General features: G+C 62.2%; 106 protein-coding genes and 2 tRNA genes (1 of these 108 running past the window's edge). 49 read left to right on the top strand and 59 right to left on the bottom strand.

Going from position 1 to position 114,504, the window contains the following annotated elements:
- The first annotated feature begins 113 nt into the window (after positions 1–113).
- Positions 114–917, top strand: coding sequence for an undecaprenyl-diphosphate phosphatase (locus KYE46_RS01955; protein ID WP_219003109.1), 804 nt, complete (start codon positions 114–116; stop codon positions 915–917).
- Between the two features lie 6 nt (positions 918–923).
- On the opposite strand, the gene KYE46_RS01950 is transcribed toward KYE46_RS01955, so the two are convergent.
- A complete protein-coding gene (locus tag KYE46_RS01950) occupies positions 924–1,907 on the bottom strand; it encodes a complex I NDUFA9 subunit family protein (RefSeq protein WP_219003107.1) in 984 nt (327 codons plus the stop codon).
- A gap of 150 nt (positions 1,908–2,057) precedes the next feature.
- On the opposite strand from KYE46_RS01950, the gene KYE46_RS01945 reads away from it, so the two are divergent.
- From KYE46_RS01945 to KYE46_RS01930, 4 genes are all read left to right on the top strand, one after another.
- Entirely contained in the window at positions 2,058–3,863 is a 1,806-nt protein-coding gene (locus KYE46_RS01945) for an autotransporter assembly complex protein TamA (protein WP_219003104.1), read from the top strand.
- On the top strand, positions 3,860–7,483 hold the full coding sequence (locus tag KYE46_RS01940) for a translocation/assembly module TamB domain-containing protein (RefSeq protein WP_219003102.1): 3,624 nt from the start codon (positions 3,860–3,862) through the stop codon (positions 7,481–7,483). Before KYE46_RS01945 ends, KYE46_RS01940 begins: the two co-directional genes overlap by 4 nt.
- A 42-nt stretch (positions 7,484–7,525) precedes the next feature.
- Positions 7,526–7,612 (top strand) — tRNA-Leu (locus tag KYE46_RS01935).
- Positions 7,613–7,702: 90 nt separating this feature from the next.
- Entirely contained in the window at positions 7,703–9,157 is a 1,455-nt protein-coding gene (locus KYE46_RS01930) for a tyrosine-type recombinase/integrase (protein ID WP_219003101.1), read from the top strand.
- Positions 9,158–9,782: 625 nt separating this feature from the next.
- Here KYE46_RS01930 and KYE46_RS01925 read toward each other — a convergent pair.
- From KYE46_RS01925 to KYE46_RS01875, 11 genes are all read right to left on the bottom strand, one after another.
- A complete protein-coding gene (locus KYE46_RS01925; protein WP_219003100.1) occupies positions 9,783–10,553 on the bottom strand; it encodes a hypothetical protein in 771 nt (256 codons plus the stop codon).
- 1,253 nt (positions 10,554–11,806) lie between these two features.
- Complete coding sequence (locus KYE46_RS01920) at positions 11,807–12,442, bottom strand: recombinase family protein (protein WP_219003099.1); 636 nt, start codon at positions 12,440–12,442, stop codon at positions 11,807–11,809.
- A 684-nt stretch (positions 12,443–13,126) separates the two neighbouring features.
- Positions 13,127–14,569 (bottom strand): type I restriction-modification system subunit M, encoded by a 1,443-nt coding sequence (locus KYE46_RS01915; RefSeq protein ID WP_219003097.1) that lies wholly within the window; start codon positions 14,567–14,569, stop codon positions 13,127–13,129.
- Positions 14,569–15,480 (bottom strand): endonuclease NucS domain-containing protein, encoded by a 912-nt coding sequence (locus KYE46_RS01910; RefSeq protein ID WP_219003095.1) that lies wholly within the window; start codon positions 15,478–15,480, stop codon positions 14,569–14,571. The genes KYE46_RS01915 and KYE46_RS01910 overlap by 1 nt, the downstream gene beginning before the upstream one ends.
- The gene (locus KYE46_RS01905) at positions 15,477–16,949 is read right to left on the bottom strand and encodes a restriction endonuclease subunit S (RefSeq protein ID WP_283095205.1); all 1,473 of its coding nucleotides are present in this window, start codon (positions 16,947–16,949) and stop codon (positions 15,477–15,479) included. The genes KYE46_RS01910 and KYE46_RS01905 overlap by 4 nt, the downstream gene beginning before the upstream one ends.
- On the bottom strand, positions 16,946–19,702 hold the full coding sequence (locus KYE46_RS01900) for a type I restriction endonuclease subunit R (RefSeq protein WP_219003091.1): 2,757 nt from the start codon (positions 19,700–19,702) through the stop codon (positions 16,946–16,948). The genes KYE46_RS01905 and KYE46_RS01900 overlap by 4 nt, the downstream gene beginning before the upstream one ends.
- A gap of 190 nt (positions 19,703–19,892) precedes the next feature.
- Positions 19,893–20,072: a hypothetical protein gene (locus tag KYE46_RS01895; RefSeq protein ID WP_219003090.1), complete on the bottom strand. Its 180-nt coding sequence runs from the start codon at positions 20,070–20,072 to the stop codon at positions 19,893–19,895.
- Positions 20,073–20,343: 271 nt separating this feature from the next.
- Positions 20,344–21,342 carry an LLM class flavin-dependent oxidoreductase gene (locus KYE46_RS01890; protein WP_219003089.1) on the bottom strand — a complete coding sequence of 333 codons (999 nt, stop codon included), beginning with the start codon at positions 21,340–21,342 and terminating at the stop codon, positions 20,344–20,346.
- Positions 21,343–21,509: 167 nt separating this feature from the next.
- On the bottom strand, positions 21,510–22,199 hold the full coding sequence (locus tag KYE46_RS01885) for a 3-oxoacid CoA-transferase subunit B (protein WP_219003088.1): 690 nt from the start codon (positions 22,197–22,199) through the stop codon (positions 21,510–21,512).
- Positions 22,196–22,903 (bottom strand): 3-oxoacid CoA-transferase subunit A, encoded by a 708-nt coding sequence (locus KYE46_RS01880; RefSeq protein WP_219003087.1) that lies wholly within the window; start codon positions 22,901–22,903, stop codon positions 22,196–22,198. The genes KYE46_RS01885 and KYE46_RS01880 overlap by 4 nt, the downstream gene beginning before the upstream one ends.
- Positions 22,904–22,979: 76 nt before the next feature.
- Positions 22,980–23,627 carry a GntR family transcriptional regulator gene (locus KYE46_RS01875; RefSeq protein ID WP_219003086.1) on the bottom strand — a complete coding sequence of 216 codons (648 nt, stop codon included), beginning with the start codon at positions 23,625–23,627 and terminating at the stop codon, positions 22,980–22,982.
- A gap of 81 nt (positions 23,628–23,708) precedes the next feature.
- Between KYE46_RS01875 and KYE46_RS01870 the strand changes: the two genes are divergently transcribed.
- From KYE46_RS01870 to KYE46_RS01815, 12 genes are all read left to right on the top strand, one after another.
- Positions 23,709–24,080 (top strand): TIGR04076 family protein, encoded by a 372-nt coding sequence (locus KYE46_RS01870; protein WP_219003085.1) that lies wholly within the window; start codon positions 23,709–23,711, stop codon positions 24,078–24,080.
- Complete coding sequence (locus tag KYE46_RS01865) at positions 24,077–25,150, top strand: aldo/keto reductase (protein ID WP_219003084.1); 1,074 nt, start codon at positions 24,077–24,079, stop codon at positions 25,148–25,150. Before KYE46_RS01870 ends, KYE46_RS01865 begins: the two co-directional genes overlap by 4 nt.
- A gap of 34 nt (positions 25,151–25,184) precedes the next feature.
- The gene (locus tag KYE46_RS01860) at positions 25,185–25,673 is read left to right on the top strand and encodes a TRAP transporter small permease (protein WP_219003082.1); all 489 of its coding nucleotides are present in this window, start codon (positions 25,185–25,187) and stop codon (positions 25,671–25,673) included.
- Positions 25,673–26,962 carry a TRAP transporter large permease gene (locus KYE46_RS01855; protein ID WP_219003080.1) on the top strand — a complete coding sequence of 430 codons (1,290 nt, stop codon included), beginning with the start codon at positions 25,673–25,675 and terminating at the stop codon, positions 26,960–26,962. The genes KYE46_RS01860 and KYE46_RS01855 overlap by 1 nt, the downstream gene beginning before the upstream one ends.
- 36 nt (positions 26,963–26,998) lie before the next feature.
- Complete coding sequence (locus KYE46_RS01850) at positions 26,999–28,039, top strand: TRAP transporter substrate-binding protein (RefSeq protein ID WP_219003079.1); 1,041 nt, start codon at positions 26,999–27,001, stop codon at positions 28,037–28,039.
- 70 nt (positions 28,040–28,109) lie between these two features.
- A complete protein-coding gene (locus tag KYE46_RS01845) occupies positions 28,110–28,955 on the top strand; it encodes an alpha/beta hydrolase (RefSeq protein ID WP_219003078.1) in 846 nt (281 codons plus the stop codon).
- Positions 28,956–29,134: 179 nt separating this feature from the next.
- The gene (locus KYE46_RS01840; RefSeq protein ID WP_219003077.1) at positions 29,135–29,746 is read left to right on the top strand and encodes a ribonuclease D; all 612 of its coding nucleotides are present in this window, start codon (positions 29,135–29,137) and stop codon (positions 29,744–29,746) included.
- 74 nt (positions 29,747–29,820) lie between these two features.
- Positions 29,821–30,417: a hypothetical protein gene (locus tag KYE46_RS01835; protein WP_219003076.1), complete on the top strand. Its 597-nt coding sequence runs from the start codon at positions 29,821–29,823 to the stop codon at positions 30,415–30,417.
- 10 nt (positions 30,418–30,427) lie between these two features.
- Positions 30,428–30,922 carry an LptA/OstA family protein gene (locus KYE46_RS01830; RefSeq protein ID WP_219003074.1) on the top strand — a complete coding sequence of 165 codons (495 nt, stop codon included), beginning with the start codon at positions 30,428–30,430 and terminating at the stop codon, positions 30,920–30,922.
- A complete protein-coding gene (gene lptB, locus KYE46_RS01825; protein ID WP_219003072.1) occupies positions 30,922–31,671 on the top strand; it encodes an LPS export ABC transporter ATP-binding protein in 750 nt (249 codons plus the stop codon). Before KYE46_RS01830 ends, lptB begins: the two co-directional genes overlap by 1 nt.
- A gap of 187 nt (positions 31,672–31,858) precedes the next feature.
- A complete protein-coding gene (gene hpf, locus KYE46_RS01820) occupies positions 31,859–32,434 on the top strand; it encodes a ribosome hibernation-promoting factor, HPF/YfiA family (RefSeq protein ID WP_219004973.1) in 576 nt (191 codons plus the stop codon).
- Positions 32,435–32,512: 78 nt separating this feature from the next.
- Complete coding sequence (locus tag KYE46_RS01815) at positions 32,513–32,977, top strand: PTS sugar transporter subunit IIA (RefSeq protein WP_219003070.1); 465 nt, start codon at positions 32,513–32,515, stop codon at positions 32,975–32,977.
- A gap of 21 nt (positions 32,978–32,998) precedes the next feature.
- Here KYE46_RS01815 and KYE46_RS01810 read toward each other — a convergent pair whose 3' ends face one another.
- From KYE46_RS01810 to cysQ, 8 genes are all read right to left on the bottom strand, one after another.
- Entirely contained in the window at positions 32,999–34,438 is a 1,440-nt protein-coding gene (locus KYE46_RS01810) for a nodulation protein NodH (RefSeq protein ID WP_219003063.1), read from the bottom strand.
- 3 nt (positions 34,439–34,441) lie between these two features.
- Positions 34,442–36,142, bottom strand: coding sequence for a beta-1,6-N-acetylglucosaminyltransferase (locus tag KYE46_RS01805; protein ID WP_219003062.1), 1,701 nt, complete (start codon positions 36,140–36,142; stop codon positions 34,442–34,444).
- Positions 36,139–37,149, bottom strand: a complete 1,011-nt coding sequence (locus KYE46_RS01800) for a glycosyltransferase family 2 protein (RefSeq protein ID WP_219003061.1) — start codon at positions 37,147–37,149, stop codon at positions 36,139–36,141. Before KYE46_RS01800 ends, KYE46_RS01805 begins: the two co-directional genes overlap by 4 nt.
- Before the next feature lie 23 nt (positions 37,150–37,172).
- Complete coding sequence (locus KYE46_RS01795; RefSeq protein ID WP_219003060.1) at positions 37,173–38,399, bottom strand: glycosyltransferase family 4 protein; 1,227 nt, start codon at positions 38,397–38,399, stop codon at positions 37,173–37,175.
- A 9-nt stretch (positions 38,400–38,408) separates the two neighbouring features.
- Positions 38,409–39,302: a UTP--glucose-1-phosphate uridylyltransferase GalU gene (galU, locus tag KYE46_RS01790; protein ID WP_219003059.1), complete on the bottom strand. Its 894-nt coding sequence runs from the start codon at positions 39,300–39,302 to the stop codon at positions 38,409–38,411.
- Between the two features lie 96 nt (positions 39,303–39,398).
- Positions 39,399–40,628, bottom strand: coding sequence for a glycosyltransferase family 2 protein (locus tag KYE46_RS01785; protein ID WP_219003058.1), 1,230 nt, complete (start codon positions 40,626–40,628; stop codon positions 39,399–39,401).
- The gene (locus KYE46_RS01780; RefSeq protein WP_219003056.1) at positions 40,625–41,422 is read right to left on the bottom strand and encodes a 3-deoxy-manno-octulosonate cytidylyltransferase; all 798 of its coding nucleotides are present in this window, start codon (positions 41,420–41,422) and stop codon (positions 40,625–40,627) included. The genes KYE46_RS01785 and KYE46_RS01780 overlap by 4 nt, the downstream gene beginning before the upstream one ends.
- Positions 41,419–42,216 (bottom strand): 3'(2'),5'-bisphosphate nucleotidase CysQ, encoded by a 798-nt coding sequence (gene cysQ, locus KYE46_RS01775; RefSeq protein WP_219004972.1) that lies wholly within the window; start codon positions 42,214–42,216, stop codon positions 41,419–41,421. Before cysQ ends, KYE46_RS01780 begins: the two co-directional genes overlap by 4 nt.
- A 133-nt stretch (positions 42,217–42,349) precedes the next feature.
- Between cysQ and KYE46_RS01770 the strand changes: the two genes are divergently transcribed.
- Positions 42,350–43,171 carry an ABC transporter permease gene (locus KYE46_RS01770; protein WP_219003054.1) on the top strand — a complete coding sequence of 274 codons (822 nt, stop codon included), beginning with the start codon at positions 42,350–42,352 and terminating at the stop codon, positions 43,169–43,171.
- Positions 43,172–43,174: 3 nt separating this feature from the next.
- On the opposite strand, the gene KYE46_RS01765 is transcribed toward KYE46_RS01770, so the two are convergent.
- Positions 43,175–43,774 (bottom strand): alpha-ketoglutarate-dependent dioxygenase AlkB family protein, encoded by a 600-nt coding sequence (locus tag KYE46_RS01765; protein ID WP_247716887.1) that lies wholly within the window; start codon positions 43,772–43,774, stop codon positions 43,175–43,177.
- Positions 43,775–43,951: 177 nt separating this feature from the next.
- On the opposite strand from KYE46_RS01765, the gene dnaK reads away from it, so the two are divergent.
- Both dnaK and dnaJ read left to right on the top strand, forming a co-directional pair.
- Complete coding sequence (dnaK, locus tag KYE46_RS01760) at positions 43,952–45,874, top strand: molecular chaperone DnaK (RefSeq protein WP_219003051.1); 1,923 nt, start codon at positions 43,952–43,954, stop codon at positions 45,872–45,874.
- A 70-nt stretch (positions 45,875–45,944) separates the two neighbouring features.
- Positions 45,945–47,099: a molecular chaperone DnaJ gene (gene dnaJ / locus KYE46_RS01755; RefSeq protein WP_219003050.1), complete on the top strand. Its 1,155-nt coding sequence runs from the start codon at positions 45,945–45,947 to the stop codon at positions 47,097–47,099.
- Between the two features lie 70 nt (positions 47,100–47,169).
- Here the strand turns inward: dnaJ and KYE46_RS01750 are convergent, their stop codons facing one another.
- Complete coding sequence (locus KYE46_RS01750; protein WP_219003048.1) at positions 47,170–49,434, bottom strand: NADP-dependent malic enzyme; 2,265 nt, start codon at positions 49,432–49,434, stop codon at positions 47,170–47,172.
- Positions 49,435–49,545: 111 nt separating this feature from the next.
- Here KYE46_RS01750 and mutS point away from each other — a divergent pair, with 111 nt between their 5' ends.
- Positions 49,546–52,179 (top strand): DNA mismatch repair protein MutS, encoded by a 2,634-nt coding sequence (mutS, locus tag KYE46_RS01745; protein ID WP_219003046.1) that lies wholly within the window; start codon positions 49,546–49,548, stop codon positions 52,177–52,179.
- Here the strand turns inward: mutS and KYE46_RS01740 are convergent.
- On the bottom strand, positions 52,172–52,744 hold the full coding sequence (locus KYE46_RS01740) for a nucleotide exchange factor GrpE (RefSeq protein ID WP_219003044.1): 573 nt from the start codon (positions 52,742–52,744) through the stop codon (positions 52,172–52,174). The two genes, mutS and KYE46_RS01740, sit on opposite strands and share 8 nt — an antisense overlap.
- A 21-nt stretch (positions 52,745–52,765) precedes the next feature.
- The gene (gene hrcA, locus KYE46_RS01735; RefSeq protein ID WP_219003042.1) at positions 52,766–53,830 is read right to left on the bottom strand and encodes a heat-inducible transcriptional repressor HrcA; all 1,065 of its coding nucleotides are present in this window, start codon (positions 53,828–53,830) and stop codon (positions 52,766–52,768) included.
- A gap of 114 nt (positions 53,831–53,944) precedes the next feature.
- Here hrcA and rph point away from each other — a divergent pair, with 114 nt between their 5' ends.
- From rph to hemW, 3 genes are read left to right on the top strand one after another with little or no spacing between them, the layout of a single operon-like run.
- A complete protein-coding gene (gene rph, locus KYE46_RS01730; RefSeq protein ID WP_219003040.1) occupies positions 53,945–54,658 on the top strand; it encodes a ribonuclease PH in 714 nt (237 codons plus the stop codon).
- On the top strand, positions 54,655–55,269 hold the full coding sequence (gene rdgB / locus KYE46_RS01725; RefSeq protein WP_219004971.1) for an RdgB/HAM1 family non-canonical purine NTP pyrophosphatase: 615 nt from the start codon (positions 54,655–54,657) through the stop codon (positions 55,267–55,269). The genes rph and rdgB overlap by 4 nt, the downstream gene beginning before the upstream one ends.
- Positions 55,256–56,416 (top strand): radical SAM family heme chaperone HemW, encoded by a 1,161-nt coding sequence (hemW, locus tag KYE46_RS01720; protein ID WP_219003038.1) that lies wholly within the window; start codon positions 55,256–55,258, stop codon positions 56,414–56,416. The genes rdgB and hemW overlap by 14 nt, the downstream gene beginning before the upstream one ends.
- A gap of 3 nt (positions 56,417–56,419) precedes the next feature.
- Here hemW and KYE46_RS01715 read toward each other — a convergent pair whose 3' ends face one another.
- The 6 genes from KYE46_RS01715 to rho are packed head-to-tail and all read right to left on the bottom strand — an operon-like array spanning position 56,420 to position 63,174.
- On the bottom strand, positions 56,420–57,322 hold the full coding sequence (locus tag KYE46_RS01715; RefSeq protein ID WP_219003036.1) for a ParB/RepB/Spo0J family partition protein: 903 nt from the start codon (positions 57,320–57,322) through the stop codon (positions 56,420–56,422).
- On the bottom strand, positions 57,322–58,101 hold the full coding sequence (locus tag KYE46_RS01710) for a ParA family protein (RefSeq protein ID WP_283095204.1): 780 nt from the start codon (positions 58,099–58,101) through the stop codon (positions 57,322–57,324). Before KYE46_RS01710 ends, KYE46_RS01715 begins: the two co-directional genes overlap by 1 nt.
- On the bottom strand, positions 58,101–58,736 hold the full coding sequence (rsmG, locus tag KYE46_RS01705) for a 16S rRNA (guanine(527)-N(7))-methyltransferase RsmG (protein ID WP_219003032.1): 636 nt from the start codon (positions 58,734–58,736) through the stop codon (positions 58,101–58,103). The genes KYE46_RS01710 and rsmG overlap by 1 nt, the downstream gene beginning before the upstream one ends.
- Positions 58,733–60,607, bottom strand: coding sequence for a tRNA uridine-5-carboxymethylaminomethyl(34) synthesis enzyme MnmG (gene mnmG / locus KYE46_RS01700; RefSeq protein ID WP_219003030.1), 1,875 nt, complete (start codon positions 60,605–60,607; stop codon positions 58,733–58,735). The genes rsmG and mnmG overlap by 4 nt, the downstream gene beginning before the upstream one ends.
- 2 nt (positions 60,608–60,609) lie before the next feature.
- Complete coding sequence (gene mnmE, locus KYE46_RS01695; protein ID WP_219003029.1) at positions 60,610–61,893, bottom strand: tRNA uridine-5-carboxymethylaminomethyl(34) synthesis GTPase MnmE; 1,284 nt, start codon at positions 61,891–61,893, stop codon at positions 60,610–60,612.
- Positions 61,894–61,902: 9 nt separating this feature from the next.
- Entirely contained in the window at positions 61,903–63,174 is a 1,272-nt protein-coding gene (rho, locus tag KYE46_RS01690) for a transcription termination factor Rho (RefSeq protein WP_219003028.1), read from the bottom strand.
- 531 nt (positions 63,175–63,705) lie between these two features.
- Here rho and KYE46_RS01685 point away from each other — a divergent pair.
- From KYE46_RS01685 to dnaQ, 4 genes are read left to right on the top strand one after another with little or no spacing between them, the layout of a single operon-like run.
- The gene (locus KYE46_RS01685) at positions 63,706–64,302 is read left to right on the top strand and encodes a Maf family protein (RefSeq protein WP_219003027.1); all 597 of its coding nucleotides are present in this window, start codon (positions 63,706–63,708) and stop codon (positions 64,300–64,302) included.
- Complete coding sequence (locus KYE46_RS01680; protein ID WP_219003026.1) at positions 64,299–65,135, top strand: shikimate dehydrogenase; 837 nt, start codon at positions 64,299–64,301, stop codon at positions 65,133–65,135. Before KYE46_RS01685 ends, KYE46_RS01680 begins: the two co-directional genes overlap by 4 nt.
- Positions 65,132–65,719 (top strand): dephospho-CoA kinase, encoded by a 588-nt coding sequence (gene coaE / locus KYE46_RS01675; RefSeq protein ID WP_219003025.1) that lies wholly within the window; start codon positions 65,132–65,134, stop codon positions 65,717–65,719. Before KYE46_RS01680 ends, coaE begins: the two co-directional genes overlap by 4 nt.
- On the top strand, positions 65,720–66,418 hold the full coding sequence (gene dnaQ, locus KYE46_RS01670; protein ID WP_219003024.1) for a DNA polymerase III subunit epsilon: 699 nt from the start codon (positions 65,720–65,722) through the stop codon (positions 66,416–66,418). It abuts the gene before it with no gap.
- 1 nt (position 66,419) lies between these two features.
- On the opposite strand, the gene secB is transcribed toward dnaQ, so the two are convergent.
- Together secB and KYE46_RS01660 are read right to left on the bottom strand one after the other, a co-directional pair.
- Positions 66,420–66,935: a protein-export chaperone SecB gene (gene secB, locus KYE46_RS01665; protein ID WP_219003023.1), complete on the bottom strand. Its 516-nt coding sequence runs from the start codon at positions 66,933–66,935 to the stop codon at positions 66,420–66,422.
- A gap of 55 nt (positions 66,936–66,990) precedes the next feature.
- Positions 66,991–67,455 carry an FxsA family protein gene (locus KYE46_RS01660; RefSeq protein ID WP_219003022.1) on the bottom strand — a complete coding sequence of 155 codons (465 nt, stop codon included), beginning with the start codon at positions 67,453–67,455 and terminating at the stop codon, positions 66,991–66,993.
- Positions 67,456–67,608: 153 nt separating this feature from the next.
- Between KYE46_RS01660 and KYE46_RS01655 the strand changes: the two genes are divergently transcribed.
- The 3 genes from KYE46_RS01655 (at position 67,609) to KYE46_RS01645 (ending at position 69,894) form a co-directional block, all read left to right on the top strand.
- Entirely contained in the window at positions 67,609–68,259 is a 651-nt protein-coding gene (locus tag KYE46_RS01655; RefSeq protein WP_219003020.1) for a Tim44/TimA family putative adaptor protein, read from the top strand.
- Positions 68,260–68,262: 3 nt separating this feature from the next.
- Positions 68,263–69,279, top strand: coding sequence for a murein transglycosylase A (gene mltA / locus KYE46_RS01650; protein WP_219003018.1), 1,017 nt, complete (start codon positions 68,263–68,265; stop codon positions 69,277–69,279).
- Positions 69,280–69,360: 81 nt separating this feature from the next.
- Complete coding sequence (locus KYE46_RS01645; RefSeq protein ID WP_346345218.1) at positions 69,361–69,894, top strand: Smr/MutS family protein; 534 nt, start codon at positions 69,361–69,363, stop codon at positions 69,892–69,894.
- Here the strand turns inward: KYE46_RS01645 and KYE46_RS01640 are convergent.
- From KYE46_RS01640 to idi, 6 genes are all read right to left on the bottom strand, one after another.
- Positions 69,891–71,012: an alpha/beta hydrolase gene (locus tag KYE46_RS01640; protein ID WP_219003014.1), complete on the bottom strand. Its 1,122-nt coding sequence runs from the start codon at positions 71,010–71,012 to the stop codon at positions 69,891–69,893. The two genes, KYE46_RS01645 and KYE46_RS01640, sit on opposite strands and share 4 nt — an antisense overlap.
- Before the next feature lie 23 nt (positions 71,013–71,035).
- Complete coding sequence (hslU, locus tag KYE46_RS01635) at positions 71,036–72,352, bottom strand: ATP-dependent protease ATPase subunit HslU (RefSeq protein WP_219003013.1); 1,317 nt, start codon at positions 72,350–72,352, stop codon at positions 71,036–71,038.
- Positions 72,349–73,383: an aldo/keto reductase gene (locus KYE46_RS01630; RefSeq protein WP_219003011.1), complete on the bottom strand. Its 1,035-nt coding sequence runs from the start codon at positions 73,381–73,383 to the stop codon at positions 72,349–72,351. Before KYE46_RS01630 ends, hslU begins: the two co-directional genes overlap by 4 nt.
- Positions 73,383–74,456, bottom strand: coding sequence for a hypothetical protein (locus KYE46_RS01625; protein ID WP_219003010.1), 1,074 nt, complete (start codon positions 74,454–74,456; stop codon positions 73,383–73,385). The genes KYE46_RS01630 and KYE46_RS01625 overlap by 1 nt, the downstream gene beginning before the upstream one ends.
- Entirely contained in the window at positions 74,453–75,022 is a 570-nt protein-coding gene (gene hslV, locus KYE46_RS01620; RefSeq protein WP_219003009.1) for an ATP-dependent protease subunit HslV, read from the bottom strand. The genes KYE46_RS01625 and hslV overlap by 4 nt, the downstream gene beginning before the upstream one ends.
- A gap of 106 nt (positions 75,023–75,128) precedes the next feature.
- Entirely contained in the window at positions 75,129–75,662 is a 534-nt protein-coding gene (gene idi / locus KYE46_RS01615; RefSeq protein WP_219003008.1) for an isopentenyl-diphosphate Delta-isomerase, read from the bottom strand.
- A 189-nt stretch (positions 75,663–75,851) separates the two neighbouring features.
- On the opposite strand from idi, the gene KYE46_RS01610 reads away from it, so the two are divergent.
- A complete protein-coding gene (locus KYE46_RS01610; RefSeq protein WP_219003007.1) occupies positions 75,852–76,319 on the top strand; it encodes a c-type cytochrome in 468 nt (155 codons plus the stop codon).
- A gap of 67 nt (positions 76,320–76,386) precedes the next feature.
- Here the strand turns inward: KYE46_RS01610 and KYE46_RS01605 are convergent, their stop codons facing one another.
- On the bottom strand, positions 76,387–77,256 hold the full coding sequence (locus KYE46_RS01605) for a DMT family transporter (protein WP_219003006.1): 870 nt from the start codon (positions 77,254–77,256) through the stop codon (positions 76,387–76,389).
- A complete protein-coding gene (gene mnmC2, locus KYE46_RS01600) occupies positions 77,253–77,909 on the bottom strand; it encodes a tRNA (5-methylaminomethyl-2-thiouridine)(34)-methyltransferase MnmC2 (protein WP_219003005.1) in 657 nt (218 codons plus the stop codon). Before mnmC2 ends, KYE46_RS01605 begins: the two co-directional genes overlap by 4 nt.
- Positions 77,910–77,963: 54 nt before the next feature.
- Here mnmC2 and KYE46_RS01595 point away from each other — a divergent pair, with 54 nt between their 5' ends.
- Positions 77,964–78,995, top strand: coding sequence for an NAD(P)/FAD-dependent oxidoreductase (locus KYE46_RS01595; RefSeq protein ID WP_219003004.1), 1,032 nt, complete (start codon positions 77,964–77,966; stop codon positions 78,993–78,995).
- Between the two features lie 51 nt (positions 78,996–79,046).
- A complete protein-coding gene (locus KYE46_RS01590) occupies positions 79,047–80,663 on the top strand; it encodes a thiamine pyrophosphate-dependent enzyme (protein ID WP_219003003.1) in 1,617 nt (538 codons plus the stop codon).
- 7 nt (positions 80,664–80,670) lie between these two features.
- Here the strand turns inward: KYE46_RS01590 and KYE46_RS01585 are convergent, their stop codons facing one another.
- Positions 80,671–82,014, bottom strand: a complete 1,344-nt coding sequence (locus KYE46_RS01585) for a mechanosensitive ion channel family protein (RefSeq protein ID WP_219003002.1) — start codon at positions 82,012–82,014, stop codon at positions 80,671–80,673.
- Positions 82,015–82,272: 258 nt separating this feature from the next.
- Here KYE46_RS01585 and leuC point away from each other — a divergent pair, with 258 nt between their 5' ends.
- Entirely contained in the window at positions 82,273–83,679 is a 1,407-nt protein-coding gene (gene leuC, locus KYE46_RS01580) for a 3-isopropylmalate dehydratase large subunit (protein ID WP_219003001.1), read from the top strand.
- A gap of 61 nt (positions 83,680–83,740) precedes the next feature.
- Here leuC and KYE46_RS01575 read toward each other — a convergent pair whose 3' ends face one another.
- The 10 genes from KYE46_RS01575 to KYE46_RS01535 all read right to left on the bottom strand — a co-directional run bounded on the left by KYE46_RS01575 (position 83,741) and on the right by KYE46_RS01535 (position 92,694).
- Entirely contained in the window at positions 83,741–85,417 is a 1,677-nt protein-coding gene (locus KYE46_RS01575) for an ABC transporter permease (protein ID WP_219003000.1), read from the bottom strand.
- A 119-nt stretch (positions 85,418–85,536) separates the two neighbouring features.
- Positions 85,537–85,613, bottom strand: a tRNA-Pro gene (locus tag KYE46_RS01570).
- Between the two features lie 44 nt (positions 85,614–85,657).
- Positions 85,658–86,635, bottom strand: a complete 978-nt coding sequence (locus KYE46_RS01565; RefSeq protein ID WP_219002999.1) for a DMT family transporter — start codon at positions 86,633–86,635, stop codon at positions 85,658–85,660.
- A 15-nt stretch (positions 86,636–86,650) separates the two neighbouring features.
- Positions 86,651–87,007, bottom strand: coding sequence for a hypothetical protein (locus tag KYE46_RS01560; protein ID WP_219002998.1), 357 nt, complete (start codon positions 87,005–87,007; stop codon positions 86,651–86,653).
- A gap of 89 nt (positions 87,008–87,096) precedes the next feature.
- Entirely contained in the window at positions 87,097–88,197 is a 1,101-nt protein-coding gene (gene leuB / locus KYE46_RS01555; protein WP_219002997.1) for a 3-isopropylmalate dehydrogenase, read from the bottom strand.
- A gap of 138 nt (positions 88,198–88,335) precedes the next feature.
- Positions 88,336–89,196 carry an endonuclease/exonuclease/phosphatase family protein gene (locus KYE46_RS01550; RefSeq protein ID WP_247716885.1) on the bottom strand — a complete coding sequence of 287 codons (861 nt, stop codon included), beginning with the start codon at positions 89,194–89,196 and terminating at the stop codon, positions 88,336–88,338.
- Between the two features lie 77 nt (positions 89,197–89,273).
- Entirely contained in the window at positions 89,274–90,131 is an 858-nt protein-coding gene (locus KYE46_RS17475; RefSeq protein ID WP_247716884.1) for a hypothetical protein, read from the bottom strand.
- 241 nt (positions 90,132–90,372) lie between these two features.
- Positions 90,373–90,978, bottom strand: coding sequence for a 3-isopropylmalate dehydratase small subunit (gene leuD, locus KYE46_RS01545; RefSeq protein WP_219002995.1), 606 nt, complete (start codon positions 90,976–90,978; stop codon positions 90,373–90,375).
- A gap of 18 nt (positions 90,979–90,996) precedes the next feature.
- A complete protein-coding gene (locus tag KYE46_RS01540) occupies positions 90,997–91,722 on the bottom strand; it encodes a hypothetical protein (protein ID WP_219002993.1) in 726 nt (241 codons plus the stop codon).
- 165 nt (positions 91,723–91,887) lie between these two features.
- Positions 91,888–92,694, bottom strand: coding sequence for a DUF4198 domain-containing protein (locus tag KYE46_RS01535; protein WP_247716883.1), 807 nt, complete (start codon positions 92,692–92,694; stop codon positions 91,888–91,890).
- Between the two features lie 14 nt (positions 92,695–92,708).
- Between KYE46_RS01535 and KYE46_RS01530 the strand changes: the two genes are divergently transcribed.
- Both KYE46_RS01530 and KYE46_RS01525 read left to right on the top strand, forming a co-directional pair.
- The gene (locus tag KYE46_RS01530; RefSeq protein WP_219002991.1) at positions 92,709–93,836 is read left to right on the top strand and encodes a HupE/UreJ family protein; all 1,128 of its coding nucleotides are present in this window, start codon (positions 92,709–92,711) and stop codon (positions 93,834–93,836) included.
- Positions 93,833–95,056, top strand: a complete 1,224-nt coding sequence (locus KYE46_RS01525; protein WP_219002989.1) for an MFS transporter — start codon at positions 93,833–93,835, stop codon at positions 95,054–95,056. The genes KYE46_RS01530 and KYE46_RS01525 overlap by 4 nt, the downstream gene beginning before the upstream one ends.
- Before the next feature lie 36 nt (positions 95,057–95,092).
- On the opposite strand, the gene KYE46_RS01520 is transcribed toward KYE46_RS01525, so the two are convergent.
- On the bottom strand, positions 95,093–96,112 hold the full coding sequence (locus tag KYE46_RS01520) for an extracellular solute-binding protein (protein WP_219002988.1): 1,020 nt from the start codon (positions 96,110–96,112) through the stop codon (positions 95,093–95,095).
- A 162-nt stretch (positions 96,113–96,274) separates the two neighbouring features.
- Between KYE46_RS01520 and KYE46_RS01515 the strand changes: the two genes are divergently transcribed.
- Positions 96,275–97,450: an MFS transporter gene (locus tag KYE46_RS01515; protein WP_219002986.1), complete on the top strand. Its 1,176-nt coding sequence runs from the start codon at positions 96,275–96,277 to the stop codon at positions 97,448–97,450.
- Here the strand turns inward: KYE46_RS01515 and KYE46_RS01510 are convergent.
- On the bottom strand, positions 97,447–98,748 hold the full coding sequence (locus KYE46_RS01510; RefSeq protein WP_219002984.1) for a DEAD/DEAH box helicase: 1,302 nt from the start codon (positions 98,746–98,748) through the stop codon (positions 97,447–97,449). The genes KYE46_RS01515 and KYE46_RS01510 overlap by 4 nt on opposite strands.
- A 360-nt stretch (positions 98,749–99,108) precedes the next feature.
- Here KYE46_RS01510 and KYE46_RS01505 point away from each other — a divergent pair, with 360 nt between their 5' ends.
- Together KYE46_RS01505 and KYE46_RS01500 are read left to right on the top strand one after the other, a co-directional pair.
- Positions 99,109–100,131: an aspartate-semialdehyde dehydrogenase gene (locus KYE46_RS01505; RefSeq protein ID WP_219002983.1), complete on the top strand. Its 1,023-nt coding sequence runs from the start codon at positions 99,109–99,111 to the stop codon at positions 100,129–100,131.
- 199 nt (positions 100,132–100,330) lie between these two features.
- On the top strand, positions 100,331–102,007 hold the full coding sequence (locus tag KYE46_RS01500) for a mucoidy inhibitor MuiA family protein (protein ID WP_219002982.1): 1,677 nt from the start codon (positions 100,331–100,333) through the stop codon (positions 102,005–102,007).
- Between the two features lie 94 nt (positions 102,008–102,101).
- Here the strand turns inward: KYE46_RS01500 and KYE46_RS01495 are convergent, their stop codons facing one another.
- On the bottom strand, positions 102,102–102,632 hold the full coding sequence (locus KYE46_RS01495; RefSeq protein ID WP_219002981.1) for an SRPBCC family protein: 531 nt from the start codon (positions 102,630–102,632) through the stop codon (positions 102,102–102,104).
- 143 nt (positions 102,633–102,775) lie between these two features.
- Complete coding sequence (locus KYE46_RS01490) at positions 102,776–103,426, bottom strand: carbonic anhydrase (RefSeq protein ID WP_219002980.1); 651 nt, start codon at positions 103,424–103,426, stop codon at positions 102,776–102,778.
- Positions 103,427–103,598: 172 nt separating this feature from the next.
- Here KYE46_RS01490 and KYE46_RS01485 point away from each other — a divergent pair, with 172 nt between their 5' ends.
- The 3 genes from KYE46_RS01485 (at position 103,599) to KYE46_RS01475 (ending at position 106,273) form a co-directional block, all read left to right on the top strand.
- Positions 103,599–104,003, top strand: a complete 405-nt coding sequence (locus KYE46_RS01485) for a hypothetical protein (RefSeq protein WP_219002979.1) — start codon at positions 103,599–103,601, stop codon at positions 104,001–104,003.
- 63 nt (positions 104,004–104,066) lie between these two features.
- Positions 104,067–105,440 carry a leucyl aminopeptidase family protein gene (locus KYE46_RS01480; RefSeq protein WP_219002978.1) on the top strand — a complete coding sequence of 458 codons (1,374 nt, stop codon included), beginning with the start codon at positions 104,067–104,069 and terminating at the stop codon, positions 105,438–105,440.
- Positions 105,437–106,273 carry a C40 family peptidase gene (locus KYE46_RS01475; RefSeq protein ID WP_219002977.1) on the top strand — a complete coding sequence of 279 codons (837 nt, stop codon included), beginning with the start codon at positions 105,437–105,439 and terminating at the stop codon, positions 106,271–106,273. Before KYE46_RS01480 ends, KYE46_RS01475 begins: the two co-directional genes overlap by 4 nt.
- Before the next feature lie 59 nt (positions 106,274–106,332).
- Here the strand turns inward: KYE46_RS01475 and KYE46_RS01470 are convergent, their stop codons facing one another.
- The 3 genes from KYE46_RS01470 to KYE46_RS01460 form a co-directional block, all read right to left on the bottom strand.
- Positions 106,333–106,674: a DUF2794 domain-containing protein gene (locus tag KYE46_RS01470; protein WP_219002976.1), complete on the bottom strand. Its 342-nt coding sequence runs from the start codon at positions 106,672–106,674 to the stop codon at positions 106,333–106,335.
- An 81-nt stretch (positions 106,675–106,755) separates the two neighbouring features.
- Positions 106,756–107,157, bottom strand: coding sequence for a GFA family protein (locus tag KYE46_RS01465; RefSeq protein ID WP_219002975.1), 402 nt, complete (start codon positions 107,155–107,157; stop codon positions 106,756–106,758).
- Positions 107,158–107,279: 122 nt separating this feature from the next.
- Positions 107,280–108,146: a branched-chain amino acid aminotransferase gene (locus tag KYE46_RS01460; RefSeq protein WP_219002974.1), complete on the bottom strand. Its 867-nt coding sequence runs from the start codon at positions 108,144–108,146 to the stop codon at positions 107,280–107,282.
- Between the two features lie 166 nt (positions 108,147–108,312).
- On the opposite strand from KYE46_RS01460, the gene KYE46_RS01455 reads away from it, so the two are divergent.
- The 6 genes from KYE46_RS01455 to dxs all read left to right on the top strand — a co-directional run bounded on the left by KYE46_RS01455 (position 108,313) and on the right by dxs (position 113,800).
- Positions 108,313–108,819 (top strand): MarR family winged helix-turn-helix transcriptional regulator, encoded by a 507-nt coding sequence (locus KYE46_RS01455; RefSeq protein WP_219002973.1) that lies wholly within the window; start codon positions 108,313–108,315, stop codon positions 108,817–108,819.
- Positions 108,816–109,526 (top strand): response regulator, encoded by a 711-nt coding sequence (locus KYE46_RS01450; RefSeq protein ID WP_219002972.1) that lies wholly within the window; start codon positions 108,816–108,818, stop codon positions 109,524–109,526. The genes KYE46_RS01455 and KYE46_RS01450 overlap by 4 nt, the downstream gene beginning before the upstream one ends.
- 247 nt (positions 109,527–109,773) lie before the next feature.
- The gene (locus KYE46_RS01445; RefSeq protein WP_428845070.1) at positions 109,774–110,724 is read left to right on the top strand and encodes a histone deacetylase family protein; all 951 of its coding nucleotides are present in this window, start codon (positions 109,774–109,776) and stop codon (positions 110,722–110,724) included.
- Positions 110,714–110,956: an exodeoxyribonuclease VII small subunit gene (locus tag KYE46_RS01440; RefSeq protein ID WP_219002971.1), complete on the top strand. Its 243-nt coding sequence runs from the start codon at positions 110,714–110,716 to the stop codon at positions 110,954–110,956. The genes KYE46_RS01445 and KYE46_RS01440 overlap by 11 nt, the downstream gene beginning before the upstream one ends.
- Positions 110,957–111,019: 63 nt before the next feature.
- Entirely contained in the window at positions 111,020–111,826 is an 807-nt protein-coding gene (locus KYE46_RS01435) for a polyprenyl synthetase family protein (protein ID WP_219004968.1), read from the top strand.
- A 54-nt stretch (positions 111,827–111,880) separates the two neighbouring features.
- Positions 111,881–113,800, top strand: coding sequence for a 1-deoxy-D-xylulose-5-phosphate synthase (gene dxs, locus KYE46_RS01430; RefSeq protein ID WP_219002970.1), 1,920 nt, complete (start codon positions 111,881–111,883; stop codon positions 113,798–113,800).
- On the opposite strand, the gene KYE46_RS01425 is transcribed toward dxs, so the two are convergent.
- A protein-coding gene (locus tag KYE46_RS01425) for a class I SAM-dependent RNA methyltransferase (RefSeq protein ID WP_219002968.1) crosses the window boundary here: on the bottom strand, positions 113,797–114,504 show its 3' portion. 519 nt of this gene lie beyond the right edge of the window; the window shows 708 of its 1,227 coding nt (coding positions 520–1,227); its start codon lies beyond the right edge, outside the window — the gene reads right to left on this strand; its stop codon occupies positions 113,797–113,799. The two genes, dxs and KYE46_RS01425, sit on opposite strands and share 4 nt — an antisense overlap.

Below are 114,504 nucleotides of genomic sequence, written 5' to 3'. Positions count from 1 at the left end.
CCTTGGACACTCTGCCGCAACAGACCGTACCGAAATTTGGTCAGCTAACGTTACCTAATTTCAATTTTAACAAATAATTATCGATAGTTAGAACGACGTACTCGGAGCCAAATATGGACCTGCTCACACTCTTCCTTCTCGCATTAATTCAAGGTGTGACGGAGTTCTTGCCCGTTTCGTCGTCCGGACACCTGATCCTGCTCCCGAATCTTCTGGGGTCAGAGGATCAGGGGCAGGCAATCGATGTGGCCGTTCACGTCGGCACGTTGGGTGCCGTGATCCTGTACTTCTGGCGTGACGTGAAAGCGGCGCTCATTGGCACGCCGCGGATGCTCACCGGGCGTGTGGATACGCCCGGGGCGAAGCTGGCGATACTGTTGGTGCTCTCGACGATCCCGGTGATCCTGTTCGGGTTGTTTCTGGAAATCACCGGTATCTACGACAGCCTGCGCTCGATTGCGGTGATCGGCTGGACAATGCTTCTCTTCGGTCTCGTGCTCTACTGGTTCGACCAGAAAGGCTCGCATGAGAAACACGCCGAGGAGTGGAGCCTGCGCCACGCGATAATCATGGGGCTTTGGCAGGCTGTCGCGCTGATACCCGGCACCTCCCGGTCAGGCATCACCATCAGCGCGGCGCGGTATCTGGGTTACGATCGCGAGAGCGCGGCCCGTATCGCGATGCTGATGTCGATCCCCACGATCATAGCGTCCGGGGTCTTTGCCGGCGCGGAGGTCATTGCGACCGCAGACATGCAAACCGCGCGGGATGGGGCGATTGCGGCGGCGCTCTCCTTCATCGCCGCCCTCTGCGCGCTGGTGCTGATGTTCAAACTGTTGCGCGCGGTCAGCTTCACGCCCTACGTGATCTACCGCGTGATCCTGGGCGTAGTTCTGCTGCTGATCGCTTACACCTGAAGAGGCTCAACCTTCGCGGAGGTTCTTGGCGCTTTCCTGAATGTCGGAGAACTGCCCCGCAGGCCGATAGGGCCAGAGGTAATCTTCCAACACCACGTCCATCGACGTCGGCTCGATCCCCAGATCGGCAAACGTCCTGGCATCGTCGGCCACCACGTTGTCGTACTGGAGGCTGCGCACCTGATCGCGCGTCAGGATCGAATTGTTGAACAGACCGCCCGTGATCGTGGACATGAAATCGAGGATCGAACCCAGGATGCCTGCGAAGAAGAACGGCATGTTCACGATCAGACGACGCCGCCGCACGACGTTCAGCATCTTCTCCATCAGCTCGCGGAAGGTCGCCGTGTCCGGTCCGCCAAGCTCATAGGTGCCCGTTGCCAGACCCTGCGCCCCGAGGACGGCGGCCTGGGCCACATCGTCGACATAGACAGGTTGGAAACGTGTGTCGGCGCCCGCGACGGGAAGGATCGGCGAATTGCGCGTCATGCCGGCGAACCGGTTGAAGAACGCATCCTCCGGGCCAAAGATCACGGAAGGCCGCAGGATCGTGGCGTTGGGAAATGCCTCGAGCACCGCCGCCTCGCCCTGGGCCTTGGATTTGGCGTAGAGGCTTTCACTGTCCTCATCCGCGCCAATGGCCGAGATCTGGACGAAGTTGACGGCGCCTTCTTCCGCTGCGACGCGCGCCAGAAGGGCTGCGCCCTCATGCTGCACCGCCTGAAAATTGTTCTTGCCGCCCGCGTCGAACGTCCCGACGCAGTTGACGACAGCATCGGCACCCCGGATCGCGGCGCGCACGGATCCCTCGTCGCGGATATTCGCGAGGATCGGCTCCACCTGCCCCACAACGCCGTAGGGCTTCACGAACAGCGCTTCGTTCGGGCGACGGACGGCAACGCGCACGCGCCAGCCGTCTTTGGCCATGCGACGGGCGATATAGCGGCCAACGAAGCCGGATCCGCCGAAAATGGTGACGAGTTTGGCCATGATCAGGCTCCTTCATTCGCGTCTCGTGTGTGGTGATACGTGGCTGCCCCAAGTGCGGCAAGGCGCAAAAGGTCTCAACTTTCCGCCGAGTTCGAGGGAACGATGGGCAAACTGCTGGCGTTCACCTGAGAAGGGACTTACGAGATTCATATGGGTGCACGTTTTTCTACAGCTCTGGTCTGTGCTGCTTGGGCGCTTTGCGGTGCTGCGCAAGCGCAGGACATTCAACTGACAGCGCCGGAAGCCGACGCCGTTTTGACAGACCGCCTTCGCGCGGCATCGCTGCTTCTCCAAGACACCGAAGATACCCGAACCGCGCAGGATCTGATCGCCGCCGCGCGCGCCGATTACGGGCGGCTCGTCGCCGCTCTGTATGACGCGGGATACTTCACGCCCGTTGTCCGGATCACCGCAGACGGCCGTGAAGTCGCGCGCATCTCGCCTTTTGCCGCACCGCGGACGATCAATCAGGTCACCATTCAGGTCGACCCCGGCCCCGCCTTCCGCCTTGGCACGGCCGAGATCGCACCCTTGGCGAGCGGCACTGAACTGCCCGACGAGTTCCGCCCCGGTGGCGATGCCTCGACGCGGCTGTTGCGGGACACGGCCAGCGCCGCGATCACCGGCTGGCGCAATGTCGGCTACGCGACGGCGGAGGTCGGCAGCCAGCAGATCACCGCCCGCGCGCCGCAAGCAATTCTCGACGTCCGGGTTCAGATCGAGCCGGGACAGGTCGTGCAATTCGGCACCCTCATTCCGCGCGGGCAAGAGCGCATGAGAGAGGAACGTATCCTCGCCATCGCAGGGCTCCCGGAAGGGGAGCGATTCTCGCCAGACACGCTCGACCGTGTGGAAGGGCGTTTGCAGGACACCGGCGTGTTCTCTGCGATCAACCTTCAGGAGGGCGAAGTCGGCCCCGATGGCGTGATGAACATCGAGGCCACGCTGGTGGAGAACGAGCCACGCCGCTTCGGCTTCGGTGCCGAGATTTCGACAGACGACGGCGCCACGGTCAGCGCCTATTGGCTGCACCGCAACCTCTTTGGCGGCGCCGAGCGGTTGCGCATTGAGGGTGAGATCAGCGGCATCGGCTCGGAGGGCCTTGAGTTCGACACCATTGAAGAGGTCGAAGGCATCGATGCCTCCGTTGGCCTGCGATTCTCCCGTCCTGCAACGTTCACGCCCGACACAACGGCTTACGCAGAGCTTGGCGCGGACTATCTTGATGAGCCTGCATTCTCGATGACGACAATCGGCGCGGAGTTCGGGGTGGAGCATCGGTTCGACCGACGCCTGACCGGAACGCTTGGCGTCGGGCTGGATTATTACGACATCGACGACGAATTCGGCGAACGTCAGATCACCGCGCTGTCGGTGCCTGTGGGCCTGACATGGGACCGCCGGGAAGACCCGCTCGACGCCCGGGAGCTTTTCTACATCAACGGCACGGCGACCCCGTTCCTGACCGATCAAGGCAGTGGCGGCGCGCGTCTCTATGCGGACGGGCGCATCTACATCGGCTTCGGCGAAGATCGCGCCAGCAGGATCGCGCTGCGCGGGCAACTAGGCAGCGTGGTAGGTGGTGACATCACGGATATCCCGCCGAATTACCTGTTCTATTCGGGTGGTGCAGGCACCGTGCGCGGACATGATTTCCAGTCTCTCGGAGCCACCCAGGACGGTGTCGAATCGGGCGGGCGCAGCTTTGCAGGACTGGCGACCGAGTTCCGGCAGGACATTGGCGAGACAGACTTCGGTGTGGTCGCCTTTCTGGACACCGGCTTCATTGGCGCGGATCCCATGGGCGGCGACGGCGAATGGCATGCGGGCGCCGGCCTTGGTGTCCGCTATGACACGGCGTTCGGTCCCATCCGCGTCGATCTTGCGACGCCCGTTCGCGGCGAGGGCGTGGGCGAAGACCTCCACATCTACATCGGCATTGGGCACGCATTTTGATCCGCTTTCTTCTGATCCTGTGCCTGTCGATTTTGCCTGTCGCCGCCATGGCGCAGGACGATGGAACGACCCTCTCACGGTTTTTGGAAGACCAGCTGTCAGACGGCGACGACCGGCAAGTGACGATCTCGGGGTTCCGGGGCGCACTGTCGTCTGAAGCCACGCTGGAGCGGATGACGATTTCCGACGCGGACGGGGTCTGGCTGATCCTGGAAGACGCGGTACTCGATTGGACACGGTCGGCTCTGTTCTCGGGAGAGTTGCAGATCGAAGCGCTCACCGCCGCCCGACTGGAGATCATCCGGCCGCCCCTCCCGGTTGAAGGCGCGGACCTCGACAACCCGGAAGCAAAGCCGTTTTCCTTGCCTGAACTGCCTGTCAGGGTCGAAATCGGCACGATTGCGGTGGATGAAGTCGTGCTTGGCGCGCCGGTCATCGGACTGCCCGCGACGCTGTCGGTAGAGGGGAACGTCCTGCTGGCTGACGGCGCCGGCAATGCCGAGGTGACCTTGCAGCGCCTAGATGGACCGACAGGCGAATTCACCCTCAACGCGAGCTACGACAACGCGACGCGGCAATTGGACCTGTCGCTTCTGCTGCAGGAGGCCGAGAACGGTCTGGTGGCCGAGCTGCTGAACCTGCCGGATCGTCCCGATCTTCGCCTCGCGGTCGAGGGCAGCGGGCAGATCGACGATTTCACGGCCGATATCCAACTTGCTACGTCGGGCGAGGATCGGCTCACGGGGCAGGTTGTTTCATCTCGCGGCGAAACCGGTGATCAACTCGTTGTGGTGGATATCGGCGGCGATATCACCCCTCTCCTGCTGCCCGATTACCGTCCCTTCTTCGGTGACAACGTCCAGTTGCAAGCACAAGTGCGACAGACCGAATCCGGCGAGACATCATTGGAGGCATTGCGCCTCACCTCTGCGGCGCTGACGGTCCAAGGTGACGTGCGGTTGAACGCACGGGGCGTGCCTGTTTCCGTCTCCCTGCTCGGTCAGATCAGCCCGCCCAACGGAGACCGCGTTCGTCTGCCCATCGGTGGCGTCGACGCTGATATCGCCCGCGGTGGTCTCGCGGTGATCTATGACCGGGCCGAAGGCGACACCTATCGCCTGCGGCTCGACCTCGATGCGCTCTCGGTGGACGAACTCACGATCGTGGACACGTCGCTTGACCTGCAAGGCTCCGTCGCTGTCACCGCCACGGGGATCGATGCCGCCACCGCCACGATCCAGGGGGCGATGGACGGCATCTTCCATACTGACCCGGCTCTCGCTGAGGCCTTGGGAACGAATGTTGATCTTTCCGCCCAGATGTCCTGGGTCAACGGCGCGCCGATGATCCTTTCGGGGCTGAACCTGTCTTCCGGCGACGTGGCTCTGACCGGCGGTGTCTCGGCGCGGCTGGAGGATCAGCGGCTCGACCTTGTCCTCGACCTCGATGCCATGGCCGAGAACCTGACCCGTTTCGCGGCGTTGGCAGAGCAACCGCTTGAGGGCAGCGTCGACCTTGGCGTTACCGGGACGGCCGAAGCCCTTTCGGGCGCCTTCGATCTGGCGATCACGGGCACCGGTCGAGACCTTCACGTGAACGACGCCGTCCCCGATGAGATCTTCGCGGGTGAAACCGTTCTCTCCGCACAGGTCACACGCGATGCGACCGGTGTGACGCTGCGCGACCTCAGTCTCGAAAACGCTGAATTGAGCCTGACGGGCGGGGCCGATGTCAGCTCGCAAGAGGTCACGGCAACCACCCGATTCCAGCTCCGCGATGTCGGCCTTGTGACCGACGTCATGTCGGGCCCCGTGACCATCTCGGCCGATGTCGCGCGTGTCGAGGACGCGCCCTTCGACGTGTCGGCCACGCTCGCCGGGCCGAACGCGATCCGCGCGACGGTCGACGGCCAGTTCGATGCCGAGACGGCGGATTTCTCCCTGGCGCTGGACGGATCGGCCGACAGTCTGAATCTGGGCGACGCCCTGCCGCCGCAACTATTTGCCGGACGGACCACCGTCTCGGCGGTGGCGGTGCGAGAGGACGGCGTGTTGACCGTGTCGGACTTCGCCATCGCGGGCCCCGAGTTGCAAGTGACGGGCGATGCCCGCATCGGGCCGGATCAGAGCCGCGCCGATATCTCCGCGCGTCTGGCCAATGTCGGCATCTTCACCGATGCGCTCCGCGGTCCTGTCAGTGCGACCGGATCGATCAGCCGAACGGGCGATGGGCCTTGGCAGCTCGACACGAACATCAACGGTCCCGGCGGGATCAATGCCGATGTGAACGGGCTCGTCGGTCTGGCAAACGGCGCAGTGGATCTGACCGCGACGGGACAGGCCCCCTTGGCGCTGGCCAATCGGTACATCGCCCCGCGCTCGATCCGCGGGCAGCTTGGCTTCAACCTGTCCCTGCGCGGGCAGCCGGGGCTCGGCGCCTTGTCCGGCACGTTGAACGTCAACGGCGCGCGCGTATCGGTGCCGACCTATGGTTTTGCCGTCGAGAATGTCGGCGTGTCCGGTCAGGTCTCAAACGGTCGCCTTTCCCTCAACGGGAACGGGACGCTCTCCACCGGAGGGCAACTCACGGCGCGGGGGACCATCAACCTTGGCAGTGCCGGTCTGGATGCCAACCTCGATATCGCGCTGCGCGACGCCCGTATCGTTGACTTGTCATTGTATGAGGCCCGGATCAGCCGCGCTGATCTTACCGTCTCGGGGCCGCTTGCGCGCGGTCCGCAGATTGCAGGCTCCGTCACGCTCGCCGAAACCGAGAGCCGCGTGCCCGAGGCGAGCCTCTTCAACAGTGCTGCAATCCCGGACATCCGATTCGTGGGCGAGACCCGCCCCGAACGCCTGACGCGGCAGTTCGCCGGTATGCTTGGCGGCGGTTCCAGCGGCGATAGCGTCAGCGGGAGCAACTCGACCGGCATCGACATCACGATCAACGCGCCGGGTCGTATCTTCCTGCGCGGCCGGGGCATCGACGCTGAATTCGGCGGCACGCTGCGCCTGTTCGGCACCACCGCCAACCTGATCCCGATGGGACAATTCGAGCTGATCCGGGGCAGGATCTCCATACTCGGCACGCGGCTGGACTTCACCGAAGGGACGGCGACCCTGCAGGGCAGCTTCGACCCGTTCCTGAACCTCGCCGCAACATCGCGGGCCAACGGCTACCTCGTGACGATTCGCGTCGTCGGCCCCGCCTCGTCGCCAGAGGTGACCTTCTCTTCCAGCCCGTCCTTGCCGGAGGACGAGGTCTTGGCGCAGCTTCTCTTCGGCCGTTCCGTGTCGGGCCTGTCACCGTTGCAACTCCTGCAGCTCGCCGATGCGGCCACGTCCCTTGCCGGTGGCTCGACCAACTCGGGCTTCATTGCAGGATTGCGTGACGGGCTTGGCCTCGACGATCTGGACCTTGGCGTGGACGAAGACGGCAACGCCGCTGTAACCGCCGGGCGTTATCTGTCCGACAACATCTACAGCGACGTGACGATCAATGCGGAGGGCGATGCGGATCTGTCCCTCAACATCGATCTGACCCCGAACATCACGGCGCGCGGGTCCGTCGGATCGGACGGAAACAGCTCCATCGGCATCTTCTTTGAGCAGGACTATTGACGCCCCCGCGCAGCGCCTATATCAGCCCGTCTCACGACACCTGCCCAGGTGGCGGAATTGGTAGACGCGCTAGCTTCAGGTGCTAGTATTGGCAACGATGTGGAGGTTCGAGTCCTCTCCTGGGCACCATTCTCGCTTACAACACCCCAATTTTTCAATGGAATCAGGTCTCTGGCTGCCTTCTCGGGTCCACATTTAGGTCCACGGGGGGTCCTCAACATGGTCGTGATGATGAAGCTGAATGGTCTGACGGAGCTCAGTAAGGGGAAGTGGGAGTTCCGGCGTCGAGTTCCCAAGTCAGCCAAGGCGGCGCTGGGCAAGGGCGAATGGAAGCGGGTCATAAAGGCCCGTTCGGATGCCGACCTTTTTCGGCAATACGCCTTGGTCGAGGCGGAGTTCGAGCGCGACGTCGCCACGGCATCCAAACCTAAGCGCAAGCTAACTGCACGGGCGGTGTGGGAGGAAGCTCTTAGGGAAGAGAGCGAAGTCATAGTGAGTGCGGTAGGTCTTTCAGAAGACGAAGCCCGAGAAGTGATTCTGGAAGGGTTGTTGAAAGGAGCGTCCGCAGGGGAGGACGACGTCGGAGGACCTGATGTTGAGCCATTCAGCAAAGAGGATGCATTGGAAGCGGTGACCACCCCCCCGATCATTTCTCGGGGCCGAGATTTCCTGCTGGCTCAGGCATTGCTTAATCGCAATCGTCCGGCACCCGCTATGACGCTCGAAGATGCCCGTGAGGTCTATGTCAAGGAGAGCCTCGGGGGCGGCGAGGCTGTGGAACATCGACCCGCGATGGTGCGCCTTGAGCGCGTCATGCGGCTTGCCGCGGAGGCCGGTCTCCCGGCGTCAACGCCCTTGGTCGGCCTGACCCGCGAGCATGCTCGCAAGGTCCGCGATCACATGGCCTCTCGTTCCCGCCAAGGGAGTGAGAATGAACGGGTCTCCCCTGCGTCGGTCAAACGCGAGCTTGGTCTCCTGCGGACCATGATCTCTTATGGTGGACGCGAGCTTGGTCTCCTTGATCTGGTCAACCCGTTCGAAAAGCTGCCCATTGAGGGCGCGACGGCAGCCACCGGGGCACGGGTCTCTGCTCGCGAGAAGGTGGACCCCCTCCCGTCCAAGATCGCCGCGGCCATGCGTACCAAGTTGAGCAACGATCTCCTGTTGATCTGGCGCTTGCTCGAAGGGACTGGATGCCGCCTCGGGGAGGTGACCGGGCTGCGGGTGTCGGACGTCCGCTTGGACGCGGAGACGCCTCACCTTCGGATCGAGTGGCACGAAGGCCGCCGCCTCAAGACCCTATCGAGCATTCGGTCGGTGCCCCTGATTGGGGTTACCTTGGAGGCCGCCAATGAAGCCGTTGGGTCTGCCGCTGGGGGTGAACTCCTGTTCCCCCGCTATGCCCGGGAGAGGGGAGCGGATGCCGCATCTGCGGCCCTAATGAAGCACCTGCGGAGCTTCACGACGGACAAGCGCCACAAAGTCCACTCTCTCCGCCATGGCATGAAAGACCGCATGCGGAAGGCCGGGGTCGACAAGGCGGCTCAAGACGTGGTCCTCGGCCACGCCGCCCCCAACATCGGGGAGACCTACGGCGGCTCAGAGGGTCTTCTCGCTGTGGCACTCCGGGCGCTTCGGGCTGTCGAATCCTTCGAGGCGGGTGGAGCATCGTAGGGGGTGCCCACTCCCCGAGGTGATCGGGAGGGGTCCCTTTCGGTCAACCCGTGCGGGTCACCGAGAGACCGCGCCAGAGAGGGAGGGTCACCGTCTTCGGCACCGTGGATTGCACCGAGGCATTCGCGGGTCGGCGCCGGAGGGGTTCCCCCGCTCCTCCGCCTGTTCGCAGCGATAGCGCCAATGCTCTTCATTCTGCTGGCGGGCCCCTTTTGCCGCGGTCCTCATGCGCGCGCGACCTTGATGAGGCCCTGCTTCACGGCGACCCCGTAGGACACCTGTGTCCCGTTCAGTAGGATTAGGATGACCCACCCGCCGTTCTTACGGAACGTGATGCCTGCGTTTTAAAGCGCCTCGGTCACCGCCGCATGGTCGAACTGGTTGTCCTTGAAGTTGTCAGTGATGGTGATAGTGGGCACCTGAAGGGCAGTGGTATGCTGCACTTCCAGTGTGAAGACCATGAACGAGGTCGGATTCCTGGGCTGCACTGGTCGTAAATTATGAGATGAACCTTCGTCACGAAAGAGACCCTCATGGGGGGTGCGACCTAAACAGCTAGAGGATGGTTATTATCTCAGCGGATGCCGAGGTCGAGGAAACCCAGCACTCCCGTGAGTATATACCTCTATAGGGAATGCGGGGTATTTTGTGCGGGGTATCTCGGGAGAGCGCTTGTTTCCTTGGTCGCCCAGAAGACGTCGGTCTCGTCGATGAGGCAGAAGTCATCGTCATCGTCGAGGTCCATGGGGGCTATTCGCAACGTGGTGTCGTTCCGCCACAGGGTCGGTCCCTCGAAATTGATTTCTCCGTCCATGAGCGGGCCTAAGTGACCACAGCCCCAATACGGTCCATCAGTTCGCAAGGGGTCGATAGGCCTTCCGGCTGCATCCTGATCGGTGACCTTGATGACTGACCGGAAGGTGGGCTCGAGGGTGATCTGAGGTGCCCGCGCCGGGGAGGTTTCCACCACGGTCTTCCCGTCGAGGAGGGTCTCCTCCATCCAGGCGACGAAGGCATTTGCCTTAATCGGATTCCGACCCTTGGTCTTCGCATTGGCAAACATTGTCACCGCCCTCGGGCTGATGAGGCTGCTCCGATTGCGGCGACCATCGGTGAACCTGAAGGGGGTCACCTCGACCTTGATGGCGTCCGGATGGGAGACGCGGCGAAGGCGGCGGTTGAAGCCTCCTCCTCCCCCGTCCACCTCGAACCCAAGGGCATTGAAGACAGACGGGGCCGAAAGCCAAAGGCGGCCTTCGGTCCTGATGACGTCGATGGAGATGCCCTCGAAGACGTGGGTCTCATGGGTGAAGGCCTCCCCGAAGAGGGGGCGACCGTCATGGTCGGTCACAACGTTCATGGTTGGCCCTTTCTGTTTGGTGGTGGCTGTGGTCATGGTGCAAATGCTGTTTGCCCCACGGAGTCGCTGGGAGGCCTCTCCGAGACTCAACTCGGTTCCCGGCAGGAGAGAGGGGCTTGGAGCCGCAAGATGGTCTTGAGCGGGACCCTGCGTGAATCTGGCGACACGCTCCGGTGCGGAGCTTTGGACAGGCCCACTTGGTCCACGACTTGGTGCGATAGATGCCTCGGCGCGGGTCATAGAAGCGGGTGTCGTCTTCGAGCCCCTCGTCGAGGTCATCCTTGGGGGGCTCTTCGGGGAGTTGGTCGTCCTAGTCCCGTAGGGACTCCCCATGGGCAACCCGGCACCGCTTGCTGCAGAACCTTTCCCGGCGACTGCTCAGGAAGTCCAGATGTCACTGCTTGCAGTGGATCAGAGGGCATGCCCTTCGGCGAGTCTGTTGGCTTCGATGGCGTGGAGCTTTCCCAGCAGGGCCTCGGGGTCGATTGACATGTTCATGCCGTCGCCCTTGGTACCCGCCATCCGTTTTGTCGAAGGAGGACCGGAAGGCCCGCCTCAACGAGCGCGTTCACAACCTCTGTCAGAGAAACCTTTGGGCCCATCTGGGTGGCCGCAAGGTGCTGCTGAAGCAGCTTCACGAGCGCAATGGTCTCCGCTCGCAGGGGAATGTTGCCCCATGTGTTGGTCTTGCTCCCCGATCCATACGGACCGTCGAGATGTTCGGCGCACCAGTAGTCCGAAAGGCGGGCGCGCATCATCTTGTTTAGGTGGCGCTGCTATCGGGTCTTGTCTTCCATGGTGGCTCCGGTTCTGCCGTGGCGCAGTGGAGGTGGAGTGAAGGCCGTGGTCTCGGGTGGTATTCGCATTGTCTGTTCCTTTGCTACGAAGAGCGAAATTCACTGATCGTCGCCCCCACTCACGCGGACACTTAGAACTATCCGACAGAGGGGGCGGTACGGCGATGGCTTGGGCATCCTCGGGTGATGCGCGGAAAAGGACCGGACCCGAGTAAAGGGGCGGGCGGCGGCCACGTTTATGACTTCTTCGCAAGGACAACTCACCCAAGTCCGTCATTCTGTCGGACCCTTGCGGCTGCTGCTGACGACCTGTCGGGTGGACCTACTTCTTGGGCTGGGGAGGATGGGTGAGACCGGAGCGCCGGGCCGGACTCAGGGGCCGCTCAGAGCGGCTTACAGTCTGTCGGGGGGACTGAGATGGGGGTTAGTGTATCGGCGACCCTATTTAGGGGCTGATGTGTGGGCTAATTGACCAACTCGCATGCGGCGGGGTCACATGCCCCAGCGGGCAAGGGCCGCTTCCGCCTCCGCCATGTCCCCACGGATGCGCAGGACGGTCTGGCGGCTCAGGCCCGTCGCTCGGGCCACCTCCGAAGTGCCCGCTCCGGTGCCCGTCATGTCCCTGACCACGGCAAGCTGCGCCCGGTCATAGCTGGGCTTCCGTCCCCGGTAGGCCTCCGCCTTGGTCTCCTTAGCATGCTCGATGCCCGCCCGCTGGGCCTCCTTGGTCGCCTCGGCCTGAGCCTGAGCGGTGGCCGCCATGAAGGCGATGAGCGCGTCTCTCACTGCTTGCTGCGTCGGGTCGGTCGTAGCTCCGTCGAACGTCATGCCGTTGATCACAGTCTTGATCGTCACCCCCTGCCGCATGAAATGCCGGATGGTGTCCGTTACGTCCTGATAGTTCCGCCCAAGGCGGTCCACCCAGCGCACCACGAGAGTGTCCCCTTGGCGGAGTTTGTCGAAGAGCCTGCGACCTTCAGGTCTTTCCGAGAGGATGGTGGAGACCCCGGATTGCCCGTGGTCGGCGATCACCTCGTCAATGATGAAGTCTGCCTTCCGGGCCTGCGCCACCTGGTGGTCAAGTGTCTGGTCGGCGGTTGAGATGCGTGCATACATGATCGTGGTCATGGTCGGGTGTCCTTGGAGGGTGTTCGAATGGGTGATGTCCGTTGGGTATGCTGTCCGAAAGGGCAAGTCAATCTTTACGGACACCCTTTCAGCCACCTCCCGAGCTGTCCACTGAGGTATACCCTAGCGGCCATCCTGCACTTCCAATGACTCAAGTGGAATTCGCTCCTAGACCGGCAAATACTGTGTAAGATGCCACTGACTGCTTTGAGGAATCGTCATGGAAATCTGGATGTGGGTTGTAGGTGCGTTTGTTGTCCTCGCACTCATTGGCTCGTGGCTGAACGCCGCGGATGAGCACAAAGAAAACGTGGCTCTTGCTGAAGAGCATGGCGTGTCGCCTCTACTGATATCGCTACATGGTCCCCTTAGGCCCCAAATGATTTGCCCGCATTGTCAGACTCGAGGATTGGTGATGACGCGCCTCGTCCAAAAGAAGGCTGGAATAAGTGGTGGGAAGGCGACAGGAGCACTCCTCACGGGAGGCGCCTCGTTGTTGGTTACTGGCCTATCTCGCAAGGAGACTATGACAGAGGCGCATTGTGCAGAATGCTCATCCACGTGGCACTTTTGAAGCCCAGTTCTTCATAAACCCTTCAGAAAGTCGCATTGTCGAACCTACCTAGAGGGGGGGTAAGTTCGGTCCGTCACTATCATCTCTGGTTCTCGAATTTGTGCGATAAACTATTCTGGGGTCTCGGCCAGTTCACCGGTCACGCTACGGAACTGCTCAAGCGCAGCCTCAAGGTTATCGACGATTTCAGCCGCCAGAACGTCCGGTGCAGGTAGGCTGTCCAGATCTTCGAGGCTGTCGTCCTTGAGCCAGAAGATATCGAGGTTGAGCTTATCCCTTGTGATTAGCTCCTCGTAAGTGAACCGGCGAAAGCGTTCCGTCTCCCTCCGTTCTTGATAGCATTCCACGAAGTCGTCGAAGTCCGCGCGCGTGAGGCGCTTGGTCTTGAGCGTCTTGTGGACATTTGTTCGGTAGTCATAGACCCAAAGCTCCCGCGTCTGCGCCTCGCGAGAGGCCGGGCGCTTGTCGAAGAACAGTACGTTCGCCTTCACGCCGGGGCTATACCAGATGCCAGTGGGCAGCCGAAGGAGCGTGTGGAAGTTGAATTGCTCAAGGAGCCGCTTGCGGATGCCCTCACCGGCCCGTCCGGCTTCGAACAGGACATTGTCTGGAAGCACCACCCCCGCCCGCCCATTCGCGTCCATCACCGTCATGATGTGCTGCAGAAAGTTGAACTGCTTGTTCGACGTCGTGAACTTGAAGTCCTCGCGCTCGTAGCTCTCACGCTCGGTCGAGACCTGGCCGTCTTCTCCGATGACCTTATAGCTCGACTTCTTGCCGAAAGGAGGGTTGGTTAGCAACACATCAAAACGCTGCCCGCCATCGAAGGCTAGTGCATCGCCCTGCACTACCGGACTTCCACCGTTACCGATGCCATGCAGGTAGAGGTTCATGGCACATAGGCGCACAACCTCGTCTACGATATCGACCCCATGGAAGGACGAGTGCTGCAATTCTCGTAGCTTTGCACGGTCCTGCGATTGACCCTTCATATGGTCGTATGCCGAGAGCAAAAAGCCGCCGGTGCCACAGGCAGGGTCGCACACGCTTTCCCCAATACGTGGATTGACGCATTGGACGATGGCCTCGATGACAGGGCGCGGCGTGAAATACTGCCCAGCGCCGGACTTCACCTCCGAAGCGTTTTTCTCGAGAAGGCCCTCGTAAATCTCCCCCTTCACGTCCACCGTCAGACCAATCCAAGGGCCTTCTTTGTCGATGAGGCTGACGATCCGCTTGAGTTTGGCGGGGTCGGAAAGCTTGTTCTGGGCCTTACGGAAGATTGTGCCGATCAGCCCGTCTTCCCGCGCAAGGGCCTCGAGCGTGTGCCGGTAGTGAGCTTCAAGCGCCTCACCATCCTTCGTGACGAGGGCCGTCCAATTCCACTCTGGTGGGACGGACGAGGGCTCGTTCAGATACTCGACTCGCTCCGCGTCCATCTTGAGAAACAGGAGGAAGGTGATTTGCTCAACATAGTCGCCGTAGGAAATACCCTGGTCGCGAAGGACATGGGCGTAGTTCCAGACTTTGGAAACAAGTTGCTCTCTCGTCATCAGGAGACCTCGTAGGATTGAACAATCAGCGGCTTCGCGCGCTCTAGGTCAGCATGTGAACGGATAGTTATCTCGAGGTCGCCAGTGCCAAAGTGCCCAACGTTTCGAACGTCTCGCGCAAAGCCATCATCCGGGAGTTCCAGTGTAGTAGGGTCAACCTTCAGGTATATCCTCAACACATCGAGTTGCGGTTTGACCTCGACACACGCGAAGTTTTTTATCCGCCGGTAGGCGATGTAGAACTGCAGCGTCTTCTTGATCACCTCATCGCCGATGCTTGTTAGGTATGCGTCGAGGTCCGCGAAGAGGTTTGCGAGTTCGGTATTGGCGTCCTCCAAGCTCTCCAAGATTGTCTTGTACTTGACGACTTTGCTGGAGCGTACGGCATTTTGCACGCTCCCGCTCACTGTCGCCGATACTGCAGTCAACAATTCCAGCGTCAGGAGATCGTCACCGAACGTTTTATAGCGGACAAGCTCAATGTTCCGCCCCATCTGGTTGACCGCATGGGTGTCATACTTGGTGAAGTCCGCGGCGATGCAGATGAGGCGCGGCGCGGTCCAGTCGATCTGTTCCGAGGCCTTCACCCCTAGTGTCTTCATCACCAAGACTTCGAAGTCGCCCCGATGGTCGAGGAGCCAGTCCAGATAAAAGAGACCCTGATTGATGACGTTCTCGCTCGACGTCCGCTTGTACTCGATGATCACGGGTGAGCCGTTTTCGTCGAGCCCAAGGGTGTCCATCCGACCCCCGTTGGAGGTGGCGTATTCGGAGGCCACAAAACGGACCCCGAGGAGCGCTTCAAGGTTCTTCTCGAAGAGAGTCTGCAGGGCCTTTTCGAGCGGAGCCGATGACCCCGCGAGTTCGGCAAAGGCCGTGCCGTCCCGTCGGAACAGCTTGATGTCGCTCATATGTTAGCCTTTCGGGTCTTATTCGCCGGGGCCGCTGCGCGGATGCGGGCGAGCAGTGCGCTTGCGGGTTCGTCCGAGGGGTCCTGCGGGACGAGGTGGCCCGAGAAGGCCTGCTTCAGAATGGATTGGCGGAGCGCGGCGGAGCGCACGAGTTCGGTTTCGCACCAAGATTCCAATTTTTCCAGCTTCGCCAACTGCTCACCCCTAATCGCCGCAATCAGTTTCTGTTCTTCGAAGGTTGGTAGTGGGATAGCGATTTTCTTGAAGTTCGCTAAAGTCACTTTCTGCTGTGCAACGCCTTTCGAGATTTCCCGAATTTGGGTCTGCACCAGTCGCGACTCCATCGCTGCAACGACGAATTCTCGACTTACTCCGGCCTTGGAGGTGGCAAATCGGATGCAGTCGGCGGTGATGATCGCAATTGGTAAGCCGTCTGGATAGATACAAACGTCCCCAGGTGGATCACCCATCTTTGTGATTAGTAGATCGCCAGGATACGCGCGATGAGACGAGAGTTCTTCCGCCTTCTTGTCGTTCACGAACTTCGCGTCATGGCCGCGGAAGATCTTTGATCGAATATGCCTCACGAATATGAGCGGCACTCCTCGGTCTCTGTAGTCTTCGACTTTGAGATTGCTGCCAAAAGGACCGATGCAAAGCGAATTGGCGTCGGATGAGGATAGTTGATCCACGGAAGCCCACACCCACCCCTCCGGCAACTCAGCTAGGCCTGTGGTGTCCGGCGCGGCGGGTTCCTTGTAGCGGCCTCGGCCTACCCAGGTCTCGCGCCGGGTCTTCAGGATTCGGGAGAGAAGGTCGCTGCCATGTTCCAGACGGTCCCGGTTCGCTTCCCGCCAATCCGCGGTCAACTCCCCCGTCACGGCGGCCTTCAGGACCGACTGGCGGTAGCGTTTCAGGAGCGCCTGCACCTGCCGCACCGCCTCTTCACCCTTGTCGAGCCGGGCGAAGAGCGTCTCGATCTTCTCTACGATTCGGCGCTGTTCGGGGACCGGTGGTAAAGAGAATGGGAGGCTGACCACATCGCTTACGCGTATGCCCTTCACCGTCGTGCCAGTGCCCAGTCCCTCGATCTTCTTTGAGATCGACATTAACCAGTATTCGAGAAATGACTTCTCGACACCCTCGGCCGGAAAGAGCGCCTTTAGGTCTTGGTTTATTGCGGTTGCAAACGAGGCACGCACAACCTTCCCTAGGCCCATTCTAGTAGCAATTATCACCGTATCCGGCGGCACTAGCTTCGCGCTGCTGTTTGAAAGGGCCTCCTCAGTGATGTTGAAAACCGTTGCCAATGGTCGCCGTGACTTCATATCCTTCACGGTCATCAGGGGTATGTTGCCTTCGAAGTAATCCGAGCGTGCCTTTGAAGGAGTTCCCCCGCCCACGATTCCAGACAAGACCTCTCCCAGATGGACACTTTCCCAGCTTGCTGGCAGCCTGCGGTCCTTCACGCGACCAGCGCTCCCTGTAGGTCGTCAAGCATGTCGTTTAGCCCCTCCCCGAAAGCACGTCGTGCGGCCACAATGCCGCCCAGCCCCGTGAGGCTTGGGGCTTCCATAAAGTCACTTGCACCGATCTCGGCATTTGCGGCTATAAACGACGCGATGGCGCGGAGCCACCCTGTCTGGTCTTCCGAATACTCCCGCCCTGCCTTTTTCTCGCGACCCAGCCACAGATTGAACCGCTGCTCAACCTTGTCCGCGAAGGGTTCCAGCGTGTCCTCCTGCCCTAATGCAAAGCGGACCAGAGACACCACTTCGGTCAACTGGTCGTCCACCGGAGCGCCGCGGACTTTCGCTGCGTCGAGACGCTTGTAGGCCTGCCAGACGTTATGGGTCGCAAGGTACAAAGGTGGTGCGGTGAGGGCTTCAACAAGCTCCCTGATCGCACCATAGGTCAGCCGCTGCTGTCCCCTTGGCTGATTGTAGAGGATTTGCAGCGCCGTTAGTTCATCCTTGTTCTCTTCTATGAATTCTCGAAACGACGAGACCGTCTGCTCTGCCCGGTTAAGGTCAAAGCCCGCGTTCGTGACCTCATCGGGGGTACCCTCGTCAATAAACTGCTCGGATTGCTGCTTTAGGCGCTTCAAGATCTCTCGCGTATCGGGATTGTCAAATGGCCTGCAAGCGTCCTCGATCAATGCCTCAATGACCTTCCGCTCTTCCTCCGGCGTGCAAACCGGCCCATGCGCGTCGGCGATGGCGGCTACCTGCTTGTCTGGATCGATCGCATCGAGAAGCGCATTGGCAAGGTCGCGCGGCGTCTTTCCATCCGCAGCTGCAGCTACTTTCACGCGGTCCTCGTCGTCTAGCTTCCGGTCAAGGGCAGCAAGGCGCGCCGCAAGGGATGAAAGCGCGTCCTCGTCGCGGCGCCCCTGAGCGATCTGATCTATCAAAGCGTCAAAGCTGACTGAACGGTTGCGTTCAAGGGGTTGCGAGGCCGACTTCTTGGTCTCGGAAACCCCCACGGCGTCGATCAAGACGAAGCGGGTCTTGGTTTGTGCATCCGGCGTGACAGCCTTGAGATCGGCGTCAGGGATGGTGCGGACGCCGCGTCCCTTCATCTGCTCGTAGTACCCCTCCGACTTCACGTCGCGCATGAAGATCAGGACTTCGACGGGCTTGATGTCGGTCCCGGTGGCGATCATGTCCACGGTTACAGCGATGCGCGGAAAGGGATCGACTCGGAAGGCCTTGATGAGCGACTTCGGGTCCTCACCGGTGTTCCGGTAGGTGATCTTCTTGGCGAAGTCGTTGCCTTCACCAAAAACCTCTCGGGCCGCGAGGACTATCTCCTCCGCATGACTGTCGTCCTTGGCAAAGATTAGGGTCTTAGGCAGCCATTCCCCGGACCGCTCAGGGAAGAGCTCCGTGAAAACTCGGTCCTTGAAGGTCTGAAGAATGGTCCTGATCTGGTTCGGGTTGACCACAGACCGATCCAGCTCTTTGCTCGTATAGTCGATATCTTCATCGAGTTCCCGGTAGCGCACCGCTCGGGTCCGCTTGTCTCGCACCGGCACCTGAAAGCCTGCGCCGTCCACTGTTCCACCCTGCTCCGTCACACGCGTGCGGATGCGGTACACCTCGTAGCCCACGTTCACACCATCCGCGACGGAACGCTCGTAGGGATATTCCGCGACGAGGTTCTGATTGAAGAACCCGAGAGTGTGCTTCGAGGGTGTCGCGGTCAGTCCGATGATCGACGCATCGAAGTACTCAAGCACTTGCCGCCAAAGGCCATAGATCGAGCGGTGGCATTCGTCAGTAATGATGAAGTCGAATGTCTCGATGGGGATTTCGGCGTTGTATGCGAGTGGCGGGACTTCGCCTTCATCTCCAACCCATGTCTCGAAGGCCGAAGCCTCCTCATCCTCCGGCACAATCTCGTCACCCTTCAGCATGGAATAGAGGCGCTGGATGGTCGTGATCACCACCTTCGCGTCCGGGTCGATCCGATGTGAATGGAGGTGCTGAGCGATATAAGTGTCCGTAAAGCGATTGGCCGATGCATGGGGTAAGAAGTTCTGAAACTCCTTGAGCGTCTGATCGCCCAGGTTGTTGCGGTCTACGAGAAAGAGGATGCGCTTCGCGCCACCATGGCGGATGAGGCGGTACGAGAACGAGCAGGCCGTGAATGTTTTTCCGGCCCCGGTGGCAAGCTGGATCAACGCGCGCGGGCGGTCCTCGACGAACGACCTTTCCAAGCCAGTGATTGCCTCAATCTGACAGTCACGAAGGCCCTTGGAGTCAAGCCGCGGGAAACCCTGCAGGCGTCCCCTGAGCGTGTCGGGTTCCTTGAGCCACGCAAGCAGGGTCTCGGGCTTGTGGAAGGCGAAGAGGCGGCGTGACCGCGGCTTAGGGTCCCGCGTGTCGCGGAAAAATGTCTCATCACCCGTGCTCTCGTAGTCGAAACGGAGCGTCTCCTGCCAACGCGCGAGGTGGTCGGGCAGCTTCGCCATATATTTCTCGGACTGCTCCGCGACGCCGCTCAGGGTGACACCCGCCTTCTTGGCCTCGATCACCCCGGCAGCCTTGCCCTCGACAAACAGGAGGTAGTCGCACGGCCCTGCTGGGAGCGAAAACTCTCGAACCGCGACCCCAAGGGCCGCGTTGCGATTCATCTTGTCTTTCTCTTGCAGGACCCACCCGGCTTCAGAGAGCAGGCCATCTAACTTCTTCCGTGCAATCTGTTCCGGTGCAACCATGTGAAACGCCAATAAAATACTGGCTGGGAACGTATCAGGGTTCCGCGCAATATCAACTCAGAGTGCTCCATACCCTCAAACGCTCAATTGCAATTCGAACGGCATACGTGAATGGCGAGCAGCTTTCGCGTTGAGGCATGGACAGCATTGCGCAGTCCGGCACGGATGGCCGGTCAGTGCACTTTAAGGGTCACTCCTCGCCCGGCCCGAAAACCCTTTCCTTGATCACCAATACGCCGATGCAGATGAAGACGCCCCAGATGCCGGGGACAGCGATAGCTGCGATACCAAAGGCACCGCCCAACAGCACTGCAAGGAGAGATGCACCCCCAAGGAAGAAGATTAGCTTGCTTAATTTGGACTTGCTCACGCTGTGTTCCTGTCTCGGGCGACCCTTCCCCGAATAACTTGACGCCACTCTCGCGTTTTCGCTAGGAATTTCCTGCGCAGGTCCACAATTCGGTCCCTTGCAGGTCCACACTCGGGAAGGAGCTCGAGGCTTAGCATCTGAAAAAGCAGGGTTTTATGAGGTTTGGTTTTCAGTAAAGGTCTTCTCCTGGGCACCATTCTCTCCGGCCGACATGGGTCGCCGTGCAGAGGTCGAACCCCCCCTCAAATTTGATCCAAACCGATGCGATGCTTCACGCAGGCTGCGCAATGTCCTTTAGCGCCTCGGACGCGAGGGTGAAGGATTTCAGCCGCGCGTCATGATCGTGGATCATCCCTGTGACGATCATCTCATCGGGCTGATAGGTCTCTGCCAGCTTGCCAAGCTGTTCGCGCACCGTCTGCAGGCTGCCGGTGGCAGAGCAGGAGAGCGCGTGCTGGATCTGCGGCAGAATTGAAGGCGGTATTTCCAAGCCAAGGTCCTCGACCGGGCGAGGCAGTTTGCCGGGGCGGCCAGTCCGCAACCGCGCGAAGGCCAGCAATTGTGATGACCGCAGATACTCGGCCTCTTCATCGGTCTCGGCCGCGCAGACGCCTGCCGCCATCATGAAATAGGGCCGTTCCAGCCACTTCGACGGACGAAAGCTCTCGCGGTAGGTGGCGATCGCCTGTTCGAGCATCGCGGGTGCGAAGTGGGACGCGAAGGAGTAGGGCAGCCCGAAATGCGCCGCCATTTGCGCACCATAGAGGCTGGAACCGAGGATCCAGACCGGCACATGCGTGCCCTGTCCGGGGATCGCCCTGATCCGCGCGACATCGTCCGCATCGTCAAAATAGCCGAGCAGTTCGACCACGTCCTGGGGAAAGCTGTCGTTTGCATCAAGGTGACGCCGCAAGGCTTGGGCCGTAACGCCATCGGTTCCCGGCGCGCGCCCAAGTCCCAGATCGATGCGATCGGGATGAAGCGTCGCAAGCGTGCCGAATTGTTCGGCGATCACCAAAGGCGCGTGATTTGGCAGCATGATGCCGCCCGCCCCGACGCGAATCGTCTTCGTGCCTGCCGCGACATGCCCGATCACCAAGGACGTTGCAGCGCTGGCAATGCCCGGCATGTTGTGATGCTCCGCCAGCCAGTAGCGATGGTAGCCACAAGCCTCGGCCGTGCGGGCAAGGTTCAGCGTATTCGCCAGAGCATCGGCCGCGGTGCCGCCTTCGGGGATCGGAGAGAGGTCGAGAAGGGAGAATCGGTCCATGGTCTACCTCTGTGCAGGCTTTGGTGCGGGATCAGCCGGGCCTCAGGCGCGGCAAGGATGATGAATAGTCGACATATGCAGGGCAGGTCCCGATGCAAGACGACTCGGACCCTTGGCGTGGCGTCAGGGTCGATCCGGGTGAGCCCGGTTCTCGTAGGCTCTGAAGGTCACGCCAGATCGTCAGGACAGTTGAGATCGACGACATCGCCCTCCACATGCAGGGGCGCGCCTGTCACCGATTGCAGATCGTCCATCGACAGGCGTGCCACCTTTTCGCGCAGAACGAAGTGCCCATCCAAGATATCGATCACGGCCAATGACGAGTAGATCCGCGTGACGCAGCCGACGCCGGTCAGAGGCATGGTGCAACGCTCGACCAGTTTCGGATCGCCCTTTTTGGTGACATGGTCCGTCAGCACGGCGATCCGCTTGGCAGATTGCACAAGGTCCATCGCGCCGCCGACGGCAGGAATCCCGCCCTTGCCGGTGGACCAATTGGCCAGATCACCGTTCTGCGCCACCTGATAGGCCCCCAGCACTGCAAGATCCAAGTGACCGCCCCGGACCATGGCGAAGCTGTCGGCATGATGGAAGAACGCGGTGCCGGGCTTCAGGGTGATGGCCTTTTTGCCGGCATTGATCAGGTCCCAGTCTTCCTCGCCGGGCGCGGGGGCTTCTCCGAAATCCAGTACACCGTTCTCGGTATGGAAGATCGCCTGTCGGCCTTCGGGTTGGAACCGGGCGACCATCTCGGGGAAGCCGATACCGAGGTTCACATAGGCGCCGTCTTCGATGTCCTGCGCAGCGCGCCATGCAATCTGCGCGTTCGACAATTTGTGCTCTGCAAGATCGATCATGGGTACGCGGCCTCCGCTCGGTTCAAGGTCTCTTCCTGCGCGGGGTCAGGGACCTCGACGACGTGATCGACAAAGATGCCGGGTGTGATGACATGTTCCGGATCGATCCCGCCAAGCGGCACGATTTTCGAGACTTGCGCAATCGTGGTTGTGGCGGCCATGGCCATCACCGGATTGAAGTTCCGCGCGGCCATTCGGTAGGTCATGTTGCCGTGGCTGTCGCCGAGCTCTCCCTTGATCAGCGCGAAGTCGGCCTTGAGCCAGCGCTCGCGGATATAGAAGCGCCCCTCGAACTCCTCGACGGGTTTCCCCTCCGCCACTTCGGTGCCGTAGGCCGTCGGCGTGTAGAAGGCGGGGATGCCTGCACCGCCGGCGCGAATACGCTCTGCCAATGTGCCCTGCGGCACGATCTCCAGCTCGATTTTTCCGGCGTGGTAGGTATCGACGAAAACGCTCGGGTCAGCCGAGCGGGGGAAGGAGCAGATCAGCTTGTCGACCCGTCCCTGCTCGATCAGCGCCGCAAGGCCGACATGTCCGTTGCCCGCGTTGTTGTTCACAACCGTGAGGTGCTTTGCGCCTTGATCGATCAGTGCGTGGATCAACTCGATCGGCGCGCCAGAGCCGCCAAATCCGCCGATCATCACTGTTGCGCCGTCAGGAATTCCGGCAACGGCGTCGGCCGTGCTTCCTATGGTCTTGTCCATCTGAGATCTCCTTCGCCACTCGCATACCGAACCCTCGCGGGAGGTCCAAGTGCTGCGGGCAATGCAGCCGCGCACCTTACGGGATGAGCACGTGAAACGAGCGCGTAATGTCCGCCACCAAGGCTGCCTGCGCCTTTTCCTTATCGCCGGTACGCAGTGCAGCAAGGATTTCTTCGTGGTGCATGTGTTCCGAGATCATGCTCGCCGTGGGGCGGTTGATGATCAGGTTGAGATAGGCACCGTATTGCAGCCACAGCGCCTCGATCATCGGAAGCAGAACCTCGGACTCGCTGAAGCTGTAAAGCATGTGGTGAAATTCGTGATTGGTCACGAGGTCGGGCAGGTTGTCCGGGCCGGCTTTGGGACGCTTCAGGATGGCTTCCAGCGCGTCGATACCGTCGGGTGTGATCCGATCCATCGCCTGCGCCAGCACGAGGCTTTCGAGCGCCAGGCGGGCGGACTTCAGATCCGCGGCGCGTCGGGCGTCGAAGGGTGGCACCATCAGCTTGCGGGACGCCGTGTCCACCAATGCGCCTTCGGCAACAAGGCGGCGGACCGCCTCGCGCACCGGCGTCATCGAGACTCCGAGCTGATCCGCCAGATTGCGAAGGCTCAACACGTCGCCGGGCGCAAAGTCGCCTCTTGTGAAGGCATCCCGCAACGAGAAGTACACATTTTCACGCAGCTTCAGCGGATCGAGACGGGCGATGGTGGGTGTACTCATGACGGCTTGACAGTTCCAAACTGTATCGTTGATAAAATATCACATATCACAGCTAAACCGGTCAAGCACGAAAGGCGGCTCATGGAAACGGACGGAGAGAAGGGCTTCTGGCTCTACGATCTCAGGGTTGAAACCGTGCTGGATGGGCGAACGCCCGTGTGCCGCCACGTGGAGGGTGAATCCTTCCGTGTCGTTGGCGAGAACCTCGTTTTCGACGGTCCGGCAAAGATCTCCATGTTCGCTCTCGCGTCGGTGCTCCCGCTCCTGCCTGCCAAACAGCGAGAGACCGCAGCCGACGATTGGATGTCCACGGACGCCGAAGTCGCCTGCCCCGATCCGCATTGCGGTGGCCGTCTGCGCATCGTGCGCGAAGACCGGCGCTGGTTTTCCCATGCAGCAACCACCGGGTTGCCGGACCAGCGCGGAACCCCCTACTGGAAGGAAGAAGAATGACCGTGGAAACCGCTGACCTGCGCCCCGGACACCGCATCTCGCGCGTCATCAAAGGCGGCTGGCAACTGGCTGGCGACCACGGCGAAGTCCGCCGCGAAGACGCCATCGCGGATATGGAGGCGTTCCTCGACGCCGGGATCACCACCTTCGATTGCGCCGACATCTACAAGGGCGTCGAAGAAATGATCGGCCATTTCATCGCTGACGTGCGTCGCCGGCGCGGGGCCGAAGTCGCCGACAAGGTGATGGTGCACACCAAGCTGGTCCCCGACCTCGGGCGCCTCGCCGACATCCGCCCCGACGAGGTCGAGGCCATCGTCGACCGGTCCCTGCAACGGCTGCAGATCGAGCAGATCCCTCTCGTGCAGTTCTTCTGGTGGGACATGGCGATCGGGAATGCCGTCGAAGCGCTGGATGTGCTCAAGGAATGTCAGCGGAAGGGCAAGATCGCCAATCTCGGCACCACCAACTGGGACGCGCCGGTGATGGACCGCTTCATTGACGCGGAGTTCGACGTCGTTTCGGCGCAGGTGCAATATTCGCTGCTCGACCGACGGCCCGCCGGGGCCTTTGCCGAGTGGGGTGCGCAGCGCAACGTGCAGATCCTGTGTTACGGCACGCTAGCCGGTAGCTTCCTCACCGACGCGTGGCTCGGCAAGCCCGATCCCGGCTTCGAGTTCGAGAACCGCAGCCTGATCAAGTACCGTCTGATCATCGACGAATTCGGCCCCTGGGACCTGTTCCAGGCCTTGCTGCGCACCCTGAAAGCCGTGGGCGACAAGCACGGCGTATCATTGGCCGCCGTCTCGTCGCGGTGGGTTCTGGATCAGCCTCAGGTTGCCGCCGCCATCGTTGGCGCGCGGTACAAGCGACACCTGCCCAAGACGCTGGAGATCTTCGACTTCTCCCTCGACGACGAAGACCGCGCCGCGATTGGTGCGATCCTCGATCAGGCCGCTGGACCCAATGGCCCTGTCTACGGGCTGGAGGGAGACCGGAACGGGCGCCACGGCAAGATCATGAAGTACAACCTGAACACCAACCCCGCCGACAAGGTACACGCCGAATGATCACAGCGCTGAACGCTACCGAAGGAGGGGCGTGATGCTCTTCTCGATCGCCAACAGGGTTCTGTACCCGCTGTTGCTCATCACGTCGGGGTGCATCCTCATCTTGATGGGCGTGTCGTTCTCGGACGTGATCCTGCGCAGCCTGAACCGGCCCATCCCCGGCGCATATGAAATCACCGAGATCGCCGTGGGCGCGATGGTCTTTTCTGCCCTGCCCCTGGTCACGCTGCGCCAGGATCATGTCAGGGTGACGCTGTTCAGCGCGTTGGCGAAGAAACACCGCTGGCTGCAGCTGCTCTTCACGACTGTGAGCCGCAGTATCGCGGTTGTCGTCTTCATCTTCTTCGCATGGCATCTTATGCGGCTCGGCAACCAGATGAACAGCAACGGCGCGCGTGCCATTTTTGCAGGCTTCCCCCTCGCGCCCTTCGCGTGGTTCTCCGCCGCGATGTGCCTCGTCTCAGCCGTCGCCACGCTGTTCAGCCGCAAGGACCCTGCGTCCGAAGGCGTGGGGGAATTCTGATGACGATCATGCTCTGCGCCCTCGCGCTGCTCTTCCTTCTGCTGTTCCTTGAGGTGCCCATCGCCATCGCGATGCTGGCAATCGGAGTGGGCGGTTTCGCCTGGATCGTCGACTGGGGCCCCGCCGGCTATATGGCGGCCGATACCGCCTATCGCACCGTGCACAACTTCAACATGTCGGTGATCCCGCTGTTCATGCTGATGGGCAATTTGATCAGCCGGGCCGAGATCTCGAAAGAGCTGTTCGATCTCGCCTACCGCTTTGTCGGCCATCGCCGCGGCGGGTTGGCGATCTCCACCGTTATCGCGGGCGGCATGTTCGCGGCGGTCTGCGGCTCCAGCCTCGCTTCCTCGGCCACCATGGGTCGCGTCGCCTATCCCTCGATGAAGCGCTATCACTACGACGACAGCCTTGCCGCCGGATCCATCGCCGCCGCCGGGACGCTTGGCATCATGATCCCGCCGAGCGTTGTGTTGATCGTCTATGGCATCCTCACCCAGACCGACATTGCCCTCCTGTTCATCGCGGGCATCATTCCCGGCCTCATTGGCGCCGTCCTCTATGTCGGCGCGGTGGTTTTCGCGACCTCGATCAACCCTGACGCGGGCCCGGCGGGCGAACGCAGCACCTGGCCCGAGCGGTTTCGCGCGTTGCGCTCCGTCGGCTCGGTGATCCTGCTTTTCGGCCTGGTGATCGGTGGCATCTACGGCAACTTCTTCACCCCGACCGAAGCCGCTGGCGTGGGCGCTGTCGGAGCGCTCGCGATTACTGCCTACCGCCGCAAGCTGACCGTTCGCACCCTGCTCGAGACCCTTGGCCAGACCGCGATCATGAGCGCCTCGATCTTCTTCGTGCTCGTCGGCGCGCAGATCTTCGGCAACTTCATCAACGTGGCGGGATTCACTGCCGAGCTGAACAGCTTCGTCACCGGATTGGAGCTGCCCGCCTGGGCCATGATGCTGGTGATCGTGGCGATGTACCTGATCCTCGGCTGCGTGCTGGAGAGCATGTCGATGCTTCTCCTGACCATCCCGATCACCTTCCCGCTGATCCTCCATCTGGGCTATGATCCGGTCTGGTTCGGCATCGTCGTGGTCACGTTGGTCGAGGTCGCGCTGATCACGCCGCCTGTCGGCATGAACATCTACGTCCTGCAGGGTGTCCTGCCCAATGTTCCGCTGCGCAAGATGTTCGCAGGCGTCACGTACTTCGTCTTCGCCGACGCCATCCGCATCCTCTTGCTCATCCTCGTTCCGGCCTTGGCGCTCTGGCTGCCCGGGCTGATGTGAACCCACAACAAACTTAACCAACAAGGAGAAGATACAATGAAAAGAAGAACATTCACCGCCGCCCTCTCCGGGCTCGCGATGCTGGCAAGCGGCACGGCTGCATTTGCCGAAGACGTCACGCTGCGGTTTTCCAACTGGCTGCCGCCCACCCATCCGATCATCACCGACATGATCGAGCCCTGGGCCGCCGATGTGGCCGAAGCCACCGAGGGCCGCGTCACCGTTCAGATCCTGCCCGCCCTGGGTGCCCCCGGCGCGCATTTCGACATGGTCCGCAACGGCGTGGCCGACATTGCCTTTGCCGTGCACGGCTACACGCCTGAGCGTTTCAAGCTTACCGAGATGGTCGAACTGCCCTTCACCGCCGAGAACGCCCAGGTGAACTCGATCGCTAACTGGCGCACCTACCAAGAATATTTCATGGGCGCGAACGAGCATGAGGGCACGCACCTTCTGGGCCTCTGGGTGCCCGGCTCCTACCAGCTCTTCACCCGCGCGGGCGTCGAAGAGATCGAGGACCTCGACGGATTGCGCATCCGCGTGCCCGGCGCCATCGTCGAGCAGATCGCGACCGAGCTTGGCCTCGTCTCCATCTCCTCGCCGCTGACGGAAGCCTACGACCAAATCTCCCGCGGGATCATCGACGGCATGTTCCAGACCTACGGCACGGTGATGGATTTCAACATGTCCGAGCACATGCCCGTCGTCTTCACCGTCCCCGGCGGCTTCGCAGCTTCCAGCCAGTTCATGGTGATGGACGAGGACGCATGGAACCGCATCAGCGCCGAGGATCAGGCCGCCATCGACGCCCTGTCGGGTGAAGCCATGGTCAGCCGTTTCGCCGAGGTCTGGCAGGCCCACAACGCGTCCTCCGCCGAAGCTCTGATTGAAGGCGGCTTGACCCGTCACGAGCTGGAAGGCGAAGATCTGGCCCAGATGCAGGAGCTTCTCGCGCCGATCCAGAGCCAGTGGGTGGAAGCCGCCACCGAACGTGGCGTCGACGCCGAAGCGGCGTGGAGCTTCTATCAGGAGCAGCTGGATGCCGTCGCTGAAGAGCTTGGCGTTTCGCGCAACTAAGATCATGGGGCGGGGCCAAACGGCCCTGCCCTCCCCGTAACAGACGACTTTCAAGAGCGGAGCCGTGGCCTTGTTTCACAAGATAGACGATTGGGATCGCGCCTATTCCAACTCCTCGCACATCCACCGCAGTGATCAATGGCCCGAGGCCTGGGTCGAGCCTGCGGCCCGCTTCCGCGATGACATGAGCGTGCAGGGCCGCGCCGCGCTGGACCAGCCCTACGGCGACGGTGACCGGCAACGCTTTGATCTGTTCATGCCCGAAGGCGCGCCGCGCGGGCTGTTCGTGTTCGTCCACGGCGGCTATTGGCACACGCTGGACCGCAGCTATTGGTCTCATCTCGCCGCTGGCGCCGTGGCGAATGGCTACGCCGCCGCCGTTCCCGGCTATACCCTCTGCCCCGAGGCGAGCATCACGCAGATCGGGCAGGAAATTTCCCGCGCCATCGATGTCGCCGCCGAGCGCGTCGACGGGCCGGTTGTCTTGGCCGGCCACTCCGCCGGAGGGCATCTTGTCGCCCGTGTCGCCGCCATGGGTTCGGCCCTGTCCGACGCCACCCGCGCGCGGCTTTCCATGGTCATCCCGATCTCGGGCCTCAGCGACCTACGCCCGTTCCTGCGCCTGAAAATGAACGAAAGCCTGCGCCTCGATGCCGAAGAGGCCGAGCGCGAAAGCCCCGCGTTGCTGCACCCACCGGAAGGCTTGCGGGTGCTCTGTTGGGTCGGGGGTAGCGAACGGGCCGAGTTTCTGCGCCAGAACCAGCTTCTGGCGAACATCTGGACCGGTCTCGGCGCCGAAGTCGGCGTCTGGGAAGAACACGACAAGCACCATTTCGACATCTGCGACGGGCTGGCAAACCCCGATCACGCGATCCATCAATACTACCTTGCTGCCGAGCCCAAGCCGGAACAATAGCGCGCGACCTCCTGCCTCCGTGACCCACACACCGACGTGAGCCGCTGACCGGCCGGATGGGTGGGGTATTGAGTGGCACTGTGGAAGGGTATACTGCCGCGAGGGACCGCTATTTTGTTGGGGTTTCGCGCGGATGACCCCACAGGCGCAGAGTGACGAATTCGAAAGCCAGGACGCTGATGACCAACACCGTATACCAGAACGACCTTCCGGATGACCTGAAACTCGGTCCCGTCGTGGCAATCGACTGCGAAACCATGGGCTTGCACCCCCATCGCGACAGGCTTTGCGTGATCCAACTGTCAGACGGTGATGGCAATGCGCATCTGGTACAGGTCGCGAAAGGTCAGACCGAAGCGCCCAACCTCTGCGCGCTGCTGGAAGACCCGAACACGCTGAAACTCTTCCACTTTGGCCGTTTCGATATCGCGGCGATGTACAATGCCTTCGGCGCGCTGACTGCGCCGGTCTATTGCACCAAGATCGCCTCGAAACTGGTGCGGACCTACACCGATCGCCACGGGCTCAAGAACCTCCTGCAGGAACTTCTCTCGATCGACATTTCGAAACAGCAGCAATCCTCCGATTGGGGCGCCGAGACGCTGACCGAAGCGCAGGTCGCCTATGCCGCGTCTGACGTGCTCTACCTGCATGGGGTCAAGGACAAGCTGGACGAGATGCTGGCCCGCGAAGGCCGCACCGAGATGGCGCAGGCGTGTTTTGACTTCCTGCCAATGCGTGCGAAGCTGGATCTGGCCGGATGGCCTGAAATCGACATTTTCAGCCACTAACCGGGCCGCGCCTTCGAAGCCGCTTGCCGGGGCGCAGGTTGGGGCTAGTTGATCCGTTCAGAGGACGCAGGAACGTGGCACGCGACAACATCTATTCAACCATGGTGGTCTGGGTGAAAGTCACCCTGCCCCTGATTGCGCTTGGCCTCCTGTCGTCGATCTTCCTGCTTTCTGGCACCCCTGACCCGGACGACGCCCTGGCCTATGCCGATGTCGACGTGAACCAGATCGTCCGCGAGCAGCGGGTGACGGAGCCTCGGTTCGCGGGCATTCTGGGCGAGGATCAGGAGATCGTCCTGACCGCTGCGGCCGTCTCTACCACTGGCTCCGCGACAGATCGCATTCAGGCACAGACCATCGATGGCCGGATGGAGCTTGGTCCGACCGAATTCATGACGCTGCAAGCCGCCAACGGCGAGTTCGACATGGCAGCGCAACTCGCGACGCTGACCGATGAGGTCGTCGTGCAATCTTCCACCGGCTACCGCATTTTAAGCGACACTCTGGTGATGGCGCTCGACATGATCAACATGCGCTCGCCCACCCCCGTGCACGCCACCGGACCCGGTCTCGACCTGACGGCCGACACGATGGAATTGGTCGGCCCGGAGGGAGAAGCAATCCTTCGTTTCAACGGCTCCGTCCGGGTGCTATATGAGCCACAAAGCTAAAGGGCCGATCATGCACCGAATTCTCGTTCTCCTGAGCCCCATCCTTCTGGGCTTCTCGCTTCTCACCGGCCCGGCCATGGCGCAGGTCGATATCGGCTTTGGCGGCGTCAGCTATGATGACAGCCAACCGGTTGAGGTGACCGCCGACAGCCTGACGGTGGATCAGACCACGGGCGAGGCTGTTTTCTCGGGCAATGTGATCGTGGTGCAGGGCGATCTGCGCATGGCCGCGGGCGCCGTCCGGATCGTCTACGCGACCGCGGGCACGCAGGAGGTGCAGGAGGTCATCGCCACCGGCGGCGTCCTCGTGACCCGTGGGTCGGACGCGGCAGAAGGCGGGCGCGCGCGTTTCGAGGTTGAAACGGCCTTGCTGACCCTGTCGGGCGACGTACTGGTCACCCAGGGGCAGACAGCCATCGCCGGAGACAGCATGGTCGTGAACATGCGCACCGGAAATGGCTCGGTCGACGGACGGGTTCGCACCGTCCTTGGCGGCAACGACTGATGGCGCTCGACGTCACGGAAGGCTCTGCGGGGCTGCGCGTCGAAAAGCTGCGCAAAAGCTATCGCAAACGGCCGGTGATCCGTGACGTGACGCTGGAGCTCAACCGCGGCGAAGTCGTTGCGCTTCTGGGTCCGAACGGATCGGGCAAGACGACCAGTTTCTACTGCATCGCCGGTCTGATCTCTCCGGATGGCGGGCGGGTGACGATCGACGGTCAGGATGTGACCGTCTTTCCCATGTACCGCCGCGCGCGGGCTGGGGTGGGCTACCTGCCGCAGGAAATGTCGATCTTCCGGGGCCTTTCCGTCGAAGACAACATCATGGCGATCCTCGAAGTGGTCGAGCCGAAACGCAAGAAGCGCCGCGACCGGTTGGAAGAGCTGCTGTCCGAGTTCAGCATCGAACACCTGCGCCGCGCCCCGGCCCTGTCGCTCTCGGGTGGCGAAAGACGCCGCGTGGAAATCGCCCGCTGTCTTGCCTCTAACCCTCGCTATGTCCTTCTCGACGAGCCTTTCGCCGGGGTCGATCCGATCGCCGTTGGCGATATCCGCGCGTTGGTCGCCGAGCTGAAAACACGCGGCATCGGTGTGCTGATCACCGATCACAACGTGCAGGAAACCCTCGCCATCGTGGACCGCGCCTATATCCTGCATGACGGCGTCATCATCATGTCCGGTACCGCCGACGAGGTTGTCCGCGACGAAAACGTCCGCCGCGTCTACCTCGGCCAATCCTTCAAGATCGGTTGACCTAGATCATTGACAGAGGGCCGTGATTCCTCGTCTGATAGACGGGATGGTTGCGAATGCTTCATCTCATAGTGCCATGCACGGAACGCCGCTAAATCGACTTCCCCAGCGCACTCTCTTTGACATCCAAAATCATCACGTTAACAGCGCGGCAGCTTCGTCGCGCGCCGATAAAACCGGAGGTTACATGCGGTATCAGATCAGCGGAAAACAGATCGAAATTGGCCAGTCCTTGCAGACGCACGTGCAGGACAACCTTGGAGGCATTGCCCAGAAATACGCCGAACGTCCGACCGATGCGACGGTGATCTTCTCCAAATCAGGCCCGGAATACGCCTGCGAAACCACCGTTCATCTGTCTACCGGTCTGACTGCCTCTGCGAAGGGGCACGCCCATGAAATCTACGCCGCGTTCGAGGCAACAGCCGAGAAGTTGGAGAAGCAACTCAGGCGTTACAAGCGCCGCCTTAAAGATCACCACAAGGATCGATCCACCCCCATTGATGTCTACGGCGGTGCCTCTTATATCCTCGCCTCACCGGAAGCCGAGGACGAAGCGGCCGAGCCGGATTCGCTGCAGCCGATCATCGTGGCCGAGATGGAGACTCAGATCCCATCCCTGTCCGTAGGCGAAGCGGTGATGCAGATGGAAATCGCGGGGGCGCCACTTCTGGTGTTCCGCGAACAGGGACACGGTCGGGTGAATGTGGTCTACCGCCGCGAAGACGGCAACGTAGGTTGGATTGATCCAAAGACCAATTAACAGCGCAGGCCCCGGGGCGGTTGAACTGCCCCCGGGTCCACACCAAGCGACCCAGGTCGCGCGTGGGGAGATACAGGTATGGACCTTTCAGCGTTGTTGACGCCAGAGGCGGTCAAGGTTGTCGGCGATGTCAGCAGCAAGAAGCGGTTGATGCAGTCGATCTCCGAGATCGCGGAGACCATGGTGAACGTGCCTGCGCACCGCATCTTCGAAGCGCTTCAGGAACGCGAGAGCCTCGGGCCGACCGGTGTCGGCCAAGGCATTGCCCTGCCCCACGCACGCCTGTCCGAGATCGACAAGATCATGGGGGTGTTCCTCCGCCTTGAACGTCCGATCGACTTCGACGCCGCGGACCGACAGCCCGTCGATCTGGTCTTCGTGCTGCTGGCACCGCTTGAGACGGGCGTTGACCATCTCAAAGCGCTCGCGCTCGTGGCCCGGACCCTGCGCAATCAGGCGCTCTGCTCCAAGCTGCGCGCGAATAATGATCCGCTCGCGCTCTATTCGTTGCTGACTGAAAGCGAAGCGACCCAAGCCGCCTGACAGATCTGCTTTATCCCGTGCCTACCCCGGCCGCTTGTTCCACCGCGTAAAGCCGAACCCGATGTAGTCGCGTCGATAGGTATCGATCAGCGCCTGCTCGATCTTGCCGTCATAGACAGACTTGAGCGGATGCGGACCGGGCATGGCTTCGCCCACCACCTCCGGCACGTCCTGCGCACCAACCTGCCGAGCCAATTCGGGGAGCGCATCTTTCATCTGATCCTCATGGATCACCGCTTGCGGCACCATGACAGAGGAAATTCCCTGCAGGATCGCGGTTTGCGAGGCCCATGCCTGGTCCACCCGCACGCTCGTCTGCCCGGCAAGATTTCCTTTCAGAAAACCTATGAACCCCTGAAATGCGGCCTTCTGCTCTTCCTCGGTCCACCCGTCGCCCGGCGTCTTGTTCGGCATCGGCACCTTGTAGCGCTGCCGCAGCGTCTTGCGCGGGTCGGCGTAGGCGGGCCGGTCGTCAGGCAGGATGAACCGATTGAAGACGCAATAGGCCCGCGCAACGGGGTGGCGCAGAACGGTAAAGCTGCGGAAGCCGGGATTGTCCTTCATCCACTGACGCAGCTGCTTCTGGTTCATCTTCCGTAGCAGAGCGTCCTTGCCGACATTCCCGAGCTCGCCCATCCAGTTCAAGACCGCGTTCTCGGGCGCGCCCTTGATCGGGCAGAACAGCAGGCCGAGCGTCGGATGCGCGACGAAATTCGGGACTTGTGCCGCGCGTTCAGGCTCCAACTCGGGCGACCGATCCAGCCCGAAGCGATCCAGATCGCTCAGCGCGGCGACCATCTCGTCATAGTTCTCGACTTTGTCCCGCAGTGGCGCGGGATTTTGCCGTTTCAGCTTCTTCGAGGTGGCGTCCACACATTCCTCTGACCCGAGAAAAGCCGCCAATCCGTTGAGCATCTCGGGGTCGTTGATATCCTCGTAGCGCACGTTGAAGGCGACCTGCCCTGTTCGTTGAAGCCCCTGCCGAAGCCGTTCCTGAAACGGCAGAAGGGCATCCAGAAGATCCCCGAACTCGCCCGCATCGAAACGGATCTTCGCGGTCTTGGCGTGCTTCATATCGGTCAGGCGCCATTGCCCGGTGGCGCTGGCGATCTTGCGGCTGACGTAGCTGTCGAGCGGGTTGCGGGTGAGGATCACCTTGGCGATCCGCGGGTCAGGGAGCACCCGCTCCACCACGCGGTCATCGTGATCGTGGAACAGACGGAAACCGGGCAAGCCTTCCCCGTTTTCGATGATCGCCTCCAACAGCCCGAGGGGATCCTGCTCTCGCCGGTCCATGTCGTAGCCATACATCTCGAAGGTGTTGTGATGCCCCAGGAACGTCGGGTTATAGACCTCCCCCAGACACGTGATGTCGGGAAAATTGTTCAGGCTGTCTTCCAGATAATTCGATCCGGTCCGCATCTCGGCGAATAACACGAAGGCATCAAAACGGCGGGTCATGGATCATCTCACCAGATAGGGGCGATTGTCGGCACCGGAGGGCGGCGGGGCGACGCCTTCTTGCGGGAAGTCACCCACTGCGAAGGGGTTCATGCCCTGATTTTTGAGGTTCTGCAGGAACTTCGGCAGTCCTTCGAGATTGGCCATTCGCGGCGCCTCCGTCAGCCGAGACGCCTGCGACCCCTCCATCGCATCGAGGATGCGTTGCAAGTTTTCCATCGGCTCTTCAAGAAATTCCGCCAGCGACCAGATTCTGATCTCGGCGCGGGACCGGACATGACGCAGCGTGTTCACGAACTCGACCTCGCGGCGTTGGAGGCGCGCGGCTTCCGTGCGGATATCGCCGAAATTCCGGTTTGCCGTGAACAGGCGCACGGCCCAACTGCCGGTGATGACGCTGATCTGCGCATTGCTGTCTGCTGCGATGAACGCTCCGGGCCGCTGGTTGTCCTGCGGCCCGAACATGAACACCTGACGTTCGCCGCGCGTGTTCCAGATCAGGTTGGTCAGAAAGCTCTCGGGGTTGTAGTCGCGCAGCGCTGCTTCGGCCGAAAGGCAGCCAGCGTAAGTCTCGGCATCGCCGGCGAAGCGCACGCGCTTGGGGTCGAACAGGTTGCCATGGATGCTTGTCCCCAAGCGGCGTGACAACCACGGTTCGAAGTCGAGGAACAGATCGTTGAACCCATGCAGGACGGAGTAGGGTGCCGCCGTCTTGCCGTTCTCCCAATCCTTGTTCGGGAACCGCGACTGCATGTAGAGCCCGGGCCGGCCCCGCGTCCGCCGCTCCAACGCCTTGGCGAAGACCCGGTCGATCTTGCCCGGCGTAGGCTCCGCCCGGCGCATACTGGCGGCATCATCACTGAGAAAGGTCTGGTAGAGCCGTTCCGCCCTCGGCCAGATCTTTCGCGCCACGAAGCAATCGGACCGCCGCAGCAGATGCAGGTGATCATCGTAAAAGACATGCGGTTTGCCCTGGAAATCGAACTTCGACAGCGTCAGGGACCGGCTTTCGATGTTGCGGGAATAGTTGCGCACGAGGGTCTGGTAGTAGCTCTCATCCGGGATCCAGACGCGCCGGAAGTAGCCATCGAACTCGCGTCGCTTGGGGTCCTGCAGGATAGCCGACAGCGTTTGCCGCGACAGGCACCACCATTGGCTGCCGAGGTGGGGCAACAGCCCCTCGGGCATCTTGCGTTTGAAGCCGACGCGGCGCTGCAGCTCGACATAGCGATCGAACAGGTGCCGGTGGCGCTTCCACGAGAACGGAAAGCGCAGCTGGAAACGCTCCGCGTTCAGCCCGTCAATCGTCCAATCCACATCACGGATCGTGACGCTCTCGATGAAATCGGTCATTGGACGCGCGGCGAGGTAGGCGCGCAATTCCTCCACCGGTCGCAGCGGCAGACAGGAGCCGGATGCAAGGTAGACGTGGCGGACGCCTGGAAACTCTTCCAGCATCATCTCGGCCCCGGTCTGGCTGGCCTGCACCAGGCTCCACGTGCCCCATTCACATTTATGGCGCTTGCAGAAGCGGACGTTTTCCAGATCGGATAGCTCTCGCTTCAGCCAGGCGTTGCTTGCCTGCGCCACCCGTTTGTCGAGGTGGATGACCACCGGGCAATCCCGCTCCGCCCAGTGGCGCGCCACCTCTGCCGCGCGGTCCAGCGCGGTGTGGCACATCATGACAAACCCCAGCGTGCTCATGCCCAGTTGCCTTTCGACATGAGGCCGAGGATCTCCAACTGCCGCCAGTTGATGTATTTCTCGGACCATTTCGTCCAGAAATCCGGGTTGTCCTTCAGCCCCTCGGCATAGGCCTTGTACTCGGCCGAAGCGGCATAGTGCTCTCGCCGGTCCAGCTCTTCCTTGGCCTTGGCGCTGAAGGTGTCGAGGAATTTGGCATGGAGCAGTACGCCCGAGGCTTTCTCCCCTCCCCATTCGTCATAGACGTGGTTGAGCCCCCGCGGCAGCAACATATGGGTGGAGGACGCATAGGCGTAATGCTTGCGCCAGTTTACCAACGGCGTCTTGTTGAGCGCCGGCGCACGCTCGGGGTTATCCCCGAAGAAGGCGCGCGCGCGGGGTCCGCCTTGAATCCAGAGGTTTCCGTACTCCCAATTCCGGGTGACGGAATAATTGCCTGCATCGAACCAGCAGGCGATCTCGAACGGGTTCTGGCCTTCGTGATAGGGCTGCGTGTCGATCGAGCCCTTTGGATACATGTCCAGCAGCATGGCGCCGAAGGACTTGATGGAGGACGCATCCAGCCAATCGGTCAGCGCCGGTATCGGCCGCGTGTCGCTGAACGGGTAGACGAGGAATTCATCCGGATCGACGGTCAGGCACCAATGGCGGTGGCCATAGACCCGCAACAGGCGATTGATCCAGTCCATCCCGAACCGCGCGCGCTTGTAGCTTTCGTCCGTCCACCAGACAGAGCAATCCGGCTGCTCCGCCAGATATTCCCGGGTGCCGTCGCCGCTGTCATTGTCCACGAAGATGAAATGGTTCACGCCCCGGTCACGGTAATAATCGAGGAAATATTTCATCCGCACCCGCTCGTTCCGGAGCGTGCAGAAACACAGGATATCGCCGTCGCGGAGGGCGTCGGTGCGATTGGCGACACCTTCCAACCCACGAGACTTCCGCCACGCGCGGGCAAGGAACCGTTTGCGTTCGAGCCGCAAACCGTAACGCTTGATCGCTTTCATTGACGGCCTTTCATGCTCGACGTTCAGACGGCTTCTGCCACCATTTCAAAGTGCTCGGCCCAAGTGGTGACCTTCAACTTGGTCAACCCTGGCTTAACAGCAGTACCGCATAAGTGTTGTTTAATCGTTTCCGCCCAAGAATACGCCTCGTAACTGTCTACGTAAACGGCACAATCGCCCAGAGTTTCCCGGAAGACCGGCAGGTTGGAGCAGATCGGAACCGCACCCGCCATGGCGGCCTCCAGCGGCGGGTAGCCGTATCCCTCCGCGATTGACGGGAAGAGCAGTGCGCTGGCCTTGGCGAGCCGGTTTCGAACGGCGGCGTCGTCCAGCAACCCTCCCGGCCCGTTCAACGTGATCCGGTCGCCGAACAGCGGGTGCGACTTCAGCCGTTCGACGAAGGCCTCCACCTTCCAGCCAATCGCGCCGATGATATGCAGGTGAGGCATCCGATCCGCGGGCAGCTCTTTCGCCAGCAGATCCCAGGCATCCAGCATCAGCGCATGGTTCTTCCGCGCTTCGATCGTGCCGAGCATGACGAACAAATTGGAGTCTCGCGTAGCGTCTTTCGGCATTGGCCGCGCCTCCACCCCAAGGGGTGCAATGATCCGATGCGGCGGCTTCTCCTGGCCCGACCAATGTGCATCGAGGCTGTCGGACGTCGCCTTGGAGTTCGCAATCACATGGGTCGCGTGGCGTCGCACACGTTCCACCCGTCCGGCAAAGTTCGCGGGCTGACCGTCGGCGACGTAGTCAGGATGTGTCAGCGGGATCAGGTCATGGATCATCACCATGACCCGCGCCCCTTCACGGGCACCAAACGCAGACAGGGTCGCGCGGGAAAGATTGGAATGGCCGACGTTGATATAGGTGAGATCGCGGTTCGGCCCGCGCGCGATCAGGGCTGACAGACCTCTTGGACCACATCGATCAACGGCAACCTCGCGGAGCGTCGCTTCAACCCGGTGCCGGGGTCTGTTGCCCCGCAACGTCAGCTTCGAGAGCATATCAGCCGAACCAAGCGGCCGCGTACCATCCGCCATCTCCAGCAAACGTCCTGCGCCGATCCTGTCGAGCCGCAGATACCCTCGCGTGGTTCGGCAGAGGTAGCTCTCGCACCCTGTCTCGATCGCGGCGCGCAGATAGGCGAGCTCCACCCGGTCGATCCCGGTCAGCGTACCGCGCCCAACGCGCGTCAGCAGGCGGGTCACATCCAGCCAAGGGCACGGAATGCGAGCGAAAGCGCTCATCAACCCAACCTATTGAGCGGCGCTGCGGATCGCCATCATGTCAGCGAGGTAGTCCTGAAACTCATCGCGCAGATCCTCGCGATCAAGTCCGAAGGCCACGGTGGCCTGCAAGAACCCGGCCTTCGAGCCGCAATCGAAGCGCTGGCCCTTGAAGCGGTAGCCGTAGACATTGTCGGCGCTGGCGATTTCCTGTGCAATCGCGTCGGTGAGTTGGATCTCGCCCCCCGCGCCGGATTTGATCTTGTTCAGATGCCCCATCACGTCGGGCGATAGAATGTAGCGCCCGATCACGGCGAGGTTGGAGGGCGCCTCACCGACGGCGGGCTTCTCGACCATTCCCTTGACGGAGACGACCGAGCCCATGTCTTCCTTGATGTCGAGGATACCGTAAGCCGAGGTCTTGTCGTCCGGCACTTCCATCGCCGCAACCATGTTGCCGCCGATCTCGGCATGAGCCTCGACCATCTGCTGCAGGCAGGGGGTTTCGGCCGCGATCACATCGTCGGGCAAGATCACCGCGAAAGGCTCATTCCCCAGCAGACGCCGTGCGCACCAGACCGCGTGCCCGAGACCAAGCGCCTTGTGCTGGCGCATATAGGCAATTGCCCCGGACTCCATGTTGGTGCTTTTCAGCATCTCCAACATATCCGTCTTGCCCTTCTTGCGCAGGGTGTTTTCAAGCTCGGGCGTGTGGTCGAAATAATCCTCCAGCGCAGACTTGCCGCGGCTGGTCACGAAAATGAATTCCTTGATCCCGGCAGCGCGGGCTTCATCAATGGCGTACTGGATAAGCGGGCGATCCACCAAGGTCATGATCTCTTTCGGGATCGACTTCGTGGCCGGAAGGAAACGGGTGCCAAGACCCGCGACCGGAAAGATCGCTTTGGTTACTTTTTTCTTCATGCCTTGCCTCGTAAGCGCAGTGCCTCTTTTTCCGAGGCATTCTGCTATCTTGTTATGACGGCGACATTAACAAAACGGCGGCAATTGAGGAAACGTTCATTTCCGATCATTCCGCCCCGCCAGGCCCCTAGTGGCAGAAATGCGACGAACCTCGTTCGCGACGCGCGAGCGAAAGGACGAAAGTTGGAGACGCGGCCCGCTTCGGTCGGAGGGACCAAAAAGGCCCCCGGTTTGTTCCCACCAGCCGCCATCGGTGAAGCGCACGCGATGCTTTCGGGGTGTCGGCTCGAGCGCGAAAAGGCTCACCGGGTGACCTTCGGCAACCAAGCTTGCAGCCTCTTTTCGGAGGCTCTTGAGGTTGAACCAGCGCCCGATAAGCATCCGGTGCGGCGCAGGGTCTTGCCGGATAAACGGATCGAATTCGCTCGCAACGGGGTCGAGCGTAGGCTCGGCACTGTCCCGTGCCATGCCTTCTTCTATCCCGTCCCGCAAGGTGGTCAGCAAGACGCGCATCTGATGCGCGTCCAGTTTGCGGCTCCGTGCCAGTCGAAGAAGCCGCGTGCTCTGGTCAGCCTCCAGCGCGCGTAGGGCGTCCGAGATTTGAGGGTCCGGCGCGTGCTTGCGAAGGTAGACCGCGCTTGAGGCTCCGATGTCGAACAGGCTCAGCGGTACACGCTCGGCCGTGCGTCGGGTGCTTGCCTCGAAACCATGGTGCACGACGGCGCGCGCAACCCAGGCGGTCCGCAGGCCCGAATGCGCGATCCGCAGGGACATATCGGTGTCGTCGAGGTAGAAGTGCAGCGCCTCGTCGAAACCCCCGACTTGCCCCAGCGCATCGCGCGTGATCGCCATGTTCGTGCCTTGCAACTTGCGGGCAAAACCGTCTCTAACCGGCGTGTCAGGGCCTGTCGGGACATCTTCTGCCAAGCCATTGACGGCAAGCGATCCCCATTGAAGCGATATGCCGTTGCGGCCCAACACCGGCCCCGTGACGGCCGCCAGATCGCTTCCCCCGAACGTATCGAGGATCGCCTGGGACCAAGTCGGCTCGGGCACGGCATCGTCGTCGATGAACGCGATGATATCTCCTGCAGCCGCGGCGATGCCCGCGTTGCGCGCCGTCGAGATATTGGGCGTTCTTTGCGGCAACAGCTTGAGGGCGCCGGCAACAGGAAGACTGCGTGCGGCGGCCTGCCCCTCGGGATCGGCGACGACGATCACCTCGCAGCCTGCCTTGATCTGTTGCGACAGGCCCAGCAGGCAGCGCTTCAACGCGTCGGGACGCCCGGCGCTGACGACAACAACGCTGAGCCGCAGGTCACTCAAGGTGCGCCCATCTCCCGTAGCATTGCCTCGATCCGGGGTATGTCTTCGGGGTTGTTCAACTCCCAGAACTTCGCACCGCGCGCTTCCACCTCGACGCAAAGCACAGGATGCCCCGCCTCCAGAAAGCGCAGCTGCTCCAACCCCTCCAACGTCTCTAACGGGCCGATTGGCCAATGCGGATAGGCGCGCAGTGCCCACGGGCGATAAGCGTAAACGCCGACATGGTGGAACACCGGTGTGGGGGCCTCGGCATCGTAGGTTTCCGAGGTGAAGGGCACAACTTCCTTGGAGAAATAGAGTGCGCGCATCTTGCTGTCGGCCACCGCTGTCGTCCCGCCAACCCGGCCCGCGGCACGGTCGGCCTTCAAGGCGGCCAGCGTTTCGCCGTCGCAGCGCAGGATCGGCGTGGCAATGGCGGCCTGCGAGTCCTGCCGCAACCCTTCGACGAGCTTTTCCAGAAACCACGGCGGCGTCAGGGGCGCGTCGCCTTGAAGGTTAACGATCATCTCCACGTCGCCGAGAATCTCCAACGCCTCGGCGCAACGTTCCGTCCCATTCCTTGCGTCGGGGGAGGTCATCAGGACCTCCGCACCGAACGCCCGCGCGGCATCGGCGATGCGATCGTCGTCAGTGGCAACGTAGACGCTGTCGAGGCCCGAAACATCCTGCGCCGCACGCCACGACCGCTCGATCAGCGAGACGGACTCGCCGGTCGCACCGGTCAGCATCGCGAGGGGTTTGCCGGGATACCGGGTCGAGGCGTAGCGCGCAGGGATGACGCAGGCGACGGTCATGGTTGCTTCAGCTCGACGCCCGGCGCGTAGGCGATGAAAAAGTCGTTGGCGAAGCCGTCCTTGCCATAGTCGAAGGGCGCATGATCCTCGAACCGGACCATCTTGCCGCCGGCTCCGCGCAGGACAGCGTCGCCCGCGGCGGTGTCCCATTCCATCGTGCGGCCAAGACGCGGATAGATGTCCGCCTCTCCGGTCGCCACCAGGCAGAACTTCAACGAGGAGCCCGCGCTTTTCATGTCCGCATGGTCGTACCTGTTGATGTAGTCATCGGTCGCCTGATCCCGGTGGGATTTGGAGGCGACAACGCGCAGGGCGCTGTTATCGGGCGCGGAGACAGTGATCGGTTCGAGACGACCGTGCGTGTCAGGGTCGAACGGGCCGGTTTCCTCGACGCTCACACCGTCGGCGGTGGTGTAGAATAGCCGCTCCTTCGCGGGGGCGTAGACGATGCCGCGGATGGGCGTACCGCCCTCGACCAACGCGATATTGACGGTGAAATCGCCCCGTCGCTTGATGAACTCCTTGGTGCCATCCAGAGGATCGACGATCAGAAACTGGTCCGCGCTCAGCCCATGGCTCTCGGCCTGTTCTTCCGTCACGAGGGTCACATCGGGAAAGGCCGCGCGCAGGTGACGAGAGATGATCGCATCCGCGGCTTCGTCGGCTTCGGTCACCGGGCTGTCGTCGGATTTGACCTTCACGTCGAAATCTTCCGCGCCATAGACCTTCATGATCGCATCGCCAGCTTCCAGAGCAGCGGCGCGCATGACGGCAACAAGTTTCTCGTGATCCATGCCTTCACCCACGGTTGAATTGAAAATTAACTCCTGTCGCGTTATCAACTGCGGGTGTGGGAACGGCAAGCAAAGCCTGCGGGTGGCGCTGACAAACAAGCCGGACCATGCGGCGGCAGGCAAGGATACGTAAATGTTCGAGACGCGGACCTCTCAGTCCACATTGGCGCTGATCTTCAATTTCCTGGAAGTCACGTTCTACGCCTCTGCCCGCAAGGTTCGCAAAAACCACGGCAATGCGCTCTTCTCGATCTTGCTGTCGATCATGCAAAGCGTTCTGTTCATCGCCGCCTTCTATTTCATGTTCAATTTCCTCGGCGGACGCACGGCAGCCCTGCGCGGAAACTTCATGGTCTACCTGATGAGCGGGATCTTCTTCTATCTCACCCACATCCAGGCCGTGCGCGCCGTGATGGGAGCGGAAGGGCCGACCAGCCCGATGATGCAACACGCGCCGATGAACACCTTGGTGTCGATCTGTTCCGAAGCTCTGGCCGTTCTCTACACCCAGACAATCGCCCTGCTGTGCATCCTGCTGATGATCCACACCGTCATCGAGCCGGTGGAAATCCACGATTGGTCCGGCGCGATGCTGATGTTCCTTCTGGCTTGGGGTGTGGGCGTGGCGCTCGGCATCATCCTGATGGCGCTGAAGCCGTGGATGCCGGATTTCGTGAACCTTCTGTCGATGGTCTATATCCGCGCCAACATGATCTTCTCGGGGAAGATGTTCCTCGCCAACATGATGCCGGCCGTGATGCTGCCCGCCTTCACGTGGAACCCCTTGTTTCACATCATCGACCAGACACGCGGCTACGTGTTCGTGAACTATTTTCCGCACAACACCAATGTGTCCTATCCGCTCTACTTCACTCTGGCTGCGATCCTGATCGGCATGATGATCGAGGCTTATACCCGCATGCATGCCTCCTCCAGTTGGGACGCCCGCCGCTAGAGCCTAGTCCACAACCCGCATGGTCAGGTTGATCCGCCCGCCATTCGGCAGGAGCGAGGATGATCCCGCCCGCACCCGGTCGATGCCGTGGAAATTCAGGCGGGCCGGACCGCCGATCACGGCGACATCGCCGGACTTGAGCCAGATCGACTGCGTCTTGCCTCCGCGCTTGGGCCCGCCCACGCGGAACAGGGCTTCATCCCCGAGAGAGACCGACACCACCGGCATGTCGAAATCCGCCTCGTCCCGATCCTGGTGCAAGCCCATCTTCGCCCCTTCATCGTAATAATTGATCAGGCAGCTCTGCGGATCCCGCGCGACGCCGGAGACAGCGCGCCAGATCTCCAAGGCCATCGGAGGCATCGGCGGCCAATCCTCCCCGTTCGGATGCTGACGCTCATACCGATATCCCTTGCGGTCGCTGATCCAGCCATAAGTCCCGGCCGAGGTCATCCGCACGGACATCTTCCGACCGGTCTTCGTCTCGGGCCGGTAAAGCGGCGCGGCCCTGACCACGCGGCGCACCTGTTCCACCAATTCCACCTGATCTGCCGCGCTCAGGTGTTCCTGATGCACAACAATTCCGCCCACATCGACTTTCATCGCAGATTCCTCGGATTCCATAAGCTGCTGACGCTTGCAGCGCTAAATTACGCTTCTTATATACCGTCCGAACTCCGGTGAGCAGCTTAGTTGCTTGCTACAGTCAATGGTAATGGCGGCGCGGGGGCCGCAGCTTCGGCCCCGCTCCCGTCTGTTCGCTTAAGAAAGGGACAACACATGGCTAAAGTCATTGGTATCGACCTCGGTACAACCAACTCCTGCGTGGCTATCATGGATGGCTCGCAACCTCGTGTAATCGAGAACGCAGAAGGCGCCCGCACGACGCCGTCCATCGTTGCGTTCACGGATGACGAACGCCTCGCTGGCCAGTCGGCCAAGCGTCAGGCTGTCACGAACCCAGAGAACACGATCTTCGGCGTGAAGCGCCTGATCGGTCGTCGGATCAACGACGAGCATCTGGAAAAGGACAAGAAGAACCTGCCGTTCGAAATCGTCGACGGCGGCAATGGTGACGCATGGGTGAAAGCCAAGGGTGAGACGTATTCTCCCTCGCAGATCTCCGCGTTCATTCTGCAGAAGATGAAAGAGACGGCGGAAAGCTATCTCGGTGAGGAAGTCGAGCAAGCGGTGATCACCGTTCCTGCCTACTTCAACGACGCTCAGCGCCAAGCCACCAAAGATGCCGGCAAGATCGCCGGTCTGGAAGTGTTGCGCATCATCAACGAGCCGACAGCAGCCGCTCTGGCCTATGGCCTCGACAAGAAAGAGACGCGCACGATCGCCGTCTATGACCTTGGCGGTGGTACGTTCGACGTCACGATCCTCGAAATCGACGACGGTCTCTTCGAAGTGAAATCCACCAACGGTGACACGTTCCTCGGCGGTGAAGACTTCGACATGCGCATCGTGAATTACCTCGCGGAGCAGTTCAAGAAAGAGCACCAGGTCGACCTGACGCAAGACAAGATGGCGCTTCAGCGTCTGAAGGAAGCGGCAGAAAAGGCCAAGATCGAGCTTTCGAGCGCATCGCAGACCGAGATCAACCAGCCGTTCATCTCGATGGGCGCCAACGGTCAGCCGCTGCACATGGTCATGAAACTGACCCGTGCGAAGCTTGAAAGCCTCGTGGGTGACCTGATCAAATCCTCGATGAAGCCCTGTGCCGCTGCCCTCAAGGACGCCGGCCTCTCCAAGGGTGACATCGACGAGGTCGTTCTCGTCGGCGGTATGACCCGTATGCCCAAGGTGATCGAGGAAGTGACCAACTTCTTCGGTAAAGAGCCCCACAAGGGTGTGAACCCGGACGAGGTTGTTGCCATGGGTGCCGCCATTCAGGCCGGTGTTCTGCAAGGTGACGTGAAGGACGTTGTTCTTCTCGACGTGACGCCGCTTTCGCTCGGCATTGAAACGCTCGGCGGTGTCTTCACCCGCCTGATCGACCGCAACACGACGATCCCGACCAAGAAGTCGCAGATCTTCTCGACGGCGGACGACAACCAGAACGCCGTGACGATCCGCGTGTTCCAGGGTGAGCGCGAGATGGCTGCCGACAACAAGATGCTCGGTCAGTTCAACCTCGAGAACATCCCACCCGCCCCGCGCGGCGTGCCTCAGATCGAAGTGACCTTTGACATCGACGCCAACGGCATCGTGTCTGTGGGCGCCAAGGACAAGGGCACCGGGAAAGAGCAGCAGATCACGATCCAGGCGTCCGGCGGTCTGTCCGACGACGACATCGAGAAGATGGTGCGCGAAGCCGAGGAGAACGCGGAAGCGGACAAGGATCGCAAGGACCTTGTGGAAACCCGCAACCAGGCCGAGAGCCTCGTGCATTCCACCGAGAAATCGCTGGAAGAGCACAGCGACAAGGTCGATCCTTCTACGGTTGAAGCCATCGAACTGGCTCTGAACGCCCTGAAGGAAACGCTGGAAACCGAAGATACCGCCAAGATCAAGGGCGGCATCCAGAACGTGACCGAAGCGGCCATGCGTCTGGGTGAGGCGATCTACAAGGCCGAAGCCGAGAAGGCCGAAGCTGCTGAAGGTGGCGACGCCCCTGAAGAAGAAGAGCGCGGTGTCGACGAAGACATCGTGGACGCTGACTTCGAAGACCTCGACGACGACCGCAACCGCGGCTGATCGCGACTGAACCATCAGGCCAGCCTGTGCGCGGCATGGGCTGGCCGATGTGTTTCCGGAAAGGAAAACCATGGCAAAACGCGATTATTACGAGGTGCTTGGCGTCTCCAAAGGCGCGAGTGCCGATGAGATCAAGAGGGGCTATCGCAAGAAGGCGAAAGAACTTCACCCCGACCGCAACGCAGACAACCCGGACGCCGAGACTCAGTTCAAAGAGGCGAACGAAGCCTATGACGTCCTGAAAGACGCGGACAAGAAGGCGGCCTATGACCGCTTCGGACACGCGGCGTTTGATGGCGGCATGGCCGGCGGACCTCGCGGTGGCGGTCAAGGGCAAGGCGATTTCGCCTCTGCCTTCTCTGACGTCTTCGAAGATCTCTTCGGTGATTTCATGGGGGGCCAGCGTGGTCGTCCGGGCGGGGGCCGCACTCAGGCCACGCGCGGGTCGGACTTGCGCTACAACCTCTCGATCTCCTTGGAAGATGCTTATCACGGCCTGACCAAGACCATCACCGTCCCCTCGTCGGTGCCCTGTGGTGCCTGTGACGGTACCGGGTCCGAGGCAGGGGCGGAGCCTACCGGCTGTCCGACCTGTTCGGGCATGGGCAAAGTCCGCGCTCAGCAGGGCTTCTTCACCGTGGAACGAACCTGCCCGACATGCTCCGGCATGGGTCAGATCGTCAAGAACCCCTGCCGCACCTGTGGTGGCGCGGGCCGTCAGGAGAAAGACCGCGCGCTGAGCGTGAACATCCCGGCCGGTGTTGAAACCGGCACGCGGATTCGTCTTTCCGGCGAAGGTGAAGCTGGCCTGCGGGGTGGTCCTGCAGGTGATCTCTACATCTTCGTCGAGGTGCAGGAACATCCGTTGTTCCAGCGTGACGGGCTTGATCTGTTCTGCCGCGTCCCGGTCTCCATGGTCTCTGCCGCGCTTGGAGGCGAGATCGAGGTGCCGAGCATCGATGGCGGACGCTCCCGTGTCCGCGTGCCGCAAGGGTCCCAATCCGGGCGCCAGATGCGGTTGCGCGGCAAGGGAATGCCTGCACTGCGGGGGCCCGGCGTCGGCGAAATGTACATCGAGCTGCTGGTGGAAACTCCGGTCAACCTCACGAGTGATCAGGAGGACCTGCTTCGCCAATTCGAGGAGTCCTGCAAGAAGACCAACAACCCCAATGCTTCGGGGTTCTTCGAGAAGGTCAAAAGCTTCTGGGACCGCGTGAAGGACTAACCTCCGCACCGCATTCCCCGAGAAAATTGAAGGCCCCCGACACTTGCTGTCGGGGGCCTTTTTCGTTGGCTCAGGTGCGCCCGATCTCGCAGGCGGCCATCACCGCCATGTTCAGAATATCGTTCGCCGTGCTCACGGTCGAAGCAATCTGGACCGGTCGGTCGAGCCCCGTGAGGATCGGCCCGATTACCGTGGCACCAGCCATCTCCTGCATCAGTTTGACCGAGATGCTGGCGGAATGCCGTGCGGGCACCACCAAGACATTTGCCGGCCCGCTGAGCCGCTGGAACGGATATTGCGCCATCACCGCCGGGTTTAGGGCCACGTCGACGGTCATCTCGCCATCATACTCGAAATCCACGCCTTTCTCGTCGAGGACCGTCGGCGCGCGGTGCATTTTCTCGGCCCGCTCCGAGACCGGATAGCCAAAGGTCGAGAAGCTGACGAAAGCCACCCTGGGCTCCAGTCCCAGCCCGCGTGCGACCTGTGCCCCACGCTCCGCGATCAAGGCCATGTCCGTGTCAGAAGGCCACTCATGCACCAGCGTGTCACCGATCAAAACGATCTTGCCCTTGTGGAGCAGCGCCGTGACGCCCACGGCGCCATCTTCTGCCCGCGCATCAAAGACCTTCCCCACCATCTCGAGGACCTGCGCCGACTTTCGCGTGGCGCCCGTCAGCATGCCGTCTCCGTGGCCATGGGCCAGCATGAGCGAGGCAAACACGTGCCTGTCACGGGCTGCCAAGCGGTGAATATCCGTACGGTCGAAACCTTTGCGCTGCAGACGCGCGTAGAGGAAATCCTTGTAGGTATCGAGGTGCGGCGTGTTTGCCGCGTTGACGATCTCCAGCTCCTGCGCGCCGTCGCCCAGCCCCACGGCCTCCAGCTTCTCCTGCACGTCGTTCTCGCGCCCGACGACCAGCGCGCGGCCGAGCCCTTGCCGCTGGTAAGCGACCGCTGCCCGAAGGACGCGGGGGTCGTCGCCCTCCGCGAAAATCATCCGGGCCTGGGCGTTCCGCGCCCGTGCATAGACGCCCTGCAGGATCGAGGAAGTCGGGTCCATCCGCGCCTGCAAATCCTTGGCATAACCGTCGAGATCGATGATCGGCCGCCGCGCCGCGCCGGTGTCCATGCCGGCCTGCGCCACGGCGGGCGGGATCGTGTAGATCAGGCGAGGGTCGAAAGGCGTCGGGATGATGTAGTCACGCCCGAAACTCAGCTTGCGACCGTAGGCCATCGCCACCTCGTCGGGAACATCCTCCCGCGCCAGTTCAGCCAGTGCGCGGGCGCAGGCGATCTTCATCTCGTCGTTGATCGCACGAGCATGCACATCAAGCGCGCCTCGGAAGAGGTAGGGGAAGCCGAGGACATTATTGACCTGGTTGGGGTAATCCGACCGGCCCGTGGCCACGATCGCATCGTCGCGCACGGCATGGGCCTCTTCCGGAGTGATCTCGGGGTCGGGGTTGGCCATGGCGAAGATGACCGGGTTGTCATTCATCGCCTTCAGCATTTCAGGCGTGACGGCACCCTTGACCGAAACGCCAAGGAAGACATCAGCGCCCACCATCGCCTCGTCCAGGGTGCGCAGCTTGGTGGTGACGGCATGGGCCGATTTCCACTGGTTCATCCCCTCGGTGCGACCCTGATAGATGACGCCCTTGGTGTCGCAGACGATGCAATTCTCGTGCCGCGCGCCCATGCTCTTGAGCAGCTCGATGCAGGCAATCCCCGCGGCCCCCGCGCCGTTCAGCACGATCCGGCAATCCTCGATCTTCTTGCCGCTGATATGCAGGGCATTGATCAACCCGGCGGCGCAGATCACGGCGGTGCCGTGCTGGTCGTCGTGGAAGACGGGGATATCCATCAGCTCCTTGAGCCGCTGTTCGATCATGAAGCATTCGGGCGCCTTGATGTCTTCGAGGTTGATGCCCCCGAACGACGGCCCCATCAGCTTCACCGCGTTGACGAATTCGTCCACGTCTTCGGTGTCCAGCTCGATGTCGATCGAGTTCACGTCGGCGAAGCGCTTGAAAAGAACGGCCTTCCCCTCCATCACAGGCTTCGATGCCAGCGCCCCGAGGTTGCCAAGGCCAAGGACCGCGGTCCCGTTGGAGATCACCGCAACCATGTTGCCCTTGGTGGTGTAATCGTAGGCCGTTTCGGGGTTTTCGGCGATCACTTCGCACGGCACGGCAACGCCCGGAGAATAGGCGAGCGACAGGTCGCGCTGCGTCGCCATCGCGGTCGACGCGTTGATGTCGATCTTCCCCGGACGCGGATCCAGATGATAGGCGAGTGCCTCTTCTCGGGTGACTTTTTGTTTCTCGGCCATCGGTTCCTCCCTGAACAGGGTGACTTAACCGCTACCGCCCGGATTGGGCAACCGATTGCGCTTCAAACCGGGTCTCGGTTTCGTATAGTTTCGCCTCTGGGGAGAGTTGATATGAACGCGCAAGTGACGCCGATGATGGCGCAATATCTGGAGATCAAGGCACAGCATCCCGATGCGCTGCTGTTCTACCGGATGGGCGACTTCTACGAGATGTTTTTCGACGACGCCGTGGCGGCGGCCGAGGCGTTGGATATCGCGCTGACCAAGCGGGGGAAGCACAACGGCGACGACATCGCCATGTGTGGCGTTCCCGCTCATTCCTCGGAAAGCTACCTGCTTACGCTGATCCGCAAAGGCTTTCGCGTGGGCATCTGCGAGCAGATGGAAGACCCCGCAACGGCCAAGAAGCGCGGTGGCTCGAAGGCCGTGGTGCGGCGCGAGGTCGTGCGGCTGGTGACGCCCGGCACCCTCACCGAAGACACGCTTCTGGAAGCCCGTCGCCACAACTACCTTGCCGCCTATGCCGAAGTGCGCGGCGAGGGCGCCTTGGCATGGTGCGACATCTCTACCGGAGATCTCCGCGTGATGCGGTGCCCGGCCGTGCGCCTCGGGCCGGAACTGGCCCGCCTGTCACCGAGAGAGGTTCTCGTGTCGGACGGGCTGGATCTTGCCCGGCAGGATTCGATGATCGAACTCGGAGCGGCGGTAACGCCACTCTCTCCCGGTTCATTCGACAGCGCATCGGCAGAGAAGCGGCTGACGGAATTGTTCAGCGTCTCAACATTGGAGGGGTTCGGCAGCTTCCAGCGGTCCGAGGTCTCGGCCATTGGGGCGCTGATCGACTACCTCGAGCTGACTCAGAAGGGCGCCCTGCCCCTGTTGCGCGCGCCGCGTCAGCAATCGGCCGAGCGACTGCTGCAACTCGATACCGCAACACGGCGCAATCTTGAGCTGACGCACGCGCTGTCGGGCGGACGCGCAAACTCGCTTCTCTCGGTGATGGACCGGACCCAAACCGCCGGCGGCGCGCGTCTCTTGGAACGGCGCTTAACTGGCCCTTCAACCGACCTTTCCGTTATCCGTGCAAGACACGATGCAGTTAATTTTTTCGTCTCTGACGCGCTTGTTAGAGACGATTTGGAGGCTGAGCTGCGCCGTATTCCCGACCTCGACCGCGCCCTGTCCCGGCTCGCACTGGATCGGGGCGGACCAAGAGACCTCAGCGCCATTCGCGACGGCCTTCTGGGGGCCGCGCGACTAAGCGTGAAGCTTGCTGGTGTCGACCTCCCGCCCCTGTTGAGAGATGCGGCCGCGTCGCTGTCAGGCCATAACGAACTCTGCACCTTGTTGGAGGATGCTCTGGTGGCGGAGCCGCCCGTTCAGCTTCGCGACGGCGGACTTGTTGCCAGCGGCTATCACGCCGAGCTGGATGAAGCGCGTACTCTGCGGGATGAGGGGCGCGGCGTGATAGCCTCCATGCAGGCGGAATACGTCGAAGCCACGGGTGTGAGTGCCCTGAAGATCAAGCACAACAACGTTCTCGGCTACTTCATCGAGACGACGGCCACCCATGCCGAGAAGATGCTCAACCCGCCCCTGTCCGAGCGGTTCATTCACCGGCAGACTACGGCCAACCAGGTGCGCTTCACCTCGGTGGAGCTGTCCGAACTGGAAACCAAGATCCTCAACGCTGGAAACCGGGCGCTGGAGATCGAGAAAACCCTGTTCCAATCCCTGCGAGAGGCCATTCTGGCAAGCCAGGATCAGATTGGCGATGCAGCGCGGGGTCTGGCCGAACTCGACCTCGCCGCCGCGCTCGCGCGGCGGGCTCTTGAAGGGGATTGGACCCAACCGGAGATGACGGAAGATCGCTCCTTCGTCATTGAAGGTGCGCGGCACCCTGTGGTGGAGGCAGCCTTGATGAAAGAGGGCACCCCGTTCATCGCCAATGACTGCGATCTGAGCGCCGAAGATGGCGCCGCCATCACCCTCCTGACCGGCCCGAACATGGCCGGTAAATCCACCTATCTGCGACAGAACGCGTTGCTGGCAATCATGGCTCAAATCGGCAGTTTCGTGCCTGCACGCAGGGCGAAGATCGGGCTGGTGAGCCAGGTCTTCAGCCGTGTCGGTGCCTCCGATGATCTGGCGCGGGGCCGGTCGACCTTCATGGTGGAAATGGTCGAAACCGCGACGATCCTGAATCAGGCCGATGACCGTGCCTTGGTGATCCTTGATGAGATCGGACGCGGCACGGCGACTTATGACGGCCTCTCCATCGCTTGGGCCACGTTGGAACACCTTCACGAAGCCAACAAATGCCGCGCGCTGTTCGCGACCCATTATCACGAGATGACCTCTCTCGCTGGCAAGCTCGACGGGCTTAGCAATGCGACAATGGCCGTGAAAGAATGGGACGGCGAGGTGATCTTCCTGCACGAAGTAAAGGAAGGCGCGGCGGATCGCTCTTACGGTGTTCAGGTCGCCAAACTCGCGGGCTTGCCGGAAACGGTGATTGCGCGCGCGCAGATCGTGTTGGACGCGTTGGAGAAAGGCGAGCGCGAGGGCGGAAAGCGCAAAGCCGTCATCGACGACCTGCCCCTTTTCGCCATGACCCCCGCCCCTGCCCCGAAGCCCGTGGCACAAAGCCAGGTCGAAGAAAAACTACGCGCCGTGCATCCCGATGAGATGACGGCGCGTGAGGCGTTGAACTTGCTCTATGAATTGAAGGCAGAGCTTAGCTAGCGGGCGTCGAAGACACCCCGACCTGTGCCGGACGCAGAAGGCGGTCGTGCAGCAGAAAGCCTTCGGACATGACCTGAATGATCTCGCCCGCCTTGGTGCCGGGCACCGGGGCTTCGAACATCGCCTCATGCTCCTGCGCGTTGAAGCGATCCCCCACTTCGGGCACGACCGGCACGATACCGTGTTTGCCGAAAATGCTGATCAGCTCGCGCATGGTCAGCTCGACGCCTTCCACCAGACCGCTTGCCGCTTCGCGCGTCGCGTCGTCCGCATGCTCGAGGGCGCGGCGCATGTTGTCATAGACCGGCAGCAGATCGCGGGACAGCTTGGAGCCACCATATTGCTCGGCCTCACGACGATCGCGGTCGGCCCGCTTGCGCATGTTCTCCGCCTCGGCCATGGCGCGGAGCATGCGGTCACGCAGCTCGTCACGCTCGGCCTCGAGCGCGGCAATGATCTCGTCAGCACCGGAGGACGTTTCCTCCTCGGTCGCAAGAGTCACCTCGGCCGGTTCGTGATCGTCCGCGTGCTGATCCTCAAAAAACTCGTCTTCTCTCTCGCCCATAACTTCCTCATGTCCGGTCTCTCAGGACCTGTCCGAAATCAGCCGGCCCACCAGCTGTGCCGTGTAATCCACAATCGGAACGATCCGCCCGTAGTTCAGGCGCGTGGGGCCGATGACCCCGACTGCTCCGACGATCTTTCGATCAGAGTTCATATAGGGAGAGACCACCAGAGAGGAACCCGAAAGTGAGAACAACTTGTTCTCTGACCCAATGAAAATGCGCACTCCGGCGCCGTCTTCGGTCAATTCGAGGAATTCGGTGATATCCCGCTTACGCTCAAGGTCATCGAAGAGCTGACGAATGCGGTCGAGGTCCTCTGCTTCCTGGCTTTCCGACAGAAGATTCGACCGCCCGCGGACGATGAGACGCGCGGAATTGTCATCGCTCCCATCCCAGACTGCGAGGCCCGAATCGATCAGCCCGGACGCAAGGTCATCGATCTCGCGGCGTCGGGTGGCGATATCATCCTCCAGTTGCGCGCGGATGGAGCTGACCGTCTGCCCCTCGATCCGCGCGTTGAGGAAATTCGCAGCCTCCCGCATGGCGCTCTGGGTCATGCCGGCGGGGGGAGTGAAAATCCGGTTCTCGACGTGTCCGTCCGAGAACACCAGAACCACAAGCGATTGCGTCGCCGAGAGGGGCACGAATTCGATGTGCTGGATCGGCGCTTCCCGCTTCGGGGTCAGCACAAGGCTGGCGCCGTGGGTGGCCGAGGACAGCGCGGAACCGACCCTATCCAGCAGGCCAGAGACATCGGACGCGTTCGTGCCGAGCGTCTCGTCAAGCGCTTGCTTGTCGTCTTTCGAGAGATCGCCGACCTCAAGAAACCCATCCACAAACATGCGCAGGCCAAGCTGTGTGGGCATCCGACCCGCTGATGTATGAGGGCTGTCGAGCAGGCCCATATACTCAAGGTCCTGCATCGTGTTTCTGACAGTCGCCGCCGAGACCTTCTCCGACAGGCTGCGCGTGAGTGTGCGAGAGCCTACCGGCGCGCCGGTCTCCAGGTAGCCTTCGACGACACGGCGAAAGACTTCTCGCGAGCGGTCGTTGAGATCTTCGAGCATTTTGCCTTGGTCCGTCATGCGCGTTTACAATCCGTTCTGTTGGGCAAGTTGTTCGGCCTTCGGGGTTGCGAAACGACACTGCGGCGGACTATCCCCGCTGCAACATCACCTTGCGTGTATCAGGAGATATCTATGCGTCCTTCCGGCCGAAACCTAGATGAAATGCGCGACATTTCCATCGAGACCGACGTCACCCGCCATGCGGAAGGGTCATGCATGATCCGTTGTGGCGACACGCACGTCCTGTGCACCGCTTCCCTCGAAGCACGCGTGCCGCCGTTCCTGAAAAATTCGGGTCTCGGTTGGGTCACCGCCGAATACGGCATGCTGCCCCGTGCGACCCACACGCGGATGCGCCGCGAGTCCGCTGCCGGTAAGCAATCGGGTCGTACGCAGGAAATCCAACGGCTGATCGGTCGGTCGTTGCGGGCCGGCATCGATCGCTCGGCTTTGGGTGAGCGGCAGATCACGGTTGATTGCGATGTCATCCAGGCCGATGGCGGCACCCGCTGCGCCTCGATCACCGGTGGTTGGGTCGCGCTGCGTCTGGCGGTGAACAAACTGCTCAAGTCCGGTGAGATCACGACGGATCCCATCATCGATCATATCGCCGCTGTTTCCTGCGGGATTTACGCGGGACAGCCCGTGCTGGACCTTGATTATCCGGAAGATTCCGAAGCCGGGACCGATGGTAACTTTATCATGACCGGCGCGGGCCAGGTCGTTGAATTGCAAGCCAGCGCAGAGGGCGCGACGTTCTCTCGGGACGAGTTCAACGCGCTCTATGGACTTGCTGAAAAAGGCATCGCCGAGCTTGTCGCAGCGCAGGCGGCGGCGACGTCCTGATGCGTCGTTTCACCGGAGATCAGCTTCTGATTGCGACCCATAACAAGGGGAAGCTTGACGAAATGCGGCACCTGCTGGCGCCTTTCGGCATCACGGTGACGGGTGCCGCTGACCATGATCTTCCGGAACCTGACGAGACGGAAGAGACCTTCATCGGGAATGCCCGGATCAAGGCCCACGCTGCTGCGAAAGCAACGGGGCTGCCCGCGCTGAGTGACGATAGCGGTATCGAGATCGACGCTTTGGACGGCGCGCCCGGTGTCCATACCGCCGATTGGGCGGAAACGGACCATGGGCGCGACTTCGTCATGGCCATGGAGCGGACGCACCGGGAGCTGACAGCAAAGAATGCGCCCGAGCCGTGGAGCGCCCGGTTTTGCTGTACCCTCGTCCTCGCCTGGCCCGATGGCCACGACGAAGTGTTTCCCGGTGTGATGGAAGGTCGGGTCGTTTGGCCGATGCGGGGAAGCGAAGGGCATGGATATGATCCCATCTTCCAGCCAGAGGGTTATGACGTCACCTTCGGCGAAATGGATCGTTGGGAGAAGAACAAGATCAGTCACCGCGCCAAGGCGGTGAACCAACTGGTGAAGATCTTTGGCGACGGCTGATTGGCAGAAAGGCGGCTTCGGGATCTACATCCATTGGCCGTTCTGCGAAGCGAAGTGTCCGTACTGTGATTTCAACAGTCACGTCTCTGCGCGGATCGATCAGAGCGCTTGGCTGCGCGCCTACCTGAGCGAGATCGAACGGGTCGCGGTTGAACTGCCGGGTCGTATGCTCAACAGCGTCTACTTTGGCGGGGGCACCCCGTCGCTCATGGCGCCCGAGAGTGTCGCGGCAATAATTGAGACTATTCGGCGGTATTGGGCCGTTTCCAACGATCTGGAGATCACCCTGGAGGCCAATCCCTCTTCCGTGGAAGCCGATCGGTTCAAAGGATATCGCGACGCCGGTGTGAGCCGCGTTTCCATGGGTATTCAGGCGCTCAATGACGTGGATCTGCGACGTCTCGGGCGACTGCACAGCGTGCAAGAGGCCTATGCGGCGCTGGATGTGGCGCGCAGCACCTTTGACAGGGTGAGTTTTGATCTCATCTATGCCCGTCAGGATCAGGAGCTTTCCGATTGGCGGGCGGAATTGAGCGAGGCGCTGAGCTTTGCTGCCGATCACCTGTCGCTCTACCAGCTTACGATAGAGCCCGGGACCGCCTTCGGCGCGCGGCATGCGCGGGGAGGCTTGCGCGGGCTTCCCAGTGAAGATCTGAGCGCGGATATGTATGATCTGACGCAGGATCTCTGCGGGCAAGCTGGATTACCGGCCTACGAAATCTCGAACCACGCAAGTGATCTTTCTCAGTCCAGGCACAACCTGATCTACTGGCGCGCCGGTGATTATGCCGGGATCGGGCCCGGTGCCCACGGGCGGGTGACGATCGGCGACAAAAGGTTTGCCACCGAGACTCACCTTCAGCCGCAGGTCTGGCTGGATGCTGTGGGGGAGCGCGGGTCCGGAGAAAGCCTGCGAGCCGTGGTTACGCCGCGCGAACAGGCGGAGGAATATCTGATGATGTCCCTGCGCCTAGCCGAGGGCACGGATCTTTCTAGGTTCGAAGCGCACGGCGCACGGCCTGTTCCCCCGCAAAAGGTGCGAGAGCTGACCGAGCTTGGGCTGGTCGAGCAGGACGGGGTTCAACTGCGCGCGACATCAGCGGGTCGGCCGGTTCTCAACGGCGTGTTGCGAAGCCTTCTGGCTTGAACGCTAGTTGGTGTTCAACAGGCGCAGCAGATCGTCCAGCTGAGACAAGTCATTGTATTTTATGGACAATTTACCGCCGCCGGCCGAGGTGTCATGGTCAATCACGACGCCCATGCCGAGAATCCGGGACAGGTCATCTTCCAGAATTCGCGTATCGGCATCTTTTTGAGACTTGCTGCGCTGTTTCGGCGCCGATTTCCCTTTTGCTGGCGCTTTGGCTGCCTTCTCGACCTCGCGGACAGACATCCCCTCTTTGACCGCACGACGCGCCAGAGCGACGGGATCAGAGGAGGTAATCAATGCGCGAGCATGCCCTGCAGACAGTTTGCCGTCCTGAAGCATCGTCTGGATCTCGTCAGGCAATTGCAGGAGTCGCATGGTGTTGGCCAAATGACTGCGGCTCTTGCCCATGGCGGTTGCCAACTGTTCTTGGGTGTGGCCAAACTTCTCCATCAGCTGGCGATAGCCTTGGGCCTCCTCAACGGCGTTAAGATCTGCTCGCTGAATGTTCTCAATGATCGCGACTTCGAGAACCTCGGTATCGTTAAATTCTCGAACGATTGCAGGGACTTCGTGCAGCTGTGCAATCTGCGCTGCGCGCCAGCGGCGTTCGCCGGCAACGATCTGGAATTGCGATGCATCGGCGGGGTCAGGTCGCAGGATCAAGGGTTGGATAATCCCCTTCTCCTTGATTGACGCGGCAAGTTCATCGAGCGCCGACTGCGAAAATCGACGCCGGGGCTGATCCGGGTTCGGGCTGATTTGCTCGACGGGGATTGCCCTCTCACCGCGCGACAGCGTCGTGGAGTGGCCACCTGACGGGCTTGGTGCGGCCTTCGGTTCGATATCGGCCATGAGAGCAGAAAGTCCTCGGCCCAAGCCGCGTTTCTTGTCGGTCTTTGCCATCAAGCCGTCTCCATCTTGGGTGTTCCGCGTTCAATCAGCTCTTTCGCGAGGTCTAGGTAAGCCTGGGCCCCTTTGCTTGCCGGGTCATAGGCAATGACCGGCAGCGCATAGGACGGCGCTTCGCTGAGGCGCACGTTTCTTGGGATCATCGTGGTGAAGACAAGATCGCCGAGGTTGGTGCGGGCGTCCTCCTCCACCTGCCGGCTCAACCGATTTCGCGCGTCATGCATAGTGAGCACAATGCCGTCGATACGCAGTGATGGGTTTGCTGTCTCGCGAATCTCCCTGACGGTGAGCATGAGTTGCGAGAGGCCTTCCAGCGCGAAAAATTCGGCCTGCAGCGGTACAAGAATGCTGTCGGAAGCGACCAGAGCGTTCAGGGTCAATAGGCTCAGCGAGGGTGGGCAGTCGATCAGGACAAAATCGTACTTCTTGCTCGATTGGCCGAGCGCATCCTTGAAGAGAAACACCCGGTTATCGCGCTGTCCGAGCTCGACGTCTGTGGAGCTGAGATCAGTCGTGGCTGGAGCGATGGCGAGGTTCTTTATGTCCGTCGGCTTCGCGACGTCCTCCAAAGCGGCGCCGTCGATCAGGATGTCATAGGTCGTAAGCTCCCGTGATGACGCCGATACGCCCAACCCGGTCGACGCGTTTCCTTGCGGGTCCAGATCTACGATGAGAACGGAAAGCCCTGTCTTTGCGAGGGCGGCGCCTAGGTTGATCGCCGTCGTGGTCTTACCAACACCACCCTTCTGATTCGTGATGGAGATTACCCGCATCAATCTTGCTCTTTCTCATTTGCTGCTCGGAACCGGAGTACCACCGCATCTGGGTCTGTCAAACTCGGTATTACTTCGGCCTTGGATTGCCAATCCTCAGAAATTTCGTCCAGCTCGGTTTGGTAGGAGCTCCCCTTTGGAAAAAGAAGGCACGTCGATTGGTTAAGATGGGGTTTTGCGAAATCCATCAAGTTTTTCAGGTTTGAGAGGGCTCGTGCGGAGATGACGTCTGTTTTTTGAGGCGGTATGTCAGCAATTCTGCGAGTGAGGATGTTAACCTTAAGGTTCATGAGACGCGCGGCTTCCCGCATGAAACCACACTTCCGGACGTCGCTCTCAACGAGTGTCATCTTGAAATCCGGATTTTCTCCGACGCCAATTGCGGCGATCACTAAGCCAGGAAAACCGCCACCTGAGCCGAAGTCCAACCAGCGTGCTGTCTGTGGTGCAGCAAGGCGATACAACTGCGCTGAATCGACAAAATGACGCGACCAAGCGACGCCTAGTGTGGACGGAGCGACGAGGTTTACCGTGTTTTGCCACCGCAGGAGTTGTGTGTGAAGCAGCTGAAGCCTGTCCATTGTTTCACGTGAAACACGCGCCTCAAGCCACGCCTTCGCATCATCCTCGTTCATGCGGACAACTGGTGCGACTGACGTAGTTTCGTGAGAATCAGCGCTAATGCGGCCGGTGTCATACCGTCGATACGCCCCGCTTGCGCCAGGGTTTTCGGCTGCGTCCTCAGCAATTTAGCCCTAAGTTCATTAGAAAGTCCGATTACGGTATCATACGGAAAATTATCCGGAATGACCTTCTGCTCGTCACGCTTCATTGCTTCGGCATCGCGAGCTTGACGATCGATATAAACAGCATAGGTAGCTTCGATCTTCAATTGTCGCATGATGGCCTCAGATACATCGCCAACGCGGGGATCCAGACGCGAGAGATGTTCGCCCTCTACACCTGGATAGGCCAACAACTCCATTCCGCTACGTCGGGTACCGTCCTGATTGATCTTGATATCAACACCGGCGGCATCCCGCGGTGTGACGTGAATGTCTGAAAGGATAGCGCGCCCCTCGGCGAGAGCCTCCATCTTCATATTGAACGCTGCTTGGCGATCACTCGTTAGAAGTCCGCGCTCGGCAGCCAGAGGAGTAAGACGTTGGTCGGCATTGTCCGCTCGCAGGGAAAGACGATACTCGGCGCGGGACGTAAACATGCGGTAGGGTTCCGAGACGCCCCGCGTGACCAGATCGTCTATCAGGACACCGATATAAGATTCACGTCGGCTGAACGTCATGGGGTCTCGTCCCAACGCTCGGAAGGCCGCATTAAGTCCAGCTACAAGTCCTTGAGCGGCCGCCTCCTCATACCCGGTGGTGCCGTTGATTTGGCCGGCGAAGTAAAGACCGGGTTTGCCACGCACTTCCAGCGTGTCGGTCAGACACGTGGGGTCGAAGTAATCGTACTCAATCGCGTAACCTGGCTGAAGGATCTTCGCACTTTCCAATCCGACTATTGAATGCACGTAGGCTTCCTGCACCTCAGAAGGCAAAGACGTCGAAATACCGTTGGGGTAGATGACATCCGTGTTCAGGCCTTCCGGCTCTAGAAAAATCTGATGAGAGTTCTTGTCAGCAAACCGAACAACTTTATCCTCGATCGAAGGGCAATATCGCGGCCCGACACCGTCGATATGCCCCCCATACATCGCTGACTTCTCGAGGTTTTTTTCAATAATGTCGTGAGTTTCGGGATTGGTGTGTGTGATCCCACAAGAGATTTGACGCGCCTGAACCGAATTCGTCATGAACGAGAAGAACGAAGGATCTTCGTCGGCCGGTTGAGCGTCCAGCGTAGACCAATCGATGGATTTCGCCGACAATCGCGGCGGTGTGCCGGTTTTCAAGCGTCCTACAGGCAGCCCCATACCGATCAGACGCTCAGCGAGTTTTATCGATGGGCGTGCGCCAAAGCGACCCCCTGACGTCTGACGATCGCCAATGTGGATCACGCCCCGCAAGAATGTTCCGGCTGTCAAGATCACGGATGAGCTACGCAGCTCCTGACCATCTGCCAGGTTGACGCCGACGACGATATCTCTCTCTTCAATGAGGTCAGAAACTTCGGCTTCAATGACAGTAAGATTTTCTACGCAGCTGATGTGCTGTTGGATCGCCGACTTATAAAGCTCGCGGTCGGACTGGGTCCGGGGACCTTGCACAGCCGCACCCTTCTTACGGTTCAGCAGACGATATTGAATGCCAGAAGCGTCCGCAGCCTTGCCCATGACACCGCCCATCGCGTCGATCTCCCGCACAAGGTGCCCTTTCCCCAACCCCCCGATTGCGGGATTGCACGACATCACGCCCAGGTCATCGCGTCGCAGAGTAATAAGCGCCGTCTTCGCGCCAGCGCGTGCCGAAGCGTCGGCCGCTTCCGTACCGGCATGCCCGCCGCCGATGACAATGACGTCAAAATCTGGATGTTTCACGTGAAACACTCCTACTTTCCGATACAAAACCTGGAGAAGATTTCGCCCAAGAGGCTTTCTACATCCACGCGACCGATAACCGAGTCAAGAGAACGCAGTGCCTCACGTGTATGCTCTGCCGCGAGTTCCAGTTCTTGGTCCGCAGCCAATATGCTCTTGGCGTGTTCCAAACCGGTGATGGACCGTTGCACCCCACCCCTCTGACGATCAGTAATCACCGACTTCACCACCGCCATACGTTCAGACAGCAGGCGCTCAACATCGGCTAACAACTTGGAAACACCGTCTCCGGTCAAGCCGGACACACCATCCGTACGCCCGCTCACGTCACTTTTCGCAGGATACCGTAGATCGACGATACCCTCGAGGTCGTTAACGTCCTTCCAGTCGTCGGTCTCCAACAACACCCGAAGATCCGCCTTTCTTGCGCGATCAATCGCGCGGTCCACGCCGATGCTCTCAACAACGTCATCCGTTTCGCGAAGCCCAGCCGTATCGAGAAACGTCACCGGCAGCCCATTCACATCAAGACGAGCCTCGATCACATCCCGAGTTGTGCCGGCAATTTCCGAGGTTATCGCGACATCCCGGCCGGCTAACGCGTTAAGCAACGTCGATTTTCCAGCATTCGGCGCCCCGAGAATTGCGACTTCGAAACCGTCGTTCAGTCTTTCTGCTACCGCAGCGCCTTCCAGCTCCAGCCTTAGAGAGACCAACAACTCATCCAGTAAGGAGAGCACCTCAGGAACAACATCCTCAGGCACTTCCTCATCCGCGAAATCAATCGACGCCTCCAGCAGAGCAGCCACCCGGATCATCTTGTCGCGCCAAGCTTCTGCCGTCGATGACAGGCTCCCCTCGAACCCGGCTTGAGCGATACGCCGTTGAGCCTCAGTCTCCGCGTCGATGAGGCGCCCCAACCCCTCCACTTGGGTCAGGTCCAGCGTATCATTTAGCAGCGCCCGCTGCGTGAACTCCCCAGCGTCAGCGAGCCGCGCGAGACCCGTCGCCTGGATCGCTTCTTCAACAGCGCGAACGACCGCGATACTCCCGTGCAGCTGCAGCTCGATGGTATCTTCACCCGTGAAGCTTGCCGGCCCCTCGAAAACCAGAACCAACCCGCGATCCAGTGGCTCGTCAGAGGCTGACACCACATTCCGCAGAGCGAACCGACCGGGCACCGGAAGCGTTCCAACAAGCTTCCGACCGACGCTGAAAGCATCGGGACCTGAGATCCTGATTACCGCAACTCCCGCTTTCCCCCGGGCCGTTGCCAGAGCGAAAATCGTCTGCATTACGGTGCCTTAGGTGTTCATGGAGTCGAAGAACTCCGAGTTGGTCTTGGTCTGTTTCAACTTCGAGATCAGGAACTCGATCGCGTCCGTGGTCCCCATCGGGTTGAGGATGCGTCGTAGCACAAAGGTCTTCTGCAAATCGCCCTTGTCGACCAGCAGATCCTCTTTCCGCGTGCCGGACTTGAGGATGTCCATCGCAGGATAGACACGCTTGTCCGCAATCTTCCGATCGAGAACGATCTCGCTGTTACCCGTACCCTTGAATTCTTCGAAGATAACCTCATCCATCCGGCTGCCCGTATCAATCAGCGCCGTCGCGATGATCGTGAGGGAGCCGCCTTCCTCGATGTTTCGCGCGGCACCGAAGAACCGTTTCGGACGCTGCAGCGCGTTCGCATCAACACCACCGGTCAGAACCTTGCCCGACGACGGTACCACGGTGTTGAACGCCCGGCCGAGGCGCGTGATCGAGTCGAGCAGGATCACAACGTCGCGCTTATGCTCGACCAAACGCTTCGCCTTCTCGATCACCATCTCGGAGACAGCAACGTGACGCGTCGCCGGCTCGTCAAAGGTGGAGGAGATAACCTCGCCCTTCACCGAGCGCTGCATATCCGTCACTTCCTCCGGCCGCTCGTCGATCAAAAGAACGATCAGGTAGCATTCCGGATGATTGGTCTCGATCGAATGCGCGATATTCTGCAGCAAAACCGTCTTACCCGTCCGCGGCGGCGCCACGATCAAGCTACGCTGACCCTTACCGATGGGCGAAACCAGGTCGATAATACGAGCCGAGCGATCCTTGATCGTCGGATCTTCGATCTCCATCGTCATCCGCTCGTCAGGGTAGAGAGGCGTCAGGTTGTCGAACGCAACTTTGTGCTTCGCCTTCTCAGGTTCCTCGAAGTTGATCTGCGTGACATTGACCAGGCAGAAGTACCGCTCATTCTCCTTAGGTGCCGACATCACACCTTCGACGGTATCGCCCGTCCGCAGGGAATGCTGGCGGATCATGTCGGGCGACACGTAAATATCGTCCGGTCCCGCCAGATAGTTCGCCTCGGGGCTTCGCAGGAAACCGAAACCGTCCTGCAAGACTTCAAGCACACCGTCTCCAGAGATCTCCCAACCTTCTTCCGCCCGCTCCCGGAGGATCTCGAACATCATGTCCCCCTTCCGCATGGTGGAGGCGTTCTCGATCTCGAGCTCTTCCGCCATCGGCAGAAGATCTTTCGCGGTTTTCGCTTTCAGGTCAGCAAGACGAAGCGTTTCAACTGTCATGGAAATGTCCAACGTGCACCGGCTTCAGCGCGAACGCTTCAGCTCATGTGTCTTCAATGTAAGATGCCGTAGCTCCGGACGGAGTACGAGAATGGAGATAGGATTAACTCTAAGCCCTGTCAACTCGGCCTCATTCTCACCTCTAACTATAATAAGAAAAGAAAATGAAGTTTTCTTGTAGTTGGTAGTAGGACCGTTAGCATCTTTGCAAACCCAGTTCCTCCCGTGTTCTCCACAGAACCGTCCTGACCTGGATGCAATCACTGTCACCGCACTGAACACCTAAAATAATCTTTTTATAACATTAGTTTAAACCCAATTTCCGCCTATAAGAACTCCCGGAAAACCCTGGGGAAAGATGAGGATATCCCTCCGCTCTTCGACTTATCCATCCTCCCTGCCTCCCCGGGTAAAACCCTTTGGCGTTTTCCACAGAAGTCAGGCAGACTCGGGGCCGGCCCTCGAAGTCACCTCCTTACGAACACCCCTCCCCGTCGACGCCCCAAAGAATTTCACAGACTTATCCCAAACATGTCTCGCCTCATCCTCGCCTCATCCTCCGGATCCCGGCAGTCCATGCTGCAAAATGCCGGCGTTTCATTCGAATCAGCACCGGTCCGAATCGATGAAGACGCCATCCGACGCTCTCTCGAAGCGGAAGAGGCCTCGCCCCGTGACATCGCGGACGCGTTGGCAGAATTCAAAGCACGGAAAGGTGCCGAGAAGTCGCCCGGCCACCTCGTTCTGGGTTCCGATCAGATCCTCGCCCTCAAAGGGAAGATCTTCGCCAAACCGGAGAGCCGCGACGAGGCTGTAGCACATCTGCGGAGCCTGTCGGGGCAAACCCACCATCTCTATTCCGCAGCCGTCATCTATGAAGATGCAAAGCCCGTCTGGCGCGCGGTTGGCTCCGCGCGGATGTCCATGCATGACCTGAGCGACAAAGAGATTGATACCTATTTCGAACAAGCCTGGCCGGACGTCGAAGGCTGCGTTGGCGCCTACCAGGCCGAGGCGCTTGGGGGGCAGCTCTTTTCACGGATCGACGGTGATTGGTTCTCCGTCCTCGGTCTGCCATTGCTACAACTCCTGTCCTATCTCAGAACGCGGGGGATGCTCTCCTCATGAACAAAGACACGATCCCTCTTGCCGGTGTCATCGGTGACCCGATTTCCCATTCCCTCTCACCGCGACTGCACGGCCATTGGCTCAAACGCTACGGTCTGGCAGGTCACTATATCCCACTCCACGTGAACCACGCCGACCTGCCGGAGGTCCTGCACACGCTGCCCCGGATGGGTTTTGTCGGTGTGAACGTCACCATCCCCCACAAGGAACTCGTGCTTTCGCTGGCTCATTCCGTGACCGACCGCGCGGCCCTGATCGGTGCCGCAAACACGCTGACCTTCACGGCGAACGGGCAGATTCAGGCTGATAATACCGACGGTATGGGGTTTCTTTCCAACATACAGCAGGCCTTGCCCCATTGGTCCGCGGCCGCCGGTCCGGCGCTCGTCCTCGGGTCGGGTGGTGCGGCCAAGGCGATTGTCTCTGCGCTCATATCGGATGGCGCACCGATCGTGCATGTTGCCAACCGTACCCGCGCCCGCGCGGATGCGTTGAAAGAGCAATTCGGCGCCCGTGTCGTGCCTGCGGACTGGACGCAGATCCCGGATCTGGTCGGCGACGCGGCCCTGATCGTGAACACCACGTCCTTGGGAATGACGGGTCAGAACCCCCTGTCCATCGACCTTTCACGCCTTTCACCTGCGACGGTTGTCACAGACATCGTCTACAGCCCGCTCGAAACGGATCTGCTGCGGGAGGCTGCCGAACGCGGCTGCGAGACGGTGGACGGTCTTGGCATGTTGCTGCACCAAGCGGTGCCGGGGTTTGAGCGTTGGTTCAACTACACACCCATGGTCGACGATGACCTCCGACAGGCGGTGTTGGGCGGATGAGTTTCATTCTTGGATTGACCGGCTCGATCGGGATGGGAAAGAGCACCACCGCCAAGATGTTTCGCGACCTTGGCGTGCCTGTTTGGGACGCCGACGCAGCCGTTCACAAGCTTTATGACAAGGATGGTGCGGCCGTTGAACCTGTCGGTCGCTTGGTTCCTGACGCGGTTGTCGAGGGAGCGATTGATCGAGGCAAACTCCGAGAGGCAATAGCCACGGATCAGACCCTGTTAGGGCAGTTAGAGACTGTCGTGCACCCTCTCGTTGCCGAGGATCGCCGCCGATTCCTGGAAGATAATGCCGCTGCACCGCTCATAGTTCTCGATATTCCGCTGCTTTTCGAAACCGGCGGAGATGCCTCTTGCGACGCGACGCTCGTGGTCTCCACCACGGCGGAAGAGCAGCGCCGCCGCGTGCTCGCGCGGGGCACCTCGGAAGAGACGTTGGACGAGCTACTGTCTCGCCAAATGCCCGACGCGGAAAAGCGCGCGCGTGCCACTTATGTCATTGAGACGGATACGCTGGACGGCACCCGCGCGGACGTGGCACATCTTGTCTCTCAGCTGACCGAAGGCACCCGTTAAATGCGTGAAATCGTCCTCGATACCGAAACCACGGGTCTCAACCCCTATGACAATCCGCGCCACCGGATCGTGGAAATCGGCGCGGTCGAGGTGTTCAACCAGGTCGCGACGGGCCGAACCTACCATCAGTATATCCAGCCCGAGCGTGACATGCCGAAAGAAGCCTTCGAGGTGCACGGCATCGGTGAGGAGTTTCTCGCCGACAAACCACTTTTCGCCGAAATAGCGCAGGACTTCCTCGATTTCGTCGGGGACTCTCAGATGGTCATCCACAACGCCGAATTCGACATGCGTTTTCTGAATGCCGAGCTCGAATGGGCGGGCAAGCCGACGCTGCCGAACAGCCAGGCGCTCGATACCTTGAAAATCGCGCGGAAGAAGTTTCCGGGCTCTCCCGCGTCGCTGGATGCTCTATGCCGGCGCTTCGGGATCGACAACTCGGCCCGCGAAAAGCACGGCGCGTTGCTCGACTCCGAGATCCTTGCAGATGTCTATCTGGAGCTGACCGGGGGCAAGCAGCCTGACTTCGCCCTGTCGCAATCCACGTCGAGCGCCGCGCAGGAACGGGATGACAACTGGCGTCCGAAACCGCGTCCGACCCCGCTGCCGTCCTTGCTGACGGACGAAGAAAAGGCCGCTCACGCGGCCTTTGTCGAAGCATTGGGGGAAGACACGGTCTGGGCGCGTCTCAGAGCCTGAATCAGGCGGTGCCCTGAGGTTGCTGCGCCTGACGCGCGGCGATCTGCTGGCGATAGAGCGCCACGAAATCGATCTGGTCGAGGTTCAGCGGCGGGTAACCACCGTCACGCGACACGTCCGAGATGATCCGGCGCGCGAAGGGGAACAGCATCCGGGGGCATTCGATCATCAGGAACGGGTGCAGCTGCTGCTCTGCGATGTTCTCGATCAGAAAGACGCCGCCATATTCCAGCTCGATCAGGAAGATCGCCTTCGGCTCGTCTTCCTTGGTCTTACTCTCGACCTTGAGCTTCATGATGACGTCGTACTGGTTTTCCGTCGTCCGCTTGCGCGCGTCGAGGGCAACTTGAACCTGAATGTCAGGCTGTCCCTGCGCTGCCACACCGTTTTGCACTGCTGCATTTTCAAACGACAGGTCGCGGGTGAATTGGCCCAAGATCTGCATCTTGGGGAGTTGCGCAGCAGCTTCTGGTGCAGCGCCTGCGGTAGCGTCGCCGTTTGCAGAGGCGTCGGACATGGAGGTTCTCCTTAAATCGAGGTCGGAGGTGCTTTAGCAGGCCCGTGGCCCAGCCTCAATCCCTGCGCCATCCGGACGGACCCGAGCGGGTTTCCGCCTCATCCGCCGTATAAGTACCCTCGATGATCTCTTCATTCTGCGGCTCCCACCCGCGATCCGTCCGAACGGTCCGGACGGTGACGCGTTCCTTGATCTTCTGAAGTACGAACTGACGAACGGCAGGAACCAGAAGAGCGAAGCCCACGAAATCGGTGAAGAAGCCCGGGGTCAGCAGCAACGCGCCCGAGAACAGGATCATCGCGCCGTGGGCAAGGGGCTCGGTCGGGTCGCGCAGATCACTGAAACTGTTCTGCAGCTGCGCCAGCGCCTGAGCGCCTTGGCTTTTGACCAGTGCCGTGCCGGCAATCGCGGTCAGCAATACGACAAGAAGCGTCGGCCAAAGACCAAGCCACCCACCAACTTGAATGAACAACCCGATCTCGATCAACGGGACCGCGATGAACAGGATAAACAGCCACATATTCTCTACGCCTTTCAGCCTTCGCGCGGCTCGGCGACCGCAAATGGTGTAAACCGCGACCAAGCGGTCTGGTGCAATGGACTTGATCCCACCCCTGCCCTACATATGTGCCTGTCGACCCATATTTTAACCCATTCGCCGTACAGAGGTGCCATGAACTCCTCCCTTTTGTCCTTGCTGGTCCTTGCTGGCATCGCGATCTTCCTGATTTTGCGCCTGCGCTCGGTGTTGGGAACCCGTACCGGATTCGAGAAACCGCCCGCTCCTGCCGGCACCCGTACCCGTCGCGATTTCGAGGTGATCGAAGGTGGCCCGGATGACGACATCATCGACCACGTTGACGATGGCTCCGAAAGCGCGAAAGCCCTCGCGGCGATGAAGATGGCAGAGCCGGGCTTCCGCGTAGGTGAGTTTCTGGGCGGTGCGCGTCAAGCCTACGAGATGATCCTGATGGCGTTCGAGCGTGGCGATGTGGAGGGCCTTCGTCCCTTCCTCGCGCCTGACGTGCTGGAAACTTTCGAGGAAGTGATCAACCAGCGCAACGAACAGGGCCTGATGATCGAAGCCGAGTTCGTAGGCGTCCGGGAAGTGACCCTTCAGAACGCGACATTCGACCGCTCCTCCAAGGTTGGGGAGATCACCGTCCGCTTCGTTGGCGAACTGACCAGTGTCGTGCGCAATGCCGAAGGAGAAATCATCGAAGGCGACAGCTCTTCCATCAAGCGTCAGCGCGATGTGTGGACCTTTGCCCGGACCATGGGCTCCGATGATCCGAACTGGGCCCTGGTCGCCACCGACGGATGAGTGATGAGACGGCTTGCGAGTGTCATTGCGTTCCTGATGATGGCAAGCCTCGCCGCGGCGGATGAGCCTGTGCAGCTTCTTGATTTCGACGATCTCGATGGATGGGCCGCGGATGACCATGCCGCGGCCCTCTCCGTCTTTCGCAACACCTGCATGGATCTCGAAGGGTCCGATTGGGCAGCCCTCTGCCGCGTCGCCGAGACCGTGCCGGATGCGCGCACCTTCTTCGAGCTGTTCTTCCGCCCGGTCCTGATCGGCGGCGAAAGCCCTGCTCTGTTCACCGGATACTACGAGCCCGAACTTCGCGGCTCGCGCAGGCGCACAGGGCGCTATCGGTTTCCCGTGTACCGGATGCCGCCGGAAGTCACGGGCCAATGGCTCTCCCGACAGGAGATCGAGCAGACCCGCGTGCTGGAAGGCCGTGGGTTGGAGATCGCGTGGGTCGATGACCCGGTGGAGCTGTTCTTCTTGCAGATCCAGGGCTCGGGCCGCATCACCCTCGCGGAAGGTGGCGCGTTGCGCGTGGGTTACGGCGGCCGCAACGGCCATGAATACCGGTCCGTGGGCCAAGAGCTCGTCCGCCGCGGCGTCTACCAGCCCCATCAGGTCAGCGCGCAGGTGATCCAGTCCTGGGTGCGACGCAACCCGTTGGAGGGCCGCGCGCTTCTCCATCATAATCCAAGCTACGTTTTCTTCCGCGAAGTCGAGATTACGGACCCGAACCTCGGTCCGCTTGGCGCGATGAACCGCAATATTACGCCCCATCGCTCCATCGCGGTTGATCCCGACTTCACCCCGCTCGGCGCCCCCGTCTGGATCGAGAAAGACGGATCCGGTCCGATCCGCCGTCTGATGATCGCACAGGATACCGGTGGCGCAATCCAAGGCGCGCAGCGGGCAGATATTTTCTACGGCTATGGCGACGCGGCAGGCGAAGCTGCGGGGGTCATCCGCGATCCGGGCCGCATGATGGTGCTGCTTCCGATCGAGCGCGCGCATCAGATGATCCCGGACGCCTGAGCGATGGCACGGCGCGGAAAACGCGGGCTGTCGGAGGATGACAAGGCTCTTTGGAACCGGGTAGCCGCCACGGCGAAACCGATGGATCGCAGCGGCGCGCCAAAGATTACCGAGGACGTGCCCTCCAAGAAGCCGAGCCCGATCCGACCGAAGCCTGCGACACCGCCGGATCGCCTGCCCGCCTTTCGGATCGGTGAGAAATCCTCGCTCGGCAAAAGCACCGTCGCCCACGCGCCGAGTCTGTCGTCGCAGCTGGCTCATGCGCCCGTTCGCATGGACCATGGCACCCACAAGCGGATGACGCGCGGCAAGTTGAAGCCCGAAGCGCGCATTGATCTGCACGGCATGACCCTCGCCGAGGCTCATCCGGCCCTGATCAGTTTCATATTCCATTCGTTCGAGCTGGAACGGCGGCTGGTTCTTGTCATCACCGGCAAGGGCAAGGACCGAGACAGCGGCGGGCCGATTCCGATCCGCCGCGGGATACTGAAACATCAGATACCGAACTGGCTCACGACGGCGCCGCTCGCGGCGATGGTCCTCGAAATTCGCGAGGCACATCAACGCCATGGGGGCGGCGGCGCGTATTACGTTTACCTTAAAAGACGCCGCTAGTTCTGGTTCAACGGCGTCAGCAAGACCTGCGTCGCATTCTGGATCGTCAGGATGGTGCCGGGCAGCAATCCGGGCTGCTGCGAGACGTCCTGCTCGAACGAGCTGTTCACCTGCGCAACCTCCTGAAGGATCTGCACCACCGCTGGGGACGACGCACCGGCGAAGTGGTTCAAGGGATCACGCACGCCGCCTTCGAACGCCGTCACATCAATCAGCGTTACGTCGAAATCGGCCACCACCTCCGGATTCGACAGATTGCCAACACGCTCCCTCAACCCGGTGATCCGAGCCGAAATCGTCAGCGCCCGGTCCCTCTGCGAGGTGAAGATCACGAAAGGCTGCGGCAATTCTCCGATCCGGGCCGCCTGTCCACGGAACACGTCGACATCGATGTCCGGCGAGAACAGGATCACGCCGTTGATCCGGTTCAGGATATCGTCCCGGTCGCCGATGCGAAGCTGGCGCAACACCTCCATCACCACGCCGGAGCCCAGCGAATGCGCCGTGAGGACGATGTCCAGCCCGGCGGCCACGATCTCTTCCAGCAAGGATTCAAGATCATCCCGCGCAAACAGCGCGGAATCGCGGTCATAGGCATAGCCCAAGGGGTTGCCGGCGCTGGGCCAGGCGTAGTGCACCGGCACACCGGGGATCTGGAAATCGTGGTGAATTTGCGCGGTGCGATAGAGGCCCGAGCCGATGGTCGAGTTGAATCCGTGAATGAAGATCATCACCTCACGCGTGCCAAGCCGACGCGCTTCGGCCTGAAGCGCCGCCCGGAAATTCGCAGCCGACCCGAGATGATTGCCTGAACTGGCAACGAACTCCGTCTCCAGATCCGCGCCGCGGCGTCGGGGGCGACCGGGTTCCACCGCGCCGACGGCACGGATCGGAGGCACAGAAATCTCGAACTGCGAGAACGACAGGCTTTCCTGCCGCAACTCCTGGAACGCGCCATCTGCGAATACCCGATTGGTCGCAGCGAATATCGTTTCATTCGTCCCCACGTTCGCCGCTTCGGGCACGATCATCAGATCAGGGGACAGCCCGCACCCCACGAGGGGGAGCGAGGCAGCGCCGCATAATAGCGTGCGTCGGGTTAAGGAAGCGTGATCCATGACCCTCTGATAGCAGCAAGATGTTACAAAACGTAGCGGCTTAGATCGGTGCTGCGCGTTAATTCGCCGAGGTTGGCTTCCACGAAGTCGGCATCGACCTTCACGACGTCGCCGCCCCGGTCCGGCGCGGTGAAGCTCAGCTCCTCGAACACGCGCTCCAACACGGTGTAGAGCCTGCGCGCGCCGATATTCTCGATGCTCTCATTCACCTCGGCCGCGATATGGGCGAGCGCCTTGATCCCGTCGTCTGTGAACTCGACGGTCACCTCCTCGGTCGCCATCAGGGCCGTGTACTGACGCGTCAGCGCATTGTCGGTTTCCGTCAGGATGCGCACGAAATCATCCTCGGTCAGCGCACGGAGGTTCACGCGGATCGGCAGACGTCCCTGAAGCTCCGGCAGAAGGTCCGAGGGTTTCGCGATGTGGAACGCGCCGGAAGCGATGAACAGGATGTGGTCGGTCTTCACCGGCCCATGCTTGGTGGAGACGGTCGTGCCCTCGATCAGCGGCAGCAGATCACGCTGCACCCCCTCGCGGGACACATCGGCGCTGCGTGCGTCGGACTTGGCGCAAACCTTGTCGATCTCGTCGATGAAGACGATCCCGCTTTGCTCCACCGACCGCAGCGCCTCCTTGGTGACAGCCTCGGCGTCGAGCAGCTTGTCCGCCTCTTCCTCGATCAGCAAATCGTAGCTTGCCGCGACGCTCAACCGGCGTTTCACCGTGCGCCCGCCCATGCCTTTGAACAGATCGCCAAGGTTCATCATGCCGGGGCCCATGCCGCCCATGCCACCGGGCTGGCCCGGAATCTCGAATCCGCCAAGGGGATTGGAGTTATCGGCGACTTCCAACTCGATGATCGTGTCATCCAACTCTCCGGCGCGAAGCTTCTTGCGGAACATCTCGCGGGTCTGGTCGCGCGCGCCTTCACCGGCCAGCGCCTCGATCACGCGATCTTCGGCGGCGTCATGCGCCTTGGCTTTCACCTCTTCGCGCATGTGCTCGCGAATCATGACCTGAGCCGAATCCACGAGGTCCCGGATGATCTGCTCCACGTCGCGGCCGACGTAGCCGACCTCGGTGAACTTGGTGGCTTCGACCTTGATGAAGGGCGCTTTCGCCAGCTTGGCGAGGCGGCGGCTGATCTCGGTCTTGCCGACGCCGGTGGGGCCGATCATTAGGATGTTCTTGGGGTAGACCTCGTCACGGAGGTCGTCGCCCAATTGCTTGCGCCGCCAACGATTGCGCAGGGCCACGGCGGTCGCGCGCTTGGCGTCGCTTTGGCCAATGATGAACCGGTCGAGTTCGCTGACGATCTCGCGGGGGGTCAAATCGCTCATGTAAGGGCATCCTTGTGCATGTCGTCGAGCATCATGTCCGCAAACCACTCCGGGTACCGCCGAGGCGGTGGAGCGGCGGCGTCGATGGCGCTCATTTCGTCACTATTCAGGGTAATAGAGCCTGCCTTGAGGCTCTTCTCCAATTGCTCGGTCGAGGAAGCGCCGACCAGAACGGTGTGATTTCTGCGCTTGTTCACGATCCACGCCAGCGCAGTCTGTGCGATGGTCAGGTCATGGGATCGCGCGGCGTTTTCGAGGGCGCTCAACACCGCCTCGGCTTGCGGGCGCGGGATCTGCAGGAAATCACCTGAGGCCATGCGACCGTCGCCGTCTTCGAGCCGATCCAGATCGTATTTGCCGGTGAGCAGGCCACCGGCCAGCGGCGACCAAGCCATGAGGGACAGGCCGAACTGCTCGGTCATGCGTAGGACATCAACCTCGATATCCCGCGCTGCTGCGTTGTAGAGGTATTGGCCAGCCACGTATTGCGCCATGCCGTTGGCACGCTGAAATTCAACCGCGCGCGCGACTTCCCATGCGGGCCAGTTCGAGCACCCGACGTACCGCACCTTGCCTGACCGCACGAGATCGTCGAGCGCTTGCAAAGTCTCTTCCAGAGGCGTGAAGACATCCGTCTTATGCACCACCAGCAGGTCGATGTAGTCGGTTTCCAAACGCTCCAGACAGCCATCGACCGAGGTCATCAGATGCCGCCGTGACAGGCCCGCATCCGTGATGGCATCGCCCTTGCGAAAACCAACTTTGGTGCAGATCACCGCATCCTGCCGCTTTCCCGCCAGCGCGGTGCCCAGAGCGATCTCGGCCTGCCCGTCGGAATAGCCATCGGCGCTGTCGAAGAAATTCACGCCGTGATCCAGCGCGGTCTGCACCATGCGCGTGGCCTCGTCCTGCCCGACATTGGCCACGCCGGGGATGAAATCCGCCCCGAGGTTGAAGGTCATCGTCCCAAGCGCCATGCGCGAGACGACAAGGCCGGAGTTGCCGAGGCGCGTATAGGTCATGTCACTCATTATGCTGGCTCTTTCATTGCGTAGGGCGGCAGGCGGTCTTTTCCGGGGAAGTCAGGCAGAGCCCCCATGATCGCGCCGCGCATCCGTTCCCATTGGGCGCCAAGCAGAACCATGCCTGCGCCGAGCAACAGGATGACAAGGAAAGCACCCTCGCCCTCCACGACCGAGATCGACAGCGCCACCACGTAACCAACGCCGGAGACGAGGAACGAGCGGCGGTCGATGATGACCGCAAAAAGCGCCATCAGCATGATGAACGCCAGAAGCAGGAGTTTCGCGCTGGTGTCCGGGTTCTGGAACAAGGTCAGCGCGACCGTGTTCACGATCGCCGGTGCGGCGATGACGTGGAGCCAGAAGCCGGAGGCCGCGCGGCGTGTCACGCGGTGCGGGTCGCTCATGTCGAAGGCCAGGGCGATGCCGAGACCGATGAAACCCAGAACGATGGTGATGAACGCGAAGGGGCCATCAGCGGACAGAAGGAAGATATCCGCAACACGGTCCGGCACCGTGCCGCCCATGGTCACGAAACCGAAGGTCATCACCACCACCGAGACGGCGATCAGCGCCACGGTGAAGGGCACGCGGAAGATGTAGTAATAAAGGCTCAGCATGACGCCTGAGAACCCGGCCGCGACGGTCCATGAGCCTTGGAAGGTCGCGTCCATCATCGCCGCGAATGACAGGCCGAATTGCACGGACGAGAGGCCGAACATGATCGCCAAGGCAATCGAAGGCGCCACCATGCGCCGCGCGATGGTGAAGTAGCGCGCCAGCGGAATCAGGACGCCCATGGCAATGAAAGAGAACACCATGCTCATGACGTAGCCATTGCCGGTGCTGATCAGCGAAAGCCCAGTCACCCCTGACCAGCCGGCGAAGAGGATCGTCAGGCCGACAACGATGAAGATCTCGTTGAAGCCCTTGAACAGCTCAAACGGTTCATCCAACCCCGAGCGGCGCGCTCGCACGCCCTCGCGCTCTTCAGCCAAGGTAATCAGAGAGGCCGCCTGCGCCTCGGTCATCATGCCGGCGCCAACGGCCGCGCGCAGGTCATCGCGGGTAATGTCGCTCATGCGGAGCCTTTGGCGTCGATGGTCTCAACCGTCAGATTGCCGTTGGTGTAGACACAAATATCCGACGCAATCGCCATGGCATCGCGGGCAATCGCCTCCGCGTCCTTATCGCTATCAAGCATTCCGCGCGCGGCGGCCAAGGCGAAGTTGCCGCCCGAACCGATGGCGGCGATGCCGTGCTCAGGCTCCAGCACGTCGCCTGCGCCGGTGATGATATAAAGCTCGGATCCGTCGGTGACGATCAGCATCGCTTCCAGTTTTTGCAGGTATTTGTCGGTCCGCCAGTCCTTCGCCAGCTCGACCGAGGCGCGTTGCAGCTGGCCCGGCGTGGCTTCCAGCTTACCTTCGAGCCGCTCCAGCAGGGTGAAGGCATCCGCCGTTGATCCGGCAAAGCCGCAGACGACGTCGTAGCCGCCGGGCGAGAGCCGCCGCACCTTGCGGGCGCTCCCCTTGATGACTGTCTGTCCAAGGCTCACCTGTCCGTCGCCCGCAACAACGACCTTGCCGCCCTTGCGCACACCAATGATCGTGGTCCCGTGCCAGCCGGGGAATTCATCTTTCGCCATAGGGGCCTCCATCCGTTCAGCCCTATATGGACAGCGCATTGGCCTGTCGCAACCGGTGCCGCATTTGGACGGCCTCGTCCCACGGCATATCCGGGGCGGAGCATCGCTATTCCGCTTGCCCGCGCCCGTCGAAAATGAGCTCGGCGTATTGGTCCAGATAGATCCGCAGCCACGGCGTGAATTCATCCGGCTTTGCGGCAACCTCGTCGTTCAAAGTCGCCAAGGGGGTCCACCGCGTCTCCATCACTTCGTCGGGGTTCATGTCGAGCGGCGCATCGCGGGGCATTTCTCCCACAAAGATATCCACAACTTCATGCTCAATGAGCCCTTCCCCAACGTCAGCGCGGTACTCCACGGTGTCGCGGTATTCCAGCTCTACGCCGGTGATCCCCAACTCCTCATCCAACCGCCGCAGTGCGCAGTCGAGGCCGGATTCTTCCCACATGGGATGGGTGCAACAGGTATTCGCCCAAAGGCCCGGCGTATGATACTTGCTCAAAGCGCGCCGCTGCAGCAACACATCGCCATCCCGCAGCAGGAAAACTGATACAGCCTTGTGCCGGAGCCCGCGCTGATGCGCTGCCAGCTTCTCCACAGGCTGCAAGATTCCGTTAATCCAGGTCGGGATGTAGATGGTCATGGGTCGGGCGATGTCTGTCGGGCGTCGGGAAGGCTGGTTCATGGGCGATCGGAAGGGTTTTGGCCAGAGGTTCGTCCCGGCAAATCGGCGGAATAAGACCTCTCACGTCACTTTGCCTCACCAAAAGGTGTGGACGAATTGGGTAGGAAACTAACTATAGATGTAGCAGCCAAATTTGGGAGAAGATTAATGAAACGACTTTCCATACTAGCCGCCACCGCTACGCTCCTTGCGACCCCAGTCCTTGCCGATGGCCATGCGACGGGCGATGCCGAAGCCGGAGAGCGTACATTCCGCCAGTGCATTTCCTGCCACGTCGTTGTCGATGCCGAGGGAGAAACCCTCGCTGGCCGCAACGCGCGCACCGGTCCGAACCTCTACGGTATTCACGGGCGCACCGTCGGCAGCGTTGAAGATTTCCGCTACTCCGCAGGGCTCGAAACCCTGATGGAGATGGACGTGGAATGGGACGAGGAAGCCTTCGTCGCTTACGTCCAGGATCCGACCGGCTGGATTCGCGAGACCGCCGAGGACGACAGCCTGCGCGGCGCGATGAGCTTCCGGGTGCGCTCGGAAGAGGATGCGCTGAACCTCTACGCCTATCTCGTATCTCTCGGTGGCTCCGAGATGGAAGAAGGCGAATCCGCAGACAATTGATCTGTCCGCGCGAAACGACACGCAGGCGGCTCCCTTTCGGGGGCCGCTTTTCTGTTCAGGGTAAGCCCTAGCTCTCCGCCACCTTCTTGGCCCGCCAGAGCGTAAACAGCCCGGCGCACACCACGATCCCCGCGCCGATCACGACGTTCCGCGACAAGGTTTCGCCGAACACGGTCAGACCGATGGCCGAGGCGAAGACCAATTGCAGGTAGGCAAAGGGCTGCACGGCCGAGGCTTCCGCCAGCTCATAGGTTTTGATCAGCAGGAAATGCCCCGTCACCCCGGTGACGCAGAGCAACGCCATCCATCCCCAATCGGCGCTCGTCATCGGTTCCCAGAACCAGACGCCGATGCAGGTGCTCAGGACCGCGCCGACAGTGCCGGTCCAGAAGAAGCTGGTCGCCGCACGGTCTTTTGCGGCGACATAGCGGGTCAGCAGGTTGTAAAGCGCGAACATGAAGGCCGCGAGCAGCGGGACGAGGGCATAGATCGAGAAGACGCCATAGCCCGGCTGCAAGATCACGAGGACGCCGACGAAACCGATGCCAATGGCGGTCCAACGCCTCCAGCCCACGTTCTCGCCCAGGACCGGACCGGAAAGGGCCGCCACGAGAAGGGGGTAACAGGTGAAGATGGCGTGCGCTTCCACCAGCCCGAGCAGGACGAAAGCGCCGACCATGACCATGATCTCCAACGCTAGCAAGGCGCCCCGGAAGGCTTGAACAAAGGGTTGGGACGTCCGCGCGGCCTCTCTCACGCCGCCGGTCCGCCGCACAGCGATCGCGATGACGAAAGCGGCGAAGAACCAGTAGCGGATCATTACGACCATGAAGATGTTGTACTCGCCCGCAAGATGGCGACTGATCCCGTCCTGTCCGGCAAAAACGAAGGTGGTTGCGATCATCAGCATGATGCCGAGGCGCGTGGTGTCGATCATGGCAGTCGCCCCTTGCTCATATGACGTTTGACGCCGAACCCCTTCACGCGTTCGACCTCGAAGCCCGCATCAGCCAGCGCGCGTCTCACCCGGCCCACGGCGGTGTATGTCGCGAAGGTGCCGCCGGGGGCGGTGTTTCGGGCGACGTTGCGCAGCAGAGCGTCCTCCCAAAGCTCGGGGTTCTGCGCGGGCGCAAAGCCGTCCAGGAACCACGCATCGGCTCTAACCCGCATCTCAGGCACAGTTTCGCGCGCATCTCCAACAATGACGGAAAGCTCGAAATCAGACCCTGACAGGTGCGAGATATCCTCTTCGCCAAGCAGGGTCTCGGTTGGCAGATCCGGAAAACATGCCAAAGCCCGCGCGCGATCGGCGGCGCTCATCGGGAAGGCCTCGAACGACGTGAAGTGAAGTTTGCCCTCCACCCCGGCGTCGCGGAAGTACTGGAGCGTCGCGAGGAAGTTGAGGCCGGTGCCAAAACCCAACTCGGCCACGTGAAACCCGTCTCGGAACCGCGCGGGAAGGTTGTTCCCCTCCAGGAAGACAAATCGCGTTTCGGCGAGCCCATCGTTCAGCGAGAAATAAGGATCGTCGAACCGCGTGGAGACCGGAACGTCACCGCGCCATTCGATCTTCTGCTGGTCCTCTTTCATGGCGCGCCCTATCCAATATATCGCGGACCATCTGCCAAGCCCCACGGAGTTGCAATGACCGAAATTATCGTCCGAGGCGCGGGGATTACCGGGCTGATGTGCGCATGGATGCTGTCGAAACGTGGCGCTCAGGTTCAGGTGGTGGACCCCCATGGGATCGCCGCCGGCGCATCGGGCGGCATCGTCGGCGCGCTCGCGCCGCATGTCCCGGAGAACTGGAACCCGAAAAAGGCGATGCAGTTTGCCGCCCTCGATCAGGCGGAAGCGCTATGGACTGAAATCTCGGACGTCGGTGGCGAAGACCCCGGCTACGCGAGAGCTGGCCGGGTACAGCCGTTGCAGGATGAAGCCGCCGTCGCCTTGGCCCGTGCGCGGAGCGAGACGGCGAAAGACTTGTGGCAGGGTCGCTACGACTGGCAGGTGATCCCCGCGGAAGAGGCGGGCATCGAAGTCGCGACACCGACCGGCCTTGTCATAAAGGACACGCTCACCGCGCGTCTTCATCCTCAGCAGGCCTGTCTCGCCCTCGCTGCCGCCTTGCGAGCGCGCGGGGTTGAGGTCGTGCCGGAGCCGTCGCGCGAGGGGCTGGAGATCTGGGCCACGGGGGCGGCTGACCTCATCGAGATCTCAGAGGCGCGCGGCAAGCTCATCGGCGCGCCGATCAAGGGTCAGGCGGCATTGCTGAAGGCTGATCTCGCGTCGGCGCCACAGGTGTTTGCAGACGGGCTGCATATCGTGCCCCACGGTGACGGGACCGTCGCCATCGGTTCGACCACCGAGCGGGAGTTTGACGATCCCACCAGCACCGACGCGCAGCTTGAACCGCTCATTGACGCAGCCCGCGCCGTGGTGCCGCCCCTGTCCGACGCCCCTGTCATCGCGCGATGGGCCGGCGTCCGTCCGCGCGCGAAGAGCCGCGCGCCGATGGTCGGGCCGCACCCCCTGCGCGACGGGGCCTTCATCGCCAACGGTGGCTTCAAGATCGGCCTCGCCATGGCGCCGGTCATGGCAGAGATGCTCGCGGCCCTGATCCTCGACAATCGCGATAGGATACCGCCCGAGTTTCTTCCCGACGCAAGCCGTTGACCTTGCCGCACCGGGCCGCGATGGTCTGCGAAACGGGTAGGAGATCACGACATGACACAGGTTCACGGCGGCAAAATTCTGGCTGATCGGCTCGCGCTGCATGGGGTGGAGAGGGTGTTCTCCGTTCCGGGCGAAAGCTTTCTGGCGGCCTTGGACGGGCTGCATGACCTCGACATCGCCAACGTCGTTTGCCGACAGGAGGGCGGGGCCGCGATGATGGCCGAGGCCCATGGCAAGATGACAGGCCAGCCCGGCGTCGTTTTCGTGACGCGCGGCCCCGGTGCGACGAACGCGAGCGCGGGCCTCCATATCGCCATGCACGACGCCACGCCGCTCGTCTGTTTTGTCGGTCAGATCCCGCTGAAGCACCGCGACCGCGGCGTCTTTCAGGAGGTCGACTACCGCGCCTTCTTCGGTCCTCTGGTCAAATGGTCCGCCGAAGTGGAGCGGACAGATCGTCTTGCCGAATACGTGGACCGGGGGTTCGCAATTGCGCAATCCGGCCGCCCGGGCCCGGTGGTTCTGGCCTTACCGGAAGATATCCTGTCGGCCCTGACGGATGAACCGCAGCTGCGCCCCGGCGCGCGGGCGCCGGCGAGCGTCCATCCCGATGACATCGCGCCGATGGTTGAGGCTTTCCAACAGGCCAAACGGCCGATGATCCTTTGCGGCGGTTCGCAATGGAGTGATACGGAGCGGCAGGCGGCGCAGGAATTGGCCGAGCGCACCGGCGCGCCCATCGCCGTCACCTTCCGCAGGCAGGATTTCATCGACAATGATCACCCGAATTACGCGGGCGATCTCGGCGTCGGGGCCAACCCGGCACTGGGCAAGCGTCTGGCCGATGCAGACTGCCTCCTGCTTCTGCGTGCCGAGCTGAATGACATCACCACAGCTGACTTCACCCTGATCGATCCGGCCAACGCGCCGACGATCCTGCAAGTCTCTCCCGACGCGGAGGCTGTCAGCAAGACCTACCCGGCGACCTTCGCCGTGACCGGAACGCCCGCCGCGGTCCTTCCTCAACTTCTCGCCATGACATCTTCTTCCGACGATCGAGGCGCTGCGGAAGCGCGGGCGGAATACGAGGCTTGGCAGACGCCACAGGCCACGCCGGGCGCCGTTCAGATGGAACAGATCATTTGCTGGCTTCGCGACAATGCGAGCGCGGACACGATCATCACCAACGGCGCGGGCAACTACGCAGCCTTCCTTCATCGCTACTACCGGTTCCGCCAATACGGCACGCAGCTTGCGCCGACGTCCGGCTCCATGGGCTATGGCCTGCCCGCCGCCGTTTCCGCGAAATTGCAGCACCCGGATCAGCCGGTGATCTGCCTCGCGGGCGACGGCTGTCTGCAGATGACGATTCAGGAGCTTTCGACGGCGCGGCAGCACGGCGCGGATATCATCGTCATCGTCGCCAACAACGGTCGCTATGGTACGATCCGGATGCATCAGGAGAAGAACTATCCCGGCCGCGTGTCGGGCACCGACCTGTTCAACCCGGATTACGCGGCTCTGGCCGTGGCTTACGGCGGGACGGGCCACAGCATCACCGAGAATGGGCAATTTGCGGCGGCGTACCAGAAGGCGCTTAAGGGCGGGCTTCACATCATCGAACTGAAGCTCGATCCCAAGATGTTGGCGACGACGAAGAACCTCTAAACAGGCTCTAATCCGCTGGTTTGTCCAACATTCTGACCTCGCGTTGCGGGAACGGGATCGAGATTTCGTTCTCGCGGAACGTGTCCCAAAGCGCGAGGTAGACGTTGCCGCGAATGTTGGTGAGCCCGCCTGTCGGGTCAGTGATCCAGAACCTGAGGATGTAATCCACACTCGAGTCGCCAAAGCCCACGATGTGACAGACCGGCGCCCGATGAGAGAGCACCCTCGGCACCCCTTTCGCCGCAGCAATCGCCAGCTTGCGGACCTCGTGCGGATCATTGTCGTAGGAGGTGCCGAAGTAGATATCGAGGCGGACAAACTCGTTGGAATGGGACCAGTTCACCACTTGGCTGGTGATGAGGTCCTCGTTCGGGATCAGGTATTCCTTCCCGTCCCGCGTCACGACAGAGACATAGCGCGCGCCAAGGGCGTTGATCCAACCAAAGGTCTCGCCCAGAGAGATCACGTCGCCGGGCTTGATCGATTTGTCCAACAGGATGATGACGCCGGAAACAAGGTTCGAGACGACCTTCTGCAAGCCGAAACCAAGGCCCACACCGATGGCACCGGACAGAACCGCGAGCCCCGTCAGATCGATCCCGGTCAATCGCAAGCCGGCGTAGATCGCGATACCGTAGAAAGTGACCTGCAGGAACTTGATCGCAAGCACCTGCATCGAGGGCGACATTTCCTCGTTTCGTTGGATGCGGCCGCTGGCGGTTCCGGTCAGGAAGCGTGCGATCACGATCAGGGCGGTGACCACCAGCACACCTTGCACGACCGTCAGCAGGGACAGCCGCGCATCGCCCAGATTGAAACCCACGGAATCGAGGATCGAGACGGTTTCATCGCGCAGGTTCAGGATTTCGAGCGTGACATAGGTCCAGGCGCCGTAGCGCACGATGGCGCGCAGGAAGGCGGAGCGGATCAGCCGGGTGACGAAGACCACGAAGAGCCACGCCGTGGTCAGCTCCGCCACGATGATCAGCAGGAACGAGCGGGACGGCCATGTCACTTCGCGCATCACGCCGACGACCAGCCAGATCGAGATTACGAAGAAAATCATGAAGAGTCGGCGATGAATGATCGCCAGAATCCGCATCCGCCACTTCGGCCAGCCCTCACGAGAGGCCATCCACGCGCGAATTGGCGGGCCGAAAATGTGCCGCATGAGCAACGCGACCGCCATCACCGCGATGACGATGCCGACCTGATAGGCGTTCCACGGTCGCAGGAGCGACGCCATGAACGTCTCGAACTGGCTGACTAGACCCGTTATTTCACCCATCGCTTGCTGTAACGCGCGCGCCTCGGCGTCCACGATTTCTGGCGGGATTTCGTCAGGGTCCATTCCGGTCCTCGTTCCTGTTCCATCAGCCTACGCATGCAGGGCCGCCTCGGGCAAGCGCCACCCTTGGCAAGTCCCGCCCGCCCGTGTAATTCCTGCGCCATGAGAAGCTTTTTCGATATCGGCGACCGCGCCCGTCTGCCTTGGCGCTTTTTCGGCGCGCAGACGCTTGGTCTGGGCCATCGTGCCGAAGACATCCTCTGAGGCCGCGCGCCTGACCATATCGACCAGACCGACACATTTTTCCGACAGGATCCAGCCATGACCGGCAAGACACTCTACGACAAAATCTGGGACGCCCATCTCGCTCATGAAGCCGAGGACGGCACCTGCCTTCTCTACATCGATCGGCACCTCGTGCATGAAGTGACCAGCCCGCAGGCGTTCGAAGGCCTGCGCATGGCCGGCCGGGACGTTCACGCGCCCGACAAGACCATCGCCGTGCCCGACCACAACGTGCCGACGACCGAGGGCCGCGACGATCCGAAAAACATGACCGAGGACAGTGCCATCCAGGTGGCCGCGCTGGACAAGAACGCCAAGGATTTCGGCATCCACTACTACCCCGTTTCGGACGTGCGGCAGGGCATCGTGCACATCGTCGGCCCCGAACAGGGCTGGACCCTGCCCGGCATGACCGTCGTCTGCGGTGACAGCCACACCGCCACCCACGGCGCGTTTGGCGCGCTCGCCCACGGCATCGGCACCTCCGAGGTGGAGCATGTTCTGGCGACGCAGACGCTGATCCAGAAGAAATCCAAGAACATGAAGGTCGAGATCACCGGCAAGCTCGCGCCGGGCGTGACCGCAAAGGACATCACGCTGACCGTGATCGGTCGCACCGGCACCGCCGGCGGCACCGGTTACGTCATCGAATACATGGGCGAGGCGATCCGCTCGCTGTCCATGGAAGGCCGGATGACCGTCTGCAACATGGCGATCGAGGGCGGCGCGCGCGCCGGCATCATCGCGCCGGATGAGACCACTTTCGAATACTGCAAGGGCCGCCCCCACGCTCCGAAAGGCGCCCAGTGGGAGGCCGCGATGGCCTGGTGGAAGACGCTCTATTCCGACGACGACGCCCATTGGGACGAGGTCATCACCATCCGTGGCGAGGATATCGCGCCGGTCGTCACCTGGGGCACCTCGCCCGAGGATGTGCTGCCGATCACCGCCGATGTGCCCGCGCCCGAGAACTTCACGGGCGGTAAGGTCGATGCGGCGAAGCGCTCGCTCGACTACATGGGCCTGACGGCGGGCACGCCGCTGTCGCAGATCGAGATCGACACGGTCTTCATCGGCTCCTGCACCAACGGCCGGATCGAGGACCTGCGCGCCGCGGCCGAAATCCTGAAGGGCAAGAAGATCAAGGACGGCCTCCGCGCGATGATCGTGCCGGGCTCGGGCCTCGTCCGGGCGCAGGCGGAAGAGGAAGGCTTGGCCGACATCTTCAAGGAAGCCGGGTTCGAGTGGCGCCTCGCGGGTTGCTCCATGTGCCTTGCCATGAACCCCGACCAGCTCTCCCCCGGAGAGCGTTGTGCCGCCACTTCGAACCGCAACTTCGAGGGTCGCCAAGGCCGCGGCGGACGCACTCACCTGATGTCGCCCGCCATGGCCGCCGCCGCCGCGATCACCGGCCGCCTGACGGACGTGCGCGAACTGATGTGATGAACTCGCGCCCGCCGCGCGCCTTCGGGCGGCGGGTGCGCTCGTGCGAAACGGCGAAGGCTCAGGCTTTGGCTGTGTCCGGCACGAACCGCCGCGCCGTGTGCTCCCGTCCCAAGGACAGGCAGAGCAGCACCACCGGCAACAACCCCACCCCCGCGATCACCAACGACGGCCCCGCGGCCTCGCCCAAACGCTCGTCCGAGGCCAGTCGATGCGCTTGAACGGCGAGCGTGTCGAAGTTGAACGGCCGCATGATCAGCGTCGCGGGCAGTTCCTTCATGACATCCACGAAAACGATCAACAGACCGGTCAAGATCGACGGCCGCAGGATCGGCAGATGCACGCCCGACAGCATCCGCCTCGGGTTGCGGCCGAGGGTGCGCGCAACGGCATCGACATTGGGGTTAATAGTACTCAAACCCGCATCATAGGCACTGAGAGCGGCGGCCATGAAGCGCACGCCGTAAGCCGCGATCAACAGCCAGATGGAGCCGGTGATCAGCAGGCCAGTGTCGATGCCGAACCGGGCCTCCATGAACGCGTCCAGAGCATTGTCGAACGCCGCGAACGGGACGATGAGGCCCACGGCAATCACACCGCCGGGCACCGCGTACCCAAGCCCTGCCACGCGGATCGCGATCTTTGCCGCGGGGGTCGGGTGCAACCGGGCGTTGAACCCAAGGATGACCGCAGCCGCGACGGTGATCACGGCAGCGATGGACGCGAGGATGAGAGAGTTGCGCAGGAACCTCAGATAGCGATCCGTCAGCATGTTGTCGAAGCTGTCCCACCCCAACGAGATGAGCAGCCCCACCGGCAGAATGAAGCCCAGGACGACAGGCAATCCGCAAAAGATGATCGCGCCGAGACCCTGCCATTTCGACAGTTTGACCGCCTGCATCGCCTCGAACCGCCGCCCCGCGCCGTGTTGCCGCTGATCCCGCCGCTGCCGTCGCTCAAGCGCGGCGATGACGAGGGCCACGATCAGGAGGCACAGGGCCAATTGCGCCGCGCCGCCTCGGTCGAAGAAGGAATACCACGCCTGGTAGATGCCCGTGGCAAAGGTCTGCACCCCGAAGTAGGAGACCGTGCCGAAATCGGCCAAGGTCTCCATCAACGCCAGAAGCACGCCGCCTGCGATTGCCGGCCGCGCAATCGGCAGGGACACCCGGATGAATGCGCCCCAGGGACCGGCGCCAAGGGTCCGCGCCGCGATATAGGCCGTGGCGCTTTGTTGCAGAAAAGCCGCGCGCGTCAGCAGATAGACGTAGGGATAAAGCACCAACACCAGCATCAGGGCTGCACCGCCAAGCGAGCGGATCTCGGGGAACCAGTAATCGCGCGGGCCCCAACCGGTCAGATCCCTCAACGTCGATTGCACCCATCCGGGATGATCGAGAAAATCCGTATAGGCGTAGGCAAGGACATAGGCCGGAAACGCGAGGGGCAGGGCGAGGGCGATTTCCAGCATCCGGCGGCCTGGAAAGCGCGTCGCGGTAACCAGCCATGCGGCGCCGGTGCCGATGATGCAGGTCCCCGACCCGACGAGGAGAATCAGCAGCGCCGTGGTGCCCGCGTAGCGTGGCAGCACCGACGAGGCGAGGCGGGAAAACGTCTCGAACCCGCCGGTCAGAGCCGCAATCGTGACCGCTGCCATCGGCAGGAGGCACATCGCCGCCGCGAGCCATGCGAGGCTGCCGAGTTGCAGCGGGGAAGGGATGCGGAAGTTCTGCGCCATGATCCTTTGTGTATTTGTCAGGATTGCACGGAATTGCAAGCAACACGGGCGCACACATCGATACGGGCCAAAGGCCTGTCACCTTGGCGAGCTGCAATGGTTGCGCGTTTTAGGATGATTGGTCGGGCTGAGAGGATTCGAACCTCCGACCCCCTGCTCCCGAAGCAGGTGCGCTACCAGGCTGCGCCACAGCCCGACCGTAGAGGCGGGATACAATCGGCGCACTGACTTGGCAAGTGTTCAACGTGATTGCGGTGGTCGCGGTCCGCGCCGCTCGGACGACAGGAAGGGCGCCACCCTCAGCGCGCTCGGTGATCCGAACCGCGTGCGGGTGCGCAGCACCGGGGTGTTGGAGGAGGTGCCGCCGCGATCCTCTCGCAGAACGATGTACAGGCCGGAGCCGATGATGATGATCGAACCGATCAGGGTTGGCGTATCAAGGCTCTCGTCAAAGAGGAGAAAGCCGAAAACCGTGGCCCAGAGGATCTGGCTGTATTGCATCGGGGCCACCATGACGGCGGGCGCGCGGCGATAGGCGAAGATCAGGCAGGCGCTGGCCGTCAGGGCGAAAGCGGCGATGACGGCGACCGCCGCGAGGTCACGGACCGGCATCGGGATGTAGTAGAACGGCAGCGCCGCGCCCATCAGCACGAAGTTTGCCATCATCGGGTAGAGAAGCATCACGACCGAGCGTTCTGCCCGCCCCACCTTCCGCACGATGACCGAGGCGACCGCACCACCCACTGCGGCCATCAACGCGGCCCCATGCCCGAGGGAGAGTTCTGTCTGTCCCGGCTGCAGCACCACGATGACCCCGACGAGCCCCACCGCGACGGCAAGTCCGCGCCGCCAGCCGACTTTTTCTCCCAGTACCGGGATCGCCAGCAGGGTGATCAGCAAAGGCGCCGCGAAGATGATGGCATAGACCTGCGCGAGCGGCAGCACGGTGAAGGCGTAGAACGCGCTGATGCCGACGACCACCGAGGCCGTCGTGCGGCCCGCGATCCACCACGGATGGTTTGGCTTCAGGTTCGCCTCGGTCGAATCCCGCAGAAGCAGGAACGCGACGATGGGAAAGCCGAAAAGAACCGAGAAGAACACGATCTGGATCGGCGAGTAGGTCCCGCCGAGGTACTTCACGATGATATCGTGGGTCGAGAAGATCCCGAAGGCCAGTAGCCCCAGAAGCGCGCCCTTGAGGGTGTCGGATGTCTGCATCGGTTCCGTTCGTCCTTAGGGGCAGAGGTCGGTCGTCCAATCCCGGTTGTCGCCGCGATGGCAGCGCTGCTCTTGGCGGGCGCTCAGGATGCGCCAACCGTCGGCGGTATGCTCGATCGTGTAGACGCTCCGCGCACCGGCAACGGAATCGTCAAGGAAGCCGTCCTGCTCGACGTTGATTTCCAGCACGCCAGCGTCATTCGGCGCGACGTTGATCGTCGCACTGCGGTGACCTTCACCGAAATACTCGAAGTTCTCAAGCGCTGGTGCGGCGAGGGTGAGAGGGCTTGCGATAATCTGCCCCGGCTCGAACGGCTGTGCCGCAGCAGGAAGGGTAAGTGCAATCAGGAAAAGGGAAAAACGGATCACCATGGAAATCTCCTTCGCAGTAATGCCTGCAAGGTGCCATGGGAGCCACCGTATGGCGAGAGGGGAGCGTTGACGCCCCCCTCTGAAGTCGATCAGGACGCCAGCTTGGCAACAATCGCGTCGCCCATCTCCGAGGTGGAGATCGGCGTACCGCCCTCGGGGCCCATGAGGTCCGCGGTACGCGCGCCGTCGGCCAACACACCTTCCACGGCACGCTCCAGCCGGGTGGCCTCGTCGCCGAGGTCGAAGGAGTAGCGCAGCGCCATGGCGAAGCTGAGGATGCAGGCGATCGGGTTCGCCTTGCCCTGCCCGGTGATGTCCGGGGCGGAGCCGTGAACCGGCTCGTACATCGCCTTCGGGCGGCCATTCGCCATCGGCGCGCCGAGCGAGGCGGAAGGCAACATCCCGAGGGAGCCGGTCAGCATCGCGGCACAATCCGAGAGGATGTCGCCGAAAAGGTTGTCGGTCAGGATCACGTCGAACTGCTTGGGCGCACGCACCAGCTGCATCGCGCCGTTGTCGGCGTACATGTGCGACAGCTCCACGTCGCCATATTCGGCGGCATGGATCTCGTTCACCACGTCGCGCCACAGGATGCCGCTTTCCATCACGTTGGCCTTCTCCATGGAGCAGACCTTGTTGTTGCGACGGCGGGCCAGCTCGAAGGCCGAGCGGGCGGCGCGGGCGATCTCGCCCTCGGTGTAGCGCTGCGTGTTGATGCCGACGCGCTCGTTGCCCTCGGTGTGGATGCCGCGCGGCTCCCCGAAATAGACGCCCGAGGTCAGCTCGCGCAGGATCATGATGTCGAGCCCCGAGACCACTTCGCGCTTGAGCGAGGAGAAATCGGCCAGCGCGTCGAAGCATTGGGCTGGACGCAGGTTGGCGTAGAGGTCCATCTCCTTGCGCAGCCGCAGCAGGCCGCGCTCGGGTTTCACCGAGAAATCGAGGTCGTCATAGGCCGGGCCACCCACGGCACCGAGCAGAACCGCATCGACTTCCTGCGCTTTCGCCATGGTGGCGTCGGTGAGCGGTACGCCATGGGCGTCGTAAGCGGCGCCGCCGACCAGATCCTCGGACACATCGAAGGTGATGCCTTGGGCGGAGCCGAACCAGTCGATCACCTTGCGCACCTCGGCCATGACTTCGGGGCCGATCCCGTCGCCGGGAAGGATAAGAAGGGAGCGGTCGGTCATGGGTCTATTCCTCGTCTGAAACTGTTGCCGTTGCGGTAGCGCGGTGGTGTCGGGGCGTCAAGAAAGCGCGGGGATTTGGCCGGTTCTCAAGCGCGCTCTGCGGCGATCGTTTGGAAAGAGCTGGAACGACCCTTTTCCTCAGAAATCCACGTCGACCCAGACAAGCCGGTGGTCCGAGGCTTCGGCGACCACATCGGCCAACGGGCCTTCCTCCGGCCAGAAGACGCCCGCGTCGGCCACCGTCAGACTGCGGGAAGGAAGCAGGTAATCGACACGGAGATTGCCCGGCGAAGGCTCGTCCCAATCGGTCGTCGGCAAGCCGGGGAGGGGGTCTTGCACCGCCGGATGGCCGAGCAGCTCGATAAGCGGTCCGCGCAAACCTTCGCCCCGCGTCGGGTCGAGGTTCAGCGTCCCCATGTAGGCGAAGGGTTCAGGGCGGGGTTCATCAAGGTAAAGCGTCCAGAAGCGCACCTCATCGCCGTTGCGCAGACCGTTGCGATCTTCGGGTCCGTCGAAGACTGGCGCCGTCGCATGGGACGTCAAGATGTGGATTGGGCCATCGGGCGTCAGCACCTCTACCGTCCAGGCTCCGACCGTGTGCAGTCGAAGGATCGGCAGAGCCTCGGGCGGGGTGACGCTTGCGGCAGCATTGCCGGGAAGCTCGGCCCAGAGGTGCGAGGAATGATCCGCAACCTCGCCAATGGGGTGACGCGAGAGTAGAGCCATGCCGCCCTGTCCGCTGAAACGTCCATACCCATGGGCATCGCGGGGGCCATCGGTGCGGCCGTCTCCGTCAAGATCCAACCCGGTCAGCAACCCGGAGTTGGGGCGCAGCGTCAGATAATGCGGATACTCGAGCGCCTCGGCCAGAGCAGCCAGTGCCAGATGGTTGCCGTCATAATCCATGTCCTGCAGGGCCAATATGTCCGGGTCGACCTCGGCGATTACGGCAAGGGTGGCGCTGACCTCATCCTCGCGCCGCAGGATATCACGCAGCACGAGGCCGGGTCCGCGTCCCGACAACCCGGTATGATAGGTAGCAAGACGCAGGCTCTCGGCCTGCGCGGAAAAGGCACTCAGGCCGTAGAGGAGGAGAGCACCGAGCCACTGGCATTGGTGGCGACGCCCGCCACGAGCCGCGCGCGGCGCGCCCGGATCATTCGGGCCACCCGCAGCATTGCCTGTCCGCGCATGATCAGGCTGAGGGGTAGGAACATCCATAGCGTCATCGCCCATACCATCGTCTGAGGTGACCCGGTCAGGGACACCTGCACCTGGTTGGAGGCCATGACGACCACCACCGGGATAATGAATGGGGCTGTAAGTCCAAAGATAACGTTAACGCGGCCGTCACGATTTAATCTTTTTACAACATCTCCGCCGGCGGTGGGGTCGAAGGTGGGCAGGTTGACCCAGACGTTGAAGGCCGTTCCCCGGTTCGGCCAGTTCTCCAGCCGCAGGAGCGCGGCGAAAAGGAACAGGGAGATCAGCGTGACCAGCATCACAAGGCCGGCCATGGCCTGAATTTGGACAGCAAGGGTGGGGTCGACGCCTTGCGGAAGGTAATCGAGCACCACGCGCAAGGGGCTGTAGGGAAAGTCGAGCGCACGGCCGACAAGGAAGCCCAAGGCGGTGATGATGACCGTCAGGGTCGAGCCCTCGTTCCCATTGCCGATGATGATGCTCAGCCCGAAGAGCATCAGGAACAGCGCGATGACACGGATGCGGTTGAAGGGCGGCGCGTTGCGGAATTCGATCAGGCCCGGGTACTTGGCGCCGTATTCGAACATGATGATCATCGCGAAGGCCAGGGCCACGAGGGTCGCCAACTGCGCACTCTCGGCGGTGGTCCCCGGCAACAGCAGGGACGGCGTCAGGATGACGACGACGATCATAATCGCCCGCACAAGCGCGCCGGCCAATCTGGTGAACACTGCGATCTACCTCAAGTCTGGTGCCAGTTCATGCCAACACCTTATTTTGCCTTCCGACCCGCTTCGTGGCGCGAATGGTCCAATTTCATGTGAATTGGTTCCAATGCGCCCATTGCGGGCACTATTTTGACACATTTGTGCCCAATTTGGCCGGGGCTCGCAATGCAAACGGCGCCCTTCGGGGTGAAGGGCGCCGTTTAAGAGGCTGAAATGTCACAGATTTGCCATAGGGCAGTTCTGGTCAAACCCAGGGACGCGCCTGCGCTGCATCTGCCTCGAACGCCTTGATCGACGACGCTTTTTCCATCGTCAGGCCGATGTCATCGAGGCCGTTCATCAGGCAATGCTTGCGGAATGCGTCGACCTCGAAGCTGATCGAGCCGCCGTCCGGACCGGTGATCGTCTGGCTTTCCAGATCGACCGTCACCACCGCATTCGCGCCACGCTCGGCGTCGTCCATCAGCATGTCGACCTGCTCTTGCGGCAGAACGATCGGCAGAATGCCGTTCTTGAAGCAGTTGTTGTAGAAAATATCCGCAAAGGAGGGCGCGATCACGCAGCGGATGCCGAAGTCCAGCAGCGCCCAGGGCGCGTGCTCGCGCGAGGAGCCGCAGCCGAAGTTGTCGCCGGCCACAAGGATCTGCGCGTCGCGATAGGCGGGCTTGTTCAGGACGAAATCGGGGATTTCGTTGCCGTCATCGTCGTAGCGCATCTCGTCGAACAGGTTCACCCCAAGGCCCGAGCGCTTGATCGTCTTGAGGAACTGCTTGGGAATGATCATGTCGGTATCGACATTGATCAGGGGCATGGGCGCGGCGATGCCGGTCAGTTTGGTGAACTTGTCCATGGGGCTCTCCGAACGGGCTTAGGGTTTGAAGCCGCTTTCTTTAATATATTGGTCGAGGAAACAACCCTCGGGCGGCATTCGGTTCTTGTTATACTTGCGGATCTGGTCGTTGAAGAGGTGAACGACACGGGTTTGCTCGGTGATATAGGGCGCCACCCCGCCGCGCGGGCTGTAGAACAGGTCCGTCAGCCACCATGGCACTGGCGAATAGGCCTCCATCGAGGCGGCGAATCGAGACTCTCCGGTCTTTTGCAGCGCGTGGTTCAAGCCACGCGGGCCATAGACAATCCGCAGCATCCTGCCCTGGGCCAGCAGCCGGCGTTCCAGCGGCATCTCCGCCAGCTCCGCGCGATGGTCGCGGTTCATCCATTCGGGGATCAGCTCGGGGTTCTCGATGTGATCAAGCAGGTAACGCAGCGCCTCGCTGTCGCGGGGCACGCGCAGGGCGGCGTTGTTGATCTGGCCATCGGGGCCGGACCAGGACATTGCGTAGCCCTCGTTCAGGGTGATCGGCGAGATCGACAGCATATCGCTGTCCATCCACACGAAATCCGTTTTCTGCATGAGGTAGAGACGGAAGACATCCGCAAGGCAGGCGGGGGCCGCGTGTTTGCCCATGCGGCGGGAGGGGACGTAGATCTCCTCCATCGCCTCCGTCTCCACGCCCTCGACCTCGGGATCAATGGGGGCATCCTTCGGGCTGAACAGCGTGACGCGGTAGCCATGATTGACAAAGGAGTGCATCGATAGACGCTGCATCCAGTCAACGGGGCGCCCAGTCCAGAACATCGCGATCGGCGGAAGGGAGGACGCGGACATGGGGGCGGGCTTTCAGCGAGAACGGCAGATGCCATCGTTAAAGCCACAAGCGGCCGCCCCGTCAATCGGCTCGGGGAACGTCGATCCCGGTCATTCGGCGGTCGAGAAGGTCATGTTCGCCCAATGGGTCACCCAGATCGGGTCGCCCTCGGCCGCAGGCTCCACCGCTTCAAGGAACACGGCGTCCGCCATGTAAGTCATGCCGGGCTCGACCGGAAGCACCACGACGCCCTCTGCATCCGTGCGATGCAGGGTGATGGTGACCTCTCCCTCCGCATCCTCCGCGAACAGCTCGACCTGATAGTCGGCTTGCAGTGCATCATCGTACCAAAGCTGCAACGGCATCCCGCCTGAGACGTCATCCGTGTAGGGGTTGGCCAGCGCCACCAGCTCGGCGCGCATTCCAACGCGGGCATCTTCGCCCTCACCTTCGCCGACGGCGACAAGAGACTTGGCGTAGCGGATGTAATCCTCGGTCACGTCCTCCTGGCTCAACCCGCGTTCCTCGTGCATCGCGGTCACGTCGCCAAGGTCCTTGTGGTTCGCGAAGTTCAGGAAACGCTCCCACGTGGACCACGTCAGTTGATTGGCCGTCGTCTGGTGGGCGATAACGGCCAAGCCTTCGTCCAGCCCCTCCATGTTCAAGGCGGGAACATCGCCGAAACGACCCTCGGCTTCGCGGGTCTCTTCGGGGGTGGCGACGCTGAAGAGGTCGAAGTTCCGCGGCAGGTAACTCATTGCCGCCCCGGAGAATTCCTGCCCGACGCGCAGATCCGCGACCAGGGGCGCGCCGACTTCAACCGTGAAATCTCGGGGGTCGATCCAGAATTCGTGAGCGGTGGCCTTGCCAGTCATGGCGAGACTCGTAAGTGTCAGCACCAAATGCACAGGTTTCATAAGAGGTCCTTCCAATGGGTGCACTAACCATGCTTCGCCGCCTGCTACTGTCAATGGCACTTGTCTTCACGGTTTTGCCAGCGGCTGCCCATGAGATCCGGCCGACGATCGCAGATGTGGAGGTCGGCGAGTTCGAGGTGACCCTTACCCTCCGCACCGCATTGGAAGCCTTGATCGCCGGTATCGACCTCAGCGCGGTGGACGACACGGACGATGCACCCGAAGCCGCAGAATACGATCGCCTGCGTGCGCTTTCGCCGGAAGAGCTGGAAGCCGAGCTGCGGGCGGCCTGGCCCGATATCCGCGACGGGTTCATTATCCAGAGCGAGGGTGAGCGTTTGCAGGCCGACATCGTCGCGGTCGAAATCGCCGAGGTGGGCGACATGGAATTGCCCCGCGACGCGTCCTTGACCGTTGGCGCGACCCTGCCCGAGGGCGACTCCGGTGTGCGAGTGGGTCTGGCCGAGGAGTTTGGCACCTTTGTCCCGCGTCAGATCGGCGGCGGTGACGATGCCTACGAGGGCTTTCTCGACGGTGGCGAACTGACACCGGAACTGCCCCGCGCCCAGATCCTCACGGAGGGCGCGATGCAGGTCTTCGTGCGCTACGTCGTCTCGGGCTTCGACCACATCATCCCCAAGGGGCTGGATCACATCCTCTTCGTGCTTGGCCTGTTCTTCTTCGCCACGCAGATGCGTCCGCTCCTGTGGCAGGTGACTGCCTTCACCGTCGCGCACACCATCACGCTGGCGCTGGCGGCGACGGGCGTCGTCTCCATCCCCGGCAGCGTGGTGGAGCCGCTGATCGCCGCCTCCATCGTCTATGTCGCGGTGGAGAACATCCTCGGCATCGGCAACACCAAGTGGCGCACGATCTTTGTCTTCGGCTTCGGCCTGCTGCACGGCCTCGGTTTCGCCAGCGTTCTGGGAGATTTCGGGATCGCGCAGGGCCGCTTCATCGAGGCGCTGATCGGCTTCAACATCGGGGTCGAGCTTGGACAGCTTGCCGTCATCGCCATCGCCTTCCTCATCGTCGGCTGGTTCATGCAGAAAGACTGGTATCGCTCCTTCATCGTGATCCCGGCGTCGCTGGTGATCGCCGCGATCGGCGCATGGTGGGTGGTTGAGCGTACGCTTCTTTGAACTTCATCAAGGAAAATGCCCGGTGGTTGGCCACCGGGCTGCTTCTCAGCCTCGGCTCCTCGTTCGGGCAGACCTTTTTCATCTCCATCTTCGCCGGTGAAATCCGGCTCGCCTACGGCCTGTCCGACGGGGAGTGGGGTGGCATCTACACGATTGTCACGATGTCCTCGGCCTTCCTGCTGATCCTCTTCGGCGGACGGGCCGACACGGTGCCCCTGTCGCGACTTGCAGTTGTCGTTGCCGGCGTCTTCGCGCTCGCCTGCGTCCTGATGGCCTTCAGCGCCTCCGTCTGGTTGTTGTTGCTGACGGTGTTTTTGCTCCGGTTCTGTGGGCAAGGCATGATGACACATATGTTGGCGACGGCGATGGCAAGGTGGTTCGTGGCAACGCGGGGGCGCGCCATGGCGATCACCAGCCTCGGCTTCCCGGCCAGCGAGGCGCTGCTGCCTGTCATCGCGATCCTGCTCATCAGCGGCATCGGCTGGCGCGCGACATGGGTCGTCGCGGCGGCGGTGATCGTGCTGGCACTGATCCCGGCGCTCATGTTCCTACTGGCACAGGACCGCGCGCCGAAAGGCTCGAACGGAGGCCGAGGTGCGCCCGGCCTTTTCGGTCGCCACTGGACGCGAGGCGAGGTGTTGAGCCACCCGCTATTCTACGCCTTCGTGCCCCTGTTGCTTACGCCCGGCTTCATCGGCACGGTTGTCTTCTTTCACGCCGTCCACGTCGCCGAGGTGAAGGGCTGGACCCTCACGGCCATGGCGCCAAGCTACGCTGCCTACGCGGCGGCCAGCGTCACCACGGGGCTTGCGGCCGGTTGGGCCGCGGATCGCTTTGGCCCCACACGGCTCATGCCCGTGGTCCTCGTGCCGATGGGGCTTGGCATGTTCCTTATCGGTCCGGCTGAAACGCCGCTCGGATGGTCCGTGGCCCTCGCGCTCGTCGGCATCACGCAGGGCATCGCGGCGGCGCTGTCGGGGACCTTGCTGCCGACGCTTTTCGGCACCAACCACCTCGGCTCCGTGCGGTCCATCGCGACGGCGATCATGGTCTTCTCCACCGCGGTCGGGCCGGGCATCACCGGTTGGTACATCGATCAGGGCGTGAGCTACCCCGAGCAAGGTGTGGCGCAGGCGACATGGTGCATCGCCCTGTCGTTGATCCTCATCCCGATCATGCTCTGGACCGAACGGCTGCAAAGGCAAAAGGCGCCCGGTTAGGGGCGCCTTTCAGTCGTCTCACAGGGTGTTACGGGATTATTCCCAACCCGCTTCGTTGAAGATCTGCTGTGCCAGCGGCAGGTTGCCCGCGACGGCCGCGAGGCTCACGTCATCGGCTTCGAACGCGCCCAGTTCCTGCGCCGAGGGGGCAATCGCCACGCCTTCGACCACGGGGTATTCGTCGTTGCCGGCGCTGAAGTATTCCTGCGCCTGATCCGAGGCGAGGTACTCCATGAAGGCAATCGCCGCATCCAGATGGGGTGCGTTTGCCGCGACACCGCCGCCCGAGAGGTTCACGTGCGCTCCGTTGCCGCCCTGATCGGGGAACACCCAACCGATGTTGGCGCGATCTTCCTCGCTCAGACCTTCCACGTCGCGACGGATCGCGCGGGCCATGTAGTAGGTGTTGGAAACGGAGATGCCGCATTCGCCGGAGACGAGGCCGCGCAGCTGGTCGGTGTCACCGCCCTGCGGGTCACGCGCCATGTTGGCGACAACGCCGTTCGCCCATTCGCGCGCGGCTTCCTCGCCGTGGTTCTCGATGATCGAGGCCAGCAGCGTCTGGTTGTAGGTGTTGGTCGAGGAGCGGATGCAGACGAGGCCTTCGTAGGCGGGGTCGGCCAGCTCGAGGTAGGTCTGCGGCGGGTTCTCGACGCGCTCGGTGTCGTAGAAGATGATCCGCGCGCGCTGCGAGAATCCGAACCAGAGGTTGTCATCGTCGCGCAGGTTGGCGGGGATGCGCTCGGCCAGAACGTCGCTTTCGATCGGCTGCAGAACGCCCATGTCGGCGGCGCGCTGCAGGCGCGAAGTGTCGACGGTCAGGAAGACATCGGCGGGGGAGTTCTCGCCCTCCGCGTCCATCCGCGCGATCAGCTCGTCGGCGTTGCCTTCGATGCGGTTGATCGTGATGCCGGTCAGCTCGGTGAAATCCGAGTAGAGCCGCTCGTCGGTTTCATAGTGACGCGAGGAGTAGAGGTTCAACTCCTGCGCCTGGGCGGCGAGGGCGGTGGACATGAAAATCGTGGTGCCCAGAAGGGCGGTCAGCGTGCGAGTCATAAGGTGCTCCGTTATTCCGACTAAAACTGTCGGATGCTTTCAAGCGGAGCAGAAGCGGCGCGTCAACCCTATTCCGACAGAATTAATCGGATACAGGCCCCCTTGCAGCCGCGCGGAGGGCGCGTAAGGTCGCGTCGCGGAGCCGGGAGGAGGTAGCTAACCATGCGCGCCGGTTTGACTTTTCTGATCATCGCTTATTGCCTCAGCCAGTTTTTCCGGGCGTTTCTCGCCGTTCTCGCGCCGGTGTTGCGGGGCGAACTGGGGACGACGACGGAAGATCTTTCGACCGCATCCGGCCTCTGGTTCGCGGCTTTCGCCCTGATGCAATTGCCCGTCGGGTGGGCGCTCGACACGCTCGGACCACGACGCACGGCGGCCAGCCTGTTCCTGCTCGGGGCGGCGGGCGGCTGCGTCGTCTTCGCGACCGCGCAAGGCCCGGGCGGCATCATCCTCGCCATGGGCCTGATCGGCATGGGCTGCGCGCCGATCCTCATGTCGACCTACTACATCTTTGCCCGCAACTTCTCAGCCGCCGTCTTCGGCACGCTGGCCGGGATCACCGTGGGGGTCAGCTCCCTCGGCAACCTGCTGTCGGCAGCGCCGCTGGCATGGGTCGTGTCGGAACTGGGCTGGCGCGAGACGCTTTGGCTGGCGGCAGGCTTCACGCTCCTCATCGGCCTTGGCATCTTCGCCTTCGTCCGCGATCCGGCCAAGCCCGAGGGCGAGGCCCACGGCAGCTTTGTTGAACTGCTCCGCATCCGGGCGCTTTGGCCGATCTACGTGGGCATGTTCGTCTGCTACGCGCCTTCGGCGGGGATACGCGGGCTCTGGATCAGCCCCTATGTCAGCGATATTTTCGGCGCGACACTGCAACAGGTGGGCTTTGCCACGCTGGCGATGGGACTGGCGATGGTGGCGGGCAATATCCTCTACGGCGTGGCCGACAGGCTCATGCCGAGCCGCAAGTGGAGCATCGTTGCCGGCAACCTTGCCGTCGCCGCGCTTCTCCTGACGTTCTACCTCCTTCCGCCCGCGAGCTTTGCCATCGCCGTGGCGATGTTCGTCGCCATCGGCACGTTCGGGGCGTCCTATCCGGCGGTCATGGCGCATGGGCGCGAGTTCTTGCCGCATCACCTGACGGGGCGCGGCGTGAGCCTGTTGAACCTGTTCGGGATGGGCGGCGCAGGGGTCATGCAGTTCGCCTCGGGCCCGACCTACGCGGGGCTTCGCGAGACCCTGGGCAGCGAGGCCGCCTATGGCGCGCTGCTGGCAATCCTGTCGGCGGCGATCCTTCTGGGGCTCGCCGCCTACGTTTTCTCTAAAGAGCGGCCGGCTTAGGCCGCCTTGGACCGACGCGGACGACGCGGTTTGCGCGAGGGGCCATTGCCCGCTCCGCCGCCGCTCTTGCCCTGCGGTTTGCGACCACCGCCACCACCGCCACCGGGACGGCCACCACCGCCACCGCGACGACGCCCGCCACCCTGAGGCTTCTCGGCTTTCACCGCTTCGGGACGCGTGCCCGAGGCAACGGGGATCGAGATCTTCATCAGCTTCTCGATCTGCACCAGAAGATCGACTTCCTCGGCGGAACAGAAGGCAATCGCCTCACCCTCGCGCCCGGCGCGGGCCGTCCGGCCAATGCGGTGCACGTAGTTGTCCGGCGTGTCGGGCAGCTCGTAGTTGATGACATAGGCGACGCCGGGGATGTCGATGCCCCGCGCGGCAACGTCGGTCGCCACGAGGATCTTGATCTGCCCCTCGCGGAACGCCTTGATCGCGCGGTCGCGCTGGCCCTGGCTCTTGTTGCCGTGGATCGAAGCGGCGTTGAAGCCGTCCGCGACGAGGCCTTTCATCAGCTTCTCGCAGCCGTGCTTGGTGCGCCCGAAGACCAGCACCAGCGCCTCGGGATCCTGGCTCAGGATCTCGCGCAGTTTCGCGGGTTTCGCAGGCTTGGGCATGAAATGCACCGATTGCGTGATCTTGTCCGCAGCCTTGCCCGGAGGCGAGACCTGCACCCGCTTCGGATCGGTCAGATAGGCGCGCGACAGTTCCTCCATCTGCTTCGGCATGGTGGCCGAGAACAGCATCGTCTGGCGCGGCGTACCCAAGGCAGGTGCAATCTTGCGCAGCGCGTGGATGAAGCCGAGGTCGAGCATCTGGTCGGCCTCGTCCAGCACGAGGTGCTTGACGGTGGACAGATCAATCGCGCGGCGATCCATCAGGTCCATCAGGCGGCCCGGCGTGGCGACGAGAATATCAGTGCCCCGCGACAGGGTGGAAATCTGGCGGCCAATGCTCTGCCCGCCGACGACGGTCGCGATCTTCACCGGCGTGTTCTGGGTGAACACCCGCAGGCTGTCGGCGATCTGGTTCACCAGTTCACGCGTCGGCGCAAGGATCAGGGCGCGCGCCGTCTTCGGCTCGGGCTTGCCGTGCAGGGACAGCAGATGCTCCAGCAGGGGGAGGCCGAACGCCAGCGTCTTGCCGGTGCCGGTCTGGGCAAGGCCCATGATGTCGTGGCCTTCCAGCGCCAGCGGAATCGCCTGGTTCTGGATCGGGGTGGGCTTGTCGAAGCCCGCGGTCTTGAGGGTCTTGGAGAGGATCGGCTTCAGGCCGAGCATATCAAAATCGAACAAATCGTATCCTTCATGACGCGCACCAAGGCACGCGTCGAATGCACCACAAGACAGTGGTGCGGCTAGGGTGCGACCGGGCGGCTCATCCGCCGATCGTCAGAGCCCTGCGTGATGGGGGTCTTGGAAACTGTGTCGGGCTGTGGGCCCTTCGCCAAATCAGCGGCGGGGGGCGACTGCTCACGCGGCAGTGCAGCATCGATAGGGTCCAGATGGGGGAGTTGCGCGGATAAGTCAAGCTTTGTGACCAAAGGCACTTCATCGGCACGAATGGCACCCTTCAGGATTCTTCACGCCGACCGCTCTTCCCTTGCCTATGGGCTTCCAGTATGTGCCGCAGCATCCAACCAAAGGATCAAGACAATGGGTTATAAAGTCGTCGTTGTGGGCGCCACCGGGAACGTGGGCCGCGAAATGTTGAACATTCTGGACGAGCGCCAGTTTCCGATCGATGCGATCGAGGCGCTGGCCTCGCGCAAATCCATCGGGACGGAGTGCAGCTTCGGCGACAAGACCCTGAAGACAAAAGACCTCGACACCTTCGACTTCACCGGGTGGGACATCGCGCTGTTCGCGGTCGGCTCGGAAGCCACGAAGAAATACGCTCCCATCGCGGCGAAAGCAGGCTGTGTCGTGATCGATAACTCCTCGCTCTACCGCTACGACGCCGATGTGCCGCTGGTGGTGCCCGAGGTGAACCCCGAGGCGGTCGAGGGCTACGCGAAGAAGAACATCATCGCCAACCCGAACTGCTCCACCGCGCAGATGGTCGTGGCTCTCAAGCCGCTGCACGACCGCGCGAAGATCAAGCGCGTTGTGGTCAGCACCTACCAATCGGTTTCCGGCTCGGGCAAGGAAGCCATCGACGAGTTGTGGAAGCAGACCAAGGGCATCTACGTCCCCGGCCAGGAGGTTGCCCCCGAGGTCTACCCCAAGCAGATCGCCTTCAACGTGATCCCGCATATCGACGTCTTCATGGACAGCGGTGACACCAAGGAAGAATGGAAGATGGTCGCCGAGACGAAGAAGATCGTCGACCCCTCCATCAAGGTCACCGCCACCTGCGTGCGGGTTCCGGTCTTCGTCGGGCACTCGGAATCGATCAACATCGAGTTCGAGGATTTCCTCGACGAGGACGAGGCCCGCGACATCCTGCGTGAAGCGCCCGGCATCATGGTCGTCGACAAGCGCGAGGACGGGGGCTACGTCACCCCGATCGAATGCGTCGGCGATTTTGCCACCTTCATCAGCCGCATCCGTCAGGACGTGACGATCGAGAACGGCCTGAACCTCTGGTGCGTCTCCGACAACCTGCGCAAGGGCGCGGCGCTCAACGCCGTGCAGATCGCCGAGACCCTCGGCAAGCGCGTGCTCAAGAAGGGCTGAGGCCCCCACGGCGGGCCGGTTCCGAAACCGGCCCCCACACTTGCCCATCGAAAAAACTTGCGACCGGACCCAAGGATCGCGCTGCGACGCGCGTCTTATGGGTCAGAGCAACCGGTAGTGGTCCGGATTTCCGCCCCTTGGCAGGGCGGCTCTCCGGGCCAACACTGGCGGCAACCCCTATCGCAAGGACCTGAATTCGATGAAACGCTTCCTCCTGACCACCGCGCTCTGCGCCTCGTTCCCTCTCGCCGCCCAGGCCGATGACATCGTCATCCGGGCCGACCTGTCTCAGGCCACCGTCTTTGGCTCCGGCGCCGAGGTGTCGCGCACCGGCAGCGCCGTGATCCCCGAGGGGCGTCACCGCCTGCTGATCGCCGTGCCCGATCTCGACGCGGTCTCCCTGCCGCAGATCGCCGATGCCGACGGCGTCCGCTTCGGCCCGCCGCAGCCGCTCTACAATCACCCCATCGCCGAAGGCGCGCTGGATACCGAGGCGCAGGCCGCCGCCCGCGCCGCCTTGGAGCAAGCCGAAGACGCGCTGACCGAGGCGCAAGATGCCCTGACCCAGGCCGACGCCCGCATCCGCGCGATCGAGACGCAGCAAGGCTACATCGCCGCGATCCTCCGGGGCGGCGAAAACGGTGTCGCGATGCCGGACGACCCGGAGCAGGTGGCGCAGTTCCTCGCGACCCTTGGCGCAGAAACCGCGCGGCTCGCGCAAGAGATGCTCGACGCGCAGGTGGCCCGCCGCGACCTTGCCGAAACCGTGACCGACGCGCAGCGCGCCTATGCCGAGGCCTCCCAGGCGCTTCAGGTCCTCTCGCCGTTCCACCAACAGATCAACGCCATCGCGGTCGATGTTGTCGCCACGGAAGAGACGGATATCGACGTGGTGCTGGATTACTTCACCCGCAATGCCGGGTGGCGTCCGAGCTACGAGCTGAACCTCGATACCGAGAGTGGCGAGCTTGCCATCGACCGCTTCGTCACGCTGCAAACCCACGGCCCCGCTCGCTGGCAGGATGTCGACGTGGTGTTCTCCACCGCGACGCCGGATCGCCAGCGCGTCCCGTCCTCCCTCGTCTCCCGGCCGGCGCGCATTTTCGAGCCTGCCGACGCCGAAGGCGGTGCCATCGCCCGCACGATGGAAATCGCGGACGCCGCCTCCAGCCCCGCACCGGTTCCGACCGCGGGCTATGCCAGCAGCGCGCCCGTCGTCGTGGCCGAGGAATTCGCCGTGACCGCGAATTTCACCGGGTTGTCCATCACCTACGCCTATCCCGAAGCGGTGAGCGTGCCGGTGACGGGAGAGGTTCTTCTGGCCTTCGACACCGTCGATCTGGAGGTGGAGCAGGAAAACCGCGCCGTTCCGCGCTATGACGAAACGGCCTTCCGCATCGCCTTGGTCGAGAACGACAGCGGTGAACCGATCCTGCCGGGCGAGGCGCGCTTCTACCGGGACGGCGCCTTGATGGGTGAGGGCGCGATGCCTCTCATCCCCGCAGGCGCGGAGGCAGAGATGGCATTCGGCGCGCTCGATCACCTGCAACTGACGTGGATCGACCGGTCTCTGGCCGAGGGCGATCGCGGCCTTTTCGTCAGTTCCACCACGCAATCGCGCGAGATTGCCTTCGGCGTGGAGAATACCGGCACCGAAAGCGAAAGCGTCCGCATCCTCTACGCCACGCCCTTCGCCGAGCAGGAGGATCTGGAGCTTGACCTCACCCTCAACCCGCGTCCCACCGAAGAGGACGTGGAGGATGAGCGCGGCATTCACGCATGGGATATGGAAGTCGGCTCCGGCGAGGAACGGCTGATCGAGATGACGGTCGAGTTCGAATTCCCCGAAGGGCACGTTCTGGACTGGCGTCCTTGAATGGCGGGGGCAAACGTCCCTGACAGATGACTGACGCTCACCCGGGTCCGGAAACGGGCGCGGGTGAGTGCATCAAACCGACGGGCGTCAGCCTTCAGCCTTCGACCGTTTCCTCAAGCCGGGCCAATCCGCGCTCGTAGTCCGCGCCGACCCATCCGTCCATCATCAGGCCGAACCAGCGCCCGATGGGACCGCCGCCCATGTCGGCCAGCATGCCCCACGTCACGCGCGTGCTGTCACCCTCGGGCGTCAACCGCCACCAGGCTTCCGCCGTGCCCATGTCGCCGAAATCGAGAGCCGTGCGCACGCTTTCGTTCTCGACCGACTCGACAATTTCCTGCCGCCCATTGCCGACGTTGGGATGTTCCGACGTCCACTCCATCACGTTGCCGACGCCTTCCTCCGGGCCGGAATAGGCGACCTGCATTTCAGGGTCGATCCCGCTCCACGGTGACCATTCCGAGAAGGCCTGAAGCGAGTTGAGATGGGGGAAGACCTCCTCCGGCGGGGCGTCGACGATCACCTCACGCTCGACAGAGACATAGCGGGGCAAAAGCATACCCACGATGACGACGACGGCCACAAGGGCGACCAATCCAATCAGGATGTTTCGGATCAAGCGCATGGGGTCCTCCGGGCTCTCGGGATCAAAATCCCCCGAATGATACCACGACACGCGGCGCTTGCGCCAATAATCATGCGGGACGACCGCGCATGACGCTCCAAAAAAGGCGGCGGACCGTTGCGGCCCGCCTGCCCGAACGCGTTCTAGAGCGGCACGAAGCTGCGGCCGCTGCCGTCCACCGTTTCGAACTCCATATCGTCGATATGGGCCCACAACCCGTGCAGCGAAACCTCGCCCGCATCGACGGCTTCCTTGACGTAGGGATAGCTGAGAAGGTTTTGCAGGCTCACGTGGATGCCCTCTTTCTCCAACGCGGTCTGGCGGCTGTCAGGGTCAGTGACATCCGCGATGGCGTCATATCCGGGGCGGAGCACGTCAAGCCAGCGGCCGATCAGGCTTTCGGGCTTCTCGAACTCGGGCGCCGTGCCCTCGCACATGGAGATACAGCCCGCGACGCCGCCGCATTGGGAGTGTCCCATCACCAAAATATGCTTAACTTTAAGGTGTTTCACCGCGAATTCCACGGCGGCGCCGGTGCCGTGGTGGTTGCCGTCCGGCGTGAAGGGCGGCACGAGGTTGGCGATGTTGCGGTGAATGAAAAGCTCTCCCGTGCGCTGCCCGAAGATCGAGTTGATCTCCAACCGGCTGTCACAGCAGGCAATAACCATCGCGCGCGGGTTCTGGCCTTCGATCGCCAGCTTGCGGAACCAGTCCAGTTTTTCCGGGCGAACGTTGGCCTTCCATTCGTTGTAGCGCTCGAGGAGATAGGCGGGCAGAGAGTGTACGCGGTGCATCCGTCTTCCTTCATGAATGAGACTTCGGCCCTCTTAGCCTGAATTCTACGCGATTTGGAGATGCTTTTGCGCGCCGGGTAAATCTCTTCTTCAGCACAATCCGCCATACCCCTCGGCAGATCCCATGATTGGGCGTCCTGTGGTGGGGGCGAGTGGAAGTGGAGCGAGAGACATGCTGCTGACGGCTAGGGCCGAATTGTGCCCGACGATAACCGAAATCGCGCCGGAGGAACCCGCGCGGTTCAATCCGGAGTGCCTTGAAGAATTATGCCTGAAAATCGGAGAAGTCCGGGCCGAGGCGGAGGTGGCCCTCGCACTGCACCGGATCTCTGACCTGATGCCGAAGCTGACCGACATGCTGAGCAACAATCCGCAGGCCTTCGTGACGGGGATCGAAGGGCTGTGCAACGACGCGGAGCTGATCGGCATGGCAACCCTTGCCCGCGTGGCGCGGGACGTTTTGCAGACCTACAAATCGGGAAACCACGTGGCGCTTTCCGCCACCGTGGCCCGGCTCGACAGGGTGGGTGAGCGGTCGATTCATGCCGTCTGGGACCTCGAGGATCTTTCCGTCTGATCTGGCCTTGCAGAGCAGGCTCTGACCTATAGGCTAGCGCCGAACAACAACGGTGCGCTCCCTATGACGATGATGTTTGCAGAGGCCAGTTCGGTCGCCCTTCCAATTTTGCTCGTAAGCCCAGAGGCTTGCGAGGACGCTCTGGCTGATCTGCCAAAGGCGCAGGCTGAATGGGCGGCCTTCCACGGCTTCAAGGGAAGCCTCGGCCAGACCCTCGTGCTGCCCGGTGATGGGCTGGCCGGTGTGCTGATCGGCACCGGCTCGGCATCGGACCGCGCGCGCAAACGTTTCGCCATCGGCGCGGCCATCGCGGCGCTGCCCGAGGCGACCTATTCCCTCGAACACCTGCCAGAAGGGCAGGGCGAGGAAATCGCGCTTGGCTACCTCCTGTCGCTCTACCGATTTGATCGCTACCGCAGCCAGACGAAACCCAAGGCGCGCCTCGTTGCGCCCGAGGGGATTGATGCCGACCGCCTGCAGCTGATCGCCCAGTCCGAGGCGCTGACCCGCGACCTGATCAATACCCCCGCCGAAGAAATGGGCCCCGATGCGCTGGAAGCCGCTGTCCGCAACCTCGCCGACGAATTTGGCGCGACCGTCACCACCGTCGAGGGGGAGGCGCTTCTCGACCAGAACTTCCCGCTGATCCACACCGTGGGCCGCGCGGCGGCGAAAGCGCCGCGCCTGATCGAGATGACATGGGGCAGCGAAGGCCCGACCCTGACCCTCGTCGGCAAGGGCGTCTGCTTTGATACCGGCGGCTTGAACCTGAAGCCCGGCGCCTCGATGGGGATCATGAAGAAAGACATGGGCGGCTCCGCCAATGTGCTTGGCCTCGCGCGGATGATCATGGCCAGCGACATGGCGGTGCGCCTGCGCGTGCTGATCCCGGCGGTGGAAAACAACGTCGCCGGCAATTCCTTCCGCCCCGGTGATATCTTCACCGCGCGCAACGGCCTCACCGTCGAGATAAACAACACCGATGCCGAAGGCCGCCTCGTGCTGGCCGACGCGCTGGCCTATGCCTCGGAATCGCCACCCGATCTGCTGATCTGCATGGCGACGCTCACCGGTGCCGCCCGCGTGGCCGTCGGCCCTGACATCGCGCCGTTCTTCACCGATGACGATGCGCTCGCCGCAGCACTCTCCGCCGCCAGCGCCACGGTCGCCGACCCCTGCTGGCGCCTGCCTTTCCACGAGGCCTACGAGCCGATGATCGAGCCAGGCATCGCCGATCTCGACAACGCGCCCGCGGGCGGTATGGCGGGGTCGATCACCGCCGCGCTGTTCCTGCGACGCTTCGCGCCCGTGCCACGGTTTGCGCATTTTGACATCTACGGCTGGCAACGCACGAATGCCCCGGCCCGCCCGAAAGGCGGTGTCGGTCAAGGGATCCGCGCGCTGTTCAACGCATTGCCCGAGGTTCTTTCCGAATGAGCGATCCCCGCACCACGCCGTCCAACGGACGCGTCGCCCACACCTCTCTCAACGGCTCGGTCGAGGCCGAGCGCTATTCCGAGGGGCGTTGGATGATGGTTCAGCAACCCATCGCCAACCTCACCGACAAGCCCCGCGGTGCGCGGGCCTCGCAGCTGGTCTTCGGCGAGCGCTTCCTCGTTCTCGACAACGAGGATGGCTTCGCTTTCGGTCAGGCCGAGCGAGACGGATACGTGGGCTATATCCTGCAAGGCGCCCTGACCGGGGCTGAACCGGCGACCCATTGGGTGATCTCGCCGGCCACGCATCTTTACCCGAAGGCCAACATCAAGGTTTCGCCCGACGTATGCCTCTACTTCGGCAGTCAGGTGAAGGTGACGGGCGAGAGTGGGGCCTTCAAGCGCATCCACACCGGACACTTCATGCCGACGCAGCACCTCATGCCGATCAAGGCGCGGTTCGCGGACCCGGTCGGGATCGCGGATCTGTTCCTCGGCACGCCCTACCTTTGGGGCGGCACCAGCCGGTGGGGGATCGATTGTTCGGGTCTTGTGCAGGCCTGCCTGCTCGCCTGCGGGATCGATTGCCCGCGCGACAGCGACCAGCAGGAAGCCGTTCTGGGTGAGGATATCCCCGGCGACGCCGCCCTCAAGCGCGGCGATCTGATCTTCTGGAAAGGTCATGTCGGCATGATGGCGAGCGATCGGATGCTGCTCCACGCCAATGCGCACCACATGGCCACGGCGTACGAGCCTCTCAAGGACGCGGCCGCCCGGATCGAGGCAAATGAATTCGGGGCCATCACGTCGCGGAAGCGTTTGGCACTCGGGTAGCGCATCCTGGCAGGCCGACCCTCCGGGGGGAGTAGTAATGGCCAAGATGAAGGGAGCGGCTATTCCACGGCCCGGATCAGCTTGCGTTCCAGCACCCGAAGCACGGTCTTGAGGTCGTGCCCGCGTTTCAGGATGCGTCCGTCCATGCCGATCACCGCGTATTGTCCCTGCCGGTCACGCAGCTTGGGGCGCTTCTCGATCCGGTAGATCGGGTTCTCGGCGGTGCGTTTGAAGATCGAGAAGACGGCGACATCGCTCAGGTGGCTGATCCCGTAATCCCGCCATTCGCCCGCTGCCACCATGCGCCCGTAAAGCCCCAGGATCGGCGCGAGCTCTGTCCGGTGAAAGGCGACCTGATTTTGTGAGACGGTGCCCCCGGTGGGCTGGAACTGCATGACCATGGGAGAAGGGTGGGGCGTGAGGCGGGTCGGGTCAAGCTGTGGCGGGCGAAAAACGCGCGCAGCCTCGCGGAAAGGCCCGGCTCAGCCTGGCAGGCCGTCGATGCAGGGCAATTCGTGCAGCTTCTCGTCCCACCCGGCGCGAGAGCTGGTGCAGATATGCGCGTTGGGTCGCAGGGTGAGTTCGGTGTCGAGGGCGCCTGCCGGAACCGAAAGGATGCCGTCCTGCACGACTGGCAGGGCCGAGCCGCAGCGGCGGCAGAAGGCTTTCACGTGACGTGTGTCCGGCAGCCGGAAGGTTGCCACGTGTTCTCCGCCCGCCAGCCATTCGAGCTTCGCCGAAGTTGAGAAAAGGTTCGCCGAATGGGCCGAGCCGCTGTCCTTCCGGCAGCGCGTGCAATGGCAAAGGAAGAAATACTTGAACCCGCCCGTAATGCGAAATTCTACCGTTCCGCAAAGGCATGTGCCGCTTGCCGTCTCGTCCATCATTGGCCTCCTGCCGCGATCATTGTTGCAGGGGCAGAGTGACTCGACCGAACCGCGCTCTTCAAACGAAAAAGCCCCGCACGCCGGGTGCGGGGCTTTCGATGTCTTGAGGGGATCGCGGCTCAGGCGCGCACCAGGTCCTCATAGCTCTGCGCGATGTCGCGGGTCAGGGCGCCAACTTCAAAATTGTAGTCGGCGATCTGGCCTACCGGGGTGACCTCGGCGGCGGTGCCGGTCAGCCAGCACTGCTCGAAGCTTTCCAGCTCTTCCGGCATGATGTGGCGCTCGTGCACCTTGATCTGCTTCTCCTGCAGCATCCCGATGACGGTCTGCCGGGTGATGCCGTTGAGGAAGACGTCCGCCGTGGGGGTATGCACCTCGCCGTCCTTGACGAAGAAGATGTTCGCGCCGGTCGCCTCGGCCACGTAGTTGCGGTAATCCATGAACAGCGCGTCCGAGCAGCCCTTGGCCTCGGCCGCGTGCTTGGAGGTGGTGCAGATCATGTAGAGGCCGGCGGCCTTGGCGTGGACCGGGATCGTCTCGGGCGAGGGGCGCTTCCACTTGGAGATGTCGAGCTTCGCGCCCTTCATCTTGGCATCGCCGTAGTAGCTGCCCCACTCCCAGGCCGCGATGGCGAGGCGGACGGGGTTGCGGGCGGAGCTGACGCCCATGTCGTCGCCGGCACCGCGCCAGGCGATCGCGCGGATGTAGGCGTCGGTCAGGTTGTTGGCCTTCATCACCTCGTATTTCGCGGCCTCGATCTCGTCGACCGTCCAGGGGATCTCGAAATCGATGCAATTGGCCGAGTAGTGCAGGCGTTCGGAATGTTTGCGGCTCTCGAAGATCTTGCCGTTGTAGGCACGCTCGCCCTCGAAAACGCTGGAAGCATAATGCATCGCGTGGCTGAGCAGGTGGACGTTGGCAGAGCGCCAGTCGACAAGCGCGCCGTCCATCCAGATCATGCCGTCCCTGTCGTCATATCCTGCCATTGGTCCCGTCCCTTGTATGTGCCTAATACACAGGCAAAATTTCCAGAAATTGCGCAATCGAGGCCGGTTTCGGTCATAAAGTTACGCACACTGACGATTTGGCTAGCAATTGATTCTTGGAAAGTCAACAAGGCTGACATAAACTGGAAGAAACAGGAGGGACCGCATGTCAGACCGAGGCGCAGCGATGGGGCGAGACAGCTTGCTGTTCCTGACCGACGAGCAGTTGCGGCGCGGGATCGAGGCGATGTTCTTTGCCTATCGGGGTTTTACCGCTGATCCGGACCTGATCCTGGCCGAGCGGGGCTATGGCCGGGCCCACCATCGTGCGGTGCATTTCATCAGCCGGACGCCGGGGACGACGGTGAATAACCTGCTGTCGATCCTTGGTGTGACCAAGCAATCGCTGAACCGCGTGCTGCGGACGCTGGTTGAGGATGGGCTGGTCGAGGCGCGTGTGGGGATCAGGGACAAGCGGGAGCGGCATCTTTATCTGACCGAGGAAGGGGAGGCGCTGGAGCGCGCGTTGAGTGAATCGCAGCGGAACCGGATGCGCGCGGCCTTTCGCAATGCGGGGCCGGAGGCTGTTTCGGGGTTTCGCGCCGTTCTGGAGGAGATGATGGATCCGGACATGCGCCGCCATTACCTCGAGAACGTGGAGAAGGGGCAATGATGGATATCGGGGCGCACATCCTGATCGTTGACGACGATGAACGCATCCGGACGCTGCTTCAGAAATTCCTCATGCGGAACGGTTTCATGGCCACGGGGGCGCGCGATGCGGCGCATGCGCGTGTTTTGCTGGCGGGACTGAGCTTCGACTTGATCGTGCTGGACGTGATGATGCCGGGGGAGGACGGGTTGAGCCTGTGTCGCGGCATTCGGACCTCGGACGCGACGCCGATCCTGCTGCTCACCGCGAAGGGGGAGTCCGGGGATCGGATCGAGGGGTTGGAGGCGGGGGCCGACGATTACCTGCCGAAGCCTTTCGAGCCGAAGGAGCTTCTTTTGCGGATCAATGCGATCCTGCGGCGGATGCCGGCGCCGGTCGAGGATGCGACGGTGCCGCAGGTCCTCCACCTCGGGCCGGTGCGCTATGATATCGAGCGGGGCGAGCTGTGGCAGGGGCAGGATCCGGTGCGGCTGACGGCGACGGAGGCGGCGCTGATGCGGATCTTTGCCCACCAGCCGGCGGAGGCCCTGTCGCGGGGCGAATTGGTGAGCCTGCTGAATCGGGACAAGGTCGGGGGAGACCCTGTTCAGGAGCGGGCCGTGGACGTTCAGATCACCCGGCTGCGGCGCAAGATCGAGATGAATCCGAAGCAGCCGCGGTATCTTCAGACGGTCCGGGGGGCGGGCTACATGCTGGCCCCGGATTGACCCTGTTCAAGCTTGCACAATTCGCTAACCAGTTGATCCTCAACAAAATCTTGCCAGGCGTTAAGGTCTTGTTAACCAAGCCCATCGCCGGGCTCCCGTACATCCCCCTCACCTGAGACGCTACGCGCCGCGCGACGTGCAACTTCCTGCACGCTCTCGCAATTTCGGCCAAGCGGTCCTCGCACTCCCTCCCTGAGGCAGCTACATTGGCTCAAACGCCCCGCGCCGGCCTGTCGGCGCTGAACCCATGCTGCAACAGAACGGAAGCCTCTCCATGCTGATCGTCAACAACCCCTCGGGACTTCACCATGAAATGCCGGAAGGACACCCTGAACGCATCGCAAGGCTCGAGACGGTCTTCGCCGTTCTGACGGAGGTGGAGGCCGACCGCGTGGAAGCGCCGCTCGGGGTCGAGGACGACGTCGCGCTCTGCCATCCGCAGACCTATATCGACGCCATGCGCAACGCGATGCCGGAGGCAGGGCTCGCGCAGATCGATGCGGATACAAGCGCCTCGCCCGGCACTTGGGAGGCCGCGATGCGCGGGGTCGGGGGCTGCTTGCTGGCGGTCGACCGGGTGCTTTCCGGCGTCCACAAGCGCGCTTTCGTGGCGACGCGGCCGCCCGGACACCACGCGGAGAAGACCCGCGCCATGGGCTTCTGCCTGTTCGGCAACGTCGCAATCGCTGCGCGTCACGCGTTGGAGCGCCACGGCCTCGCCCGCGTGGCCATCGTCGATTTCGACGTCCACCATGGCAACGGTACGCAGGATCTGCTGTGGGACGAGCCCCGCGCCCTGTTCATCTCCAGCCACCAGATGCCGCTCTATCCCGGCTCGGGCGCGGTGCACGAGCGCGGCGCGTCCGACAACGTGATGAACCTGCCGCTGCCGCCGGGATCGGACGGGCAGGCGATGCGCTCGCGCTATGAAAGCCACGTCTTCCCCCGCCTGCGCGATTTCGAGCCGGAGATGATCTTCATCTCGGCCGGGTTCGACGCCCACGCCCGCGATCCGCTGGCGCAGCTCAACTGGGAGACCGAGGATTTCGCCTGGGTCACGCGCGAGCTGGTGAAGGTCGCGGAGGAGGTCTGCGAGGGGCGCATCGTCTCGACTTTGGAGGGCGGTTATGATCTTCAGGGGCTCGGCGACGGCGTGCTCGCCCATGTGACGGAACTGGAGGACCACGATGACCGATAAACCCATCGAGGAGATGAGCTTCGAGGATGCGATCCGCGAGCTGGAGCAGGTGGTGACCCAGTTGGACCGGGGCGATGTGGCGCTGGAGGATTCCATCAAGCTGTACGAGCGGGGCGCGGCGCTGAAAGCCCGCTGCGAGGCGAAGCTGAAAGAGGCCGAAGAAAAGGTCGCGCAGATCACCCTCGACGCGAACGGACAGCCGAAAGGCGCGACCCCGGTCGAGGGCCTGTAACAGGTGTTCAAGACGGCCTTGGGCGATGCGCAAACCCGCATCGGTGATTTCCTGACAGACCAGATGGCAGAGCTGGGCGCGGATAATATCGCGCAAGGCATGCGCTATGCGACGGCGGGCGGCAAACGCCTGCGCGGCTTTCTTGCGCTGGAAAGCGCGGCGCTGTTCGACGTGCCGCAAGCCCGCGCCCTTTACGCGGCGGGCGCGGTGGAATGCCTGCACGCCTATAGCCTTGTCCATGATGACCTGCCCGCGATGGATGACGACGATCTGCGGCGCGGCCAGCCCACGGTGCACAAGAAATGGGACGAGGCGACAGCGGTTCTGGTCGGCGACGCCTTGCAGAGCTTTGCGTTCGAGTTGCTGGGCCGCGAGGGGGCTGGCACGGCCGAAGAGCGCGTTGCGCTGGTGGCAAGCCTTGCGAAGGCCAGCGGCGCGCAGGGCATGGTGCTGGGGCAGGCGCAGGATATTGCCGCCGAGACCGCCGGGCGCGCTCTGACGCTGGAAGAGATCACCGAGTTGCAGGCCAACAAGACCGGGCGGCTGATCGAATGGCCCGCGCTATCGGGTGCGATCCTTGGCGGCGCGGACCCGGAGCCCCTGCGGCGCTACGCGGAAGCCATCGGGCTCGCCTTCCAGATCGCCGACGATGTGCTGGATGTGGAGGGCGACGCCGCCACCGCCGGCAAGGCGCTGCGCAAGGATGCGGAGGCCGGGAAGGCAACCTTCGTTTCCCTGCTGGGACTGGCCGAGGCCAAGGCCCGTGCGGCGGCCCTTGTGCAGGAGGCAACTGCGGCGCTTCGGCCCTATGGCGATAGGGCGCAGACACTTTGCGATCTGGCGCATTACATAGTAGCCCGTGACAAGTAGCCCCGCCCCCTTATGTAAAGGGACGTACCGCAGCCGAACCAAAGCAGGATCATGATGAGCGAGCGCCCGAAGACCCCTTTGCTGGACAAGGTACATTCTCCGCACGATCTCAAGGGGTTGAGCAATGTCGAGCTGGAGCGTCTGGCCGATGAATTGCGCGCAGAGATGATCTGGACGGTGAGCCAGACCGGGGGCCATTTCGGTGCCGGGTTGGGCGTGGTGGAGATGACGGTGGCGCTGCATGCGGTCTTCGACACGCCGCGCGACAAGCTGGTCTGGGATGTCTCGCACCAGAGCTATCCGCACAAGATCCTGACCGGGCGGCGCGACCAGATGCTGACCATCCGTCAGAAGGACGGGCTGTCGGGTTTCACCAAGCGCAGCGAGAGCGTTTATGATCCCTTCGGGGCGGCGCATTCCTCGACCTCGATCTCTGCCGCGTTGGGCTTTGCCGTCGCACGCGATCTGGGCGGTGACAGCGAGACCGGCCACGGGGATGCCATCGCGGTGATCGGTGATGGTGCCATGTCCGGTGGCATGGCCTTCGAGGCGATGAACAACGCGGGCCATCTGGGCAAGCGCTTGATCGTGATCCTCAACGACAACGAAATGTCGATTGCGCCGCCGACCGGTGCCATGTCCTCCTACCTCTCGCGGCTCTACGCCGGGGCTCCGTTTCAGGAGTTCAAGGCCGCCGCCAAGGGCGCGGTGTCGCTGCTCCCCGGCCCGTTCCAGGAGGGCGCGCGGCGGGCGAAAGAGCTGCTGAAGTCGGTGACCGTGGGTGGGACGCTGTTCGAGGAGCTCGGCTTCTCCTACGTCGGGCCGATCGACGGCCATGATATGGAGAGCCTCCTGTCGGTGCTGCGCACCGTGAAGGACCGCGCTGACGGGCCGATCCTGATCCATGCGATCACCAAGAAGGGGAAGGGCTACTCCGAGAACCGGCCCGACCGGGGCCATGCGACTGCCAAGTTCGACATCGCCACCGGTGAGCAGATGAAAGCGCCGTCGAATGCGCCGAGCTACACCAAGGTGTTCGCGCAGAGCCTGATTGCCGAGGCCGAGGATGACCCGAAGATCGTCGCCGTCACCGCCGCGATGCCCGACGGCACCGGGCTCGACCTGTTTGCCGAGCGGTTCCCGAGCCGGTGTTTCGACGTGGGCATTGCCGAGCAGCATGGCGTCACCTTCGCCGCCGGGATGGCCGCGGGCGGGTTGAAGCCCTTCGCGGCGATCTACTCGACGTTCCTGCAACGCGGCTACGATCAGATCGTCCACGACGTCGCGATCCAGCGCCTGCCGGTGCGTTTCGCCATCGACCGCGCCGGGCTGGTGGGGGCGGACGGCTGCACCCACGCCGGCAGCTACGACATCAGTTTCATGAGCAACCTGCCCGGCATGGTGGTGATGGCCGCCGCCGACGAGGCCGAGCTGCGCCACATGGTCCGCACTGCGTTGGAGATCGATGATCGCCCCTCGGCTTTCCGCTTCCCGCGCGGCGAGGGCGTCGGCGTCGACCTGCCCGAGCGCGGGCAAGCGCTGGAGATCGGCAAGGGCAGGATGATTCAGGAGGGCGCGCGGGTCGCGATCCTCAATTTCGGCACCCGCCTGAAGGAGGTTCAGGAGGCCGCCGAGACCCTCACCGCTCGCGGCATCACCCCGACCATCGCCGACGCCCGCTTCGCCAAGCCGCTCGACGAGGCGTTGATCCTGCAACTCGCCCGCCACCACGAGGCGCTGATCACCGTCGAGGAAGGCGCTGTCGGCGGCTTCGGCTCTCACGTGGCGCAATTGTTGGCCGAGAAGTGCATCTTCGACACCGGGCTAAAATACCGCTCCATGGTGCTGCCCGACATCTTCATCGACCAGGCCAGCCCGCGCGACATGTATGCGATTGCCGGGATGAATGCCGAGGACATCGTGGCTAAGGTGCTCACCACCCTCGGCGTCGAGGTTCTGAGCCAGCGCGCCTAAGCGCGCGAGAAGCGGGCGGCGAGTTCGACGTGGGGTGACCAGAGGAACTGGTCCACCGGCTGCACCCAGTCGAGCGTGTAGCCCGCCGCCACCAGCATCGCCGCGTCGCGGGCAAAGGTGACGGGGTTGCAGGAAACGGCGGCGATTACCGGCACACCGGCTTTCGCGAGCTCGGCAGTTTGCGCCTCGGCCCCGGCGCGGGGCGGGTCGATGACGACGGCATCGAACTTGGCCAGTTCGTCCGGCAGCATCGGGCGGCGGAACAGGTCGCGTTTTTCCCAGGTGATTGGCTTCAGGCCCGTGGCGTGCCGTGTCGCGTGATCGAGCGCGTCGAGCAGGTCCGGCGCGGCCTCCACCGCGTGGACCGAGGCGCTTTGCGCCAGTGGCAGGGCGAAAGTGCCGATGCCGCAGAATAGGTCGGCGATATGTCGGGCCTCGCCAACAGCCTCGCTGACGGCGGCCTGCAGGGCAGCCTCGCCCGCGGCGGTCGCTTGCAGGAAGGCGCCCGGTGGCGGGATCACGCGGGCGGTGCCGAGGGTCAGGCGCGGCGGGGTCTCGGTAAACACCGGCTCGTCACCCCAGGTCAGCCGTGAGAAACGCCCGCCCGCCACCTGCGGCAGGCTCGCGCGGAGCGGCCCGTCGAGGGGTTTTGCGCCAGTCACGTGCAGGTCCACTCCGGTCTCGGTCAGCGTGACGGAGAGGCC

The sequence above is a fragment of the Gymnodinialimonas ceratoperidinii genome, from assembly GCF_019297855.1.
GTDB classification, from domain to species: domain Bacteria; phylum Pseudomonadota; class Alphaproteobacteria; order Rhodobacterales; family Rhodobacteraceae; genus Gymnodinialimonas; species Gymnodinialimonas ceratoperidinii.
Note: the sequence above shows the minus strand (reverse complement) of the source record. Positions and strands in the feature narration are given on the sequence as shown.

Bases quoted from the DNA above. Each gene is read 5' to 3' on its own strand.
- KYE46_RS01865 (WP_219003084.1), top strand. From the start codon at position 24,077: ATGACCGTGGAAACCGCTGACCTGCGCCCCGGACACCGCATCTCGCGC.
- KYE46_RS01645 (WP_346345218.1), top strand. From the start codon at position 69,361: ATGGATCGCAGCGGCGCGCCAAAGATTACCGAGGACGTGCCCTCCAAG.
- KYE46_RS01530 (WP_219002991.1), top strand. From the start codon at position 92,709: ATGGGTGCACTAACCATGCTTCGCCGCCTGCTACTGTCAATGGCACTT.
- KYE46_RS01740 (WP_219003044.1), bottom strand. From the start codon at position 52,744: ATGGGCGAGAGAGAAGACGAGTTTTTTGAGGATCAGCACGCGGACGAT.
- mutS (WP_219003046.1), top strand. From the start codon at position 49,546: ATGAACGCGCAAGTGACGCCGATGATGGCGCAATATCTGGAGATCAAG.
- KYE46_RS01925 (WP_219003100.1), bottom strand. From the start codon at position 10,553: ATGACCACAGCCACCACCAAACAGAAAGGGCCAACCATGAACGTTGTG.
- dnaK (WP_219003051.1), top strand. From the start codon at position 43,952: ATGGCTAAAGTCATTGGTATCGACCTCGGTACAACCAACTCCTGCGTG.
- KYE46_RS01870 (WP_219003085.1), top strand. From the start codon at position 23,709: ATGGAAACGGACGGAGAGAAGGGCTTCTGGCTCTACGATCTCAGGGTT.
- coaE (WP_219003025.1), top strand. From the start codon at position 65,132: ATGAGTTTCATTCTTGGATTGACCGGCTCGATCGGGATGGGAAAGAGC.
- mnmE (WP_219003029.1), bottom strand. From the start codon at position 61,893: ATGCAGACGATTTTCGCTCTGGCAACGGCCCGGGGGAAAGCGGGAGTT.
- dnaJ (WP_219003050.1), top strand. From the start codon at position 45,945: ATGGCAAAACGCGATTATTACGAGGTGCTTGGCGTCTCCAAAGGCGCG.
- cysQ (WP_219004972.1), bottom strand. From the start codon at position 42,216: ATGGATCACGAGAAACTTGTTGCCGTCATGCGCGCCGCTGCTCTGGAA.
- KYE46_RS01810 (WP_219003063.1), bottom strand. From the start codon at position 34,438: ATGACCCGCCGTTTTGATGCCTTCGTGTTATTCGCCGAGATGCGGACC.
- KYE46_RS01515 (WP_219002986.1), top strand. From the start codon at position 96,275: ATGCGCGCCGGTTTGACTTTTCTGATCATCGCTTATTGCCTCAGCCAG.
- KYE46_RS01460 (WP_219002974.1), bottom strand. From the start codon at position 108,146: ATGGCAGGATATGACGACAGGGACGGCATGATCTGGATGGACGGCGCG.
- KYE46_RS01625 (WP_219003010.1), bottom strand. From the start codon at position 74,456: ATGAGCGACATTACCCGCGATGACCTGCGCGCGGCCGTTGGCGCCGGC.
- KYE46_RS01660 (WP_219003022.1), bottom strand. From the start codon at position 67,455: ATGTGGCTGTTTATCCTGTTCATCGCGGTCCCGTTGATCGAGATCGGG.
- KYE46_RS01585 (WP_219003002.1), bottom strand. From the start codon at position 82,014: ATGGACCCTGACGAAATCCCGCCAGAAATCGTGGACGCCGAGGCGCGC.
- leuD (WP_219002995.1), bottom strand. From the start codon at position 90,978: ATGGACAAGTTCACCAAACTGACCGGCATCGCCGCGCCCATGCCCCTG.
- leuC (WP_219003001.1), top strand. From the start codon at position 82,273: ATGACCGGCAAGACACTCTACGACAAAATCTGGGACGCCCATCTCGCT.
- KYE46_RS01710 (WP_283095204.1), bottom strand. From the start codon at position 58,101: ATGCGGGTAATCTCCATCACGAATCAGAAGGGTGGTGTTGGTAAGACC.
- hpf (WP_219004973.1), top strand. From the start codon at position 31,859: ATGCGGTATCAGATCAGCGGAAAACAGATCGAAATTGGCCAGTCCTTG.
- galU (WP_219003059.1), bottom strand. From the start codon at position 39,302: ATGAAGAAAAAAGTAACCAAAGCGATCTTTCCGGTCGCGGGTCTTGGC.
- KYE46_RS01945 (WP_219003104.1), top strand. From the start codon at position 2,058: ATGGGTGCACGTTTTTCTACAGCTCTGGTCTGTGCTGCTTGGGCGCTT.
- KYE46_RS01795 (WP_219003060.1), bottom strand. From the start codon at position 38,399: ATGAGCGCTTTCGCTCGCATTCCGTGCCCTTGGCTGGATGTGACCCGC.
- lptB (WP_219003072.1), top strand. From the start codon at position 30,922: ATGGCGCTCGACGTCACGGAAGGCTCTGCGGGGCTGCGCGTCGAAAAG.
- KYE46_RS01490 (WP_219002980.1), bottom strand. From the start codon at position 103,426: ATGCACCGCGTACACTCTCTGCCCGCCTATCTCCTCGAGCGCTACAAC.
- KYE46_RS01535 (WP_247716883.1), bottom strand. From the start codon at position 92,694: ATGAAACCTGTGCATTTGGTGCTGACACTTACGAGTCTCGCCATGACT.
- KYE46_RS01605 (WP_219003006.1), bottom strand. From the start codon at position 77,256: ATGATCGACACCACGCGCCTCGGCATCATGCTGATGATCGCAACCACC.
- KYE46_RS01800 (WP_219003061.1), bottom strand. From the start codon at position 37,149: ATGAAAGCGATCAAGCGTTACGGTTTGCGGCTCGAACGCAAACGGTTC.
- KYE46_RS01875 (WP_219003086.1), bottom strand. From the start codon at position 23,627: ATGAGTACACCCACCATCGCCCGTCTCGATCCGCTGAAGCTGCGTGAA.
- KYE46_RS01950 (WP_219003107.1), bottom strand. From the start codon at position 1,907: ATGGCCAAACTCGTCACCATTTTCGGCGGATCCGGCTTCGTTGGCCGC.
- KYE46_RS01850 (WP_219003079.1), top strand. From the start codon at position 26,999: ATGAAAAGAAGAACATTCACCGCCGCCCTCTCCGGGCTCGCGATGCTG.
- KYE46_RS01815 (WP_219003070.1), top strand. From the start codon at position 32,513: ATGGACCTTTCAGCGTTGTTGACGCCAGAGGCGGTCAAGGTTGTCGGC.
- KYE46_RS01655 (WP_219003020.1), top strand. From the start codon at position 67,609: ATGAACTCCTCCCTTTTGTCCTTGCTGGTCCTTGCTGGCATCGCGATC.
- KYE46_RS01885 (WP_219003088.1), bottom strand. From the start codon at position 22,199: ATGATCGATCTTGCAGAGCACAAATTGTCGAACGCGCAGATTGCATGG.
- KYE46_RS01860 (WP_219003082.1), top strand. From the start codon at position 25,185: ATGCTCTTCTCGATCGCCAACAGGGTTCTGTACCCGCTGTTGCTCATC.
- leuB (WP_219002997.1), bottom strand. From the start codon at position 88,197: ATGACCGACCGCTCCCTTCTTATCCTTCCCGGCGACGGGATCGGCCCC.
- KYE46_RS01915 (WP_219003097.1), bottom strand. From the start codon at position 14,569: ATGACGAGAGAGCAACTTGTTTCCAAAGTCTGGAACTACGCCCATGTC.
- KYE46_RS01575 (WP_219003000.1), bottom strand. From the start codon at position 85,417: ATGGCGCAGAACTTCCGCATCCCTTCCCCGCTGCAACTCGGCAGCCTC.
- KYE46_RS01610 (WP_219003007.1), top strand. From the start codon at position 75,852: ATGAAACGACTTTCCATACTAGCCGCCACCGCTACGCTCCTTGCGACC.
- KYE46_RS01765 (WP_247716887.1), bottom strand. From the start codon at position 43,774: ATGAAAGTCGATGTGGGCGGAATTGTTGTGCATCAGGAACACCTGAGC.
- KYE46_RS01830 (WP_219003074.1), top strand. From the start codon at position 30,428: ATGCACCGAATTCTCGTTCTCCTGAGCCCCATCCTTCTGGGCTTCTCG.
- KYE46_RS01485 (WP_219002979.1), top strand. From the start codon at position 103,599: ATGCTGCTGACGGCTAGGGCCGAATTGTGCCCGACGATAACCGAAATC.
- idi (WP_219003008.1), bottom strand. From the start codon at position 75,662: ATGACCATCTACATCCCGACCTGGATTAACGGAATCTTGCAGCCTGTG.
- KYE46_RS01445 (WP_428845070.1), top strand. From the start codon at position 109,774: ATGCTGCAACAGAACGGAAGCCTCTCCATGCTGATCGTCAACAACCCC.
- KYE46_RS01685 (WP_219003027.1), top strand. From the start codon at position 63,706: ATGTCTCGCCTCATCCTCGCCTCATCCTCCGGATCCCGGCAGTCCATG.
- KYE46_RS01920 (WP_219003099.1), bottom strand. From the start codon at position 12,442: ATGACCACGATCATGTATGCACGCATCTCAACCGCCGACCAGACACTT.
- hslV (WP_219003009.1), bottom strand. From the start codon at position 75,022: ATGGCGAAAGATGAATTCCCCGGCTGGCACGGGACCACGATCATTGGT.
- KYE46_RS01715 (WP_219003036.1), bottom strand. From the start codon at position 57,322: ATGGCAAAGACCGACAAGAAACGCGGCTTGGGCCGAGGACTTTCTGCT.
- KYE46_RS01840 (WP_219003077.1), top strand. From the start codon at position 29,135: ATGACCAACACCGTATACCAGAACGACCTTCCGGATGACCTGAAACTC.
- rph (WP_219003040.1), top strand. From the start codon at position 53,945: ATGCGTCCTTCCGGCCGAAACCTAGATGAAATGCGCGACATTTCCATC.
- KYE46_RS01565 (WP_219002999.1), bottom strand. From the start codon at position 86,635: ATGCAGACATCCGACACCCTCAAGGGCGCGCTTCTGGGGCTACTGGCC.
- KYE46_RS01540 (WP_219002993.1), bottom strand. From the start codon at position 91,722: ATGCACTCCTTTGTCAATCATGGCTACCGCGTCACGCTGTTCAGCCCG.
- mnmC2 (WP_219003005.1), bottom strand. From the start codon at position 77,909: ATGAAAGAGGACCAGCAGAAGATCGAATGGCGCGGTGACGTTCCGGTC.
- hrcA (WP_219003042.1), bottom strand. From the start codon at position 53,830: ATGACGGACCAAGGCAAAATGCTCGAAGATCTCAACGACCGCTCGCGA.
- KYE46_RS01455 (WP_219002973.1), top strand. From the start codon at position 108,313: ATGTCAGACCGAGGCGCAGCGATGGGGCGAGACAGCTTGCTGTTCCTG.
- KYE46_RS01880 (WP_219003087.1), bottom strand. From the start codon at position 22,903: ATGGACAAGACCATAGGAAGCACGGCCGACGCCGTTGCCGGAATTCCT.
- KYE46_RS01500 (WP_219002982.1), top strand. From the start codon at position 100,331: ATGAAACGCTTCCTCCTGACCACCGCGCTCTGCGCCTCGTTCCCTCTC.
- KYE46_RS01780 (WP_219003056.1), bottom strand. From the start codon at position 41,422: ATGACCGTCGCCTGCGTCATCCCTGCGCGCTACGCCTCGACCCGGTAT.
- KYE46_RS01440 (WP_219002971.1), top strand. From the start codon at position 110,714: ATGACCGATAAACCCATCGAGGAGATGAGCTTCGAGGATGCGATCCGC.
- KYE46_RS01770 (WP_219003054.1), top strand. From the start codon at position 42,350: ATGTTCGAGACGCGGACCTCTCAGTCCACATTGGCGCTGATCTTCAAT.
- KYE46_RS01955 (WP_219003109.1), top strand. From the start codon at position 114: ATGGACCTGCTCACACTCTTCCTTCTCGCATTAATTCAAGGTGTGACG.
- KYE46_RS01910 (WP_219003095.1), bottom strand. From the start codon at position 15,480: ATGAGCGACATCAAGCTGTTCCGACGGGACGGCACGGCCTTTGCCGAA.
- KYE46_RS01465 (WP_219002975.1), bottom strand. From the start codon at position 107,157: ATGGACGAGACGGCAAGCGGCACATGCCTTTGCGGAACGGTAGAATTT.
- KYE46_RS01930 (WP_219003101.1), top strand. From the start codon at position 7,703: ATGGTCGTGATGATGAAGCTGAATGGTCTGACGGAGCTCAGTAAGGGG.
- KYE46_RS01475 (WP_219002977.1), top strand. From the start codon at position 105,437: ATGAGCGATCCCCGCACCACGCCGTCCAACGGACGCGTCGCCCACACC.
- KYE46_RS01680 (WP_219003026.1), top strand. From the start codon at position 64,299: ATGAACAAAGACACGATCCCTCTTGCCGGTGTCATCGGTGACCCGATT.
- KYE46_RS01520 (WP_219002988.1), bottom strand. From the start codon at position 96,112: ATGACTCGCACGCTGACCGCCCTTCTGGGCACCACGATTTTCATGTCC.
- KYE46_RS01470 (WP_219002976.1), bottom strand. From the start codon at position 106,674: ATGGTCATGCAGTTCCAGCCCACCGGGGGCACCGTCTCACAAAATCAG.
- KYE46_RS01495 (WP_219002981.1), bottom strand. From the start codon at position 102,632: ATGCGCTTGATCCGAAACATCCTGATTGGATTGGTCGCCCTTGTGGCC.
- KYE46_RS01890 (WP_219003089.1), bottom strand. From the start codon at position 21,342: ATGGACCGATTCTCCCTTCTCGACCTCTCTCCGATCCCCGAAGGCGGC.
- KYE46_RS01435 (WP_219004968.1), top strand. From the start codon at position 111,020: ATGGCAGAGCTGGGCGCGGATAATATCGCGCAAGGCATGCGCTATGCG.
- KYE46_RS01505 (WP_219002983.1), top strand. From the start codon at position 99,109: ATGGGTTATAAAGTCGTCGTTGTGGGCGCCACCGGGAACGTGGGCCGC.
- secB (WP_219003023.1), bottom strand. From the start codon at position 66,935: ATGTCCGACGCCTCTGCAAACGGCGACGCTACCGCAGGCGCTGCACCA.
- KYE46_RS01750 (WP_219003048.1), bottom strand. From the start codon at position 49,434: ATGGCCGAGAAACAAAAAGTCACCCGAGAAGAGGCACTCGCCTATCAT.
- KYE46_RS01630 (WP_219003011.1), bottom strand. From the start codon at position 73,383: ATGAGTGACATGACCTATACGCGCCTCGGCAACTCCGGCCTTGTCGTC.
- KYE46_RS01640 (WP_219003014.1), bottom strand. From the start codon at position 71,012: ATGGATCACGCTTCCTTAACCCGACGCACGCTATTATGCGGCGCTGCC.
- KYE46_RS01805 (WP_219003062.1), bottom strand. From the start codon at position 36,142: ATGAGCACGCTGGGGTTTGTCATGATGTGCCACACCGCGCTGGACCGC.
- KYE46_RS01855 (WP_219003080.1), top strand. From the start codon at position 25,673: ATGACGATCATGCTCTGCGCCCTCGCGCTGCTCTTCCTTCTGCTGTTC.
- KYE46_RS01590 (WP_219003003.1), top strand. From the start codon at position 79,047: ATGACACAGGTTCACGGCGGCAAAATTCTGGCTGATCGGCTCGCGCTG.
- dxs (WP_219002970.1), top strand. From the start codon at position 111,881: ATGAGCGAGCGCCCGAAGACCCCTTTGCTGGACAAGGTACATTCTCCG.
- KYE46_RS01560 (WP_219002998.1), bottom strand. From the start codon at position 87,007: ATGGTGATCCGTTTTTCCCTTTTCCTGATTGCACTTACCCTTCCTGCT.
- KYE46_RS01595 (WP_219003004.1), top strand. From the start codon at position 77,964: ATGACCGAAATTATCGTCCGAGGCGCGGGGATTACCGGGCTGATGTGC.
- KYE46_RS01900 (WP_219003091.1), bottom strand. From the start codon at position 19,702: ATGGTTGCACCGGAACAGATTGCACGGAAGAAGTTAGATGGCCTGCTC.
- rsmG (WP_219003032.1), bottom strand. From the start codon at position 58,736: ATGAACGAGGATGATGCGAAGGCGTGGCTTGAGGCGCGTGTTTCACGT.
- hslU (WP_219003013.1), bottom strand. From the start codon at position 72,352: ATGAGCGATTTGACCCCCCGCGAGATCGTCAGCGAACTCGACCGGTTC.
- rho (WP_219003028.1), bottom strand. From the start codon at position 63,174: ATGACAGTTGAAACGCTTCGTCTTGCTGACCTGAAAGCGAAAACCGCG.
- mltA (WP_219003018.1), top strand. From the start codon at position 68,263: ATGAGACGGCTTGCGAGTGTCATTGCGTTCCTGATGATGGCAAGCCTC.
- KYE46_RS01480 (WP_219002978.1), top strand. From the start codon at position 104,067: ATGACGATGATGTTTGCAGAGGCCAGTTCGGTCGCCCTTCCAATTTTG.
- KYE46_RS01450 (WP_219002972.1), top strand. From the start codon at position 108,816: ATGATGGATATCGGGGCGCACATCCTGATCGTTGACGACGATGAACGC.
- dnaQ (WP_219003024.1), top strand. From the start codon at position 65,720: ATGCGTGAAATCGTCCTCGATACCGAAACCACGGGTCTCAACCCCTAT.